Origin of the sequence: Herbidospora cretacea (genome assembly GCF_001570605.1) — a bacterium.
In the GTDB taxonomy this organism is placed as follows: Bacteria; Actinomycetota; Actinomycetes; order Streptosporangiales; family Streptosporangiaceae; genus Herbidospora; species Herbidospora cretacea.
In genome coordinates this window covers 172,119-285,340 of sequence record NZ_BBXG01000008.1, presented here as the reverse complement: position 1 = coordinate 285,340, position 113,222 = coordinate 172,119, and the positions used below count along the sequence as shown (strand labels likewise).

The 113,222-nt window shown below is 70.6% G+C and carries 106 protein-coding genes and 3 tRNA genes (1 of these 109 only partly in view); 35 read left to right on the top strand and 74 right to left on the bottom strand.

The window, feature by feature from the left end:
* The 5 genes from AW270_RS18190 to AW270_RS18175 all read right to left on the bottom strand — a co-directional run.
* On the bottom strand, nt 1–3,030 hold the 5' portion of the coding sequence (locus AW270_RS18190; RefSeq protein ID WP_082801632.1) for a phosphodiester glycosidase family protein. The gene continues 408 nt to the left of window position 1, outside the view; the window shows 3,030 of its 3,438 coding nt (coding positions 1–3,030); the start codon lies at nt 3,028–3,030; its stop codon lies off the left edge, out of view.
* A 201-nt stretch (nt 3,031–3,231) separates the two neighbouring features.
* Nucleotides 3,232–3,633, bottom strand: a complete 402-nt coding sequence (locus AW270_RS18185) for an arsenate reductase ArsC (RefSeq protein WP_061295638.1) — start codon at nt 3,631–3,633, stop codon at nt 3,232–3,234.
* Nucleotides 3,634–3,635: 2 nt separating this feature from the next.
* A complete protein-coding gene (arsB, locus tag AW270_RS18180) occupies nt 3,636–4,727 on the bottom strand; it encodes an ACR3 family arsenite efflux transporter (protein WP_082801631.1) in 1,092 nt (363 codons plus the stop codon).
* A complete protein-coding gene (locus AW270_RS38835; RefSeq protein WP_157522171.1) occupies nt 4,724–5,002 on the bottom strand; it encodes a hypothetical protein in 279 nt (92 codons plus the stop codon). Before AW270_RS38835 ends, arsB begins: the two co-directional genes overlap by 4 nt.
* A 47-nt stretch (nt 5,003–5,049) precedes the next feature.
* Entirely contained in the window at nt 5,050–5,394 is a 345-nt protein-coding gene (locus AW270_RS18175; RefSeq protein WP_061295630.1) for an ArsR/SmtB family transcription factor, read from the bottom strand.
* Nucleotides 5,395–5,508: 114 nt separating this feature from the next.
* On the opposite strand from AW270_RS18175, the gene AW270_RS18170 reads away from it, so the two are divergent.
* The 3 genes from AW270_RS18170 to AW270_RS37800 all read left to right on the top strand — a co-directional run bounded on the left by AW270_RS18170 (nt 5,509) and on the right by AW270_RS37800 (nt 8,484).
* Nucleotides 5,509–6,102 carry an arsenate reductase/protein-tyrosine-phosphatase family protein gene (locus AW270_RS18170; RefSeq protein WP_061295627.1) on the top strand — a complete coding sequence of 198 codons (594 nt, stop codon included), beginning with the start codon at nt 5,509–5,511 and terminating at the stop codon, nt 6,100–6,102.
* A gap of 86 nt (nt 6,103–6,188) precedes the next feature.
* Nucleotides 6,189–7,601, top strand: a complete 1,413-nt coding sequence (locus tag AW270_RS18165) for an AlbA family DNA-binding domain-containing protein (RefSeq protein ID WP_061295624.1) — start codon at nt 6,189–6,191, stop codon at nt 7,599–7,601.
* Between the two features lie 68 nt (nt 7,602–7,669).
* Nucleotides 7,670–8,484 (top strand): IS5 family transposase gene (locus tag AW270_RS37800; RefSeq protein WP_439649060.1). Its coding sequence is split into 2 segments (ribosomal slippage): nt 7,670–8,027 and nt 8,027–8,484, totalling 816 coding nucleotides; the frame shifts between segments, so codons are not numbered across the junction.
* A 5-nt stretch (nt 8,485–8,489) separates the two neighbouring features.
* On the opposite strand, the gene AW270_RS18150 is transcribed toward AW270_RS37800, so the two are convergent.
* The 3 genes from AW270_RS18150 to AW270_RS18140 all read right to left on the bottom strand — a co-directional run bounded on the left by AW270_RS18150 (nt 8,490) and on the right by AW270_RS18140 (nt 11,709).
* Entirely contained in the window at nt 8,490–8,840 is a 351-nt protein-coding gene (locus AW270_RS18150; protein ID WP_061295614.1) for an ArsR/SmtB family transcription factor, read from the bottom strand.
* Between the two features lie 30 nt (nt 8,841–8,870).
* A complete protein-coding gene (locus tag AW270_RS18145) occupies nt 8,871–10,082 on the bottom strand; it encodes an MFS transporter (protein ID WP_061295611.1) in 1,212 nt (403 codons plus the stop codon).
* Nucleotides 10,083–10,356: 274 nt separating this feature from the next.
* Nucleotides 10,357–11,709 carry an FAD-dependent oxidoreductase gene (locus tag AW270_RS18140; protein WP_061296169.1) on the bottom strand — a complete coding sequence of 451 codons (1,353 nt, stop codon included), beginning with the start codon at nt 11,707–11,709 and terminating at the stop codon, nt 10,357–10,359.
* A 266-nt stretch (nt 11,710–11,975) separates the two neighbouring features.
* Between AW270_RS18140 and AW270_RS18135 the strand changes: the two genes are divergently transcribed.
* Complete coding sequence (locus tag AW270_RS18135; RefSeq protein WP_061295608.1) at nt 11,976–14,498, top strand: molybdopterin-containing oxidoreductase family protein; 2,523 nt, start codon at nt 11,976–11,978, stop codon at nt 14,496–14,498.
* Here AW270_RS18135 and AW270_RS18130 read toward each other — a convergent pair whose 3' ends face one another.
* The 18 genes from AW270_RS18130 to aroA form a co-directional block, all read right to left on the bottom strand.
* The gene (locus AW270_RS18130; RefSeq protein ID WP_061295605.1) at nt 14,499–15,431 is read right to left on the bottom strand and encodes a GNAT family N-acetyltransferase; all 933 of its coding nucleotides are present in this window, start codon (nt 15,429–15,431) and stop codon (nt 14,499–14,501) included. It lies immediately after the preceding gene.
* Entirely contained in the window at nt 15,428–15,751 is a 324-nt protein-coding gene (locus tag AW270_RS18125; protein WP_061295602.1) for an ArsR/SmtB family transcription factor, read from the bottom strand. The genes AW270_RS18130 and AW270_RS18125 overlap by 4 nt, the downstream gene beginning before the upstream one ends.
* Nucleotides 15,748–18,003, bottom strand: a complete 2,256-nt coding sequence (locus tag AW270_RS18120) for a heavy metal translocating P-type ATPase (protein WP_061295599.1) — start codon at nt 18,001–18,003, stop codon at nt 15,748–15,750. The genes AW270_RS18125 and AW270_RS18120 overlap by 4 nt, the downstream gene beginning before the upstream one ends.
* 121 nt (nt 18,004–18,124) lie before the next feature.
* On the bottom strand, nt 18,125–19,522 hold the full coding sequence (locus AW270_RS18115) for an aminotransferase class I/II-fold pyridoxal phosphate-dependent enzyme (protein ID WP_218009260.1): 1,398 nt from the start codon (nt 19,520–19,522) through the stop codon (nt 18,125–18,127).
* 7 nt (nt 19,523–19,529) lie between these two features.
* Nucleotides 19,530–19,955 (bottom strand): FixH family protein, encoded by a 426-nt coding sequence (locus tag AW270_RS18110; protein WP_082801630.1) that lies wholly within the window; start codon nt 19,953–19,955, stop codon nt 19,530–19,532.
* A gap of 22 nt (nt 19,956–19,977) precedes the next feature.
* Nucleotides 19,978–20,217 (bottom strand): hypothetical protein, encoded by a 240-nt coding sequence (locus AW270_RS18105; protein ID WP_061295592.1) that lies wholly within the window; start codon nt 20,215–20,217, stop codon nt 19,978–19,980.
* Nucleotides 20,218–20,220: 3 nt separating this feature from the next.
* Nucleotides 20,221–22,119: an ABC transporter ATP-binding protein gene (locus tag AW270_RS18100; protein WP_061295589.1), complete on the bottom strand. Its 1,899-nt coding sequence runs from the start codon at nt 22,117–22,119 to the stop codon at nt 20,221–20,223.
* Complete coding sequence (locus AW270_RS18095; protein ID WP_061295584.1) at nt 22,112–23,809, bottom strand: ABC transporter ATP-binding protein; 1,698 nt, start codon at nt 23,807–23,809, stop codon at nt 22,112–22,114. Before AW270_RS18095 ends, AW270_RS18100 begins: the two co-directional genes overlap by 8 nt.
* A 272-nt stretch (nt 23,810–24,081) precedes the next feature.
* A complete protein-coding gene (locus AW270_RS18090) occupies nt 24,082–25,338 on the bottom strand; it encodes an ATP-grasp domain-containing protein (protein WP_218009259.1) in 1,257 nt (418 codons plus the stop codon).
* 7 nt (nt 25,339–25,345) lie between these two features.
* Nucleotides 25,346–26,548 (bottom strand): ATP-grasp domain-containing protein, encoded by a 1,203-nt coding sequence (locus AW270_RS18085; protein WP_061296164.1) that lies wholly within the window; start codon nt 26,546–26,548, stop codon nt 25,346–25,348.
* Nucleotides 26,548–27,690 carry a GNAT family N-acetyltransferase gene (locus AW270_RS18080; RefSeq protein WP_218009257.1) on the bottom strand — a complete coding sequence of 381 codons (1,143 nt, stop codon included), beginning with the start codon at nt 27,688–27,690 and terminating at the stop codon, nt 26,548–26,550. Before AW270_RS18080 ends, AW270_RS18085 begins: the two co-directional genes overlap by 1 nt.
* The gene (locus AW270_RS18075; protein WP_061295580.1) at nt 27,668–28,954 is read right to left on the bottom strand and encodes an ATP-grasp domain-containing protein; all 1,287 of its coding nucleotides are present in this window, start codon (nt 28,952–28,954) and stop codon (nt 27,668–27,670) included. The genes AW270_RS18080 and AW270_RS18075 overlap by 23 nt, the downstream gene beginning before the upstream one ends.
* Before the next feature lie 38 nt (nt 28,955–28,992).
* Nucleotides 28,993–29,343 (bottom strand): carboxymuconolactone decarboxylase family protein, encoded by a 351-nt coding sequence (locus AW270_RS18070; RefSeq protein WP_061295577.1) that lies wholly within the window; start codon nt 29,341–29,343, stop codon nt 28,993–28,995.
* Nucleotides 29,344–29,377: 34 nt separating this feature from the next.
* Nucleotides 29,378–29,503: a hypothetical protein gene (locus AW270_RS41810; protein WP_275477763.1), complete on the bottom strand. Its 126-nt coding sequence runs from the start codon at nt 29,501–29,503 to the stop codon at nt 29,378–29,380.
* Nucleotides 29,504–29,601: 98 nt separating this feature from the next.
* The gene (locus tag AW270_RS18065) at nt 29,602–30,621 is read right to left on the bottom strand and encodes an inorganic phosphate transporter (RefSeq protein ID WP_061295573.1); all 1,020 of its coding nucleotides are present in this window, start codon (nt 30,619–30,621) and stop codon (nt 29,602–29,604) included.
* The gene (locus tag AW270_RS18060) at nt 30,603–31,349 is read right to left on the bottom strand and encodes a CTP synthase C-terminal region-related (seleno)protein (RefSeq protein WP_063819242.1); all 747 of its coding nucleotides are present in this window, start codon (nt 31,347–31,349) and stop codon (nt 30,603–30,605) included. Before AW270_RS18060 ends, AW270_RS18065 begins: the two co-directional genes overlap by 19 nt.
* Nucleotides 31,346–32,932 (bottom strand): 2,3-bisphosphoglycerate-independent phosphoglycerate mutase, encoded by a 1,587-nt coding sequence (gene gpmI, locus AW270_RS18055; protein ID WP_063819241.1) that lies wholly within the window; start codon nt 32,930–32,932, stop codon nt 31,346–31,348. The genes AW270_RS18060 and gpmI overlap by 4 nt, the downstream gene beginning before the upstream one ends.
* Complete coding sequence (gene aroA, locus AW270_RS18050) at nt 32,929–34,245, bottom strand: 3-phosphoshikimate 1-carboxyvinyltransferase (protein WP_061295570.1); 1,317 nt, start codon at nt 34,243–34,245, stop codon at nt 32,929–32,931. The genes gpmI and aroA overlap by 4 nt, the downstream gene beginning before the upstream one ends.
* 711 nt (nt 34,246–34,956) lie before the next feature.
* Between aroA and AW270_RS18045 the strand changes: the two genes are divergently transcribed.
* Nucleotides 34,957–35,937, top strand: coding sequence for a TrmB family transcriptional regulator (locus AW270_RS18045; protein ID WP_061295567.1), 981 nt, complete (start codon nt 34,957–34,959; stop codon nt 35,935–35,937).
* A gap of 127 nt (nt 35,938–36,064) precedes the next feature.
* Nucleotides 36,065–36,388 carry an ArsR/SmtB family transcription factor gene (locus AW270_RS18040; RefSeq protein WP_061295562.1) on the top strand — a complete coding sequence of 108 codons (324 nt, stop codon included), beginning with the start codon at nt 36,065–36,067 and terminating at the stop codon, nt 36,386–36,388.
* On the opposite strand, the gene AW270_RS18035 is transcribed toward AW270_RS18040, so the two are convergent.
* Nucleotides 36,385–36,768, bottom strand: coding sequence for an ArsR/SmtB family transcription factor (locus AW270_RS18035; RefSeq protein ID WP_061295555.1), 384 nt, complete (start codon nt 36,766–36,768; stop codon nt 36,385–36,387). The genes AW270_RS18040 and AW270_RS18035 overlap by 4 nt on opposite strands.
* A 113-nt stretch (nt 36,769–36,881) precedes the next feature.
* On the opposite strand from AW270_RS18035, the gene AW270_RS18030 reads away from it, so the two are divergent.
* Together AW270_RS18030 and AW270_RS18025 are read left to right on the top strand one after the other, a co-directional pair.
* Nucleotides 36,882–37,649, top strand: a complete 768-nt coding sequence (locus tag AW270_RS18030; RefSeq protein ID WP_061295552.1) for a class I SAM-dependent DNA methyltransferase — start codon at nt 36,882–36,884, stop codon at nt 37,647–37,649.
* A gap of 1,063 nt (nt 37,650–38,712) precedes the next feature.
* Nucleotides 38,713–39,912 (top strand): M28 family metallopeptidase, encoded by a 1,200-nt coding sequence (locus AW270_RS18025; protein WP_245674751.1) that lies wholly within the window; start codon nt 38,713–38,715, stop codon nt 39,910–39,912.
* An 848-nt stretch (nt 39,913–40,760) separates the two neighbouring features.
* Here AW270_RS18025 and AW270_RS18020 read toward each other — a convergent pair.
* Both AW270_RS18020 and AW270_RS18015 read right to left on the bottom strand, forming a co-directional pair.
* Nucleotides 40,761–40,835, bottom strand: a tRNA-Val gene (locus AW270_RS18020).
* Nucleotides 40,836–40,848: 13 nt separating this feature from the next.
* Nucleotides 40,849–40,920 (bottom strand) — tRNA-Gly (locus tag AW270_RS18015).
* 121 nt (nt 40,921–41,041) lie between these two features.
* Between AW270_RS18015 and hutH the strand changes: the two genes are divergently transcribed.
* Nucleotides 41,042–42,583, top strand: coding sequence for a histidine ammonia-lyase (gene hutH, locus AW270_RS18010; RefSeq protein WP_061295549.1), 1,542 nt, complete (start codon nt 41,042–41,044; stop codon nt 42,581–42,583).
* A gap of 81 nt (nt 42,584–42,664) precedes the next feature.
* Here the strand turns inward: hutH and AW270_RS41265 are convergent, their stop codons facing one another.
* Nucleotides 42,665–43,051 carry a RidA family protein gene (locus AW270_RS41265; protein WP_061295544.1) on the bottom strand — a complete coding sequence of 129 codons (387 nt, stop codon included), beginning with the start codon at nt 43,049–43,051 and terminating at the stop codon, nt 42,665–42,667.
* Nucleotides 43,048–43,869 carry an NAD(P)-dependent oxidoreductase gene (locus tag AW270_RS41260; RefSeq protein ID WP_157522168.1) on the bottom strand — a complete coding sequence of 274 codons (822 nt, stop codon included), beginning with the start codon at nt 43,867–43,869 and terminating at the stop codon, nt 43,048–43,050. The genes AW270_RS41265 and AW270_RS41260 overlap by 4 nt, the downstream gene beginning before the upstream one ends.
* A gap of 149 nt (nt 43,870–44,018) precedes the next feature.
* Here AW270_RS41260 and AW270_RS17995 point away from each other — a divergent pair, with 149 nt between their 5' ends.
* The 4 genes from AW270_RS17995 to AW270_RS17980 are packed head-to-tail and all read left to right on the top strand — an operon-like array spanning nt 44,019 to nt 47,373.
* Nucleotides 44,019–44,960 carry a LysR family transcriptional regulator gene (locus AW270_RS17995; RefSeq protein WP_061295537.1) on the top strand — a complete coding sequence of 314 codons (942 nt, stop codon included), beginning with the start codon at nt 44,019–44,021 and terminating at the stop codon, nt 44,958–44,960.
* The gene (locus AW270_RS17990) at nt 44,912–45,910 is read left to right on the top strand and encodes a chorismate-binding protein (protein ID WP_061295534.1); all 999 of its coding nucleotides are present in this window, start codon (nt 44,912–44,914) and stop codon (nt 45,908–45,910) included. Before AW270_RS17995 ends, AW270_RS17990 begins: the two co-directional genes overlap by 49 nt.
* A 9-nt stretch (nt 45,911–45,919) precedes the next feature.
* Nucleotides 45,920–46,753, top strand: a complete 834-nt coding sequence (locus AW270_RS17985) for an aminotransferase class IV (protein WP_061295531.1) — start codon at nt 45,920–45,922, stop codon at nt 46,751–46,753.
* Nucleotides 46,750–47,373 (top strand): DUF305 domain-containing protein, encoded by a 624-nt coding sequence (locus AW270_RS17980; protein ID WP_063819240.1) that lies wholly within the window; start codon nt 46,750–46,752, stop codon nt 47,371–47,373. The genes AW270_RS17985 and AW270_RS17980 overlap by 4 nt, the downstream gene beginning before the upstream one ends.
* A gap of 6 nt (nt 47,374–47,379) precedes the next feature.
* Here AW270_RS17980 and AW270_RS17975 read toward each other — a convergent pair whose 3' ends face one another.
* Nucleotides 47,380–48,057 carry an NUDIX hydrolase gene (locus AW270_RS17975; protein WP_439649059.1) on the bottom strand — a complete coding sequence of 226 codons (678 nt, stop codon included), beginning with the start codon at nt 48,055–48,057 and terminating at the stop codon, nt 47,380–47,382.
* Between the two features lie 116 nt (nt 48,058–48,173).
* On the opposite strand from AW270_RS17975, the gene AW270_RS17970 reads away from it, so the two are divergent.
* Together AW270_RS17970 and AW270_RS17965 are read left to right on the top strand one after the other, a co-directional pair.
* Entirely contained in the window at nt 48,174–49,874 is a 1,701-nt protein-coding gene (locus AW270_RS17970) for an AbeC-like domain-containing protein (protein ID WP_061295524.1), read from the top strand.
* Between the two features lie 29 nt (nt 49,875–49,903).
* Nucleotides 49,904–50,710 carry a 5'-methylthioadenosine/S-adenosylhomocysteine nucleosidase family protein gene (locus tag AW270_RS17965; protein WP_169807329.1) on the top strand — a complete coding sequence of 269 codons (807 nt, stop codon included), beginning with the start codon at nt 49,904–49,906 and terminating at the stop codon, nt 50,708–50,710.
* Here AW270_RS17965 and AW270_RS17960 read toward each other — a convergent pair.
* From AW270_RS17960 to AW270_RS17940, 5 genes are all read right to left on the bottom strand, one after another.
* Nucleotides 50,694–51,383, bottom strand: a complete 690-nt coding sequence (locus tag AW270_RS17960; RefSeq protein WP_218009256.1) for a sulfotransferase family protein — start codon at nt 51,381–51,383, stop codon at nt 50,694–50,696. The genes AW270_RS17965 and AW270_RS17960 overlap by 17 nt on opposite strands.
* Before the next feature lie 41 nt (nt 51,384–51,424).
* Nucleotides 51,425–52,165: an EcsC family protein gene (locus AW270_RS17955; RefSeq protein WP_061295518.1), complete on the bottom strand. Its 741-nt coding sequence runs from the start codon at nt 52,163–52,165 to the stop codon at nt 51,425–51,427.
* 160 nt (nt 52,166–52,325) lie between these two features.
* A complete protein-coding gene (locus tag AW270_RS17950; protein ID WP_061295516.1) occupies nt 52,326–52,634 on the bottom strand; it encodes a hypothetical protein in 309 nt (102 codons plus the stop codon).
* Nucleotides 52,635–52,710: 76 nt separating this feature from the next.
* On the bottom strand, nt 52,711–54,099 hold the full coding sequence (locus AW270_RS17945) for a hypothetical protein (protein WP_061295513.1): 1,389 nt from the start codon (nt 54,097–54,099) through the stop codon (nt 52,711–52,713).
* 53 nt (nt 54,100–54,152) lie between these two features.
* Nucleotides 54,153–54,569 carry an SsgA family sporulation/cell division regulator gene (locus AW270_RS17940; RefSeq protein WP_061295511.1) on the bottom strand — a complete coding sequence of 139 codons (417 nt, stop codon included), beginning with the start codon at nt 54,567–54,569 and terminating at the stop codon, nt 54,153–54,155.
* A 448-nt stretch (nt 54,570–55,017) separates the two neighbouring features.
* Here AW270_RS17940 and AW270_RS17935 point away from each other — a divergent pair.
* Nucleotides 55,018–55,089 (top strand) — tRNA-Val (locus tag AW270_RS17935).
* Nucleotides 55,090–55,463: 374 nt separating this feature from the next.
* Here AW270_RS17935 and AW270_RS39590 read toward each other — a convergent pair.
* The gene (locus AW270_RS39590; protein WP_061295509.1) at nt 55,464–56,117 is read right to left on the bottom strand and encodes a response regulator; all 654 of its coding nucleotides are present in this window, start codon (nt 56,115–56,117) and stop codon (nt 55,464–55,466) included.
* Entirely contained in the window at nt 56,114–57,241 is a 1,128-nt protein-coding gene (locus AW270_RS39585; RefSeq protein ID WP_245674750.1) for a sensor histidine kinase, read from the bottom strand. Before AW270_RS39585 ends, AW270_RS39590 begins: the two co-directional genes overlap by 4 nt.
* Before the next feature lie 165 nt (nt 57,242–57,406).
* Here AW270_RS39585 and AW270_RS17920 point away from each other — a divergent pair, with 165 nt between their 5' ends.
* Nucleotides 57,407–57,865, top strand: a complete 459-nt coding sequence (locus AW270_RS17920; protein ID WP_061295507.1) for a DUF6326 family protein — start codon at nt 57,407–57,409, stop codon at nt 57,863–57,865.
* A 27-nt stretch (nt 57,866–57,892) separates the two neighbouring features.
* On the opposite strand, the gene AW270_RS17915 is transcribed toward AW270_RS17920, so the two are convergent.
* From AW270_RS17915 to AW270_RS17870, 10 genes are all read right to left on the bottom strand, one after another.
* On the bottom strand, nt 57,893–62,812 hold the full coding sequence (locus tag AW270_RS17915) for a CHAT domain-containing protein (protein WP_061295505.1): 4,920 nt from the start codon (nt 62,810–62,812) through the stop codon (nt 57,893–57,895).
* Entirely contained in the window at nt 62,809–64,272 is a 1,464-nt protein-coding gene (locus AW270_RS17910; protein ID WP_061295503.1) for a CATRA conflict system CASPASE/TPR repeat-associated protein, read from the bottom strand. The genes AW270_RS17915 and AW270_RS17910 overlap by 4 nt, the downstream gene beginning before the upstream one ends.
* Nucleotides 64,265–64,561 (bottom strand): CATRA system-associated protein, encoded by a 297-nt coding sequence (locus AW270_RS17905; RefSeq protein WP_157522165.1) that lies wholly within the window; start codon nt 64,559–64,561, stop codon nt 64,265–64,267. Before AW270_RS17905 ends, AW270_RS17910 begins: the two co-directional genes overlap by 8 nt.
* 116 nt (nt 64,562–64,677) lie before the next feature.
* A complete protein-coding gene (locus tag AW270_RS17900) occupies nt 64,678–65,832 on the bottom strand; it encodes a sensor histidine kinase (RefSeq protein WP_063819252.1) in 1,155 nt (384 codons plus the stop codon).
* A 5-nt stretch (nt 65,833–65,837) separates the two neighbouring features.
* Nucleotides 65,838–66,527: a response regulator transcription factor gene (locus AW270_RS41805; protein ID WP_218009255.1), complete on the bottom strand. Its 690-nt coding sequence runs from the start codon at nt 66,525–66,527 to the stop codon at nt 65,838–65,840.
* Nucleotides 66,528–66,607: 80 nt separating this feature from the next.
* Entirely contained in the window at nt 66,608–67,882 is a 1,275-nt protein-coding gene (locus AW270_RS17890) for a cation:proton antiporter (RefSeq protein ID WP_061295497.1), read from the bottom strand.
* 4 nt (nt 67,883–67,886) lie between these two features.
* Nucleotides 67,887–69,161: a cytochrome P450 gene (locus AW270_RS17885; RefSeq protein ID WP_061295495.1), complete on the bottom strand. Its 1,275-nt coding sequence runs from the start codon at nt 69,159–69,161 to the stop codon at nt 67,887–67,889.
* Complete coding sequence (locus AW270_RS17880) at nt 69,155–70,168, bottom strand: alpha-hydroxy acid oxidase (protein ID WP_061295493.1); 1,014 nt, start codon at nt 70,166–70,168, stop codon at nt 69,155–69,157. The genes AW270_RS17885 and AW270_RS17880 overlap by 7 nt, the downstream gene beginning before the upstream one ends.
* Complete coding sequence (locus AW270_RS17875; protein WP_061295490.1) at nt 70,168–71,688, bottom strand: NAD(P)-binding domain-containing protein; 1,521 nt, start codon at nt 71,686–71,688, stop codon at nt 70,168–70,170. Before AW270_RS17875 ends, AW270_RS17880 begins: the two co-directional genes overlap by 1 nt.
* A gap of 24 nt (nt 71,689–71,712) precedes the next feature.
* Entirely contained in the window at nt 71,713–73,062 is a 1,350-nt protein-coding gene (locus tag AW270_RS17870) for a class I adenylate-forming enzyme family protein (RefSeq protein ID WP_061295488.1), read from the bottom strand.
* Nucleotides 73,063–73,159: 97 nt separating this feature from the next.
* On the opposite strand from AW270_RS17870, the gene AW270_RS17865 reads away from it, so the two are divergent.
* Nucleotides 73,160–73,849: a sulfotransferase family protein gene (locus AW270_RS17865; RefSeq protein ID WP_061295486.1), complete on the top strand. Its 690-nt coding sequence runs from the start codon at nt 73,160–73,162 to the stop codon at nt 73,847–73,849.
* Nucleotides 73,850–73,857: 8 nt separating this feature from the next.
* Nucleotides 73,858–75,984 (top strand): MMPL family transporter, encoded by a 2,127-nt coding sequence (locus AW270_RS17860; RefSeq protein ID WP_061296151.1) that lies wholly within the window; start codon nt 73,858–73,860, stop codon nt 75,982–75,984.
* Here the strand turns inward: AW270_RS17860 and AW270_RS17855 are convergent.
* The 14 genes from AW270_RS17855 to AW270_RS17790 all read right to left on the bottom strand — a co-directional run bounded on the left by AW270_RS17855 (nt 75,977) and on the right by AW270_RS17790 (nt 88,953).
* The gene (locus tag AW270_RS17855; protein ID WP_061295483.1) at nt 75,977–76,726 is read right to left on the bottom strand and encodes an SDR family NAD(P)-dependent oxidoreductase; all 750 of its coding nucleotides are present in this window, start codon (nt 76,724–76,726) and stop codon (nt 75,977–75,979) included. The genes AW270_RS17860 and AW270_RS17855 overlap by 8 nt on opposite strands.
* The gene (locus tag AW270_RS17850) at nt 76,723–77,955 is read right to left on the bottom strand and encodes an ATP-grasp domain-containing protein (RefSeq protein WP_218009254.1); all 1,233 of its coding nucleotides are present in this window, start codon (nt 77,953–77,955) and stop codon (nt 76,723–76,725) included. The genes AW270_RS17855 and AW270_RS17850 overlap by 4 nt, the downstream gene beginning before the upstream one ends.
* Nucleotides 77,948–79,150 carry an ornithine--oxo-acid transaminase gene (rocD, locus tag AW270_RS17845; protein ID WP_061295479.1) on the bottom strand — a complete coding sequence of 401 codons (1,203 nt, stop codon included), beginning with the start codon at nt 79,148–79,150 and terminating at the stop codon, nt 77,948–77,950. The genes AW270_RS17850 and rocD overlap by 8 nt, the downstream gene beginning before the upstream one ends.
* Complete coding sequence (locus AW270_RS17840) at nt 79,147–80,187, bottom strand: GNAT family N-acetyltransferase (RefSeq protein ID WP_061295477.1); 1,041 nt, start codon at nt 80,185–80,187, stop codon at nt 79,147–79,149. The genes rocD and AW270_RS17840 overlap by 4 nt, the downstream gene beginning before the upstream one ends.
* A complete protein-coding gene (locus tag AW270_RS17835; protein ID WP_061295475.1) occupies nt 80,184–81,455 on the bottom strand; it encodes an MFS transporter in 1,272 nt (423 codons plus the stop codon). Before AW270_RS17835 ends, AW270_RS17840 begins: the two co-directional genes overlap by 4 nt.
* Nucleotides 81,452–82,270, bottom strand: a complete 819-nt coding sequence (locus AW270_RS17830; RefSeq protein ID WP_061295473.1) for a [LysW]-aminoadipate kinase — start codon at nt 82,268–82,270, stop codon at nt 81,452–81,454. The genes AW270_RS17835 and AW270_RS17830 overlap by 4 nt, the downstream gene beginning before the upstream one ends.
* A gap of 12 nt (nt 82,271–82,282) precedes the next feature.
* A complete protein-coding gene (argC, locus tag AW270_RS17825) occupies nt 82,283–83,308 on the bottom strand; it encodes an N-acetyl-gamma-glutamyl-phosphate reductase (RefSeq protein WP_061295471.1) in 1,026 nt (341 codons plus the stop codon).
* A 2-nt stretch (nt 83,309–83,310) separates the two neighbouring features.
* Nucleotides 83,311–83,496 (bottom strand): hypothetical protein, encoded by a 186-nt coding sequence (locus AW270_RS17820; protein ID WP_061295469.1) that lies wholly within the window; start codon nt 83,494–83,496, stop codon nt 83,311–83,313.
* The gene (locus AW270_RS17815) at nt 83,493–84,434 is read right to left on the bottom strand and encodes a transketolase family protein (RefSeq protein ID WP_061295467.1); all 942 of its coding nucleotides are present in this window, start codon (nt 84,432–84,434) and stop codon (nt 83,493–83,495) included. Before AW270_RS17815 ends, AW270_RS17820 begins: the two co-directional genes overlap by 4 nt.
* Nucleotides 84,431–85,255, bottom strand: coding sequence for a transketolase (locus tag AW270_RS17810; RefSeq protein ID WP_061295466.1), 825 nt, complete (start codon nt 85,253–85,255; stop codon nt 84,431–84,433). The genes AW270_RS17815 and AW270_RS17810 overlap by 4 nt, the downstream gene beginning before the upstream one ends.
* Nucleotides 85,252–86,541 carry a DegT/DnrJ/EryC1/StrS family aminotransferase gene (locus tag AW270_RS17805; protein WP_061295465.1) on the bottom strand — a complete coding sequence of 430 codons (1,290 nt, stop codon included), beginning with the start codon at nt 86,539–86,541 and terminating at the stop codon, nt 85,252–85,254. The genes AW270_RS17810 and AW270_RS17805 overlap by 4 nt, the downstream gene beginning before the upstream one ends.
* Nucleotides 86,541–87,545: a BtrH N-terminal domain-containing protein gene (locus AW270_RS17800; RefSeq protein WP_061295464.1), complete on the bottom strand. Its 1,005-nt coding sequence runs from the start codon at nt 87,543–87,545 to the stop codon at nt 86,541–86,543. The genes AW270_RS17805 and AW270_RS17800 overlap by 1 nt, the downstream gene beginning before the upstream one ends.
* Nucleotides 87,542–88,123 carry a beta-sandwich domain-containing protein gene (locus tag AW270_RS17795; protein WP_218009253.1) on the bottom strand — a complete coding sequence of 194 codons (582 nt, stop codon included), beginning with the start codon at nt 88,121–88,123 and terminating at the stop codon, nt 87,542–87,544. Before AW270_RS17795 ends, AW270_RS17800 begins: the two co-directional genes overlap by 4 nt.
* Nucleotides 88,124–88,206: 83 nt before the next feature.
* Nucleotides 88,207–88,953 carry a sulfotransferase-like domain-containing protein gene (locus tag AW270_RS17790; RefSeq protein WP_157522162.1) on the bottom strand — a complete coding sequence of 249 codons (747 nt, stop codon included), beginning with the start codon at nt 88,951–88,953 and terminating at the stop codon, nt 88,207–88,209.
* A gap of 191 nt (nt 88,954–89,144) precedes the next feature.
* On the opposite strand from AW270_RS17790, the gene AW270_RS17785 reads away from it, so the two are divergent.
* From AW270_RS17785 to AW270_RS17765, 5 genes are read left to right on the top strand one after another with little or no spacing between them, the layout of a single operon-like run.
* Entirely contained in the window at nt 89,145–89,999 is an 855-nt protein-coding gene (locus AW270_RS17785) for a RimK family alpha-L-glutamate ligase (protein ID WP_061295461.1), read from the top strand.
* On the top strand, nt 89,996–91,081 hold the full coding sequence (locus AW270_RS17780) for a M20/M25/M40 family metallo-hydrolase (RefSeq protein ID WP_061295460.1): 1,086 nt from the start codon (nt 89,996–89,998) through the stop codon (nt 91,079–91,081). The genes AW270_RS17785 and AW270_RS17780 overlap by 4 nt, the downstream gene beginning before the upstream one ends.
* A complete protein-coding gene (locus AW270_RS17775; RefSeq protein ID WP_061295459.1) occupies nt 91,078–94,791 on the top strand; it encodes a non-ribosomal peptide synthetase in 3,714 nt (1,237 codons plus the stop codon). The genes AW270_RS17780 and AW270_RS17775 overlap by 4 nt, the downstream gene beginning before the upstream one ends.
* Before the next feature lies 1 nt (nt 94,792).
* Entirely contained in the window at nt 94,793–95,935 is a 1,143-nt protein-coding gene (locus AW270_RS17770) for an acyl-CoA dehydrogenase family protein (protein WP_061295458.1), read from the top strand.
* A gap of 1 nt (nt 95,936) precedes the next feature.
* The gene (locus tag AW270_RS17765) at nt 95,937–96,935 is read left to right on the top strand and encodes an acyl-CoA dehydrogenase family protein (RefSeq protein ID WP_061295457.1); all 999 of its coding nucleotides are present in this window, start codon (nt 95,937–95,939) and stop codon (nt 96,933–96,935) included.
* Here the strand turns inward: AW270_RS17765 and AW270_RS17760 are convergent.
* A complete protein-coding gene (locus AW270_RS17760; RefSeq protein ID WP_061295456.1) occupies nt 96,897–97,556 on the bottom strand; it encodes a response regulator in 660 nt (219 codons plus the stop codon). The genes AW270_RS17765 and AW270_RS17760 overlap by 39 nt on opposite strands.
* 317 nt (nt 97,557–97,873) lie before the next feature.
* Between AW270_RS17760 and AW270_RS17755 the strand changes: the two genes are divergently transcribed.
* On the top strand, nt 97,874–98,911 hold the full coding sequence (locus AW270_RS17755; protein WP_061295455.1) for a hypothetical protein: 1,038 nt from the start codon (nt 97,874–97,876) through the stop codon (nt 98,909–98,911).
* Between the two features lies 1 nt (nt 98,912).
* Here the strand turns inward: AW270_RS17755 and AW270_RS17750 are convergent, their stop codons facing one another.
* The 3 genes from AW270_RS17750 to sigJ are packed head-to-tail and all read right to left on the bottom strand — an operon-like array spanning nt 98,913 to nt 100,731.
* Nucleotides 98,913–99,473: a hypothetical protein gene (locus AW270_RS17750; protein WP_061295454.1), complete on the bottom strand. Its 561-nt coding sequence runs from the start codon at nt 99,471–99,473 to the stop codon at nt 98,913–98,915.
* A gap of 54 nt (nt 99,474–99,527) precedes the next feature.
* Nucleotides 99,528–99,872 carry a hypothetical protein gene (locus AW270_RS17745; RefSeq protein ID WP_061295453.1) on the bottom strand — a complete coding sequence of 115 codons (345 nt, stop codon included), beginning with the start codon at nt 99,870–99,872 and terminating at the stop codon, nt 99,528–99,530.
* Between the two features lie 4 nt (nt 99,873–99,876).
* Nucleotides 99,877–100,731: an RNA polymerase sigma factor SigJ gene (gene sigJ / locus AW270_RS17740; RefSeq protein ID WP_245674749.1), complete on the bottom strand. Its 855-nt coding sequence runs from the start codon at nt 100,729–100,731 to the stop codon at nt 99,877–99,879.
* An 87-nt stretch (nt 100,732–100,818) separates the two neighbouring features.
* On the opposite strand from sigJ, the gene AW270_RS17735 reads away from it, so the two are divergent.
* Nucleotides 100,819–101,313: a carboxymuconolactone decarboxylase family protein gene (locus AW270_RS17735; protein ID WP_061295452.1), complete on the top strand. Its 495-nt coding sequence runs from the start codon at nt 100,819–100,821 to the stop codon at nt 101,311–101,313.
* Here AW270_RS17735 and AW270_RS17730 read toward each other — a convergent pair.
* A complete protein-coding gene (locus AW270_RS17730) occupies nt 101,300–101,593 on the bottom strand; it encodes a hypothetical protein (protein ID WP_061295451.1) in 294 nt (97 codons plus the stop codon). The genes AW270_RS17735 and AW270_RS17730 overlap by 14 nt on opposite strands.
* A gap of 16 nt (nt 101,594–101,609) precedes the next feature.
* Complete coding sequence (locus tag AW270_RS40575) at nt 101,610–102,728, bottom strand: hypothetical protein (RefSeq protein WP_061295450.1); 1,119 nt, start codon at nt 102,726–102,728, stop codon at nt 101,610–101,612.
* 56 nt (nt 102,729–102,784) lie between these two features.
* Between AW270_RS40575 and AW270_RS40570 the strand changes: the two genes are divergently transcribed.
* Nucleotides 102,785–103,201, top strand: coding sequence for a hypothetical protein (locus tag AW270_RS40570; protein ID WP_061295449.1), 417 nt, complete (start codon nt 102,785–102,787; stop codon nt 103,199–103,201).
* A 42-nt stretch (nt 103,202–103,243) separates the two neighbouring features.
* A complete protein-coding gene (locus tag AW270_RS40565; protein WP_061295448.1) occupies nt 103,244–103,744 on the top strand; it encodes a hypothetical protein in 501 nt (166 codons plus the stop codon).
* Here the strand turns inward: AW270_RS40565 and AW270_RS17710 are convergent.
* Complete coding sequence (locus AW270_RS17710; RefSeq protein ID WP_245674748.1) at nt 103,729–104,097, bottom strand: PH domain-containing protein; 369 nt, start codon at nt 104,095–104,097, stop codon at nt 103,729–103,731. The genes AW270_RS40565 and AW270_RS17710 overlap by 16 nt on opposite strands.
* A 62-nt stretch (nt 104,098–104,159) precedes the next feature.
* Here AW270_RS17710 and AW270_RS17705 point away from each other — a divergent pair, with 62 nt between their 5' ends.
* From AW270_RS17705 to AW270_RS17695, 3 genes are all read left to right on the top strand, one after another.
* Entirely contained in the window at nt 104,160–105,023 is an 864-nt protein-coding gene (locus AW270_RS17705; protein WP_061295447.1) for a DNA-3-methyladenine glycosylase family protein, read from the top strand.
* 145 nt (nt 105,024–105,168) lie between these two features.
* Complete coding sequence (locus AW270_RS17700; RefSeq protein WP_061295446.1) at nt 105,169–105,891, top strand: methyltransferase domain-containing protein; 723 nt, start codon at nt 105,169–105,171, stop codon at nt 105,889–105,891.
* Nucleotides 105,888–106,466 (top strand): GNAT family N-acetyltransferase, encoded by a 579-nt coding sequence (locus AW270_RS17695; RefSeq protein ID WP_061295445.1) that lies wholly within the window; start codon nt 105,888–105,890, stop codon nt 106,464–106,466. Before AW270_RS17700 ends, AW270_RS17695 begins: the two co-directional genes overlap by 4 nt.
* A 29-nt stretch (nt 106,467–106,495) precedes the next feature.
* Here the strand turns inward: AW270_RS17695 and AW270_RS17690 are convergent, their stop codons facing one another.
* Nucleotides 106,496–106,933 (bottom strand): protein-tyrosine phosphatase family protein, encoded by a 438-nt coding sequence (locus AW270_RS17690; protein WP_061295444.1) that lies wholly within the window; start codon nt 106,931–106,933, stop codon nt 106,496–106,498.
* Nucleotides 106,934–106,941: 8 nt separating this feature from the next.
* Here AW270_RS17690 and AW270_RS17685 point away from each other — a divergent pair, with 8 nt between their 5' ends.
* Together AW270_RS17685 and AW270_RS17680 are read left to right on the top strand one after the other, a co-directional pair.
* Nucleotides 106,942–107,145: a helix-hairpin-helix domain-containing protein gene (locus tag AW270_RS17685; RefSeq protein ID WP_061295443.1), complete on the top strand. Its 204-nt coding sequence runs from the start codon at nt 106,942–106,944 to the stop codon at nt 107,143–107,145.
* Nucleotides 107,142–107,678 (top strand): NUDIX hydrolase family protein, encoded by a 537-nt coding sequence (locus tag AW270_RS17680; protein ID WP_082801625.1) that lies wholly within the window; start codon nt 107,142–107,144, stop codon nt 107,676–107,678. Before AW270_RS17685 ends, AW270_RS17680 begins: the two co-directional genes overlap by 4 nt.
* 27 nt (nt 107,679–107,705) lie before the next feature.
* On the opposite strand, the gene AW270_RS17675 is transcribed toward AW270_RS17680, so the two are convergent.
* From AW270_RS17675 to AW270_RS17665, 3 genes are all read right to left on the bottom strand, one after another.
* Nucleotides 107,706–109,592, bottom strand: coding sequence for a hypothetical protein (locus tag AW270_RS17675; protein WP_061295441.1), 1,887 nt, complete (start codon nt 109,590–109,592; stop codon nt 107,706–107,708).
* Between the two features lie 85 nt (nt 109,593–109,677).
* Nucleotides 109,678–109,995 (bottom strand): nuclear transport factor 2 family protein, encoded by a 318-nt coding sequence (locus AW270_RS17670; protein WP_061295440.1) that lies wholly within the window; start codon nt 109,993–109,995, stop codon nt 109,678–109,680.
* Between the two features lie 72 nt (nt 109,996–110,067).
* A complete protein-coding gene (locus AW270_RS17665; RefSeq protein ID WP_275477762.1) occupies nt 110,068–111,522 on the bottom strand; it encodes an MFS transporter in 1,455 nt (484 codons plus the stop codon).
* Between the two features lie 231 nt (nt 111,523–111,753).
* Here AW270_RS17665 and AW270_RS17660 point away from each other — a divergent pair, with 231 nt between their 5' ends.
* Entirely contained in the window at nt 111,754–112,572 is an 819-nt protein-coding gene (locus AW270_RS17660) for a hypothetical protein (RefSeq protein ID WP_157522159.1), read from the top strand.
* Nucleotides 112,547–113,222, top strand: a 676-nt coding sequence (locus AW270_RS17655; RefSeq protein WP_218009252.1) for a hypothetical protein, incomplete at its 3' end; no start/stop codon positions are given. The genes AW270_RS17660 and AW270_RS17655, both read left to right, overlap by 26 nt.

Below are 113,222 nucleotides of genomic sequence, written 5' to 3'. Positions count from 1 at the left end.
GTCCCGCCGCGAGTCGACCGACCAGTTGACCCACCCGGTGAAACCGCCGCGGTCCGGCGTGCCGTAGGGGTCCTTGCCCGACGACGGCAGCACCATGTACTGCACGCCTTCGAGGCGGTGGACGTCGGCGATCTGGGCGTGGGAGCCGACCATCGCGGTGCCCTTGCCCGTGGCGTCACGGAAGTCCGTGAGCAGGTTCTCGACGAGCGCGACCTCGTCGCGGTCGCCGAGCTGACTGGCGTCGGTCTCGGCGGGGTCGTCCACCGGGTGGTGGGCGAACACCACGACGTTGCGCACCGACTCGTCCTTCTCGGCGTCGCCGAGCGCCTGCCGCAGCATCGGGAGCTGCTCCCACGCCGACGAGCGCAGCGACCCGAGCGAGCTGGCGAGCAGGATGAACCGCGTGCCCTTGTGGTCGAAGGTCCGGTAGGGCCGGCCGAACTCCTTGGTGAAGTTCGTCAGGTCGGACTGGACGTTGTCGAGACCGTAGGACTCGTGGTTGCCCGGCACGTAGTAGCAGGGGACGGAGTCCGGTGTGCTCTTCGCGGCCGGCTCCTGGCCGACCGCGACGAGGTCACACCCGGCGTCGGTGAGCACCTGGCGGGCCAGCGTGAGGTCCTGCGGCAGGCCGCGGTCGGTGATGTCACCGTTCAGGACGATCAGGTCGGGCTCGGTCTCGCGGATCCGCCTGACGGCGGCCGTCGCGACCTGGGTCAGCGCCGGGTTGTCGGCCGTGAACTGCACGTCCGAGAGAGTGGCGAACCGCCACGTGCCGGGCCCCTCGGGCAGCGACCCGTCGTCGGAGACGAGCGGGTCGGGCCGCAGGCCGGGCTGGGCGGGCAGGTCGATCGACGTCGGGACGTCGGCCTCGACGCGGTCCAGGACGAACGTGCCCGCCTTCTGCTGGGGGACGCTCGTGTTGATGCCCTGGAAGCCCGAGATCGAGATCGGGAACGCCGTGTTCGCCGGCATCGTGAACGACGCGTACTGCCAGTCGTCGCTCGCGGTCAGCGCGGTCCCGTAGACGCCGGCGGCCTTCCCGGCCGCGTCGGTGTAGGCCAGGTAGGTCAGGCCGTTCGGCACGGCGATGCTCGACTTGATCCGCATCCGCACCCGCAACGGCTGACCGGGCACGGGGACGCGCCGGGCCGCCGACGCGGCGGTGACGCCCACGTTGCGCATCGCGGCGAAGTCGATCCGCAGACCGTCGGGGTCCGCCGAGAACGTCGTGGCCGCGGTGCTGTTGTTGCGCCAGCGGGTGAGCACGTCGTCGTCGAAGTCGTAGACCGTCCTGGTCTCGACCCCGACCGTGATCGGGAGCTGGACCGACGCGCCGCCGACCGAGACCGTGAGGATCGTGCCCGCTGCGGTGAGCGGGGTGATCTTCAGCTTGCCGTCCACGGACTGGATGCCGACGACGTCGTGGTCGTAGTCGAGCGCGAGGTCCCGGGGGTCGATCGGGGCCGTGTACCCCTGGCCGTCGCGGCCGGTCACGGAGACGGTGACCGCGTGGGCGGGCGTCGCCTCGGCGATCGACAGGCGCTGCGACGACAACTCGACGCTGCTGACCGGGTCGAGGACCGTCACCTTCGCGGGCTTGGCCACCACGGGACCAACCCGCGCGTCGACGGTGATCCGCCCGTTCGGCTTGGCCGGCGCCACGAGCGTCCCGCCCTCGACGGACGCCCCCCGAGCCGACCACCGCACGGACGCCGCATCGACGTCCACCGGCGTCTGATGATCGTCCACGCCCTCGGCGAAGAGGGGGAGACGCAGCCCCGGGAACACCTTCAGATCGCCGCCGGGCCTGATGAGAAGCTCGTGCAGCCTGCCGTCGCCCTTCGCGACGAACACCCCCACACCGTTCGGGTCGTTGCGCTCGCGCCCGTCGGACGGGACGTTGCGGACGGTCGCCTCGTCCTGGCCGAGCGCCCGGGCGACCATCGTGGTCGACCCGCCCCCGTCGAGGTTGACCGCGGTCTCCACACCCAGCGCGACGAGATCACGCGCCTCCTTGTCGATCCCGACACCGCCCTTGCCGGTGCCGCCCGGCCCGTCCCAGGTGGCGAGCACCAGCGTGCGACCGCCGTCCTTGAACCCGAGCGCGGTACGCGGGGCGATCGAGGGGTCGAGCCCGCCGACGACCTGGCCGCCGGTGACGATGGTGCCGCCGTGCCCGAGCGCGAACTTCATCGTCTTCGCGATGTCGTCGGCGAGCGCGTAGCTGAGCGTCACCGGCTCGCCAGGCTGCAGCGCGCGGATCGCTGCCGCCGCGGCGCCGCGCCCGACCAGGGAGAACCCGTTCTCGGGAATCACCCCCGAGCCCGCGGGCCCGTTCGGCGTGACCGACACGACCGAGCCGTTCCGGACCAGCACCTCGGCGATCTGGTCGTTGGCCACCCCCGTCAGCCCGCGGTTGCGGCTGTAGTCACCCCACGCCGACGTGAACGCGATCAGACCGTCAGCGGGGACCCCACCGCCGTTCGCGGCGTTGACGGAAAGGACCGTGTGGTCCGCCCCCGCGAAGTTCGCCGCCGCGTTCACCATGAGGTTCACGAGCTGGGCGACACCGTCACCGCTGACGCCGACGTGCTGACGTCCGCCGATGTCGGCGGTCTTGACGAGCTTCCCGTTCTGGACCTCGCCCCCGAGCGCCGCGTTCGAGTTCCCGATGTCGAAGAACTCGCCGTTGACACCCGCGACGGCGCCGGCCTTGTTGGCGGCCACACTGAGCGGCCCGCCGAAGGCGACCGGCCCGGCGGTCAGCAGATCGGTGCTGACCGCTTCGTCGGCCAGGTCGACGGTGAGGAACTGTGCGTCGTACCAGCCCTTCTGGTCGAGCGCTTTGACGTGCTGTAACTCGATCCCCGGACCGATCTTCTCGGTCGTGTTGACCAACGGGATCCCGCCGGTCACCGGAGCGGGCGGGCCGTCCGCGTACGCGGCGGGCGCGACCGAAAGCGTCGTCGCCGCGGCGAGCGCCACCAGCAGGAGCTTCTTGCGTGGATGGTTCGAGACCATCGATTTCATCGGAACCTCGGGTCACGTGATGACACGGGGGCGACGCCCCCGCTGCGCCCAGTTGGATCACGGGCACAAGCACCTGATTGAAGAGATCACCGAAGAAGCGCTGGTGAAGCCACCACGAGCACCCAATGAAGCCTGGCGGAAGAGGCGTCAGCCACCCCTCCTCGGCCCGTGAGATATTCGATGGAGTTGTTCCCCGAAAGGTCAGTCGGCCGCGGGTAGAAGTTCGGCGATGAGCTTCTCGACGCGGGTGCGGATCTCGTCACGGATGTCCCGCACGGCTTCGACGGTCTTCCCGGTCGGGTCGTCGAGCGACCAGTCCTCGTAGCGCTTGCCGGGGAAGATCGGGCAGACGTCGCCGCAGCCCATGGTGATGACGGCGTCAGAGGCCTCCACGGAATCGACCGTGAGGATCTTGGGCTGCTGGTCGGAGATGTCGATGCCGACCTCGCGCATCGCCTCGATCGCGACGGGGTTGATCTTGTCGGCGGGGGCCGATCCGGCTGACCTGACCTCGATCCGGTCACCGGCCAGGTGGGTCAGCCATCCGGCGGCCATCTGGGAACGTCCGGCGTTGTGCACGCATACGAAGAGGACGCTGGGCATGTTCACGATCCTTGCTTGTAGAAACGACGGCGTGCCCACAGGGACACGTAAACGAGGGCGACCAGAACGGGAACCTCGATGAGCGGGCCGACCACTCCGGCGAGGGCCTGGCCCGAGGTGACGCCGAAGACGCCGATGGCGACGGCGATGGCGAGCTCGAAATTGTTGCCCGCGCCGGTGAAGGCGAGGGTGGCGGTCCGCTCGTACGGCAGGCCGATGCTCTTGCCGAGGGCGAAGCCGCCGGCCCAGACGATGGCGAAGTAGGCCAGCAGCGGGAGTGCGATCCGGGCCACGTCGCCGGGCTGCGAGGTGATGGTGCCGCCTTGGAGGGCGAACAGGATCAGGATGGTGAAGAGCAAGCCGTACAGGGCGATGGGGCCGATCTTCGGCAGGAACCGCGTCTCGTACCAGTCGCGGCTCCGGGCGCGTTCGCCGACCTCGCGGGTCAGATATCCGGCCACCAGCGGGATGCCGAGGAAGACCAGGACACTACGGGCGATGTCCCAGGTGGAAACGTCGAGCGCTGTTCGGGGCAGGCCGAGCCAGCCGGGAAGCACTTCGAGGTAGAACCAGCCGAGACCGGCGAAGGCGATCACCTGGAAGACGGAGTTCAGGGCCACGAGCACGGCCGCGGCCTCGCGGTCGCCGCAGGCCAGGTCGTTCCAGATCAGCACCATCGCGATGCATCGGGCCAGGCCGACGATGATCAGCCCGGTACGGTACTCCGGCAGGTCGGGCAGGAAGATCCAGGCCAGCGCGAACATGACGGCCGGACCGGCGATCCAGTTGACGACCAGCGATGCGATGAGCAGTCGCCGGTCTCCGGTGACGGTGTCGAGGCGGTCGTAGCGGACCTTGGCCAGGACGGGATACATCATCAGCAGCAGGCCCAGCGCGATCGGCAGGGAGACCTCCCCGATCCGGATCGCGTCGAGGGCGGCGTTCAATCCGGGGACCAGGCGGCCGAGGAGCAGCCCCAGGGCCATCGCGGCGATGATCCACACGGGGAGGAAACGGTCGAGTGTGGAAAGACCGCCCATGGGCGTCGCGCTGGTGGCCCCAGGCCTGGATTGCTTTCGATCGGTGCTGGTCATGATGCGGTGACGGGTACGCGGGTGAGCAATGCGTAGAGCGCGGAGCCCTCGGGGGAGACGCGGTGACGGACCCAACCGCCGCGTACTTCCGGGGCCTCGCCCATCACCTTCAGGCGGTGACTGATCGTGTGATCGCCCGCGTCGAGCGGGTCGGCAAGGACCATGAGCCGCCGGGCCTGATGCTCGGCGGCGACATGCGGCTTGGGCGAACCCGGCGTGGAGTCGCCGCATCCGCCGGTCGGAAGGGCGGCGAGCTCGCGCCAACATATAGACACACATCTATCTTTATAGACGTCTATCTATTTGTCCAGCGAGCCGCCGGTCAGGGCAGGAGGCTCCGAAGGACGTCGAGGCGATCGGGGACGACCGCGTACCAAGCCCACCTGCCCCGCTTGTCGCGGGTCAGAAAGCCCGCGTCGACGAGAACCTTCAGGTGATGGCTGATCGTCGGCTGAGTCAGATCGAGCGCCTCGGTCAGGCCGCAGACGCAGGCTTCGCTGGATGGGCTACCGCTGATCATGCTCAGCAACTGCAGCCGGGTGGGGTCGGCGACGGCCTTCAGCGCGGTGGCCAGCGTCTCGGCCTCCTTGCGGGACAGGGGCTCCCCGACGGCCGTCGACAGACAATCGTCGGTTGCGATGGATTGATTCCCGTCTATCAGTTCCATGGGGTCAGTGTAGGTAGCTGTGCCAGGTCGGGGAGTGTCGATATATTGCATAGACAGTCATCTATGTGAGGTGTGAACGATGGAGATCCATAACCGGACTCCAGTGCTGGAGGCATCGCCGCCAGACTCGCGCCCCGCTTCCTCGGCGTCTTCTCGGCCGAGACCGTCGAGCGCCTTGTCATTGAGTCCCATCGTGCGCTCGCCGAGACGGCCCGCGTGCGTGAACACCTTCCCGCCTTGTGGGGGAAACTGGCCGAGGAGCGCTTGACCGCACTCGCTCAGGCTGACGGCCTCATCGCGAAGCAGGTCTACGAGATCCTTTTCGTCTGCACACACGACGCCGGCCGCTCTCAACTCGCTGCTGCGCTGATGGGCCACTACGCCGCGGGTCGGGTCCATGCACGAACGGCGGGGACTCGACCCGCCTCCGAGATCGAACCGGCGGTCGAAATCGTGCTCGCCGAGCGCGGGCTGGGGATCTCTCGCGAGTTCCTCAAGCCGCTGACGGATGAGGTCGTGCGGGTGGCTGACGTGGTGGTGTCGATGGGGTGTGGGGATGCGTGCCCGGTGTACCCGGGGCGGCGGTACCTGGAGTGGCGCTTGCCGGAGATCCACGAGAAGGTGATCGACGAGGTCAGGGACATCGCCGTAGTGGTTGACCTGATGGTCCGCGACCTTCTCGACGAACTCGTGCCGGCGCCTGCCTGAACGGCATTAATACTTCGTCGGGACTCTCCCATAACCTTTTTCTCAGGAGTCCTAGTGACTTCTACGTATGAAGAAAGGGTTTCTTGATGATCTACAGCAGTCGCCGCCTTGAGACGATTTTCGGGGCTCCACTTGATCGAGTGACGTATCAGCAGATCGCTGACCTTGTGGGAAACATTGACGCGCGAGAGGCGGAGGATCTCGACTACAAGCGGGACTACGCCTCGGGCGACAAGGAGGAAAAGGGCACCGAAGACCTTGCGGTGGACATCGCGGCCTTCGCGAATCACATTGGCGGATTGATCGTCGTTGGCATGGCCGAGGTGGGCGAGGTCCCCAGTGCGCCACAGGATGTGGCGCTGGCCGGATGGGAAGCGCGGATCATGAAGGCGGTGGCCTCCCGCGTGCATCCCCTTCCGCGTGTCGAATGCCGAGCGGTCGCCAATCCCGATACGCCCGGCAGCGGGTTCATGTTGATCTCGGTGCATCTGAGTTCGATGGCTCCGCACGCTGTTTCCACGCCCTCCAAGCGGGAGGCCGGACTCCGCTGGCCCCGGCGGCATGGCACCGGGAAGATTTGGCTGAGCGAATCCGAGATCGCTGCCGCCTACCGCAAGCGCCTCATGAGTCCTTATGACCAGGAGGCGCGGGTCGTGCAGCTTGAGAAGAACGCGGCCAAGACGTCCGCAGCCGGAGTGACGGAGTCGCAGTTCCCGCTTCCGCTGCTCATCGTGTCGTTCGCGCCCGAACAACCTGGCGATCTTCTACTCGATAGCCGCACCCAGGACGACTTCGGCAGGAGCGTGCAGCAGGACGTTGTCATGATCGGCGGCAGTACCGTGACCTTTACGGACCACTACCTGCTACACCGATGTCTGGTAGCAGAGTCCGGTGTCGGCACGAAACGCGCCCTACGCGTTCAGCTGTACACCGACGGAGCTGCGACCTTTTCCATGAACCTCGGCTGCATCCGGGAGGTTACCGACCAACTGGACATCGCCGTCCTGGACGGCGAGGTCGTAGCCGGGGTGATGAGTGCGCTGCAGTATATGGCGAGGCACGCGCGCGACCGAGTGGGCGTCCATGGAGGTGTCGTGGCAAGAATTGCGCTGCTCGCTGACGCGCATCTCTATCCGGAGATCTTCGCGACAAAAAAGCAGTTCAGCCAGTGGCCATTCAGCGTGCCCAATGCCGCGCGACACGCTCTCACTCTGTACAGCGCCAGGAACTGGATCCAGCTGACTCTGGTGAGCAAGCAGAGCATGTCGTTTGGATACGGAGAGGCGTATCTGATGCTCGACGAACTGGCTGATGATGGTCAACCGCTGGCACGCGCATCAGCGCGGCTGATCAACGATCTCTTTCAGACCTACGGTCTCGCCGAGAACCATCAGATCCGGCAAGACGGGTCACTCGATCCGGCTGCTTGGGGGCGGAATTGGGACACGATCGGAAAGTGGGCGCGTGCGAGCGGGATCCCGATTTTGGGTGAGTCCTAAGAGCTCCTAACAAAATGACTTCCGTTGTGCTTTGATCTCTCGCTGTAGCCAAGCGGGAGGCGTTGCAGGTGGCCAAGCTCAAGCCGTGGGAAGTCGACGACGAGCTGTGGGCGGTGATCGAGCCGTTGCTGCCCCGTCGTCCACGCCGGGTACGGCATCCGGGTCGCAAGCGGCTGGATGACCGGCTGGCTCTGCAGGGCATCTTGTTTGTGCTGCATACCGGGATCGCCTGGGAGCACCTGCCGCAAGAGCTGGGCTATGGGTCGGGCATGACGTGCTGGCGGCGCCTGGACGAATGGAACCGGGCCGGGGTGTGGCAGCGGCTGCATGAGATTCTGCTCGACCGGCTGCGGAGTGCCGACGTCCTGGACCTGTCCCGGGCCGCGGTGGACTCCTCCCAGATCAGAGCGTTAAAAGGGGGCCGCAGACCGGCCCGTCCCCGGTCGATCGAGGACGGGCCGGAAGCAAGCACCACCTGATCACCGACGCGGGCGGCATCCCGCTGGCGGTGATCCTGACCGGCGCGAACCGCAACGACGTCACCCAGCTGCTACCGCTGCTGCACGCGATCCCCAAGATCCGTGGCAAGCGCGGCCGGCCCCGGCAACGACCGGATGCCGTCCTGGCCGACCGCGGCTACGACCACGACAAGTACCGCCGCCTGGTCCGCGCCCTTCAGATCCGCCCGCTCATCGCCCGCCGAGGCACCCCGCACGGCTCCGGCCTGGGCAGACAGCGCTGGGTCGTCGAGCAGACCTTCGCGTTGCTGCACGCTTTCCGGCGATTACGGATCCGCTGGGAAGCCCGGGCGGACATTCACGAGGCCTTCCTCAAACTGGCCTGCGCCCTCATCTGCTGGCGACGACTCACCTCATTCTGTTAGGAGCTCTAAGCCTGCCTGACCGAGTCCGCCATCGGCGTGAAGATCGCGCTCAGCCGGGCCACCGTCTCGGGGATCACTCGGTAGTACACCCAGGTCCCGCGCCGTTCGCCGTCGATGAGGCCGGCGGTGCGCAGGACCTTCAGGTGGTGGGAGATCGTGGGGGCGGTGAGGTCGAAGGCGTCGGTCAGGTCGCAGACGCACGCCTCGCCGCCCTCGTGGGAGCCGATCATCGACAGCAGCCGCAGGCGGACCGGGTCGGCCACGGCCTTGAGCAGGGCGGCCAGGTCGACGGCGTCCTGCTCCGAGAGAGGTCCGCGGATGAGCGGCGGACAACACTGGATCGTCACGGCGGTCATGGCGGCTCCCTACTTAGATGTCGTTCGAAATTATAGTCGCGCGTACCCGAAGAGCGAGAACGCCGCGATTCCGCACAGGGCCGACACGACGACCAGGATGACGGTGTATCCCGCCGTCTCGGCCCCGGCGAAGGCGGCCAGCGGAGCGACGGCCTTGGCCGCGACGGAGAAGAAGGCGAGCCGCCCCGAGAGGGTCGCGTAACCGGTGGTGCCGTACCGCTCGGCGAGCAGGTGCGGCCGGGTGATCGTGCCCACGCCGAAACCGATGCCGAACAGCAGCACGCACCCGATCGCTCCGGCGGCGGTGTGGCCGGCCACGGGTAGGAGCAGCGCTCCCGCCGCCTGTACGGCGAAGACGACTCCTGCGATCGGTGCCGCGGCCCAGCGTCGTCGTAGGCCCGTGGTCACCACTCGGCCGGTGACGGACAGAACCCCGAGGAGGCCGGCGACGGTGGCCGCGAACAGCGGTTGGTGGCCGAGGTGGATCAGGTAGGTGACCAGCAGGACGCTGATCATGGCGACCGCCCCGCCGTGTGTGGTGAAGGCGATGACGAGCAGCCAGAAAGGACGGTGTCGTACGGCTTCGCGGGTCGTCGCGGCTCGTTCGGCTGGTCGATCTTCCTTGAGGCGTCCACGACGGAGAACCAGCGCGTGCAGGGGGATGGCGGTCAGGCCGTACAGGACAGCCAGGATGATCAAGGCCGACCGCCAGTCGAAGGACGACACGAGCAGGCCGGTGAGCGGGAGGAAGATCGAGGAGGCGAACCCGGCCACGATCGTGACGGCCAGAAGCGCGTTCGCGCGGGCCGAGCCCTCGAACCATCCGACGATGATGGCGAAGGCCGGTTCGTACAGGACCATCGCGGAGGCCGCGCCGAGCAGGACGAAGACGGCGTAGAGCTGGGGCAGGTCGCTCACCTGCGACCAGGCCAGCAGTGCGAGAGCGCTCAGCGCCGAGCCGGTCGTCATCAGGCCGCGTCCACCTCGGACGTCAAGGGCCCGGCCGACGAGCGGGGCGCAGAGCGCGCCCGTCAGAACGGAGACGGTGAGGGCGCCGGCGACCTGCGGCGTCGTGGCGTTCAGAGCCTGGGCCATAGGGATGAGCAGGACGGAGAAGGCGTAGTAAAGCGCGCCGTAGCCGATGGTCTGGGTGATCGACAGCGCGGCGACGATCGTCCAGCCCTTACGCAGGGACAGGCCGCCGTCCGTTTCGAGGACGGCGGCCGTGGGTTCGTCACTCATGTGTGGGTGCAGCCGATGAGGTCCCGGCCCGCCGGCGTGGTTCGCCAGGTTCCCTGCGACGTCTCCGTCACGAAGTGCTGTGCCTGGAGTCGCCACGCGAGAGTTCCCGCCATCCGGACTATCGCCCGCGGATATCCAGGGTTGGTGCCGGCGGGTCTCGCTTCGACCAGCCCGGCGGCCAGGTCAACAGTGGACATGGATTCCGCCTGGCAGATCAGGCGCAGGGCTTCGCGCTGCGGTGCGGTCGGGTGTCCTTCGGACATGGTCTACCTCCTCAGCCGCAGCAGCCGCCGCCGTCGGAAGGGGTGGCGGCGAGCGCGAGGGGTGTGCCGAGAAGACCGCCGCTCACCCCGGTGGCCAGGCCGACGCGCTGCTCCTGGGCCTCGGCGAGGTTGGACGAGCAGACCCCCGTCTCCGGCAGGTCGAGCTCGACCGAGCGGGCCGCCTCCCAGTCACCGGCGATGGCGGCCACCACTGAGCGCACCTGCTCGTAGCCGGTGGCCATCAGGAACGTCGGGGCGCGGCCATAGCTCTTGACGCCGACCGCGTAGTAGCCCGCTTCGGGGTGGGTGAGCTCGTCGACGCCGTGAGCGGGGACGGTGCCGCAGGAGTGGGCGTTGGGGTCGATCAGCGGCGCGAGAGCGCGGGTGCTGCCGAGGATGGGGTCGAGGTCCAGGCGCAGCTCTTCGGCGATCGAGTGGTCGGGGCGGTAGCCGGTGGCGCTGACGATGCGCTCGGCCACGATGGACTGCTCATCGCCCAGCGGGTCACGGCTGGTGACCTCCACCCCGTCGGCGTGGGCGCTGACCCGGTGGGTGAAGAAGCCCGTCACGAGCCGGATGCGGCCCGAGGTGACCAGGTCGTGCACGCGGGTGCCGAGAGCGCCCCGGGCGGGCAGCGCGTCGGCCGCGCCGCCGCCGTAGGTGCGGTTGGCGTTTCCGGCGCGGATGGCCCAGGTGATGGGGGTGTCGTCGAGCTGGGCCAGGGCCAGGAGGGTGGTCGCGGCCGAGTGGCCGGCGCCGATGACCAGGGTGTGGCGGCCCTCGTAGTGGTCACGGTCGTCGCCGAGGACGTCGGGGAGGGCGTGGTCGATGAGTTCGGTGACGGTCTCCTCGCCGAAAGCGCGCAGGCCGCTCGCGCCGAGGACGTTCGGGCTGGTGTACGTCCCCGAGGCGTCGATGACCGCGCGTGCCTGGATCTCCCGGCCGTCCGACAGGCGCAGGACGAAGGGGGCCCGCTCTCGGCCGTCGGTGCGGACCTTGTCGTAGCCGAGTCTGCTGATCGCGGTGACCGTGGCGTCGACCTGGACGCGATCCGCGAAGAGCTTGCCGAGCGGGGCGAGGTAGTTCTCGACGATCTCCGCGCCGGTCGGGAGCCAGTCGTCGTCGGGCGCCGTCCAGCCGTCGGCTTCCAGCAGGCGCCGGGCGGCGGTGTCGATGTTGTAGCGCCAGGGGCTGAAGACCCGGACGTGGCCCCACTTCGCGACTGAGGAACCGACCTTCGGGCCGCTCTCGAGAACGACGAAGTCGATGTCGCGTTCGGCCAGGTGTGCCGCAGCGGCCAGCCCGACGGGACCGGCGCCGATGACGGCTACAGGAAGGTTGCCGGGGTTGGCGGATGCGCTCATGATGCCCACCTTGGTTAGAAGACTGTCTAAGTAATACCAGCTTCGCCCTTGATTAGAAGCCTGTCAAGATAGACGTTCATCTATTCTGCTGGTCGGCCGTGGCACCAAGGTGCCGGGCAGGTTGCTGCCGTGACGATCGCTTTCGCCGGGCGAATCCGGCGTGAGATCAATGCGGTGACCCCTCAGTGATCCCTAGTGGAGTTCAGGCTGCGGCCGGCGCACCTGGCTCATCTGAACGCTGGAACCCGCGTAAGGAGCTCCCGCCGATGGATCAGGAAACCCGTGCCCAGGACAGCGACGGCATCACACGGCGCGGGCTTCTGCGCGGTGCGGTGGTCGCCGGTGCCGCCGGCGGCGTCGTAGGAATCGTCCCGCCGGCGGCTCAGTCCGCGTTCGCGGCTGCTCCTCCGGCAGACGTGGTCGTCGGGTCGTCCATGCCGGACTTCACGGTCGGCTCGGCGGCGCTGACTCCGGACCGGGTGGCCGACGGCGCCTGTCAGTTCTGCAACAGCAACTGCCGCATCAAGGTCGCCACGAGACTCGGCCGGGTTCTGGAGATCCGCGGTGAAGAGAAGGACCCGGTCCAGGACGGCAACCTGTGCGTCAAGGCCGGGATGATGACCGAACTCGTCTACAACCCGTTGCGCCTGACCACTCCGCTTCGCCGCGTCTCGGGCCGCAAGGGCGACCCGAAGAGCCGGTTCGAGCCTGTCTCCTGGGACGACGCGCTGGACACGATCGCGCGCCGCTGGCTGGCGCTGCGCGACGCGGGTGAGGCCAGGGCCATCGCGAACCGCACCAGTGGACGGCTGCCCAGAGGCACGGGCTCGCTGGCCGGCCGAGTGTTCGCTCTTCTCGGCAGCCCCAACGACACCGATGTCGGCCCGGTCTGCAACGACGCCGGAGGCAACGCCCTGGCCACCACGTTCGGGCTGGGCAACTTCACCAACGGTTACGGCGTCGACGGTGCGACCGGCAAGGAGGACCTCGGGGCGGCGAAGTTCTTCCTCTTCCTCGGCACCAACCAGGCCGAGACCCACCCGGTGACCTTCGCGCACCTGCTCCGCGAACGGAAACGTACGGGCGCACGCCTCGTGGTGGTGGACCCCCGGAGCACACCTACCTCGGAGGTCGCGGACACCTGGGTCGCTCCGAAGCCGCACACCGACTTCGCCCTCGTTCTGGGGATGCTGCACCACATCATCACGACCGACCGCCACGACAAGGCCTTCGTCGAGAAGTGGGTGCTCGGCTTCGACGAGCTCCGTGCCCATCTGGTGCAGAAGGGCTACACGCCGGACTGGGCTGCCGGGATCACCGGCGTTCCGGCGAGCACGATCCGCCGGCTGGCGGTCGACTACGCCACGGCCCGACCGGCCGCGATCTTCTGCAACGCCGGGATCTCCCACCAGCTCGGGGCGTTCGACACCTATCGGACGTTGGCCATGCTGGCGGCCGTGACCGGCAACATCGGAGTGCCGGGCGGTGGATGCAACTTCATGCACAACACCTGGCCGGGAGGCCTCAACCTGCCGCCTTTGAAGGTGACTCCGCCCGAGCGCGGCCCGGCGCTGCCCGTCGGGCCGGACACCTTCGCCGAGTCGATCCTCACCGGCAAGCCGTACCGGCTCAAGGCCGTGATGACCGAGGGGAACCCGCTGGTCAGCTCGGCCAACACCAAGCGGGTGCGGGAGGCCTTCGAGAAGCTCGACTTCTACGTCTACACCGGCCTGTTCATGGAAGAGGCCGCCTACTACGCCGACATCATCCTGCCCGTCACCAGCGGCCTTGAATTCGAAGGCGTGTACATGCGCCGCGACGACCGGGCGATCCGCTGGCAGGAAGCAGCCGTCGAACGCGTCGGCCAGGTGCGCTCCGACACGGAGATCTGGGTCGACCTTGCCTACGCGCTCGCTCGCAATGACAGGCGGCGTCCCAGTTCCTACTGGACGGACGCCTTCTCGAAGTCGTGGCGTGACTACGGCAAGCTGTGGGACACCTTCGTCGCGAACACACCCGGCATGGGGGGCATGACCCGCGAGCGACTCAAAGCCCGGACGGAGCCGTTGAAGTGGCCGTGCCCCACTCCGGACCACCCCGGAGTGAGCACGCTCTACCTGGATCACCCGAGCTGGTACCAGGCGGCCGAATCACTGGGACACCGCGGGAAGCGATTCCTCACCGCCAGCGGCAAGATCGAGATCTACACGCCCGACCTGGAGCAACGACTGGCGCCCAGTGGTCATCACGCACTGCCGTCGTTCTACACCCACCCCGAGGTCACCGGCGCGCACCCCACGATCGCCTATGACGACCGCTACATCGCCAACCCGATCAATCCCCACGCGCTCACCCATCCGGTGCGCCTGGGTGTCCCGGGATCCGGTGCCGTGCACCGCCGGTTCCCGCTGATGGGGATGACCGGACGGCCCAGCGTGGTCCACTTCGCGTCGGTGACGCACTGGACCCCCACCGGCAAGCGGCTCAACGGAGTGCGGCTGGTGCAGATCCACCCTGACACGGCCCGAGGTCTGGGCATCGCCGACGGGGACGACGTCGTCGTCGAGAGCCCGCGCGGGTCGGTGACCGGAACCGCCCTGCTGGACGAGGGCATCCGCACCGACACCATCTATCTGCCGAACACCTTCGGACCCGCCCAGCAGGTCGGCGATCTCTACGACGACCCGCGCTACGAGGCGGCGAACACCCTCATCGACGACCGTCTGTACGACAACCTGTCCGGCCAGCAGGCGTACAAGTGCTTCGCGTGCCGGGTGTCCAAGGCGTAGTCAGCCGACCGTGTTCACCCGGACACCGGTCACACGAGCGGTCGCGTAGGGCCGCACATCCAGGTCCGCGCGACCGCTGTACATCTCCAGCCGCAGGTCCGGTCCGCGTCGCGGCCGGCCGTCCGTGTCCACCGGGTAGGCGAGGACGAAGGACGGGTCGGAGAGGGCGCGCAGGCCCACGATCCTGTCGGCCTGCTCCGAGGGCGCGGACCCGTCCACTTCGTGGGAAGGCAGCGCGTCGAACCCCAGGCGGCTCTTGAAGCTGAACAACCCTGGCTGGCCGAGGTGCCCGTAGAGGTTCGGGTCGCTGCCCAGGCTCACCCACGACTGGCCCCGGTGGCGCGCCTCCTCGATCAGCCGCATGTACAGCACGCGCGACACCTCGCCTCCGCGATGCGTGGGCGCCGACGTCACGAAACGCGCCCGTACCTCGTCGGCCTCCGGGGACCAAAGAGTGATGCACGCGGCGGCCAGCTCCTCGCCATCCCACGCGCAGACGGCGAAGTACCTGTCGCCGGAGGACAAGATGTGGTCACGATGACGGGTGGCCACGGGCCATCCGTGACGCATGCCGGCGACCTGGCGCTCGTACATGGGGACGAAGACGTCCATCAGCCCGGGGGTGACGGGCCGGACGTCGAAGCGCAGACCCGCGGCCTCACCTCGACGACGGGCCGCCGCGACGTTCTGCCGGTCCCGGCGGGCCAGGCGGGCGAGGAACTCCTCCTCGCTTCCCAGCGCGGCCGCCCGCCAGGTGACGACCTGCGGTTTGGGCAGGAAACCGCAGGCGGCCAGGGCAAGCCAGTCGTCAGGCGAGGGTTTCTGCACCCTGATCACGTCCACCTCGTGGACCAGATCCTTCCAGGCCCCGCTGAGCGCCTCGTCGACGTCGACGAGGGCCATCGGCACACCGAGGACGGTCTTCTTGATCATCGGGCTCCCACGTCCTCCGGGACGTTGAGCAGTCTGCACAGCGAGCTCAGCATCTGCGGCTGCACGCGGTAGTACACCCACGTGCCCCGTCTTTCGGCGTCGATGAGGTCGGCGGCCCGGAGGGCCTTCAGGTGGTAGGAGATCGTCGGCGACGACAGGTCGAAGTCCTCGGACATGTCGCAGACGCAGACCTCGCCGTTGGGGTGAGAGGCGATCACCGAAAGGAGGCGTAGCCGTACCGGATCTCCGAGCGCTTTGAAGACCTGGGCGAAGGACTTCGCCTCCTCGACGGCCAGCGGTTCCCGCGCCAAGGGGTTCATCTCTCGCTCCCGGCGCTCTCCTGGAAGCGGCGCAGGCGGAGGCTGTTGCTGAGGACGAACACACTGGAGGCGGCCATCGCGGCACCGGCGATCATCGGGTTGAGCACGCCGATGACGGCCAGCGGAAGCGCGGCGAGGTTGTAGGCGAAGGCCCAGAACAGGTTGCCCTTGATCGTCGACAGGGTGCGGCGGGACAGCCGTACGGCGTCGCCCACGGCCCGCAGGTCGCCCCGGACCAGGGTGATGTCGCCTGCCTCGATGGCGGCGTCCGTCCCGGTGCCCATCGCGATGCCCAGGTCCGCCTGGGCAAGGGCGGCCGCGTCGTTGACGCCGTCGCCGACCATCGCGACGACGTGACCTTCCTGCTGAAGGCGTTTGATCACGTCGACCTTGCCGCTCGGCAGCACCCCTGACTCGACGTCGGTGATGCCGACCTGCCCGGCGATCGCCTGGGCCGCCCGGTCGTTGTCACCAGTGAGCAGCACGGGCGCGAGACCCAGCTCGCGCATCCTGGCGACACCGTCGGCGCTGGTCGGTTTGACGGTGTCGGCGACGGCGATGACGCCGCGGATCCGCCCGTCCCAGCCGACGGTGACCGCCGTCCGCCCACGGCTCTCGGCATCGGCGAAGGCTCGTTCGAGATCGTCCGGTACGGGCAATTCGGTGCGGCCGACCGTGACCTGTACACCCTCGACCTCACCGCTGACTCCGAGACCTGCGGTGCCCTCGAACGTGGAGACCTCAGGAAGCGTTCCGAGCTTGTCGTGGGCCGCGGCGACGATCGCCTTGGCGATGGGATGCTCGGAGGCGTTCTCCAGCGCTCCCGCGCGGCGTAACACGTCGTCGGTGCTCTCCGCTTCACCGGCGATGACATCGGTGACCCGCATGACGCCCGTGGTGACCGTTCCGGTCTTGTCCAGGACGATCGTGTCGATGCGGCGCGTCGACTCCAGGACCTCCGGCCCGCGAATGAGAATTCCAATCTGAGCGCCGCGCCCCGTACCCACCAGCAGCGCGGTCGGAGTGGCCAGCCCGAGCGCGCACGGGCACGCGACGACCAGCACGGACACCGCGGCTGTCAGAGCTCCTGCGGCGTCCAGGCCGTTCCCGAGCCAGAAACCGAAGGTCGCCAGCGCGATCCCCACCACGACGGGCACGAAGACGGCGGCGACCCGGTCGGCGAGTCGCTGCACCGGGGCCTTGCCGGCCTGCGCCTCGGTGACCAGCCTGCTCATCTGCGCGAGCTGGGTGTCGGCCCCGACCCTGGTGGCCCGCACGATCAGCCGTCCGCTGGTGTTGACCGTGGCTCCGACGACCTTGTCCTCGGGGCCCACCTCGACCGGGACGCTCTCGCCCGTGAGCATGGACTGGTCCACCGCCGAGGTGCCGTCCACGACGACGCCGTCAGTGGCGACCTTCTCTCCCGGGCGCACGACGAACAGGTCGCCGACGGCGAGTTGCCCGATGGGGATGCGGACCTCGCGGCCGTTCCGCTGGACCGCCACGTCCTTGGCTCCGAGTTCGAGCAGGGCGCGCAGCGCGGCTCCGGCTCGACGCTTGGAGCGGTGCTCGAGGTAGCGTCCCGTGAGGATGAACACGGTGAGGCTGGCGGCGACCTCGAGGTAGATGTGGTGCAGTCCTTCTCCGGCGACCGGCCGCATCACGAACGGCATCTGCATGCCGGGCAGGCCCGCGTAGCCGAGGAACAGGGCGTACACCGACCACCCGAAGGACGCGATCACGCCCAGGGAGATCAACGTGTCCATCGTGGCGGAGCCGTGGCGGAGATTCTTCCAGGCCGCCACGTGGAACGGCCACGCTCCCCACGTGGCGACCGGAGCCGCCAGGGTGAGCGACAGCCACTGCCAGTAGGTGAACTGGAGCGGGGTGATCATCGCCATGGCGACGATCGGCACGGTCAGTGCCGTTGTGATCAGAAGTCTCTGCCGGAGCGTGGCGAGCCGCTGGTCCTCTGGCAATTCCGTCTCGGCGTTCGGCTCGTCAGGTTCTTCGGCTATCGGCAAAGAGGCGGTGTAGCCCAGCCCCTCCACCACCGCGATCAGTTCCTCCACCGAGACAGTGGAGTCGTACTCGACGTGGGCCTCCTCGACGGCGAGGTTGACCTCGGCCCGTACGCCTTCGATGCGGTTGAGCTTGCGTTCGATGCGGGCCGAGCAGGAGCCGCAGGTCATGCCACCGATCGACAGCGTGACCTCGGAGCGCGTGGCGAGCGCCGAAGGTGGTGCGGACATTGGTCCCTCTCCTCTTCCGAGGCCTAGAACTCCATAGGGGGCACGTTGGCGCCTACGACGTAGGCGACGGTGAACACCACGGCCAGCAGCACCAGGTAGCCGGCGACCTTGAGGCTGCTTCTCACGACAGCACTCCGGCGTACGTGTATCCGCTCTCCTCGACGGCGGCCTGGACGACCTCGGGGGAGAGCGGGGAAGCCGAGCTGATCTGGACCCGTCCGGCCTTCGGATCGATCTCGAGAACCTCGGCCTCGGGGATGGCGGTGCCGAGCGCGCTGCGCACACGCTTCGCGCAGCCGCCGCAGGTCATGCCTTCCACGGAATACGTGGTGACGACGCTCATGGGTGTGTCCCTTCGATCGTTGAGAAAGTCGCGAATCCGGGCCAACGCCCGTCGTAGGAGCTCGGGCGCGGCGACGAAGGACATCCGGACGTGGTCGGGGCACCCGAAGTCCGCCCCTGGGACAACGGCCACCTGCGCCTCGCGCAGGAGTCGCTCCGCGAAGTCGGCGGCACTGGAGATGCCTGGCCGATAGGTGCCCGAGACGTCGGCGAAGACGAAGAAGGCCCCATGGGGTTCGACGGCGATGTCGATGCCGGGCAGGCCGGACAGCCCTTCGCAGAGGATGTCCCGCCGTTCGGCCAAGGCCGATCGGCGCCGGACCAGTTCCGCGACGGGCTCGTCGCGGAGCACGGCGAGGGCCGCATGCTGGGAGATCGACGACGCGGCCGACGTCGTGTGCCCTTGCAGAGCGGACATCGCGGAGATCAGCGGACGCGGGCCGGCGGCGAAGCCGACTCGCCATCCGGTCATCGCGAACGTCTTGGACAGGCCACCGATCGTGACCGTCCTGGCCCGGATGTCCTCCCCGAGCGAGGCGACGCTGGTGAACTCGGCGCCGTCATAGACGAGATCGCCGTAGATCTCGTCGCTGACGATGATGAGCCCGGCCTCCACCGCCACCTTCGCCAAGCCCGTCAGTTCCGCCCGGTCGTAGACGACACCGGTCGGGTTCGACGGGCTGTTGATCAGCAGCGCCTTCGTCCGTGGTGTGATCCGCGCCCGTACCGCGTCGGCCGTCATCTTGAACCTGGCGTCGATGACGACCGGCGTCCCGCCCGCGAGCTCGATCATGGGCGGGAAGCTGACCCAGTAGGGCGACTGGAGGATGACCTCGTCGCCCGGGTCGAGCAGGACGGCGAAGGTGTTGGCGAGCGCCTGCTTGGCGCCGCTGGTGATGATGATCTCTTCGCTGGTGTACGGGGCGTTCCATGCGTGAGAAAGCCGCGCGGCGACCGCCTGCCTGAGCGGGGTGACGCCCGCCACCGGGGTGTAGCGGGTGAATCCCCGGCGGATCGCTCCGACTCCGCCTTCGCATGCCTCAGATGGAGTCGGGAAGTCGACCTCACCGCCGGTGAGGTTGATGACGTCGACGCCGTCCTCGGCGAGCTGCTTGGCCTGGGCGTCCAGTGCGGCCGTGGTCGACGGGGCCAGCCGTGCCGCGCGATGACTCAACATGGATTCCTCACCTGGCTCGGATGTTGAACAGCACCGCGGCCGGTGGGCCTGAGCCGCGGCTCACCTGGACGTTGAGGACCCAGTTACCGGACATTCCCAGGACGAGCTTGGATTCGTACGCCTCGCCATTGAGGGTGGCCGTCTGCTGGCCACCGTCCATGTCCATGCTCGGCATGCCGTAATTGACCTTGATGGCGGCGTCCTTGACCGTTGCTCCGGTGGAGTCCTTGATCGTGAACTGAGCCGTCGCGGCGGTGCCGCCCTTCGCGGGACAGGGCCGCAGAGAGATCTGGACCGTGAGACCGGCGTTCTGCTGCTGGTTCAGGCAGTCCTCAGATGAGGCGACGTTCTGGGCCGAGCCCTGGCCGCATCCGGCCAGGGCGCCGATCACCAGAAGGGTCGCCGCCACTATCCGGGCAAGACTCCTGTTCATCGCTCACCTCCACGCGGTGCGGTCAGCCGCAGCACGAACTCTTCGCCGCGGGGACCGGGACGGCCTCGGTGGTGGTGTCCGCAGCGGGCTTGGGTCCGCAGCAGGAACTCTTGACCGGGGCCGGCTCGCTGGTCACGGCGGTTTCGGCAGTGGGCTTCGGGCCGCAGCACGAGCTCTTGGCCTTCGGCTGGGCGGCGGACGGGGCCTCGCCCTGAGCGGCGGACCAGAAGAGCTGACCGAGGTTGTCGTCGGTGACGGACATGATTCAGTTCCTTCCAACCGGGTGTCTGGTTTGGACTTCGCAGAGTTCCGCGAGCCTGCTGTCGCTGGTGAGGAGCTCCACCGGCGTGCCGGATTCGGCCACGCGGCCGTCTTCGAGGACGAAGACGCGGTCGAGGTCTTCGACGAGGGTGAGCCAGTGCGCCACGACGATCGCGGTGCGCCCTTCCAGGAGCCGCCGGATCGCCGCCAGCACCACGAGCTGGCGAGCGGGATCGACGCTGGAGACAGCCTCGTCGAGGATGATCACTTTGGGGTCGGCGAGCATGGCGCGGGTGAGGGCGACGAGCTGCCTCTCTCCGGTCGACAGGCGTGCCCCACGCTCTCCGACCCGCGTCTCGTAGCCGTCGCGGAGGCCTGCGATGACCTCGTCGGCGCCCACCGCGCGGGCGGCTTCGACGATCTCGTCCTCGGTGGCTTCCGGTCGGCCGAACCTGATGTTCTCCGCGACGGTCCCGTCGAAGAGCAGCGCCTCCTGGGTGACCAGCAGGACTTGATCGCGGACGGAGCTCTTGGTGACCTCTGACAGGTCGTGCCCGTCGAGACGGATCGTCCCGGATGTCGGCGTGTAGAAGCGGACCAGCAGCTGCATGAGGGTGGTCTTGCCTGCGCCGCTGGCGCCGACCACCCCGATGTGCTCGCCGGGTTGGGCCTCCAGCGACACGTCGTGCAGTACTTCCACGCCGTCCGCGTAGCCGAAGCCGACGTTCTCCACCTGGAGATGACCGCGGACCTGGCCCAGGTCGTACCCGGTGTCGTCCTCTTCCGGCAGGTCGAGGACTTCCAGGATCCGCTGCGCGGACACGGCCATGTCGGAGGACTGTCCGAGCTGGTTGGCGACATCCCGCACCGGATTGAGCATGCGCTTGGAGAACAGTGCGAACGCGGCCAGCGTGCCTGCGGCCAGGGCGGCGCCCTCGGCCATGCCCATGGAGGCCATCATCGAGTCGGTGCCCAGCAGCATCCAGGTCATCGGCATCATCCCTGCCGCCAGGTCGAAGAAGAAGCCCGAGCCGAGCGGGTGGCCGTTGATGATCTGGAGGCCGCCGAAGAAGATCAGTAGCGCTAGGGCGATGTGGACGGTGAACCCCAGGTAGGAGGTGAGCCACAGGCGCTTGGTGGAGAGGCGGTTGTGGACCTTGGTGTAACCGGCGGAGCGGCCTTCGAGGTCGGCCATGAGGTCGTCTTCGCGGCCGAAGGCGCGGACGTCGTCCAGGCCGTTGATGCGCTGGTTGAGGTAGCCCACCATGGTGTCCCAGGCGTCGCGCTGTCGCTGGGTGTCGGCCTTGAGATGCCGCGTCCAGCGCAGGGCGATGAAGACCATGATCGGGATGACGATGAGCGTCGGGAGGGCCACGCCGGGGCTGAGTGCCAGCAGGAACACGGCGAAGGCGATGAACCAGACGGCGCTCTGGACCAGCTCCATTCCGGTCTTCGTGATGTAGCCCCGGAAGCGTTCGGCCTCGAACAGCACCCGGGTGACCCAGGTGCCGCTGGCCTGGGAGACGTGGCGGGAGAGCTGCACGTTGTGCAGCCGGGCCACGAGATCGTTCCGAAGGGTGACGGTGACCCGCTCGTTCACGCGGATCATGGCGACGTTGTAGGTGATCCGGATGATGTTGTCCAGCACCGCCAGGATCACCAGGTTGATCGCCGTGCTCGCGACGGCCTCCATGTTGCCGGTCACGATGTGCCCGACCCCGAGCATCACGGCGTACATCTGGGCGATCGTCATGATCGAGCTGAGAATCGTGACCAGCGTCGCCAGCGCGATCCAGCCTGCGTGCGGACGCAGGTAGGGCAGGAATCGGCGAAGTGCCCGGCGTAAGGTGCGGTTGATCTCGGCCTGGTCCATCGGCGGGGTCGAGGTGGTGAGCTCAGACATGGGCCTGATCCCCTTCGGGAAGGCCGGCGGGCGCCGGCGATCGGACCGCCGAGTCGTCCAGGGTGCCGTCCTTCATCGTGATGACGCGGTCGACGTGGCGAGTGACGGCGAGTTGCTGCGCGGCGATGATGAGCGTTCTGCCACGGCGTACTCGGAAGATGGTGTCGAGGAGCTCCGCCTCGGTCTCGGCGTCGAGATTGGCGGTGGGGTTGTCCAGGAGCAGGACGGCGGGATCCACGAGAAGGGCTCGGGCCAGCCCGACCCGCTGCCTCTCCCCGGCCGAGAGATCGGCCGCGTTGGCGGCGAGTTCTCTGGTCAGACAGGAGCGGCTCAGACCGGCCGCTTCGGCGGCGTCGGCCACCTCCTCCGGCGTGGCGTCCGGCCGGGCGAAGCGGATGTTGTCCGCCATCGTCCCCTCGAAGATCCACTGCCGCTGCGGAAGGCAGACGACCTGGTGCCGTACGGACCGCAGGTCGTACTCGCGGACGTCGACACCGTCATACGAAACGGTGCCGGCCTCGGTGTCGCGGAGCCGCGCCAAGGCGTGCAGCAGGGTCGTCTTACCGCTGCCGGTCGGGCCGATCAGGGCGATGGACTCGCCCGCAGCCACGGCCAGGCTCACGTCGTCGACCACACGCCGGTCACCGATCTCCACGACGACGCCGTCTGTCGCGAGTGCACCACTGGGCGGGGGCATGGGGCGGCTGCCGGACACCTCGGTAATCGCCGGGCGGGCGTCCATGATCCGGAGCAACCGCTGTGCGATGACCACCGAGCGGAAGATCCCGTTGGCATGCATGGTGACCATGTGCATGCTCATCTGGACCATCATGACCAGGGCGGTCAGGGCGACCAGGCTTCCCACGGTGATCTGACCGTCGAGGACGGCGTTTCCGCCGAGCCAGAGGGCGATGGGCGTGGGGAGCGCCCCGACCACATTGAGGATGGCCTCCCACCGGCTGTAGGTGGTCTTCATGGTCCCGCGACGAGCGGCGAGCTCTTCGTTGATCTTGTTGAGGCGGCTGGAGGCGTCCTCCTCGCGGCCGAAGGCCTTGACCACGCCGATGTTGGTCAGCGACTCGCCGACACCTGACAGCAGATTGGTGAACTGGCCTTTGACCTCGACGAACATGCGCTGCAGACGGCCCTGGACGATCAGGTTGCCGAGGATGACCACGACGAGCGGAAGAGACGCGAGCAGCGTGGTCCGCACGTCGATGAGGAGTGCCACCAGGTACATGACCGCGGTCACCACGATCTGGTTGGCCAGCTCCAGGATGCCGCCGTTGGTGAGACCGCGAACGAACACCGCGTCCGACACCAGGCGGGTCAGCGCCCGCCCGCCGGAGGCTTCGGCGGTGTCGGCCGGCCCCAGGTGCAGGAGCTTGCGGAACAGATCGTGCCGCAGGTCGTTGACGGCCTTGCTGGCGACGGTGAAGCGGAGTTGCTTCCCGAGGTGGAGCAGGCCGGCCGAGAGGGCGCCGATGGCCAGGACGCCCAGCGCGACGGCGAGCAGCAGACCGGGGTCGCCGCCCAGCACGCCGGCGTCGATCGCGACTCGGATGACCAACGGGATGGCGATGGTGTTCAACAGGCCCAGCAGCATCGTGACCGTGGCCACGGCCATCGCGCCGCGATGGCGGAGCGGATAACCGTAGATGAAGCGCAACGCGTGGAGTGACTCTTTCACGTCCCTGTTCCCTTCCGGCCGGCCGCTGGGGTGCGGCGCGGTCCGCGCCCGTCAGGACACGGACCGCGCCTGATGGCCCTTGGGCGGCTGTGGCCTAGTCGCAGCACGCACAGGCGCAGGCGCATTCGGCGCCGTCTTCGGCGGCGTCCTCGATGCCGCTGGTCTCGCAGCAGCCGGAGCCGATCATGTCTTCCGCCATGACACTCTCCTTCCTTGATTTGATAATTACAAGATTATCGAATCAGATCACCTGGAAACGGTCAATGGGTCTGTCAGCAGCAGGATGTGTGCGGTTTCGCGACCTCGGTCTCGATGTCCTGCACCGGTTCGACCCGCAGGTCGAGCTGGTCGAGAATCCGCTGACGGTCGCGGAGGACGGCCTCACGGCTGTCGCCGACCAGCACGATCCGCCCGAACGTGCCGCCCCGGGGGTGGTTGAGTTCGAGCACGGCTTCACCCGGCTGAACGTCGACCTCTATCAAGGGCGGCGTGCGCGTCTCCAGTCCTTCGACGGCGCGCAGGGCTTCGGGGCGGTAGAACAGACGGCCGGGTTCGTCGAAGACGATGCTGTGGTAAAGCCCCACGCTCGCCTCGGGTGCCCCTGGCTCCGACTGGCGGCCCAGGGCAGCTTCAACGGCCACCAGCGTCGGTTCGTAACCGCTGGTCGCGGCGATGAGCGTGACACCCTGCCCGCCGGACAGACGTGGATTGATCTCGACCGCGATGGGGCCGTCCTCCACGAGCATGAACTGCAGCAGGGCGACCCAGTTGTCGAGCCCGACGGCGGCCAGCGCTTGCTCGGTGCGCTCGCTGAGCAGGGTCAGGTCTCCCTCGGCGACGGCGCTGGGAAACCAGCCGCCGAGCTTGACGAACTTGGGTGGCGGCCCGACCTCTGCTTCGAAGACATAGAGGATCTTGGTCTGTCCGCCCGCCCGGCTCGCCAGCACACCGATCTCCGGGCCTACCAGGTATTCCTCCACGAGGGCGCTGGTCCGCCCGCCGGCCAGGATGTCGGCGACAGCGGCGGTGACCTCCTCGGCGGTGGAGCAGAACATGAGCCCGGCAGCGCTGGTGGCGTCAAGGGGCTTGATGACCACCGGCAGACCGATGTCCTTGGCCGCCAGCACGGCCTCCTCGGCGCTGTGCACGACGTGGTGACGGGTCACCGGCAGCCCGGCTTCGGCGAGGCGCCGGTGGGTGGCGGACTTGTCGTTGCAGTTGCGCGCGGCCTCGGCCGTGATCCCCGTGCTGAGGCCGAGACTCTCGCGCAGCAGCCCGGCCAGCGGCACCAGGCGGTCCACCTGCGTGACCACGGCTGCGAAGGGCCGCACGGCGTGGACGCGACTGACCTGGGCCATCACCCCGTCCCAGTCGTCGAAGTCGACCTCGATAGGGATGTCGGCGAGGGCGAGCAGATCGAACGGCATGTCCTCGTCCGCGAAACCGACCTCGTAGTCGGTCCGTTCCTTGAGCATCGTGACGGTGCGCCTGCCGCCTAGTACGAGCACTCGCGTCGGGTTGTCTGGCACGGGTGTGTCACCGTCCTTCTGATGGATGGGGCCGAACGGACAGGCTGAGGGCGTCGGTCAGCCGCTCCAGGGAAACGGGGTCGCCGTCGTAGGAGATGATCCGGCCGTACACGCCGCCTTCAGGACTGACGTGGTCGCCGGGGTGCACGTCCATGGAGATCACGGGGGCTGGTGCCGCCCCCTCTGTCAGGGCGCCGATGTCGTAGTTCACCGTTCCGGCCTGATCGAACGTCACGCACCGGTACCGGACGTGGTCGGCCACCGGCGCCCGTCTGCCGAGGGGAGCGCCGAGCGCCACGTCGAGCGCGGCCCGGACCATGTCCACTCCTGAGACCGCTTCGGTGATCTCGCACAGCCTTCCCCCGGGCGGCCGGGCGCTGACGTTGATGAGGACAGGGCCGGTCAGCGAGAGCCGCACCTGTGTGTGGGCGATCCCGTGATCGAAGCCGAGTGCCTCCAGCGCTGCGGCGACGAACCGGCGGAGGTCGAACTCCCGGGATTCGTCCAGTCCGGCGGGGAAGTCGTAGCCGAGTTCGACCGGACGTCCATCCATCGCGGAATGCTGGGCGAGTACGCTGATCACTTCGGTGATCGAGTCACGGGTGACACTTTGGATCGCGTATTCCGGGCCGTCGACATACGCCTCGACCAGCAGGCGCGGATCCGTCTCGTCGTGAAGAGCGGTGACGGCGTCCTTGACCTGGCGAGGATCGCGGCAGACCAGCGTGCCCGCGCCGGCCGCACCGGTCACCTTCTTGACGAGCACGGGATAGCCGAGCCGCAGGGCCGCGGCCTGCGCCTCACCCGGTTCCGCGACGACGACGTGATCGGGAACGCCTAGGGCAGCCGCACGTAGCGCCAGGCGCATCCGGAGCTTGTCGTTGCAGTTCATGGTGGCCGCCAGGCTCAGCCCCCGCACTCCCAGCCGGGCGGCGAGGTAGGCGGTCAACGGAAGCCGGAGATCGTAGACTCCGATCACGGCGTCGATGGGTCGCTGGTGGTGCAGCCGCCTCAACACCGACTCGGCTGCCGACCAGTCATCGAGGTCGAGATCCACGGGTACGTCGGCGACGCAGGCCAAGTCAAGAGGCGTCGGGTCGTCGAACAGGATGGTTCGCACTCCGGCTTCCACCATGACGTCCACCACCCGGCGGCCGGACACGCTCACCACGGTCGGCCGGTGGTCGCCGTCCTCGTCCCAGCCCGGCATCAGCAGCACCTGCTCGACACCGCGAGTCCATGCGGGGACGCGTGACTGCGGGCCTCCAGTCGTCGGCACCAGGCGTGCAGCAGAGCGGTGTCGCGCCGGTCGTCTGATTTGAGGGCGAGGTAGAGCGGAGTGCCCACCGCGCCGTACCGAGCCTTCACGGAGGCGTTGCCCCGGCCGAGATTGAGCACTCTCGTGCCGGAGGTGAGCGCGGCCTCGATGGTGTGGGCGAGCATGGCGTGGTACGGCTCGAAGGCCGGATAGCGTCCGGTGCGCAGCCCCGCGATCCACATCGACCACTCACCCGCGAACTCCCATCCGGCGAACGCCGCCACGATCTCGCCGCCTTCGCCGGTGGCGATCGTGGCCCGCCCGTAGGGGCGCAGGCGTCGCGAGACCGCGCGCAGGAAAGGGTCGGGCAACACGTCCGTGGGTGTGTCGTGTTCGCGAAGGAGATCATGGGTGAGTCTCACCAGAGTGTCCTCGTCGAGGCCGCCCTCGGCGATCGTCAGCTCTCGGGCACCCAGACGTTGCTCGCGCCGGACCTTGCCGCGGCGGCGTCTGGGCATCGCCGCCCAGTAGTCCTCAGGGGTGGCTTTCGTGGTGTCCAGCCGATAGGCGGTCGCCACGTGGGCGGCGGCGTAACCGGCGCCGAGCAGTCGTCCGGCCATGCCGTCGGCGGGCACATTGGCGACTCCCCATGCCCATGCGCCCAGCGAACGCGCGGTCCGCTCAAGACCGGCCACCAGCGCCTGAGCCGCAGGCTGGTGGCCGGGCAGGACCAGAGGACCGCCGTGAAGACCGGCGAGACTGTGCGCGAGCAGCATGGGGCCGCGCTCCCGTAAATCCTCTGCCTCGCCCAGAGCGAGAGCGTGGTCCAGCCGGGGACATTGGCGGACCAGGTATGCGGGACAGACGCCGACCAGCTGATCGCCGTCATGAGCGAGCAGGTGAGCGGCTTCGAACTCGCCCGGAGGCGCCTCCTCGAAAGCGGTGAGCCACTCCCACGAGTGGAAGATCGTTCCGCCTGCCCGGCGCACCACGTCGTTCCAGGCGGCGGCTTCGACACCTGCGGCGCTGGGGAGGAGTTCCACCCGGTAAGGACCCGAGATCGTCGTCGCCTCAGCAGCAAGACTTGTATTCACGACTGTCCGCCACCTCCCACGCGAGGTCCTCCAGCTCGGTCACCTGCAGGTCGAGCGCTTCGCGGATCCCCCGCACGCCCTCGCCGGCCTCGGCCGCCGAGTCGCCGAAGGCCACGATCCGTCCGTACACCCCGCCCTCGGGATGGGCGGCCGCCTGAACGGGGTCGCCAGGGGGGATCTCGAGCTCGACGATGGGGGGCAGCGTGCCGGAGAACGGCGCGACGTCGATTCCGGTCCGGTAGGTCACGACTCCGGGCCGGTCGAAGACGATGCTGCTGTACAGGGCATGGGTCGCTTTCGGCCGGCCGGAGGTGACCGGCAGGCCGAGTGCGAGCTGGCAGGCCGCCAGAGTCATGTCGACGCCGCTGACCGCCTCCGTCATCTCGACCAGGCGGCCACCTGGCCGGCGTGCGTTGACCTCGACCACGCGGAAGCCGTCAGGACCACGGCGCACCTGGGTGTGGCTGATCCAGTCGGTCACACCGAGCGCCTGAAGTGCTGCGACCGTCGTTTCCCTCAAGGAGAGTTCGGCGGATTCGCCGAGGCCGCTGGGGTGCTCGTAGCCGAGCTCGACGAACACGGGCGGATCGGTCATGTGCTGCAGGAAGATGCTCAGCACCTGTGTGCGCCCGCCGCGGGTGAGGGTCTGCACGGCGTACTCCGGTCCGTCGATGTACTCCTCGACCAGCACGCCCGTCCGGGTTCCGGATCCGGACTCCGAGAGGATCGCGGTCGCCGCTTCTCGAACCTCCGGCAGAGTGAGGCACCGCCGAACGCCGAATGCTCCGGCCTCGTCACGTGGTTTCACCACGACGGGAAGGCCGATCTCGGCGGCGATCTGGATCGCCTCTTCGGCGCTGTCGGCGAGACCGAACCCCGGTACCGGGACGCCGTGTTCGCGCAGGCGGTTGCGGGTCAGCCATTTGTCGTGGCAGTTCCACGCCGTTTCGACGCTCAGGCCTCGTGGCGTGTCCAGCAGGAGTTCGGAGAGGTGGGCCATCAACGGGATCCGTGGCTCCACATGGGTCAGGATCGCCGCCGGGGGGTGTCCGCCGAGCTGGTGCTTGACCAGTTCGAAGACGGCGTCCCAGTCGTCGACGTCCACGTCGAAGGGCAGGTCGGCCCAGGTCACACAGGAGAAGGGGACTCGACGGTCCAGGTAGAGGATGCGGTAGCCGAGTTCGTGCAAGAGGCTGAATTCGCGGTGGGCCCGGCCGCCGATGAGGACGACGGTGCCCGCCGAGGTCGTGCCGCCGCCGGTCATCGGCGCTCCGTTCTGTTCGCGCTTGGTCGGGGCGGGCGTCAGCAGCAGGTGTTGGCCTTCTTGGCGGGAGCGGCGGCCGGTGCCTGGGCGGGGCGCTGGACCGCGTCCAGCTTCATCACCTCGACGATGCCGGCGATCTGGCCGATCTCCTCGTTGCCGAGGCCGAGTTGCTTGGCGGTGGCGAGGAAGGATCGGACGGTCTCCTCGCGGCCCAGCAGCAGCGCGGAGGCCAGCGCCACCGCCGCCTTCGACTTCTGGTCGAGCGCTCCGCCGTTGAAGACGGAGTTGAAGAACGTCTGGTAGCTGTCGGAGAAGCTGGTGTGGCTCTCTTTGACGTCGGGGGCCAACTGGATGAGCTGGGTCGCGATGCTCGTTGCTGCGGGCGCCATCGGAACTCCTCGTGTCTGATCGGATTTCTGTGGGTCAGGCTTCGCAGCAGGCGCTGCCGGATTCTTCGGTCTCCACGACCTCTGGCACGTCGGACGCCTGACAGCAGCCCGATCCCAGGTCCTCGACGATCTCGACTTCGAGATCCGCTTTCGTCTCCATGTCCGGCCTCCATCTTGATTTCATGAATACCTAATTAAAAGAACATCGAATCACCAATGGTGTCAATGGGCCGCCGGCGACTGCCGACGGCCCATTCCTCAGGCGAGAACCAGGTAGGCGAGGGCGGCGACGCCCGCTCCCACCGGCGGAGTCAGGATCCAGGCGATGAGCAGATCGCGGACGGTCTTCTTGTTCAGCCGGGACAGGTCGTTGGCGGCGATGCCGGAGATGGCGCCTGCGGAGACCTGCGTGGTGGACATGGGCAGACCGAGCGTGGCGCCGAGTCCGACGAGGCTGGCCGTGGTGAGGTTGGCGGTGAATCCCTCCACATGAGGAATCTTGATCACTGAGTAGGCGAGCCGGTCGGCGATCCGGGAACCGGCGACGAGCCCGCCCAGCGCCATGGCGACGGTGACGGACAGCAGCATGCCGGTCGTCGTCATCCCGCCGACCATCGCGAAGGACCCGATCGCGACGATCTTCGGAGCGTCGTTGAGGCCCCGGGCGAAGCTGGCCAGGCCGCTGGTCAGCCAGTGCAGGCCGGTGATGGCCTTCTGCGCGGTCGTCGGTTCGACCGCCGTCTCGGTCAGGGTCATCGTCGATCCTGATTCGACAGCCACGGTGCTCTTCTTGGCCGCCGACCGGGCGACGAGCTTACGGGTGATGACCCCCAGCACGGCCGAGATGGCATACGCGACGAGGATGCTGAGCAGCAGCGGCATGACGACCTTGTTCAGCAGCCCGTTCCATTGCACGGCCGAACTCGCGAACAGACTGCCCGCGCCGAGCAGCGAACCGACCAGCGCGTGAGTGGTGGAGACCGGCAGCTTCAGGATCGTGGCCAGAACCACCCACGACACGGTGCCGATCAGCACAGCGGCGGCGAAGGCGGGGGTGGGAGAGGTGGCCACGATGCCCTTGGAGAACAGGGCGGTCATCTTGGAGGCCAGGGTCAGCGAGACCAGGCAGCCCACTGCCGTCGTGACCGTGCCCCACAGAATGGCCGTCCGGATTCTGGTGACGCCGGCTCCTGCGAGGGTCGCGACGCCCTTCGGGACGTCGTTCGCGCCGTTGGCCGCGGCGAGCGCCACGACGAGGATCAGTACGAGGATTTCCATTGCGCAGCGGCCTCCAGTGGGGGGTTACCGAATGGGGCGTCACTCGCATGCCGGGTCGCGGCGGCGACGAACGCCTCGATGAGGGGGTGGATCGAGGAAGGTGTCGAGGAGAGTTCCGGCTGGAAGAGGGTGCCGATGAAGAAGGGGTGATCGGTCACCTCGATGGCGCGCGGAGCCTTTTCGGCGTCCCAGCCGCTGATCACCAGGGAGCTCTGTTCGATGAGCTCCACGTAGTCGGGGTTGAGGCCGTACTTGCAGTGGAAGGTCTCGGTCGTCTCGTCGGCGTGGGCGAAGACGGAGGCGAGCCGGCTGCCGTCGCCGAGGAAGAGCGACGCCTGTTCCCCCACCAGCGAGCAGCACAGCGCGGTGATCAGCGGGGTTCCGGCACCGGGGTCGTACTGGACGTCATCGGCGTCGACCAGGCCCAGGACGTTGCGGGCGTACTCGATCAGGGCGTGCTGGAATCCGCCGCACGTACCCAGGTAGGGGATGCCGTTCTCCCGCGCCACCCGGATCGCCAGCAGCACGTTGTCCTTCGAGGCGTAGGGCGAGCCGGGGATCACCCAGATGCCCGCGTAGCCGTCGAGCGTCTCCGGGCCGTCGATGTCGGAGGTGGGGATCCAGTCGATGTCCGCGGGCAGATGGGGGACGAAGTCGTGAAGGCGGGCGTGGGCGGGGACCGTCGCCTTGCGGTCACCGACCAGAGCGATCCGGGGGCGCGTGGTCATGGCGCGTTCTCCTCGTTGCTGCTGCTGTTCTCTGCCTGGTGGTTCACCAGATCGACCAGAGCCGCATCGACCGGTGAGCGGTTGAAGATCGGCCGGCCGGTCATCCCTTCCCCGGCTGCGTGACCGAGCAACTCCAGCACGGTCGGGGCGACATCGGCGAGCGTGCCGTCGCCACGCAGGTCAGGGGCTCCGGACGGATGGAGAAGCACCAGCGGCACGGGGTTGGTCGTGTGGCCCCCGTACGGGCGTGACTCGCCATCGGGGCCTGCCCGAAGCATCTGCTCCGCGTTGCCGTGGTCGCCGACCAGGAGTACCCAGCGTCCGGTCTCCCCGGCGACCTCGCAGATGCGCCTGACGGAGCTGTCGGTGTGCTCGGCGGCCCGGACGGTCGCCGCGTTGTCACCGGTGTGGCCGACCACGTCGATGTTGGCCAGGTTGGCGACCACCAGATGCACGTCCGGGCGCCGGGCGGCATCGGTCACCGCAGCCGTCACCTCGGCGAGGTTCATCTGGGGCCGAGCTCGATAGTCGGGAGCCGCGTCGGTGACGACGCGGACGTGCTCCTCCACGTCACGGACCCGCGCGTCGCGGCCATTGATGTAGTAGGTGACGTGCTCGAACTTCTCCCGTTCGGCGATGCGGACCGAGCGCAGGCCATGGCTTTCGAGTACGTCGGCCAGCCCGCCCGAAGCGTCCGCGCGGTCCACCAGCGGAGGGATCTCGGCTGCCGTGTCATAACGGGCCAGGCTCAGCACGGTGACGTCGCGCGACGCCAGGTGGCTCACCAACTGGTCGGCGAGCTGCTGGATGCGGTCGCTGCGGAAGTTCGTGAACAGCACCGCGTCACCTTGGCGTACCGCGCCGAGAGGGTTGCCTTCCTGGTCGGTGACGACGCTGGGCGGGATCCATTCGTCGCTGACCCCGCCGTCGGCGAGCGCGTCTCGTACTTGCTGGACGAGCGCGCCACCGCCGTCGGCGACGGCCGTCATGGCGGCGCGGGTGAGATCGAGATTCCCGCTCTTGTCCAGGGCGTAGCCGCGGCCGACAACCGTGGCGACACGGCCGATCCCCGCTTCGGCCGCGAACTTCTCGACCCGATCGAGATACGCGGCGGCGGTCCCGTCGGCGACGTCACGGCCGTCGGTGATGGCGTGGATCCACACGGCGGGCACCGCACGGGCGTCGGCGATGGTCAGCAGTTCGCGGAGATGGTCGATATTCGCGTGGATCTGTCCGTCAGAGCACAGACCGACCAGATGCAGGGCCCCGCCGGAGGAGACGAGCCGCGCACAGACCTCGCTCAGCAACGGGTGCGTGGCCAGGGCTCCGGAGTCGATGGCCTGCTGCACCAGAACGCTGTCATAGGGCAGTGGCCGGCCGGCGCCGATGACCATGTGCCCGATCTCGGAGTTGCCCACGGTACCCGGAAGCAGGCCGACCGCTTCTCCGGACGCCCCCACCAGGGTCGCGGCGGGGGAGGAGGTCAACTCGTCGAGGTAGGGCGTGACGGCGGCGGTGAGGGCGTTGCCTTCGCCGGGTGGCGCATGCCCCCAGCCGTCCAGGACCAGGAGGATGCCGTTCATCGCGTTGAGACGCCGTCGGGGAACAGCCCGTCCAAGGTCTCCCAGAACGTCGGGAAGGACTTGGCGACGCAGCCGGGGTCGCGGATGACCACACCCTCGGTTCGCAGGCCCGCGATGGCGAAGGACATCGCGATCCGGTGGTCGTCGTAGGTGTCGATCACCGCGCCGGTCGGCGTACCACCGGTGATGGTCATCGCGTCCGGGTGTTCCTCGACGGTGATGCCCATCTTGCGCAGCTCGGTGGTCACGGCCGCGATCCGGTCGCATTCCTTGACCCGCAGGCTGGCGATGTTGCTGATGTGCGTCGTTCCCTCGGCGAAGGCGGCGACGACGGCGAGGGTCGGCACCACGTCCGGCATGCTCTCCATGTCCACTTCGACGCCGTGCAGGTCACCGCCCCGCAGGGTGATCGCGTTGTCGTCGTAGGAAGCGGTGCAGCCCATGCTCACCAGCACGTCGACCAACCCGACGTCGCCCTGGTGGGAGTCGCGGCCGATGCCCGGGATGGTGACCCGGCCGCCCAGCACCGCAGCGGCCGCCAGCGGATACGACATGCCGGAGGCGTCGGGCTCCACGGTGACCGGCCCCCCACGGAACCGCTGGCCGGAGGGAACCACGAAGCGGGTGTATCCCTCCCGCTCGATCCGGACGCCCATCTCGGCGAGCGCGGCGATGGTCATCTCGACGTACGGCCTGGAGATGAGGTCGTCGACGACGGTGATCTCCACGTCGCTCTCGGCCGGCACCGAGTTGATCAGAAGGCTGGAGGTGAACTGGCTGCTCACCGCGCCGCTGATGCGGGTGGCGCCGCCCCGGAAGGAACCTCCGGTGACTCTGATCGGCGGCGAGCCGTTGGCTCGCACGCTGACCGCCTCGACGCCGAGCGCGGGAAGTGCGGCCAGCAGGTCGCCCATCGGGCGCTCCTGCATCCGCGCGTTGCCGGTGATCGTCGTGGTACCGGCGGCGTGGCCGGCCATCGAGATCAGGAACCGCAGAGGTGTGCCCGCCCCACCCATGAAGATGTCATCGGCCGGGGCCGTCATCGGCGCACCGGTGGGAGTGACCTGGATGGACGCCTTCGCGTCGTCGATCTCGACCCGTACGTGGCCGAACTTCTCCACTCCTCGGGACAGGTAGACCGTGTCGTCGGAGATGAGCGCGCCCTCCAGCGTCGTCCCCTGCCCGGACAGCGCCGCGATGGCCAGGTAGCGGTTGGTGTAGCTCTTGGAGCCGAGGACCTTCACATCGGCGTCCATGCCCTTCAGCGTTCGCATCGTCAATTCGGCGGCTTTACGACGGGGGTCGGACGTCATGGTCGTACTCCTTCAAGGGATACGGAAGTCCTGAACAGGAAACGAACGGTATTGCCGTGCGAGAGTATTTGGCGCCGTTCAAAAAGTATTCACGACTGGCGGATGAATGACCGATAGACGATGTCCGTCATGCGCCGAGGAACCGTTCTCTTGCAATTCCCTCAGATTCACCGGGCGGCCGTGGTGAAGTTCTCATCGCGGAATGTTCGGTTCCACGCGCTCTACTGTCGTATTTGCAGCTGACCCGGAAAAGTAGTCAAGCCCGGCAGTAAGTTGCCGGGCATCTTGGTGCCAGTAGGCGCGCCCGTGCCGGCCGACTCTCGTACGGCCAGCTCATCTACCGCTTCCTAAGTGGACGCTCTTGCGGATGGTGAGTCGGCGATGGAGGTGAGTGCGCGTCCGCCATCTCCTGCAAGTGACCCTGGCGAGACACTAATCTTCCTTGACAAGAAGGGTCGATAGAGCTCTGACCCATTCCGTTCATCAAACGTTCAAATATGGTTGGTCACTCAATGTCATCTTGCAGATTCGTCTGGCGAGGGTGATGGATATTTTTGATTGAAAGTGCCAGTTCAGCGCCGTCGGCCAGTGGGTGGACCAGGCGTCAGGCCGGGAGGGATGCGGGTCTGCGGCTGCCGCAAATGGGCGTAGACATCTTGAAGTGAGCTGCTATTTAATAGCCCCGTCACCAATGGGGCTCGGGGGTGTTATGTGCTGAGGGAATTAGGGCTAGATGATCACGCCGACGCCATCTACCGCGCGATTCTGACGCAGAAGGACGGCGAGATATCGAAGATCGCCGAGCGTCTGGAGATGTCCGAGAGCTATGTCCGCGCCACCGTCGACAGGCTGGTGGACATGTCGTTGCTCCGCCGATCCTCGGGGACTCTGCAGCCGGCCAGTCCGAGCGTGGCGTTCCACTCGATGCTCCAGCGTCAACGGGCAGACCTGCTGCGCCGCCAAGAGGCGTTCTTCGCGGCGGAGCGCGCGGTGAATCGCCTGGTCAGTGAGTACAGCGAGATGTGCGGGGTCGGCAACCGGAGCGAGTGTGACCGCCTGGAGAGCGTCGAGGCCGTCCGGGCGCGCATTGAGACGCTGGCCCACGGGACGACATCGGAGTGTCAGTCGCTGATGCCCGGTGGCGCCCAATCCGCAGCGAGCCTGGAAGCCAGCAGGCCGCTGGACGAGTTGCTCCTGCAGCGCGGAGCCTCGGTTCGCGCCCTGTATCTGGACAGCGCGTGGAACGACGCGCCGACACACGCCTATGCCCGCTGGCTCACGGATCTCGGTGGCGAGGTTCGGTCAGCTCCGACGTTGCCGCTCAGGATCGTGATCTTCGACAGGAAGGTCGCCCTGGTTCCCCTGGATCCGCAGGACAGCAGCAAGGGCGCCGTGGAGGTGTGCGGCGAAGGCCTGATCTCGGCGCTCGTTGCGTTGTTCGAGCAGATCTGGATCGTGGCCACTCCCTATGGCGCAGGCCAGCGGCGATGTGAAGAGAAGCCCACACCGCAAGAGCTGGAGCTTCTGAGGCTGCTCGCCCTGGGGCTGACCGACGAGGCCGCGAGCAAGAAGCTCGGCATCGGCCTGCGCACCCATCGCCGGATCGTCGCCGATCTGATGGATCGGCTCAACGCTCGAAGTCGGTTCGAGGCCGGGGTGAAGGCGCTACAGCGGGGCTGGGTCGCAGACTGACGCACAACGGAGGAGAGGGGAGCCATGCCCATGAACACCCTTACGCGCAGGCGTTGTCGCCTGTGTAGAAGCCTGTCAATGTGAACAGGTGGCGAAACAGCTGAGTTCGCGGGCTGAGATCTGCTGCATGCCGCTCGCGGCGGAACCGATAGGCGTCGACCAGGCGGCCGAAGTGGCGACCGCCTTCAAGGCGTTGTCGGATCCCGTTCGGGTGCGCCTGCTGTCGCTGATCGCTTCCCACCCCGGAGGAGAGGCCTATGTCAACAACCTGATCGCGGCCTTCGACCTGACCGGTCCGACCATCTCCCACCACCTCAGAGTCCTCCGGGAGGCAGGCCTCATCGGATGCCAACGGCGCGGGACGTGGGTCTACTACTGGGTGGTCCCCACGATGCTGGAGCGGCTGAGCGAGGTCCTTTCGATCCCGGCCGGCGGTCGCGCGAACGACTAGGGCGCCGGCACCGCCAGATCCGATGAGGCCAGCAGGAGAGACAGGCGGTGAATGCGCTCACGCACGGGCCGGTAGTACACCCAGGTGCCGCGCCGGTCGTGATCGACGAGACCGGCCTCGCGTAGATGCTTGAGATGGTAGGAGATCGTCGGTGCGGCAACATCGAACAACCCGGTCAAGTCGCAGACGCATACTTCCCCGTCGGGGTGCGCGGCGATCAACGACAGCAGGCGGAGCCGGATGGGGTCGCCCAGTGCCTTGAACATCTTCGCCATGTCGACCGCGCCGGCAGCGTCGAGCGGTACTACCTCCAGGGGTGTGCAGCATCCCTGAACGGTGGCCGCACCTGCTGCATCCTGCTCCAACGCCGTGTTAGCCATACTTTATTTTGACATCTGTCTAACTATGAGGCAAGGCCGTTGACGGTCCCCTAATTCGATGATCGTATAAATACAAGTTTCTCGAATCAGGACCTCCGGGAAGGGATCCAGCGATGACGACCGAGGCATACGTCGACCTGCACGCCAAGATCTATGACGAATTCTGGAGCTTCTACCCCACGCGGATCGCGCGCTCGCTGCTGCGACTGCCCTCCACTCTCATTCCTGACTCCGAGCAAAGTGTTCTGGACGTCGGCTGTGGCACCGGAATAGTCGCCGCGCATTTCCTGCGCGCCGGATACCGCGTCACGGGCCTCGACATTTCGAAGGCGATGCTCGATCGCGCGCAGGAGCGATTCAAGAGCGTCCAGGACAAGGTCACTCTCATCCACGGTGACGCCACGGACTTCACGGTGCCCAGGCGGGTCCCGTTCGCCTTCTCCACGTATGACATCCCCAACCACCTCCGGAACCTGGACCGGGTCGCCGCTTACCTGAGGTCGGTCTACGACGCGGTGGAGCCGGGCGGGCTCTTCGCCTTCGACCTGACAACCGCGCGTGGCCTGGAAGCGATCAACCGCATCTGGATCAAGGACGAGCCGTCGGCGATGTTCCTGTTCCGCGGAGCGATGAACCAGGAGGAGGGCTTCGGCTTCTTCCGGATCTCCGGGGTGGTGCGTGCGGAGGACGGTCGTTACGACCGGTTCGAGTCCACGATCGTCAACACCGCCCATCCGGTGGCGGCCGTCGCCGACCTTGTCGCGGCGGCTGGATGGGTCGACTGCGTGATCGGTACTCCCGACCACCCCTTGACCCCCGTCGACCAGCCTGAGGACGAAGAGCGGGTCTTGTTCGTGGCCAGGAGGCCTCCCGTGTCGTAGGGCCTTGCGTTGACAGGTGTCCAAGCAGGCGGCGGTGTGGAATTGCTTAGACGCACTTCAAAACAGCCGGATGGGCGCGCCCCGACGTTCCTGCCGGCCACCGGATACAGGCAGGTGCGCTCGGTGGTCGCCGCGTTGGCCGGCGACCGGGAAGCCGCCCGGGACGTACAGCTCGACCTGCCCGAGACCGGCGTCTGCTCGGCCAGCATTGGACCGGAGGTCTTGGCTGCTTCACCGTCGCCTACCAATTCCGCCTGGGCGGACGCAGCGCGACGTCAACATCCGCCGACTCGGCATGCGGCGAAGCCGCCACCCCGCTACCCGCCGCGTTCTGCGCCGCCCGCTCGCAGTGTGCGGGTCGTCAAAGGTGCGGCGGTCGTCCAGCCAGGCCGTGAGTTCGGCAGCGGCCTCGTCCAGGCCGAGCGTCGCAGGGTCGGACGATCGGCCTCTCGGGCTCCGTAACGCCATACGTACTTCATGCGCTGAGTCGGATGGACGGTCGGTGTGGTCCCTCTCCATGGGTGGATCCTCCTCGGAGGCCGATGAATCGCACGGCGAAGGGCGACACCCCGAGGTCTTTCACCTGGCCTGGACGGGAAAGTGACAGTAGTCCCTCGTTCGCCGATACCTGCCTTAATTTGAGGTTTCTCTAACTTGACATCCCTCTAATCAGAGAGAAGACTGAGCTTGATTTGATCTCTATCAAATCTAGCTGAATCCGGCCAGCGGCAACCCCGTCGCTGTGCCGACCTAGCTGTGCCGACTAGAGGGAGGACGCCATGACCAGCGACGCCGTCGGTGGATTCATCGGGAACCTGGAAGACGCCTTCGCTCCTCCGGCCGCCGGGGGATGCTGTGGCAGCCCCGCGACCACTGACGAGGCGCCGGCCGAGGTGAGCGCCACCGCCGTGTCGTGCTGCGGCAGTGCGCCTGCGGCTGAGGAGGCGGCGGACTCGGGGTGCTGCGGCAAGGCGCCGGCCCCGGAGTCGACGCCTGCGTCCGGCTGCTGCGGATGACCCACCCTCCCGCTCGGCCGGAGTCGCCGTCGTCTCGGGAGCGAGCCGTGGAGCCTGAGCTGTCAGATGCTCTTCAACGAGTCGACGTGCAGCGGATGCGGGCCACCGTGGCCGAGTTGGCCGCGGACCGCTACCAGGGCCGCCGAGTGGGGACCGCGGGCGGCCAAGCCGCCGGCATCTGGCTCGCCGACCGTCTCCGTGAACTCGGTCCTGATGTCAGGCTGGAACCGTTCGACGTCAAGGATGTTCGTGAGCTCTACCGCACGCCTGAGCTCCGATGGACAGACGGTCAGGGAACCCACCACTGCGAACATCGACGCGACTTCGTCGAGCATCTGGCCTCGGCCGACCTCCCCGAGCCTCGCGCGGCACGGCTGACCAGGTCGACGGCGACCGATCTTCATGGCCGGTGGGTCCTGGCGCCTGCCGACGAGTGGGTCCAGACCGCCCAGCGCGCCGAGCTGGAGGGCGCGGTCGGCGTGGTGATGGCACGCGGTGCGGATGGCGATGGCTGGATGCCCAAGATGATCGCCGGTCCGCCTCGTCGGTCTGTGCCGGTGATCGCCGTCCGCACTGACCTCCACCAGCAGCTCGGCGACGCCGTCGAATCTGGCGAGGTGACGGTGACGGGGTCGATGCCGCTACGAGCCGTCAGTGCGAGGGCGGCCAATGTCCATGCCCGGCTCCCGATCGGCGAGGGCGGGGCACGAGTGCTTCTCACCGCCCACTACGACGGCGTTGGCGATGACCCCGAGTGCCGCCTGCCCGCGGCGGCGGACAACGCTTCCGGGGTGGCGGCGGTGCTGGAAGCGGCCTTCGTCGTGAAGGAGTGCCTGACCGCGCCGGTGGACCTGGCCGTGTCCTTCCTGGACGCGGAAGAAGCCGGCGCCTGGGGCTCGGCGCACCACGCGACGAGCCTGCCGATCGGCACCCAGGTGATCAACCTGGATGGTGCGGCTCAGCTCTACCAGGCCGCCGCGGTCGAGGCCGGTGGCCCCGCCCACGCCCTGCTGGCTGTTCTGGATCAAGCCGGGCGTCGTACCGGGGTGCCGCTGCGGGCGGGGGCCATGGCATCGGACAACCGCCGGTACGCCGCAGCCGGGCACGCCGCGATCGGGGTCGGCATGGGCATGCCCGGCTATCAGACCCCTGCGGAGACCCCTGACCGCGTCGAATCAGACACGTTGGCCGCAGCGGCCCGGCTGCTTGTCGCCAGTGTGTGGCTAGTGGCGCACGAGACGCGCTAATGAAGGTGTCCCGCTCTCGTCTTGCGCGCGAGCGGGCACGGGCCCCTTTCGCTGCGCGGCGCATCGGCTCCCGGCCCGGTTGAGCAGGCCAGGCGAGGACAGGTCTCTATCGGCGTCGATCTGGAGTCACCATGAGATCCGCACTCACCGGGCCAGTGGCGAGATGACCGATCAATCGACCTCTCCGGACGACCTGGAGACTCTCTTCGATCTGGACGCCGTCGTCGCTTCGGGATGTGCTCCTCCCGAGTCCTTTTCGGCGAGGGTTTCGCCCACGCGTAGGCGTTCCGGCTAAGGCCCCGCGCTGAAGACTCCAGGCTTATGAAGATGAGGCGGTCCGGTCTGATGGAGGTTCTGATGTTCCCCGCGTTGGGTGGAGTCGGGCACTCCTTCATGCCGATCACGAGCGACAACGGCGTGCCCATCGAGACCATCGCCGATCTCGTCGGGCACGCGGGTAAGCGAAGCGGTCTACCGGCTGCAAATCAAGCCGGAACTGACCAAGGGTGCCGACACCATGAACACGCATCGTGAACGGAGATCGGTGCCGTCATCAGCCTCGAACAAGTGCGGGTGGCTGTCCCGATACGGCGCTGCCCGCATATGAGCGAAATGACCAATCAATCGAGCGAAGCGAGGCCGTTCCAGGGAACGCGAGGGGCGGAGCCCTTCGCAAGGAGCGAAGCGACCCGGAGCGAAAGCGACGAAGGGGCCGCGACAGCGGACCAGGGGGAGCGCGAGGGGGCGTCAGCCCTCTCGTATCGGGGGGTTCGGGGGGTCGGCCCCCCGTATAAAGGAAGGAGACCCAGGGAAGGCGCCAAAAGCGCCGACCATGGGTCTCCATCTCCTGGTGGACGATACAGGGATTGAACCTGTGACCTCTTCCGTGTCAGGGAAGCGCTCTCCCGCTGAGCTAATCGTCCAGTTGAACTTCCGAGCGGAAGACGGGATTCGAACCCGCGACCCTCACCTTGGCAAGGTGATGCTCTACCCCTGAGCCACTTCCGCTTGCGTTCCCGGTTCCCCGGGCCACGCAGAGAACACTAGCGAATCTTCGCCCGCTCCCCAAATCGATACGCCGAGTAAGGAGCTAACATGCTCCACGATAGTTACATCGCAAGGGAGCGCCATGATCGACAACGAAGTCGTGCAGATCGGAGACCTGACCTTCGCGGACGTCGTCCACGTAGCCCGCCGAGGCGGCAGGGTTCACGTCACGGAAGACGCGATCGCCGAGATGGCCGCCTCCCGGGGCCGCATCGAGGAACTGGCCGAGAGCGACACCCCGTCCTACGGCGTCTCCACCGGCTTCGGCGCGCTGGCCACCCGGCACATCGACCCCGGCCTGAGGGCCCAGCTCCAGCGCAGCCTCATCCGCTCCCACGCCGCGGGCAACGGCCCGGAGGTGGAGACCGAGGTCGTCCGCGCCCTCATGCTCCTGCGGCTCCGCACCCTGGCGACCGGCCACACGGGAGTACGCCCCAAGACGGCGAAGGTCCTGGAATCCCTGCTGAACGCCAGAATCACCCCGGTCGTCCACGAATACGGATCCCTGGGCTGCTCCGGCGACCTCGCCCCCCTCTCCCACGTCGCCCTCACGATCATGGGCGAAGGCCAGGTCAGAGACGAGAAGGGCGAACTCAGACCGACAGGTGAAGCCCTCGAAGAAGCGGGCATCGAGCCGGTCGAGCTCGCCGCCAAAGAGGGCCTGGCGCTGATCAACGGCACCGACGGCATGCTCGGCATGCTGATCCTCGCCCTCGCCGACCTCGCCAACCTGTTCAAAACGGCCGACATCTCGGCCGCGATGTCCGTCGAGGCGCTGCTCGGCACCGATGCCGTCTTCGCCGACGACCTGCAGAAACTGCGTCCCCATCCGGGTCAGCGGGCCTCCGCCGCCAACCTGCGGGCCCTGCTCAAGGACTCGGCGATCATGGCCTCGCACCGCGACGGCTCCTGCACCCGCGTCCAGGACGCCTACTCGCTCCGCTGCGCCCCGCAGGTCGCCGGCGCCGCGCGCGACACCGCCGACCACGCGGCGCTCGTGGCCGAGCGGGAGCTCGTGTCGGCGATCGACAACCCGGTCGTCCTGCGCGACGGCCGCGTCGAGTCGAACGGCAACTTCCACGGCGCGCCCGTCGGGTATGTCCTCGACTTCCTCGCCATCGCGGTCGCCGACGTCGCGTCCATGGCCGAGCGGCGCACCGACCGCATGCTCGACGTCGCGCGCAGCCACGGGCTGCCGGCCTTCCTGGCGCACGACCCGGGTGTCGACTCCGGGCACATGATCGCCCAGTACACCCAGGCGGCGATCGTCTCCGAGCTCAAGCGCCTGGCGGTCCCCGCGAGCGCCGACTCGATCCCGTCGTCGGCCATGCAGGAAGATCATGTCTCCATGGGCTGGTCGGCCGCGCGCAAGCTCCGCAGGTCCATCGACGGCCTGACCAGGGTTCTCGCCATCGAGACGCTCACCGCCGCCCGCGCCCTCGACCTGCGCGCGCCCCACCGGCCGGCGCCCGGGACCGGCGCGGCGCTCGCCGCCCTCCGCGCGTCGGTGGCGGGCCCCGGCCCCGACCGGTTCCTCGCCCCGGAGATCGAGGCGGCGGTGCGCCTGGTCGCCTCGGGCGCGCTGGTCGAGGCCGTCGAGACCGTGACGGGCCCGCTCGGTTAGGAGATTCTCCGTTACGGCAAGCCTGCCCCCGCGCCGCTCGCCGCACCGCGATCCCGCCGCACCCGGCGCCGACCGGCCGCGCTAGCCGCGCGCCGAGACGTCGGCCACCAGTTCCACCTCGACCACCAACCCGGGCATGAACAGCCGGGACACCTCGACGGTCGTGCTCGCCGGGGGCGGCGACGGCATGTACCGCCCCCGCACGGCCGCGTGGTCGAGCAGCGCGTCCATGTCCGTCAGGAAGGTCCGGACATGGACGACGTCCCCGAAGGTGCACCCCTGGTCTTCGAGGATGAGCCGGAGGTGCTCGTACACGACCTCGGACTGCCTGGTCATGTCGCCAGGGGCGATGACCTGGCCGTCGGCCACGGCCACCTGCCCGGACACGAACAGCAGGCCCCCGGCGAGGGCGGCGTGCGAGTACCGCCCGTTGGTGGCCGGGACGGCCGCCGGGTTCAGGACCTTCACGGCAGTTCCAGCAGGGCCGGCACGATGCCCGTGACGTCCCCGTCGCCGTGGCCGGCCTCGGCGGCCTGGGCGAACCGGTCGCGCGCGGCGGCGGTGAGGGTCTGCACCTCGCCGGGGCCCTCGGTGGCCAGGGTGAGGTCCTTGGCGGCGAGGGCGAGCTTGAACCGGGTCTCCGGCACGCCGTCCTCGACCACCGGACGCAGCCGCTCACCGGCCGCGCCGAGGAGGGTCACGTCGAGCAGGTCGAAGTAGTCATTGGCGGAGAGCCCGAGCCGCTGCACGTAGGCGAGGTTCTCGGCCAGCAGCACCTGCACCGACAGCTGCCCGGCCATCACGGCGAGCTTCATCTTCGCCCCGGCGCCCAGCGCCCCATAGTGGTGGACGGTGCCGAACACCCCCAGCACGCCCTGGACCCGCTCGAAGTCGGCCGTCTCGCCCCCCGCGATCACCCGCAGCTTGCCCTCCGTGGCGGGGCCGACGGTCCCGAGCACCGGCGCGTCGACCAGCGCCACGTCGTCGGGGAGCTGCGCGCGCACCTCGGCGACGGCGTCGGGGCCGATGGTGGACATATCCACCCAGATCGTCCCCGCCGACAGCCCTGCCTTGGCCGCCTCGACCACCTCCGCGACGGCGGCGGGGTTGGACAGCATCGAGATGACGATCTCGGCCCCCGACACCGCCTCGGCGGGGGAGTCGGCCACGGCCGCGCCGGGGAGCTCCTTCCGCGTGCGGTTCCAGACGGTCACCTTCTGGCCCGCGGCGACGAGGCGGCGGGCCATGGGGGAACCCATGTTCCCCAATCCCAGAAAAGCGATCACATTTCGACCCTAGCCCCGGCCAAGGTATTCCACCAGCGCGTACATTTCATGGAAGGCATGCGTGCATGGAATACCCAAAGCGAGACGCGGACGGCCGCAGGCCGGCCGTGGCTCGCGCTGTGAATCTGCCCGGACAAACAGGAGGTCAGGTGTTCGACACCGACGCCCTGCGCCTGATCGACGCGGTGGCCCGGCTGGGCTCCTTCACGGCCGCGGCGGCGGAGCTCCAGTACACGCAGTCCGCCGTCTCCCGGCGCGTCGCCGCCATCGAGGCCCGCGCCGGCGGCCCGCTCTTCGAGCGCCTGCCCCGGGGCGTCCGCCTCACCCCCGCCGGCGCCACCCTCCACCGGCACACCCGTGACGTGCTCGAACGCCTCCAGCGGGTGAACGAGGAGCTCGCCGCCATCCACCAGGGGACCGGCGGGCGCCTGAGGGTGGGCGCCTTCGCCACCGCCAACGCCGCCCTGGTCCCCACCGCGCTCAAGGACTACGCCCGCGAGTTCCCCGGCGTCGACACCACCCTCGTCGAGGGCCTGACGCGACACCTCGTCGACCGGCTCGACGAGGGCGCGATCGACGTCGCCGTGGTCAGCGACTACCCGGCCGGGCTCGACACCCCGCCCTCGATCGTCCTGGAACCCCTGCTGGAGGAGGAGTTCCTCGTCGGCCTCCCCGCCGGTCACCGGCTCGCCGCCCAGGAGGTCGTCGACCTGCGCGACCTGCGCGACGACAACTGGATCGAGGGCGCCCGGCCCGGCCAGAACCTCATGCTCGCCGCCGCGTGCGCCACCGCCGGGTTCACCCCGAGGGTGAGCATGCGCGTGGGGGAGTGGACGGGCAAGCTCGGCTTCGTCGCGGCGGGGCTGGGCGTGACCCTCGTACCGGCCCTGGCGACCCAGGGCATGCGCCCCGACCTGGTGCTGCGCCCGATCGCCCAGCAGGCCCCGCGCCGGACCGTGTTCGCCGCGCTGCCGCGCGCCCCCCTGCCCGCCGCACGGGAACTGGCGCGAGTGCTCGCCGGGGCTGCTGGGAGAATGGCCGGATGCACGACGCCTTCGCCCACGTCGCGGGCCGTCTGGCCACCGGCCTGAGCGACGTCGCCACCGATCTGGCCGCCCTCGACTCGGGCGGCTGGTGGGCCGTGGTGGTCGAGTTCGAGGGCAAGGTCACCCTGGCCCGGTTCGACGACGTCCGGCCCGCGCCGCTCCCCGCGCCCAGGGGCCCGTGGATCGGCCCGCGCCGCTCCGAGTGGCGCTCGTCCCTCGACCAGGCGGGCTACGAGTCGGGGGTCCGGGCCATCCGCTCGCACATCGAGCGGGGAGAGGTCTACCAGGCCAATCTGTGCCGGGTGCTGACCGCGCCCCTTCCCGTGCGGAGCGATCCGCTGGCGCTGGCGGGCCTGCTGGCCGAGGGGAACCCCGCGCCCCACTCGGCGGTGATCCACGTGCCGGGTCTCACTGTGGTGTCCGCCTCACCGGAGCTCTACCTCGGGCGGGACGGCGCGGTGATCACGTCCAGGCCGATCAAGGGCACCGGGAGGACGGCAGGCGACCTGCTGGAGAAGGACTACGCCGAGAACGTGATGATCGTCGATCTGGTCCGCAACGACCTGGGCATCGTCGCCGACGTCGGCTCCGTCACGGTTCCCGAGCTCTGCGTGGTGGAGGAGCATCCCGGGCTGGTGCACCTCGTGTCGACCGTCCAGGCCCGGACCGAAAGGTCGTGGCCGGAGATCTTCGCCGCCACCTTCCCGCCCGGTTCCGTCACGGGTGCGCCGAAATCGTCCGCGCTGAGCATCATCAATGCGCTCGAACCAGCGCCCCGGGGGCCATACTGTGGGGCGGTGGGCTGGGTCGACGCCGATCGGCGCGAGGCCGCCCTGGCGGTGGGCATCCGCACCTTCTGGATCGCCGGTGAGGAGATCCGCTTCGGCACCGGCGCCGGCATCACCTGGGGCTCCGACCCCGGGCATGAATGGCGCGAGACGGAGCTGAAGGCGTCCCGGCTCATCGCGCTCGCATCCCGCTCAGACGAAGGGTAAAACGGTCACATGGCGGTTCCCATCTGGGTCAACGGCGACCTCATCGCCCCGGAGAAGGCGGTCGTCTCCGTCTTCGACCACGGGCTCATGGTCGGCGACGGCGTCTTCGAGACGATCAAGGTGATGAACGGTGAGGTCTTCGCCCTCACCCGCCACCTCGACCGCCTCGCCCTGTCGGCCAAGCGCATGGACCTCCCCGAGCCCGACACCGCCGCCATCGCCGACGGTGTCCGCGCGACGGTCGCCGCCGCGCCGCAGTGGCCGCTGGGGCGCATCCGCATCACGTACACGAGCGGTCCGGGCCCGCTGGGCAGCGACCGGGGCTCCGACGGCACCAACACGATCATCATCGTCGGCGAGCAGAAGCCCTTCCCGGTCACCGCCGACGTCGTCGTGGTCCCCTGGCCCCGCAACGAGCGCGGCGCCCTCTCGGGCGTCAAGTCGACTTCCTACGGCGACAACGCCAAGGCCCTGGCCTACGCCAAGGAGCGCGGCGGCGGCGAGGCCATCTTCGAGAACCTGGCCGGCAACCTCTGCGAGGGCACCGGCAGCAACATCTTCATCGTCAGCGGGGGCCGCCTGATCACCCCGACCCTGTCGTCGGGCTGCCTCGCGGGCGTCACCCGGGCCCTGGCCCTGGAGTGGTACCCCGACGCGGTCGAGGAGGACGTCCCCCTCGCGGCCCTCTACGACGCCGAAGAGGCCTTCCTGACCTCGACGACCCGCGACATCCAGCCGATCGGCCTCGTCGACGGCAAGGCGCTCCCGGTGGGCCCCGGCCCGGTGACGAAGGCGGCGATGGCCGCCTTCGCGGCCCGTTCGGCCGACGACCTCGACCCGTGAGACACGCGTTAGCGGCCATCGCCCTCCTGGCGGTGGCCGCCTGCTCGCCCGGCGGCGACGACCCCCGGCCCGTCGTGGCCGGCTCGGGACCGCCGGTCGTGCTGCCGGGAGCCCCCGGCGAAAGCGGCGCCGTCGCCACCCCCGGCCAGACGCTGGGCACCTACGGCACGGACGTCTCCGCCGCCGACGTGCGCTTCGCAGAGGGCATGATCGGCCACCACCGGCAGGCGCTGGAGATGACCGGCCTGGCCCCCGACCGCGCCGCCGACGAGCAGGTCAAGGCCCTGGCCAGACGCATCGAGGCCGCCCAGCGGCCCGAGATCGGCGTGCTGACCGGCTGGCTGACCCGGCTGGGCCGCGAAGTCCCGGCCGGTCACGCCCACCTGACCGGCTACGGCATGGCCTCCCTGGCCGAGATGAACGACTTGCGGGGCGCACGCGGCGAGGCGTTCGACCGGCTGTTCCTGAAGCTGATGATCCGCCACCACGAGGGCGCTCTGAGCATGGCCGGAGGCGAACTCAGAGACGGCCGCGACCGGCTCATGACGACCCTGGCCATGGACATCGTCACGGGCCAGCAGATCGAGATCGGCCGGATGCGATCGATCCAGGCGAGCTGAATCGACTCAATGCTGAGGTTCTTCAGCGCCCGTCCGCAACAGCGGCGGCACCAGCAAGGTCGCGCTTCCGCGCGTGTAGAGCGCGGCCGGACGGCCGACGTCGGGGAAACGCCGTCCGCCCGTCGGCTCGATGAAACCCGCCGTCTTGGTCACTTTGCGGCGGAAATTGCTCGGGTCGAGCCGCTGTCCCCAGACCGCCTCGTAGACATGGCGCAGATCGGCGACCGTGAACGGTTCCCGGCAGAAGACCGCCGCCGCCGTCGTGTGTTCGAGCCGCACTCGCGCGGCTTCCAGGCAGTCACGCAGGATCTCGTTGTGGTCGAAGGCCAACTCGGTGGCGAGCGCCTCCTCGACGAGTACCCAGCGCGCCTCGGCCGCGTCGGTGCCCGCGACCGGTAGCGGCAGTTCGGGGCTGAGCGCCAGGTAGGCGACAGTGATCACGCGGCCACGCGGATCACGGTCCGGCTTGCTGTAGGCGCGCAGCTGCTCCAGGACGACCTCGCCCTCGTGGAGGCCGGTCTCCTCGGCCATCTCGCGGTACGCCGCCTGGTCGAGGGTCTCGCCATCCCGTACGAAGCCACCAGGCAGAGCAGGTTGTCCCAGGTAGGGCGGGTTGCCCCGATCGATCAGCAAGACGTGGAGCTCACCTGTGCGAACGGTGAGGATCACCAGGTCAGCGGTCACCTGGACGTGGGAACGGGGCGGACGGACCGTGCTCATCGCCACACTTTACCGATAAAGGTCACCTTGACCCGAAATAGCCTCTCATTTATGGTCGAACTGACCTAAAGGAGGTCGTCATGCGCACCCTCCGTCCGGACACCGCCACCCGTCACCTTTGTGCGGGGGTTTACCTGGACCGGAATTTCCGCACCCAGGTACTGCACCAGGTGCACAACGACACCCGGCACATGATCGCCCCGTCCTACGGGTTCGACCTCGTTCCGGTCGTCCGGCATGCCTGGCGCGCTTGGCGACTCGAACACGTCCAGCACACGGCGGTTCTACTGATCGTCGTCACGGGCTGGGCGGTGAACCCGCCCGCGCTGATCGGGGCGGGGTGCGCGATCGGGATGGTGGCGTTCGCCCGGCTTGCCTTGGTGAACGGCGGCGCGCTGGTCCGGGAGCAGGCCAAAGCCAGGGCCGACGAGTTCCTCCATCGCGTTCGCTGGCGCAGTGAGACAGACGCCTTGCGGGAGCACAAGCGGCTCATCCGGGTCGGACTCACCGGCCTCATCGTGCTGATGCTCCTCCCGTTCGTGGTGAGCGCGCTGCACGGTACGCCCGCCGGGCACATGCTGCGGCTGGCCGCGCTGCTGACCCTGCTGCTGGCGACCGTGGTCGTCATACGGGCGACCTCGGTACGGATCTATCTGGGCGCACTGCAGTCGGCCGACAGACTCGACGGGCGGATGTCGGCGCGACTGGCCGACATCGCGCGTCAGGAGAAGCACCCCGTGGTCGTCTACACCCGCGCGGCTCCCCCGTCGAAGAAGCAGTCGCGGCGCGGCCGGACCACACCGTCGCTGGAAGAGGAGGAGAAACCCGAGCCGCTCCTGGAGCAAGGGGTGAGCCCGTTCGTCGGCGCGGGCTTCCTGGTCCATCGATGGCTGCCTCCCGTCGTCATCCAGCTGAAGGACAAGGTCACCAAGCTGGACCTCGACTCCCCCCGCTTCGAGCCGCACGAGCTGGTGGGGGAGTTGCGACGTTCGATCGTCCTCGTAGGCGACCCCAGGGGTTCCGAGGCGCTGCCCGGATTCCGGGTCGCCGACCGTCTGTTCGTCGCCGAAGAGGACATCACAGAGCCTCGACCCTGGTTGTCACAGGCGCCCGATCCCACCGAGATCGACGACGTCATCGACCGTCCTTACGGGCTGCGGCACCACTTCCTGGAGATCACCACATCCGCCACCGGCGAGGTCGTGACCACGGTCTTCCTGCGCGTCACGGTCAAGGGCGGCACACTCAGCATCGACTTCGCCGCCTGTGCGCTCACTCGTACACCGACTGAGTTGCATCTCTCCGATCGGCACGGTGCGATGCGGCCGGGCGAGGTGGTCCGAACCGTACTCCTGGCTCTGGCCGACCTGCCGCGGGAGATCGCGAGCGTGGTGCGCCTGGGCTCAGGCATCAAGACGGCGACGGGGGCGCTTCGGGCGATCAGACATGCCCGGGACGGAAGGCCGGCCACCACCGGACCGAGGTTGAGTGTGCGGGAGAACCGCTCCACCCCTTGGAAGCGGGCCGAACTGGACAAGGTGCTGGTCCTCGACCACATGAAGGTCATCGAGTTGCACCTGTTCAAGACCATCGAAGTCTTCCTGGACGACAGGAAGATCGACATCGAGGACCTCACTGAGCGCGCGGCCTCGATCATCAACGCCGGAGTGCTCAACATGGGCGGCCGGGTCGAGATCAACGATTCCGCCGTGGGACCCAACTCGCAGTACCGCAACGACGTCAGGGACGACGGCAGACCCGGAGAGGGAGCTCACGAATGAACAGCGGCATCGTCAGCCATGGGGGCACTGTGAACGTGAATCACAGTGCCGTCGGCCCCAACGCCACCTACCACGCGAGCGGCTGGTCGTCTCGCCCGGAGCGGCTCGCCGACCTCGGTGTCATCACCATGAAGCCGCTGGAGACGCAGGCCGTACGCGACCGGCTCGGCTTGGTGCCGCGGCGATCGGGGACACTGCGCTTCCATGAGGGCACGGTCGAAGGCACTCGCGTCGCGGCGCTGCAGACCCTCGCCCAGGGCAACCGGTCGGTCATCATGGCGTGCCAGAACCTGCAGCGGATGTTCAACCCGCCGGTGATCGCCCTCACGGGCATCGCCGGGGGGATCCATAAGGACGTCGAGATCGGCGACGTCGTCATCGCGACCAGCGTCGTCTACTACGACCTGCGCAAGAAGACCGCAAGCGGGACCAGGCACAGGTCGGACGAGAAGCCTTCGTCGGCGCACGTCGTCAACGCCGTCAACGATTTCTTCGTCGACAAGGGCGAACCCGCCGTGGTCTCCGGGTTCCGCGTGCACCAGAGCCCGATCGGTTCCGGAGAAGCGGTGATCGCCGTGGAGGAGTCGGAGATCGTCCGGCACCTGCAGGCGTACAACGACAAGATCCTCGCCGTGGACATGGAGGCGGGTGGGTTCACCCAGGCCTTCTACGAACAGGCCGGCGACAACACTGCCCAGGGGTGGGTGGTCGTCAGGGGTATCTCCGACCGTGCGGGTCCTGATCGCCACTACGGTGAACACGAACGGGCGGCCACCCACGCGGCCCTCACCCTGAGGGAACTGCTGCCCTACCTGGTGATCAACGCCCCCGGATGAGCAGCCGCAGTTCCCGCCACGGCTGCTTCCGGGCGAACTCCGTCCGGTCGTTGACGTGGGGGAACGGCACGTCCGGGATCGGCACGCCGAGGAACCGGCACAGCGGCTCCCAGCCCTGGCGGCACTCGAAGACCAGCAGCCGTTCGGCCGGGATCGTCGCCCGGACCTCCTCGTTGTGGCGGCGGAAGACCTCGATGCAGTGGTCCCGGTCGTCCAGGCGGCCGTCGAAGACCCGCGCGGCCACGGTCGTCCAGGCCATCAGGGGGAACTGCGCGTAGTCGGGCACCCGCTTGAGGACCAGGCGGTGCACCAGCCGCCGCCAGAGCTGCCGCGGCTCGATCTGGTGGTGGAAGATCGTCTGCTGGGCGCTCTCGTACCAGGCGTCCGGGTCTCGTACGGTCAGGATGACCTTGGCGGCGGGGTAGTGGCCGGTCAGCTCCCGCCAGTAGGAGACGGCGGGGAAGTCGACCGCCGACCGGAAGCCCCGGAAGATCGCGTCCCAGTCGGCGGTCCTGCCGTCGCCGACGTCGAGCCACTGCCTGACGCGGCGCGGATGTTCGACGATGTCGGCCATGTGGTAGCACGGCCCGAATCCCAGCAGCTCGAGAGCGGCTTTGAGGGACAGGGTGCCGGTCCGCCCGAACCCGGCGCCGATGACGTCCACGACCACCATGATCATCGATCACGGGCGGGTCACCGGGCAGACACGCCGGGTCAGGCGCGGGCCTTGTGCCGGTAGTAGGTCTGCGCGGCGTCCGCCATCGACGACATGATCCAGTAGTTGATGCCGCCGCCGACCACCGCGCCGACGATCGGGATCCAGCCGCCGACGTGCTTGGCCCCCATCTGCGCCGCCACCTTCGCCCCAAGGTTCGGCGCGACCGTCTGCATCGCCTGGGCCGCCAGCTTGCCGGTCACCTTCGAGACGGCCTTGCCCGCGCCCTTCCCGCCGACCTTGCTCACCAGCGCGCCCGCCGTGGCCCCCGCCGACTTGCTGACGATCTGCACCGCCACCGCGTTGGCGAACCCCGTCGCGCCCATGTGCTGGACGCCGAGCGCCACCATCCCCGCCCCGGTCAGGATGGCCGCGCTGCCGAGCGCGAGCACCTCCCCGAGGTCGGACTCGGAGATCGCGTGCGACCATAACGCCAGCACGTTCGCCAGGTCGGTGCGCGCGTCGACCGGCACCCCCATCTTGTAGCCGATGCCCCACGTCATGATCGCCATCTTGTGCATGATCACCGAGAAGTCGGCGGTCATGACCATCACGTGGTGGTGCCCCGGGATCAGCATCGATCCGGCCCCGACCGACACCGTCTGCGCGATCTGCGACTTACGCCAGGAGTCGACCGACGAATAACGCTCGGCGCCCCGCTCGGCCATGTCCGGGCTCACGCCCAGCTTCTCGAACGCGACGATGAAACCGTTACCCACCTTCATGGCCATCTCGGACATCGAAACCCCCTCCGTACCTGGACGATTGTCACGAGTCTCGGAGGTTGTTCCGCTGTTGGCGAGTGCCCGGAATTCATTCAGGGCCGAAACGACGCTGCTTCCCGTCCCGACGGACAGTCATCACCTCTGTAGTGGAATCAACTCACCATATAGAGCTGACTTAAGCGATCCAGCAGGCGTCGTGGCGATGGCGGGGGTCGGTGAACTCGATCTCGGCCCCGATGTCGGCTCTGAGGAACTGGAGAGCCGTTCGTGCCGTCACCCGGTCGGCCGCGCGCCGGCGCCGGTGGGATTCGGCGGCCCAGCGCGCGATGGACGGATCGCCGTAGACGCGCGCGTAGAGCCGTACACGAACGACGCGGGTCACCCTCGACGGCGTCGCGGAGTTCGCGTACCGGAGCGCGAAGATCCAGTGGGTGGATGGCGTCCGGCGGTGTTTCGGCGGGACGTGGTGGATGGTGCGGGACATGCGCGGCCTCTCGGCCCCGCCAGTCTTTCTGGCGTGGACCTAACAGTCCGCGCCGGTGAAACGGCCGCTCATGGTTTCAGAACTTTCGCTGGCTCTGGGCGTTGAGTTCGGGCATCTTCACATTCTTGGCCGGGTCGGTCAGGGGATCGTTGATCTCCAGGATGTCCAGGCCCTTGGTGATGTCGCTGGAGTAGATGAATCCGTTGTAGTAATACGCCGACCACGATCCGCCCAGTTCGAGCCCCGCCCGCAGCGGCCCCCGCTCGAAATAGCCGATCTCCTTGGGCTTGTCGGAGTCGGTGAAGTCCCACACCGAGACGCCGCCCTGATACCAGCCCTGGACCATGATGTCCCGGCCCTCGACCGGAATCAGCGATCCGTTGTGCGCGACGCAATTCTCCGTCGATGTCTGCTCACGCGGAATCTTGAAATAGCCGCGCCGCTGGAGGGTGTTCTCCGCCGTCAGGTCGTAAACGGCGTTCGCGCCCTCCTGCGCCCCGGCGCTGCGGTCGCAGGTCGCCGCGGTGCCGCCGCCGAGTTCGTCGCTGAACACCAGTTTCGTGCCGTCGTTGTTGAAAGTGGCCGAGTGCCAGACGGCGAAATTCGGGTCCTGGACGACCTGGAGCACCTTCGGCAGCAGAGGATTGGTGATGTCCATCAGAACGCCGTCGCCGAAACAGGCGCCCGCGGCGAGGTTCTTCTCCGCGTAGACCGTCACGTCGTGGCAGCCACGGGGATCGGTGTACTCGGCCTCCTCGTCGAGCGGCCGCTCCCCGAAGACCGGCGGCCTGGCCGCCACCCGGGCCCGCTCCGGGGCGTCCACGGGGACCTCGATGATGTCCATGGCGGCGTGCGGGGGAGGGCAGGTCTCCGAGTCGGGGATCGGGCCCGAGGAGGCGACGTAGACGTACACGGTCTTCTCGCCCGGAAGCACCGCATGGGTGTGGGATCCGCATTCCGTACGAACAGAGGTCAGATACCTCGGCCGCGCCTTGTCCGAGACGTCGAAGATCCGCACGCCCTCCCACGACTGGGCGCTGCCCTCCTCGCCCGCCTTCGCTTCGCAGGACGGGCCGTCCCGGGGGAAGTCGACCGACAGGAAGAGCAGATCCCCGGTCACCGAGATGTCGTTCTGGCCGCCCTCGCATACCGTACGAGAAACCACAGAGGGCTTTTCCGGGTCGGAGATGTCGACGACCGTGAATCCGGCGTAATTTCCGACGAATGCGTAGTCGCCCTGAAAGGCGAGATCGGTTCCCCAGTCGGAAGGGCCGCCGAAAGGCGCCTCAAGCGGGACGTTGGCGACGACCCTGATGTTCTCGCTGTGGTCGACCGCGTCGACCGCCAGCTTCGCCGCCGCCGAACTCACCGCCGCCTGCGGGGACGCCTGGGGAGGGGTGTCGCCGCCAGTTGAACACCCGGCGAGCAGGAGGGCCACCGCCAGGACGCCGAAGATCCGCCTCATGGGGGAACGCTATGGCACGAATGGCCCGGCTACGTGGGGAATGCGTAACGGTTTCACGAGCTCCAGAGCATGTTGGTCAGCTCTTCGTCGAGATCCATGAAGTCGACCTCACGCCCGGCCGGCACCAGCTCGTAGGTCCGGTGGAGGAACTCGGTCAGCGGCGCCAGCGGCACCTCGAACAGCGCCTGCCCGAAAGGAGAGGTCAGGCTGATGTGCAGCGTGCGCTCCCCGTCGGACCGGGCCGGCCACACCTGGACGTCGCCGTCGCCCACCCGCCGGACGATCCCCACGGTCAGCAGCTCGCGCGCGAAGATCCACTCGACCGGCTCGTCGTTCCCGACGTGGAAGGCCATGCGGATGGCGTAAGGATCTTCGGCCGTGTAGCTCAACCCCGCCAGCAGCGGGACGGTCGTGCGGTCTGGGACGACAAGCCGAAGGCCCAGCTCGGCAGAGACGGTGGTGCTGTTCATCGTCAGCCAAACCTTTTCGTCGTCGGGACCCCCTGCGGGGCTTTCACTGCTCAGACGGACCACGTCCCGAGCTATGACGCGGAACGAAGAAACCTTGCAGGGAAGATTCCGCTGTCAGGCCGTTCTGTAACACACAGCGCAGCCGAACATTTAGGCATCTACCTGCGCAAACACCATAGACGACCCGGTGTTTGCGATGGTTTTGCGTGTCCTCCGAGACGTGGATGGGCTTCAGGTGGTGCTTATTGGTCGAGTGTGGAGCATCACGATGCTATGCCAACAGACCGCCACGCCGCCCGTTCCTGGAGAACCTTTCGATGACGATGCGGGGACGGACCCGAGACACTGCGGGTGCTCCAGGGGTGCGACGTACTCGTCGCTTCGCGTGGAGGGGGTCGAGTGGGGTATGGTTCTTGCTGTCGGACCCCGCAGGGGGAACGGCCATCCCGGGCGATTAGCTCAGCGGGAGAGCGCTTCGTTCACACCGAAGAGGTCACTGGTTCGATCCCAGTATCGCCCACTCTTGAGATGGGAGACCTGTGGTCAGCGGCTTTGCCGCTTTCCGCGGGTCTCCTTCGTCGTTTACCCGGGGGGACGACCCCCCGAACCCCCCGATGCGAAGGGGCTGGCGCCCCCTCGCGCTCCCCTGGCCGCTTCGCGGCCCTGCGTCGCTTCGCTCCGGGGCGCTTTCGCTTCTGGCGAAGGGCTCCGCCCCTCGCGCTTCCTGGAGCCTCGCTGGCGCTCGAGAAGCTCATCGGTTCGCGTGAACGCGTCGGATTCGGCGGGAAGGGCTGCTGGGCTGAGGCAGGGTGCCATGCGATGAATCGAGCTTGCCCCGATGCCGGCCCAGCTCGTTGCTGTCGGCATGAGCTTGCGTCAGGGCCTCGGCGGGCGTCACGTGAGGCGGTTGGTCTGGTAGGCCCATAGGGCCAGTTCTACGCGGTTGCGGGCTCCCAGCTTGGTCATGAGGCCGGTGAGGTGGAACTTGACCGTGCTCATGCTGATGTGGAGGTCTCGCGCTATCTCGGCGTTCGTCCTGCCTCGCGCTACCTCGGTCAGTACGTCCTCCTCCCGGTCGGTCAGGGGCTGGAGCGGCTGGGGCGGTGTCGCGCTCGGGCCGCTCGTGGCGAAGGTGGCGAGTAGCCGGCCGGTGACGGCGGGGTCGATGAGCGCGTCGCCCTGTACGGCGGCGTGGAGCGCCTGGACCAGCTGGTCCGGGTCGGCGCCCTTGAGGAGGAAGCCGCGGGCGCCTGCTTTGAGGGCTCCGTAGATGTATTCGTCGGTGTCGAAGGTGGTGATCACCACTACGGCGATCGGGTGGGGGACGTCTGGGCCGGCCAGCAGTCGGGTGGCCTCGATGCCGTCCAGGACGGGCATGCGGATGTCGAACAGGCACACGTCCGGCCGCAGGCGCCGGGCGAGGGCCACGGCTGTGCGGCCGTCGGCCGCTTGGCCGACGACCTCGATGCCGGGGTGGCCGTTCAGGATCGTCGACAGGCCCGCTCGGACGATGCCCTGGTCGTCGGCGACGAGGACGCGGATGGTCACGTGGCCGCGCCTTGGCGGGGGAGGACGGCGCGGACTTCCCAGCCGCGGTCCGGGTTCGGGCCGGCGGTGAGGGTGCCGCCCAGGAGAGTGATGCGTTCGGTCATGCCGACCAGGCCGAATCCGGGCGGGCCGGCGGCCGCTGTGCGGGTGCCGTCGTCGCTGATGGTCAGGCGGACGTCGGTGGCGCCGGCCGTGAGCTCGACTCTGACCCGGGTCGCCTGGTGGGCGTGGCGCTGGGCGTTGGTGATCGATTCCTGTGTCACGCGGTAGAGGGCGCCCTCGACGGCCGGCGGGAGGTTCGTCAGGTCGCCGTGCAGTTCGACGTCGACGGGAAGGCCCTCGGCGAGGCCCTGGATATCCGCGATCCGGCGTGGGGGGACCAGGGGTGGGTGCCGGCGGGGGTCGCGTAACGCGCTGACGATCGTGCGCATCTCGGCGAGTGTCCCGGCCGCCTCGCGGTCGATGATCTCCAGGGCTTCCGTCGCTCCGCTCAGCGACGAGGACCTGGCCAGGAACAGGCCTGCCTGGGCCTGGATCGCGATCGCGGAGACGTGGTGGGCGACGGTGTCGTGCAGCTCCCGGGCCAGGTGTTCGCGTTCCTGGAGTTTGGCCTGCACGATCAGTTGTTCGCGGGCGATGGCGCGGTAGCGGACGGAGGCCCCCAGGGCGGCGGCGAAGAGCAACATGCCGGTTGCGGCGATCGTCTCGGCGAAACCGGGGAAGTCGACGCTGACGATGGCGGCCACGGCCACCGCCATGACCGCCGTTCCGACGGCCACGTCCCGGCCCGCGCCCCAGCGCGAAAGCGAGTAGGCCAGCACGAACACCACCCATCCGCTGTGCAGGACCACCGGTTCGGTCCCCACGGCGAACGTGGCGACGTCGAGGACGGCGAACCCGCCGAAGGCGAACACCACGGCGGGCAGCGGGTGGATCCGGCGGACCAGCACAGCCAGCGCCAGCCCGCATCCGAACGCGACGGCCACCGGTCGCCAGGTCAGGTCGCGGAAGGCCGCCTCGTACCCGAGCACGGGCAGCACCAGAGCGGCGAGGGCCAGGTCGCGCCAGGTGCAGGGCGACAGGCGCCGCACTGCGGCCCGCAACGTCGTCGCGGCGTTCGACACGACTTCCACAGTAGCGATCGGGTCTGCCCCGGCGGACCCGCCACCTGGCCGGCCACTGCCTGGCCGATCAGCCAGGGAGGCATCGGCCTCCGGGCTCGGGCGCCCGTTCGCCGGTGCGGCTGACACTGGCACCGGTCACCGCTACGCGCCACGAGGAGTCGATCCGTGAACAGAGACCAGGCAGGCGAACTTCTCGACAACAAGATCGACGTCAAGGTGGTGCTCTGTGGCCTGTGGGTCGCCACGCTGTTCGTGTTCGCCTACGTCGACATCTTCGGCTTCTACCGCGCCGATGTGATCAAAGGAGTGCTCGCCGGGGAGGTGTCCGGCACCGGGTTCGCGGTCGACCAGAGGTTCCTCGTGCTCACGACGATGTACATCGTGGTCGCGGCGTTGATGCCCGTCGTCTCGTTGCTCGCCCGGGCACGGGTCAATCGGATCGCGAACATCGTGGTCAGCCTGTTCTACGCGGTGACCGCGGCGACGTCCCTCATCGGTGAGAGCTGGGTCTACTACGTCGCCGGGACCCTGATCGAGACAGTGCTTCTGCTGGTCATCACGCGGGTCGCCTGGACGTGGCCGACGGCACGCAGATCGACTTCTCTCCCGGCGGGCGCGTCCTGATCCGTCGATCTGGTGCGGCCGGCCTGCCTAGGAAGGCGCGGTCGGGCCGAAGTGGATGTGGGAGGCCCAGATCAGGGGCAGGCGGTAGCGGGCGCGGATGTGCCTCGTCGCGTGGTGGGCGGCGGTCGCCAGGCGATCGGCCCGGCCGTCGAGGTCGGCGTAGACGGCTGTGGCGAACGCGTAGGCGGCCTCGTCGTCGACCGGCCAGAGCGTGCCGATGACATGGCGGAATCCGGCTACCTGGAAGGCCGACGCCAGGTGGAGCGACTCGTCGGCCAGGCTCAGGTCGCCATGGGCGGTGGAGCAGGCCGACAGGTAGGCGACGTCGGCGTCGATGTCCATGCCGATGATCTCGGCGGCGGAAAGGTCGCCGTCGGCGAGGACCAGGGCGCTGCGGCCCGGGTCGGCGGGGTGGACCTTGCCGTGGCAGGCGAAATGCGCCCATCCGATCTCCGGCAGCGCGCGCCGGACCGCCGCGAGGCGGGCGTCCGGGCCGATGAGGGGGGCGACTGCCTTCAGCGTCGCCGCGACCATGCGGGCCTCGTCCGGCGCGTTCGGCAGGACGGTCTCGTCCTCTCCCACGATCAGGGCCCGGCGCGGGCCCTCACGCGGGTCGAGTTGCGCACGACGCAGGGAACGGATCGTCGTCGTGTAGGAGGAGATGACGCGGTCCAGGACGTGGGAGCCGTCGGCCAGCCGGGCGGCGTGCAGCGGAAGGAACGCCAGGGGTCCGGTGGGCATCCACTGCACCTGGGGCCAGGGACCGTCCGCCGGTGGCGGGCCGGTGTGCCCGAGCGCCGTCAGGACGGGGCCGGCGACGCGTTCGCCCAGAAGGGTCAGCAGCCGGTCGAGGGTCGTGCAGGCGCGTTCCACGTCGCCTTGGCCTCTCGCCCGTTCGAACTCCCGGAGCGAATGGGCGAGCTCGCCGGCTCCGAGGGGCGGCAACGGGACCGCGCGGACCTTCCCCGAGGCGTCGAGGACGAGCGCGTCACAGCGCAGGGCGCTGAGGTTGACGGCGACCAGGGGCCCGTTGCGCGCCGCCGAGGTGAGGTCGGTCGCCGAGGGGAGGGACAGGAAGTCCTCGAATCCGGCCTGTTCGCGGATCTCCGCGAGCAGTTCTCGCCAACGCCGGTCGGCCTGGTGCCGGCGGTCGCGGATTCTCTGCTCCTGTTCGCCGGATGCTTCCTCTCCGCCGCTGAGCGTGGCGCGGACCTCGTCGAGTTCGTCCGCCAGGCCGGAGTGTCTCTCGCGCAGTTCGGTGAGATCGGAACGGGCGTCGAGTTCCTGCGAGAGCAGGATGCCCCGGCCCTGCTCCAGCAGTTCCAGAGCCCGGTCGGGCGCGCCGTCGTGGAGGGCCGCGGCTGCCGCGTTCTGGGCGAGGCCGGACAGTTCGCGGAGCAGTTCCTGCCGGGTCTCCCGGCTCAGGGACCGTCCGGCGAGGCGGGGCAGCAGCTCGATCGCCGTCGTGAAGTCGGCGACGGATTCCGGCCAGGCCCCTCGGCGGGCCGCCTGCCCCGCCGCGCCGATCGCGGAGCTGAGCCGCAGCGGAAGGGGCGAGCCGTGAGCGACGCTTCCCGCGCGCATGAGCTCCTCGGCCTCGCGACGTGCCGCCGGGTTCGCGCCGCGATCGGCCTGGAGCAGGAGCGCGTTGGCGAGATTGAGGGTGTACCCGGCGGACCGGAGGTCGCCGTCCCGGTCGAGGCTGATCGCCGACCGCAGGCACGCCACCGCCTCCGCGAGGTCGGCGTCGTCGTCGCTCTGGTGGAACCGGGTCATGTACGCGACGGCGAGGTTGGCGCTGCCCTGGGCCCGGACCATCGCGGGCGAGCCGGGAGTGCCGACGCCCAGGCGCAGCGCCGCCATCGCGCTCTCCATGTCCGCGGCCGACCCGGTGTGCTCCGATCGGGTCCGGAGAGCCAGCGCGTGCGTCTGCGCCCACATCGGCAGGCAGGCGTGCCCGGGAGGGGTCAGGCGCACGGAGTTCGCGCCCGCCTCGACGGCCTCGTCGAGATCGGCGGGGTCCGGGACCCGCGCGTGGCGGAACCGCATCCGGACGGCGATCGACAGGGCCGACCAGTACCGGGGCAGTTCGGGATCCCCCTTCGAAGCGACCCGCACGGCCTTCCTCGCGACGTCCACGGCCTCATCGAGGCTCTCCGGGTCTTGGAGGAGCTCGAAACGTGCTTCGAGCGCGAACGAGAGATGGCACCAGTTCAGGCCGTTGTAGGGGGCGTGGTCGCCTGCGCGCCGGCCGTAGGCGATGGCCCGGTCGAGGTCGGCCGGATCGCCGGTCCGCTCGAAACGCACCTGGTGGGCGGAGGCCAGAGAGCCCAGGATGACCCCGTGGTTCAGGTGGCTCTCGTCGGTGAGCTCCAGGGCGCGGCCCGCCGTGCGGATGGCCTCGTCGATCTCCGACGGGGCGCCGCCACTCTGGTAGCCGGCCTTCAGGGCGGTGGCGAGAGAGCCCAGCCGCGAGCCGAAGTCGGGATCGTCCTCGGGGGTGACGGCCACGGCCCCCCGGCCGTAGCGGATGGCTTGTTCGAGGTCTCCCGGAACACCATGGAGGGTGTAACGGCTCATGGCGAGGGAACCGAGAGCCGTCTGGGCTCGCGCGGACTCGGGATCCTGATCGCCGCCGGAGAGTTCCAGCCAGTCGAGGGCCGCCTCGCCCGCTCTGGCGAGCGACGGCACGTGGCCGGTCAGGAGGTAGCGACTGTGCAGCGCGAGTGCCAGGCCGGCGCAGGACTCCTGTTCGGCGGGCAGGCCCCGGGCCAGCTCGCGCTGAAGGACGGACAGGTCCGCGATCCGTTCGGCCATGGCGTCGCCCCGGGCGCGGACATTGCGGTTGAAGACGTCAGCCAGCCCGTCGTGGAGCACGACGACCTGCTCGGCGAGGTCGGGCAGCGCAGAGCCCTCTTGGCGTGCGGACGTGAGCCGGCGCAGCGCGAGACCCAGATCGCTCTCTGCCTCGAAACGACGTGACATCCCCAGATATCGCTGGGTGTGATAGTCGCCGAGGAGCGCGTGGAACCCGGGCGAACCGGGGTCGGCCCCGCGCAGGCGAGGCAGGAGGACGCCCAGTCCCTCGAGCGCCGCGGCGGACCCGGGGTCGGTGGGGACCCCGAGACCACGGGCCCGATGGTCGAGGTCGAGTGCCTCGGCCAGGTCCGCCGGGTCGCCTGTCGCCTCGAACCGTTCGTGCAGGCAGCAGCCGAGCAGGACCGTCCGCCTGAGCTCCTCCATGACGTCGCCGGAGGTCGCGGCCACGGCCTCCCTCAGCAGCACGACGGCCCGGTCCAGGGCGGCGGCGGAGGGCTCGGCGCGGTACCGGGCGAGCTGGATCCGGCCGAGAACGCTCAGGGCGGACGATCCGGGAGGTCCGGCCGCCGGGTGCGTCAGCAGCTGTTCCGCCTCGGCGAGCAGCTCGGCGCGTCCGTGGGCGGTGAACGAGGTGAGGAGCGCCTCGGCCAGGCCGGCGGAGCTCTGCTCCCTCGCGGAGGCGTCCGGCGCTTCGGCGAGGGCCCGGCGGTGCGTGTCCACCACCTCGTCGAGCAGGGCCCGATCACCTTCCCGGACGTAGCGGTCGTGCAGGACCGTGCCGAGAAGTTCCTGGGCCTCGGCGTGGGCCGGGGAACCCGCCGGAAGCTCGTCCAGCGCGGCGCGCACCCGTGCCTCCGCCTCTCCCAGCTCCCGCGGGGCCGAGTTCTTCGCGAAGTAGCCGAGCCCGGCGACCAGCCAGCGGGCCGGGCCTTCCTCCTCCTGGCGCTGGTCAGTGGGGAGGAGGTCCCGCGCGATCTCGATCAGCTCGTGCGCGGTCCGCCGGTCGTCGTCCCGGGCGAGACGCTGCCGCAGGATCAGTGCGAGCAGGAGCTTGTCCTTCTCCGGATCGTCCGTGACCGCCAGGGCGCGCCGGGCGAGGGCCGCGGCGGCGTCCAGTTGCGTCGGCTCGTCGGTCGCGCTTCCCCCGATGAGCAGAAGCCGCGCGCCGGCGAGCAGGGCCGGACCGCTGGCCGGCGTGTCCGGGCCGAGCAGTTCCAGTTCCCGCTCCACGGCCCGGCGGCCCTCGCCGATGACGGTGGGGTCCCGCGAGGTGAGGAAGAGCGACTGGAGCAGATCCACTCGGAGCAGCGTGAGCCGGGTCCGGGACTCCGGATCCGGCGCCGGTCCGGAGAGGAGCGGGTCGGCGCGGCGCACCACCTCCGGGTCCGGCGCGAGCTCGAAGCGGAGTCTCGCCGCACGCCCGATGAGTTCGCGAGCGGCGAACTCGACGGGTGCCGGAAGGAGGCCCGTGAGCACCGACTCGGCCAGACAGGCGTGTGCACGGTCGAACGCCTCGGCGGAGCCCTGGTTCTCGCCGCGCAGGTACCAGCACTGACCCAGATCGAACAGGGCGACGACCCGGGGATGGGAGCCGTCGGGCAATCCCGCCAGCCCGGCTTCGAGCAGGCTCAGGGCCTGGTCGAAGCCGGGGGTGGAGTAGGCCTCGTTCAGGCTCCACAGGCGGGCTCGGCCCGCGATGGCGAGAGCGCGCGACCGGACGGCGGTCAGCGCGCCGGGGAACTCCGGATGCCGGATCAGTTCGTCGAAGGCCGAGATCGCGGCCCGCAGCGGGCCCGGATCACGGGACCCCACGTGCGCCTCCATCCACCGGCACGCGGAGACCCAGCCGGAGCCGATGGCCGCGGGCATGAAGACGTTCAGGTCGGCATCGTCGGTGATCTCGGCGAACGCCTCGTCGATGCCCGCGGCCCGGCATCGTCGCAGCAGTGCGCGGTGATGGAGGGCCAGCAGCGCGATCTGCTCGTTGTCATTGCCTTCGAGGGCGGCGAGCAACTCGTCGTTGTCCTCGCGGAGGAGTTCGGGACGATCGCGCAGGAGCTGTAGCTTCTGCTCGAGACTCGGGGCGAACACGAACCGGCTGAGGAGGGTGGCCTTCTCGTCGGTCATCGCGGTCTCCTGATGGTCAGGGGCCGCGCGAAAGCGGCCAACGTGATCAGGAAGGCGCCCGTGCTCACCGCGATCGTGAGCACGGGCGCGCCGCCGAGGAGGACGGCGAGGAGCCAGACCGCGCTCGCGGCCGATGCGGCGGCGCCGATGGGACGCAGCCACGCCCCACCACGGCGTCCGTCGGGCGCTTCGCGGACCACCGACGAGGCCGCGACGAGCGTCCCGGCCCCGATCAAGGCCGCGACCGCCGGTTTCAGGTCGGCGCGCAGCGGGACGGAGTAGCCGAGCGACTGAATCGCGGTGAGCGTCACCGCGATCGCGGCGACCACCGCGAGCTGCGCGTAGTTGATCTGCTCCTGCCACCACCGGGTGCGCTCCTCCTGCTGGAGGACGAGCCGGCGCACATACAGGTCCAGCAGCGCCCTGACCTCACGGGCGCGCTCCAGCGACGCCTCGAAGTAGGCGCTGTCGTCCTGGAGCCGCTCCCGGAACCAGAGGGACAGCTCGCGATCGCCGCCGAAGGGGGTCAGCGGCTCCGCGGTCGTGAAGTCCCGTCCCAGGAGGGCGGCGAGATTGGCGTGGGCGGCCTCTCCCGCGCGGAGCATCTCCTTGAGCCGGGTGGCGTGGAAGACGGCTCCCGCCTCCTCGACGAGCAGCCGGGTGAGCCGGGCCGAATTCTCCACCAGCACGTCCTCGGCCGGTGACCGGGCGGTCCCCTCGTCGGGAGGGAGATCCGCGATCGCCCGGCGGACGGCGCCGTCAAGCCGGCCGCGCAGGGCCCGGACGGAGGCGCTGTCGTCCCAGACCCGGAGATGACGGCGGAGCAGCGCGATGTTCGACAGGAACCTGGCCAGCGGTGGAAGTGAGGTCCCCTCCGACCAGACCCAGGCGCTGAGCGCCGGTTCGTCGGACTCGGCGGCGAGGACCACGAGCTCGCGTAAGCAGCGCCCATCGGCGCCGTCGCCCACTTCGCAGGCCGCGAAGCCGCCGGAGGTCGTCTGCGCCCGGCCGAGGACCGGCGGCCCGCCGAGATCGGCGACGGCGGCCTCGGCCGAAGCAGGCGTGGGGGGCGCGTCGCCGGGGGCGTAGGCGAGGTAGAGACGGGCCTCTCCGGTCAGTTCGGCGGGCGTCAGATCGCGGATCGTGTCCTGCCAGAGCGTCCGCACGTGCGCCCACGGGCCGTACAGAACGGCCGACAGGCACAGGACGTCGCGATGCCGGCGCAGGATGATCTGCCCGGCCTCGCCCTCGGCGGCTGCGACCGGCCCGCCGTCGCGGGTGTCCTCCCAGGGTCCCGGAGCGTTCGGAGCGTTCGGCAGCACCGGTCTGGTCAGATCGAACCGGTCGCGACAGGCCGCCCATATCGCGAGCATCCCGGCATAGGCGCTTCGCGCGCCTTCGCCGTTCGACGGGAAGAACAGATGGACGACGAGCTCCGGCCGGACGAGGCCGTCACCCATGATCGCCGACAGGGTCGGTGTCCCGGGCGGTCAAGGACGTGATGAGCAGCACCACCCGCTCCCTCACCGGCGGAGGAATCGGCACGGCGCTCCGCGACCGCGTGCCGTCACCCTCCGGCGCGGAGACGGGGACGATCCGGTGGGACATCAACGCGAGCAGGAGCCTTTCCAGGGCCTGATCCTGATCGCCGCTCCGGTCGAGACACCGGCCGACCGCCCCGTCGATGGACTCCCACTGCGCCGCCTCGCACCGCCGCTCGCCGAGCGCCCGCAGACGTCGGACGACCATGGACCTGAGACCATCTGGCTCCCGTTCAGAGCCCTCGACATCCGCCACGCCGGTCACGCTAGCCCCGATCGTTCACTCGCCCGGCGGAAATCGATATTTCCCGATTGCGGCCGCGCTCAGTGGGTCAGGACGCGGTCGGCCGGCAGGGTGACCGTGAACGTCGCTCCCTCGCCGGGGGCGCTGCGGACCGTCAGCATGCCGTCGTGGCCGTCCACGACCTCCTTCACGAGGGCCAGGCCCAGGCCGAATCCGCGGCTCTCGGTCACCCCGCGGTCGAACAGCCGGACCGGGTCGCCGGGATTGAGCCCGGCGCCGTCGTCGGCCACGGTGAGGCGCACCAGGTCCTCCGTCGTCGACAGGATGATCCTGATGTGCCCGCCAGGGCCCGTGTGGGTCAGGGCGTTGTCGACCAGGGCCGACAGGACCCGGCGGAGGGCTGTCTCGGCGCCGCTCACCACGGTCGGGCCGTTCGCGCGGTGGACCTCGATGGTGACGCCCCGGGACTCGGCGCGGGCCGATTCCGCCTCGGCCAGTTGCTCGGCCAGCAGGGCCAGGTCCACCGGGCGTCTCAGGCGGTCGCCCAGGAGGAGGTCCTCGACCACCTCGCCCAGCTCCCGGGTGCCGGTGACCAGTTTGTCGACGTCCTCCGTGGGGAGTTCGCCGCGTTTCAGGCGGATCGCCACCAGCTGGGCTCTGGTGTGGAGGCGGGCCAGCGGGGTGCGGAGTTCGTGGCTGACGTCCTCGGTGAAGCGGCGCTGGCGGGCCAGCGCCTCGCCCAGGGGGGCGATGGCGCGGCGGGCGGTGAGGTCGCCGATCCCGGCGGCGGCGATCAGGGCGGCCAGTTCGGCGGCGATCAGGGTGTGCAGGAGGCGGCGGCGTTCGGAGGCCTGGTAGCGGAGGTCCAGGGCGGCCTGGCGGACGACGTCGCCGCGCCGCTCGGTGCGGACCATGTAGTCGAGGCCGGCGATCTCTATGCGGTCGACCCTCACTCCGCCGTCGCGGGTGACGGCTCTGATGGGGGTGCGCCACGGGAAGGCCTCGGGGGTGCCCGGGGACGTCGTCACGTGCTCGCCGCTGACCTCCACCAGCCACAGGCAGGGCGGGGGGTGGGTGATCGAGGCGCGGGCGACGGCCACTTCGAGTTCGCGGCGGGCGGCGGAGTCCTGCTGGCCGGACATCACGCCGTAGACGAGGGCGCCCATCAGCAGGACCAGGAGGGCGATGGCGCCGGCCACCCTGACCGTCACCCGGCGGCGGGCCCGCCGCAGCATGGCGTTCACAGGGCTCCCAGGCGGTAGCCGACGCCCCGGACGGTCCTGACCACGCCCTGGCCGAGTTTGCCGCGCAGGTAGTAGACGTAGGTGTCGACGATCGACTCGGTCGAGGCGCCGTCGAAGACGCCCCGGCGGAGTGAGGCCCTGGTGTGCACGTGGCGGGGGCGGCTGGCCAGGGCGCGCAGCAGGCGGTACTCCTGGCCCGACAGCGGGACCTGGTCGCCGCCCGGGAGCCAGACCGCCTGGGCCGCCAGGTCGAGCCAGGCGGCGCCGAGGGGGAGCAGTTCGGCGTGGTCGGTGTGGCGGCGGACCAGGGCCCGCACGCGGGCCAGGAGTTCCTCGATCTCGAACGGTTTGACCAGGTAGTCCTCCGCGCCCGCGTCGAGGCCGGTGACGCGGTCGTCGAGGGTGCCGAAGGCGGTGAGGAACAGCGCCGGGACCGTGACGGCCCGGCTCCTGAGCCGGCGGAGCAGGTCCAGGCCGTCGATGGCGGGCAGGCCGCGATCGACGACCATGGCGTCGTAGGGTCTGCTGAGCGCCAGGTGGAGACCACGCTGGCCCTCCAGGGCGTGGTCGACCTCGTAGCCGTGGTCGGTGAGCACCTCGACCAGGAGGGCGCCCAGTTCACGGTCGTCTTCGACGACCAGCAGCCGACGGGAGTGCGGGTCGGCGGTTCCCGATGTCCCTGCCACGGTCATACCGTGTCATTACGGTCACCGAAATTCCAGAGGCCGGGATACCACCTGCGGGCGCGCGGCAAAATAAATGAAAATTACACCAACTCGTCCTGCCGATCGCGTTCGACGGTCGGTTCGAGGCGGGCGGGCAGCGCGAGATGGTAGAGGGGCATGGCCGCCGCCGTGGTGATGACGGCCACCAGGACGAGCATGGCGAACACCTCCTGGCCGATCATGCCGTGGGCCAGGCCGATGTTGATGAAGATGAGGATCATCAGGCCCCGGGCGTTCATCAGGGCGCCGACGGCGTACGACTCGCGCCAGGAGAAGCCCATGGCGCGCATCGACAGGGCGCAGCCGAGGTACTTCCCGGCGAAGCCGGACAGCAGGATCAGCAGGAAGGCCAGCAGCATGGCGCCGCCGGCGATGCCGTCGAGGTGGGTGTTGAGGCCGGAGAAGGTGAAGAACACCGGCAGCAGGAGGGTGGAGACGACCTCCATCATCCGGCCGTGCAGGGCCTCGCGGAACTTCGGGTCGCGGGGCATGGCCAGACCGGCGATGAAGCCGCCGAACACGGCGTAGACGCCGATCCAGTCGGTCAGCCAGCCGCCGGTCAGCGGGACGAGCACGGCGACGTACATCATCGCGGGGGTGAAGACCCCCGTCTTGGCGAAGCGGGCGCCCATGGGGCGCAGCAGCGGGGCGACCAGCTTCAGCATGACGACGGCGAAGACGGCGGTCAGCGCGATCGTGCGGAGCGCGCCGCCGGTGCCGGTGCCCAGGTGGAGGGCGGTCAGCACGGCCAGCAGGCACCACGCCACCGCGTCGTCGACCGAGGCGGCGACCAGGGTGAGCCGGCCGATCGGGGAGTTCTGGAGGCGGCGCTCGTACAGGATGCGGGCCAGCATCGGGAAGGCGGTCAGGGACAGGGCGCCGCCCAGGAACAGGGCGAACTCGAAGCGGCTGACCTCGCCGCCCGACAGGCTCCCGTACAGCAGGAGGCCGGCGCCGAAGCCGAGCGCCAGGGACGGCAGGAAGCCCGAGAGGGCCAGCACCCCGGCCCGCCGCACCTGCCCGGGGCTGCTGGCGCTGTGGTCGAGGCCGGCCCCGACCAGGAACATGTAGAGGGTCAGGCCGATGGTGCTCAGGACGTACAGGATGGGCTTGATCTCGGCCGGGAACAGGGTCTGCTGCGCGGCCGGGAACAGCCAGCCGAACAGGGTCGGGCCGAGCAGCACGCCCGCGACCATCTCTCCCAGCACCCTCGGCTGGCGGACCATCTGCGCCAGCCGGCCGCAGAGGGCGGAGGCGATGAGGATGACGACCAGCGCGGGCAGCACCTTGAGCACGAGTTCGAGGTTGGCGTCCATGTGATCACCTGTCTCCGAAGTGGCGGGCGCAGAGGGCCTGCCGGCGGGCGTCCCAGACCATGTAGCCGCCGAGCACGAGCTGGACGAGGCTGCGCCAGACGTCCTCCCAGCGGTCGCGCAGCCGCATGACGCGGGTGCGCCAGGCGGGCGGGCGGGTGCCGGCGGGGGTCAGCAGGCAGGGCCCCCGGTTCGGCAGCGAGCGGGTGTGCCGGGCCGCCGAGGTGAGCTGCCAGGTCGACAGCAGCTCCCGGAAGGCGGCGCGCAGCGCGATAGGGGCGACCCGCCAGGCCGGGCAGGGCCGGTTGGCGGCGATGCCGAACGGGATGTGGTTGAGGTCGCGCACGCCGTGCTCGAACCGCGCGGCGTCGAACCGGTCGGGCTCGGGGAACCCGGCCCGGTGGAAGTCGGGGTAGCTGAAGCAGAGCACCGACCCCTCGGGGATGCCCGGCATGTCTCCCCGGGTGATGCGGTGGGCGACGCCGAACAGGGGATAGAGCCGGAAGGTCTCGTTGATCACCTGGTCGAGGAAGCGGTCGTCCCCGATGCGGGCGGCGGCCTGCAGTTCGGGCCGGTGCGCGAGCACCATCCCGATGTGCGCGGTCGCCTCGGCCATCTGGACCACGGCCGTGTTGAAGAACACCCCTTGCAGGTAGAGCGCCTGCTCGCGGGGGGTGAGCCCGGCGGGCAGCGGGCGGCGGACCCGGTCGAGCCGCGCCTCCAGATAGGCGGTGAGCCGGTCGCGGCGGTCCATGTGCCGCAGCCCGGTGCACTTGAGCGCGGTGACGACGTCGTCGGCGTTGCCCACGATGAGGTCGCGCGCCTCCGGCGGGCACGCGGCCCCGAAGACGAGCTCGTAGGAGAACTCGGCCCAGACCGGCATCGCCAGGTCGCGCAGCCGGTAGGCGGGCGCGGCCCGGCGGGCGCAGCGCGCGGCCAGGTCCTCGACGTCGGTCTTCGAGACGGCGAGGAACCCCCGGGTCGCCGCGGCGACGGCGTCGTAGCGTTCCCCGGGTTCGAGGTGCTCCTGGTGCACGTCGGCGCCGGGCGACAGCCAGTACCAGAACAGGTCCGACAGGACCGCGCCCTGACTGCGCCCGGACGCCGCCGGATGCGAGTAGACCTCCCGGAACCGCTCGACCGGCACCTTCGGCCCCGGCACGATGATCGCCTCCTGGCCGTTGACCCGCTCGAACACCAGCAGCCGCAGCGCCACGACCCGGCCGGGCAGCCACCACGGCAGCGTCGCCAGCACCACCGCGACGACCCCTAGCGTCAGCATGGCCGCACCACGCTCGGGTCGAGCGGGCCTCCCACGAGGGCCGTCGCCAGCTCGATCTCGGCACGGAACCAGGCCAGCACCTCCCGCACGCCCGCCTCCCCGGCGGCGGCCAGCCCCCACAGGACCGGCCGCCCGAGGAGCACCGCCTGCGCCCCCAGGGCGAGCGCGGTGACCACGTCGGTGCCCCGCCGGATCCCGCCGTCGACGGTGACCGGCACGGCGCCGACCAGCGCGTCGACGACGGCGGGGAGCAGGTCGATCGCGGCCGCCGTCCGGTCGAGCTGACGCCCGCCGTGGTTGGAGACCATGATCAGGGCCGCGCCGTGCCCGGCCGCGAGCCGCGCGTCGGCCGGATGGGTGACGCCCTTGACCACCAGCGGCATGTCGGTGACCTCGCGCAGCCGGTCGAGACGCGCCCACGAGATCTCCGGCGAGAACTCGATCGGCCGCACCACGTCGCCCTCGCGGAGGTTCTCGCAGGCCAGCCCTTCGGGCAGGGAGTGGAAGTCGTTGTGCAGGTCCCGGGGGCGGGCGCCGAACACGGGGGAGTCGGCGGTGACCACCAGCGCCCGGCACCCCGCCTTCTCCGCCCTGGCCACGATCCGTTCGGTGAAGGCCATGTCGGGCTGCACGTAGAGCTGGAACCACAGGTCGGCCCCGGTGTCGGCGAGGGCCTCGACCGGAGTGGTCGAGGCCATGCTGACGACCATGACCGTCTCCTCGGCGGCGGCGGCCCGCGCGGTCGCGAGCTCGCCGTCGGGATGGGCCAGCCGGTGGAAGGCGGTGGGAGCGATCAGCAGCGGCATCGAGGCGCGGCAGCCGAGGAGGGTCACCGCCGGGTCGGGCGGCGCGCCGGACAGCACCCGGGGGGCCAGGCGCAGCCGGCCGAACGCGGCCTCGTTCTCCGCGACCGTGCTCTCGTCGCCCGCCCCGCCGGCGAAGTAGTCGTAGTGCGCCTGCGGCAGGCGCTCGCGCGCCGCCGCCTCGAAGCGCGTCAGGAGGGACATCAGATCCGCCGGGCGAAGAACGCCCGGAGGGGTTCCAGGTGGACGTCCGGGGAGGTCCACTCGTTCTCCAGGTTCTCCGTCACGTGGTGGACGGCGACCTGCCCGTCGGGGCCGTGGTGGCGGACCACCGGATGGAGGTAGTGGCCCTCGTCGGCCTTCTCGGCGTCGCTCTGGCGGATGCGGCCCACGGTCACGTCGAAGGGGTCGACCTGGTCGTGGTCGGGGCCGTACTCCAGGGTGATCGTGACGTGGGAGCCGGTCTCGATCGGCAGGTCGATCGGGCGCTCCTCCAGGTAGCGGGCGCCGCCCCGGCCGTCGAGGGCGATGACGTCGGCGATCACGCCGAACTGCTGCCACAGCGCCGAGCTGCGGTTGACCCGGTCGAGGACCGCCTGGGCCATCGCCTTCGGGTCGGCGCCGATCTCCCTGGCGGGCCAGGGGCTGTCGTGGTGGCGCTCCTCCAGGATCCGGTGGAGGGCGCGGGCGCCGTACCGGAAGCCGTGGATGAAGCCGCTGGTGCCGTGCTTGAAGTCGCGTGACTGGGTGATCGTGCCGGCGAAGTACATGCCCGGGACGTTGACCGACTCGTAGGCCGGGGTCAGCTCCGGGAAACGCCCGCTGAAGTGGAGGTCGGGGCGGCAGGTGTCGTCGAAGACGGAGGTGTCGAAGCGGAATCCGGCGCAGACGATGACGCGGTCGTAGGGGATGTCCTTGGTGACCTCGTCGGCGCGGACGAAGGCGACGGTGACGCGGTAGGTGCCGTCGTCGCGGCGCTCGATGTTCCTGATGTCGCCGTCGAGCAGGGCGTTCTGGGACTTGAGCTGGTAGGTGTCGAGGAAGTTGTTGTTGACCGCGCGCAGGTGGCCGACGTAGTGGGTGCGCCAGGCCATCTTCACCGAGTGGGGCCCGGCGACGTGGACGACGGCGGCGGTCGCGACCAGGTTGTCGGCGGTCTCGAACGCCGAGTTGCCCTTGCCGATGATGAGCACCCGCCGGTCGATGAAGTCAGCGGGGTCGACGGAGACCTCGCCGTACTGCTCGGCGTGCTCGATGCCGGGGATGTTCGGGACGTTCTCCCGGCTCACGCCGGTGGCGACGATCAGCCGCCTGGCCTCGCGCGTCACGCCGTGGCCGTCGGTGACGGCGAACCCCTCGGAGGTTCTGGTGACGGTCTCGGCGCGGGAGCCGTACACGATCTCCAGGCCGTCGGCGTAGTCGGCGAGGTAGCGCACCATGTCCTCGGCCGAGGGGAAGTAGCGGTCGCTGTAGCGGGTGAACAGCAGCTCCGGGTCGTCGGAGAGCAGGCTGTTCCAGTCCATCCGGAGGTTCAGTTCGGGGTCGTCGGTGCCGTTGTACTTCTTGTTGATCGAGATGAGGGTCCGGTGGCGGGGGTAGGTGGCGAAGAACGTGCCCGGGGCCGGGCCCGCCTCCATGATCGTGTACGACCTTCCGGCCGCCCCCAGAGACCTTCCCATCTGCAGACCGGCAGGTCCCGCGCCGATCACCAGGTAATCCAGCATGCCCTTAGTGTTGGCGGCCGATTCTCAGAGAACGGTCAGAGCCAGTAGCGCCTGCTTGTCAGGTTTGCCCGATGCGGCCATCGGGACCCGGTCGATGACCGTGATGGTCGCCGGGACGTGGTCGGCCCCCAGCTCCTCCCGCACCCGCGCCTTCAGGTCCTCGACGTCGGGATCGGCGGCGACGACGAACGCGTGGGCCGCCTCACCGGTGGCCCGGTCGGGCGCGCCGACGACGTAGGCCTCCTCGACGTCGGGGTGGGACTCCAGGACGCGTTCGATGGGGCCCAGGTAGACGACCATGGCGTTGACCATGACCGCCTCGCGGGAGCGGCCGACGATGTGGATGTAGCCGTCGTCGTCGACGTGGCCGAGGTCCCGGGTCCTGAACCAGCCGTCGAGGAAGGGGTCCTCGTCGGAGTTCCAGTAGCCCCTCATCTGGTACGGGCTGGACACCAGCAGCTCTCCCTCGTGCGACCTGACCCGCACCCCCGGATGGGGACGGCCGACCGTGTCCCCCTTGGTGGCCAGCTCCTCCGGAGGGAGGACGGAGATCGACCCGGCCTCGGTGGCGCCGTAGCCGTGGTAGACGATCGGGCCGAGCAGCCGGGTCGCCTGGTCCAGCCGCGTGGCGCCGATCGGTGACCCCGAGACCATCAGCGCGCGCATGTCGGGCAGCCGGGTCCCGGTGTCGATGATCTGGGTCAGCCTCGGCACGGTGATGATCGCGCCGGTGATGCGCAGGTCCCGGTAGACGGCGGGGAAGTCGGGTTTCTCCGGGATGACGCAGACGCCGCCGTTCAGCATCGCCAGGGCGAGGAAGTCGACCACGACCATGCTGGCCAGGGTGCCGAACAGCAGGTAGCGCTCGAACTCGCCGGCCAGCCGCCGGGCGAGGGGCGACCAGTTGGCCGGCTGCCAGGACCAGTGGGCGTCCAGCGCCCCGTAGGTGACGGCGCAGCCCTTCGGACGGCCGGTGCTGCCGCTGGTGAAGACCAGCAGGGCGACGTCGTCTGGGCGGCCCATCGGGTCGGGGTGCCACTCCTCGACGCCCATCGGGATGCTCTCGTCGTCGATGACGTGGTCGACGTCCATGGACAGGACGTGGTCGAGCTGCGGCTTGGAGTAGCCCGGCCGGACGCCGACCACCCGGCAGCCGAGGATGTGGGCGGCCGTCTGGACGGCGAACGCCTCGGGGGTGACCGACGTGCGGAACGCGATCGCCTTCCCCTGGAGGCCCATGGCGTGCAGGGCGGCGGTCATCCGGCCGATCATGGAGTGCAGTTCGGCGCGGGTGACGACCCGGGAGCCGTGCTCGAAGACCGGCCGGTCGGGCTCGGTGCGCAGGAGGGTCGTCAGCGGTTGGGGGAAGACCATCGCGTTGTCTCCTTCGGGACTGCCTCTGGGAAATCTGCGGTGATCGAGATACAACCACCGTGACATCAGAGCCGGATCAGACCGCCGGAGGATACTCGTGGACGTCATCGGCGCGGGGTTCGGGAGAACCGGGACCAGATCGCTGAAAGCGGCCCTTGAGCTGCTGGGATTCGGTCCCTGCTACCACATGGCCCATGTCGTCGCCGAGCCCCGGCGGGTGCGGCGGTGGCTGGAGGTGAGCGAGGGCGGTTCACCCGACTGGAACACGATCTTCCAGGGGTTCCGCTCGGCGGTGGACTTCCCGGCCTCCTCCTACTGGCGGGAACTGGCCCTCCACTACCCCGAGGCGAAGGTCGTGCTGACCGTGCGCGACCCGGAACGCTGGTACGACAGCGCCCGGGAGACCATCTTCCGCCGCGCGATCGAGGCGGGCCGTCCCCGGCCGTGGTGGCGGCGGCTGGTGACGTGGCTGATCGTCCGCCGGGTGCCCGATTTCGCGCTGCTCCCGCGCATGGTCGACGCCACGGTCAACGACCGGCTGTTCGGCGGCCGGGTGGCCGACCGCGACCACTGCGTCGAGGTGTTCCGGCGTCACGTCGAGGAGGTCAGGGCCGCGATACCGGCGGAGCGCCTGCTGGTGTTCGAGTGCCGCGAGGGCTGGGAGCCGCTGTGCGCCTTCCTCGGCGTGCCGGTCCCCGACGAACCGTTCCCGAGGGTCAACGAGCGGGCGCGGTTCCACCGCAAGCGTCCCGGGCGGGCGCTGCGACTGATCGTCCTGGGCCGCTGATGGGCGTCATGGACGCACATGACGGCGGGGCGGCCCGCGCGGTCGCCGCGCTGGGCCGGTTCTGCGTCCGCCGCCGGTTCGCCGTGATCGGCGCGTGGGTGCTGCTCGTGGCGGCGCTGGTGCTGGGCGCGCGGGCCGTCGGCACGCCGACGGACAACGACGTGAGCCTGCCGGGCACCGACTCCCAGCTCGTCCGCGACCTGACCGCGACGCCGGAGGCCCCGCTCACCACCGGCACCGTGATCCTGGTGGCCGAGGACGCGCAGACCCTTTCCGGGGTGCTGGCTGCGACGGCCGCCTCCCTCCGGGGCGTCGCCCACGTGACGACGGTCCGGCCGCCCTCGGCCCCCGAGGGGTCGCTGTCGGCGGACGGCCGCACCGGCTGGTTCACGGTGGGCGTGGACGTCCGCCGGGCGGAGCTCACCAAGCCCGTCGCCCGCGCGGTCACCGACGCCGCCCGGTCGGCCGCGGGCGGCGTGCGGGTCCTTCCCGGCGGGGCGTTCGCGCAGGTGATCGACGGCTCGGGCAGCACCGGCGACGAGTACTTCGGCCTGGTCCTGGCGGCCCTGGTGCTCTTCCCCGCGCTCGGGGGCGTGACCGGCGCGGTGCTGGCGCTGCTGTCCGCGGCGCTCGCCGTGGTCGCGACGCTCCAGGTCGTGGGCCTGGCGGGGAACCTGACCTCGATGCCCGCCCAGGCCTCGACGCTGGCCCTCATGATCGGGCTGGGGGTCGGCATCGACTACTCGCTGTTCCTGCTCAACCGGTTCCGCGCCCTCACCCGGTCGGGTCTGGTGGCACCGGAGGCGATCGAACGCGCGGCCCGGGACTCCGGCACCGCCGTGGCCGTGGCCGGGGTGACGGTCGCGGTCGCGCTCGCGGGGCTGAGCCTGACCGGGGTGCCGCTGCTCCAGACGCTCGCCTGGACGTGCGGGATCGCCGTCCTCTGCGCCGTGCTCGCCGCGCTCACGCTGCTCCCGGCGCTGACCGCGCTCGCCGGAGGCCGGATCGCCCGGGGCGGCACGCTCCACAACCGGCTGACCCGCCGCGCCGGTTCCGGGGGTTTCTGGGCCCGTCAGGCCGACCGGGTGACCCGGCGGCCGTGGCTGGCGGGCGGGTTCGCGGTCGTGCTGCTGGCCCTGCTCAGCGCGCCGGCGTTCGACCTGCGGCTCGGCCAGCTCGACGCCGGGTCGTCACCGGAGGTCACCGCCGTCCGGCAGGCCGACGACGCGATCTCGGCGGCGTTCGGGCCCGGCACGGGCACCCCGCTCACCGTGCTCGGCCGGGTGACGACACCGATCACCGGCAGCGCGGATCCCCGGGTGGCCGAGCTCGTGGCGGCGGTGCGGGCCCAGCCGGGGGTGGCCGCCGTGGGGCCGCCGAAACCGTCCGGCGACGGGCGGGTGGTCACCGTCCAGGCGGTTCCGTCGACGTCCGGCGGCGACCCCGCGACCGCCGGGCTCGTCCACCGGCTGCGGACCGAGCCGGTGCCCGGCATGACCGTGCACGTCGGCGGCGCCGTCGCGGCCCGCGTCGACCTGGCCGAGCGGGTGAGCGACACGCTGCCGCTGGTCATCGGGGTCGTGGTGCTGCTGTCGGTCGTGGTGCTGCTGCTGGCCTTCCGGGCGCCGCTGCTCGCGCTCAAGGCGGCGGTGATGGACGTCATCTCGATCGGGGCCGCCTACGGCGTGCTGACGGCGGTGTTCACGTGGGGGTGGGGGGTGACGTGGATCGGGCTGTCGGGCCCGATCCCCATCCCGAGCTTCGTGCCGCTGATGCTGTTCGCCCTGCTGTTCGGGCTGTCGATGGACTACGAGGTGTTCCTGCTGAGCGACGTCCGGCGCCGCTGGCACCAGACGGGCGACAACCTGCGGTCGGTCCGCGAGGGGCTGCTCGGCACCGGACGGGTGATCACGGCGGCGGCGGCCATCATGGTCGGGGTGTTCCTCGCGTTCGTGCCGAACAACGACCCGACGATCAAGATGTTCGGGGTCGGGCTGGCGGTCGCGATCGCCGTGGACGCGACGGTCGTGCGCTGCCTGCTCGTCCCGGCCACGATGGCGATGCTCGGCGAGCTGACCTGGTGGACGCCCGGCCGCGGCGCGCGCGGCCGGGGCGCCCGCACACCGGTCAGTTAGGCCGCAGCCGCAGGGCGTGCATGCCGTTGTCGACGGCGAGCACGGTGCCCACCGAGGCGCCCGACAGCGGGCTGGCCAGGTAGGCGATCGCCCCGGCCACCTCGTCGGCCGTCACCAGGCGGCCGGTCGGCTGGAAGCCGGTCAGCGCGGCCCTGGCCGCCTCGGGGTCCTCGGCCGCGTTCATCTGGCGGTCGACCCACGGCGTGTCGGCGGTGCCGGGGGCGACGCAGTTGACCCGGATGCCCTCGCGGGCGTGGTCGGCGGCCATGGCCAGGGTGAGCGCGTAGACCGCGCCCTTGCTGGCCGAGTAGAGGACCCGCTGCTGGAGGCCCGCCCAGGCGACGATCGAACAGGTGTTGACGATCGCGGCGGCGGGGGAGCGGCGCAGGTGCGGCAGGGCGTGCCGGGCGACCCGGACCATGCCGACCACGTTGACGTCCAGGACGTGCAGCCACTCGTCGTCGCTGTTGCCGGCGACGTCGCCGACCGCGCTGATCCCGGCGTTGTTGACCACCACGTCGAGGCGGCCGAAGCGCTCGGCCACGCCGTCGACGGCGGCTTTGACCTGGGCGTCGTCGGTCACGTCGGCCGCGACGCCCAGGACGCCGTCGGGCAGGCCGTCGGGCTTCAGGTCGAGCGCGGCCACCGAGGCGCCCCTGGCGTGCAGCAGTCTCGCGGTGGCCAGGCCGATGCCGGACGCGCCGCCGGTGACGATCGCGGCCAGTCCCGTGAAGTCGGTCATGACTCCTCCTCCCGCACGGTGCGGACGTGGACCATCCCGGCCAGCCGTTTGCCGTTCTCGATGGCCTCGGCGGCGCTCGCCCCCCGGGCGATGACGTAGCCGACCTTGTCCTCGTTCCAGACCAGCGGGGGCACCTGGTCGCCGGGGCCCACGTCCAGGTGGACGTCGACGAACGCCGGGTCGGCGCGGACGGCGTCCAGGCCGGTGATCTCGACGACCCGGCCCGGTTCGGGGGTGAGGAAGCGGATGGCCGCGCCGCCCCGGGGCTCGGGTGAGGCGGTCAGCGGCTCCAGCACGCCCAGCCCGGCGGTCAGCGCGTAGCTCTCCATGTCGACGCCGTAGGCGATCTCGGCCAGTTCGTTGATCCGGTCGCCGCCGACGCGGTTGTGCGACTCGACGATCCTCGGGCCGCGCGAGGTCAGCATGACCTCGGTGTGGCCGGGGCCGTTGCGCAGCCCCACCGCGTCGAGGAAGTCGCTCACGAGCTGGACCACCTCGGGCGGGCACGCGCCGGGCTGGGAGTGGCCGATCTCGACGAAGCCGCCCGGACCGCCGCACTCCTTCTCGGTCACCGCGACGACCACGTGGCGGCCGTCGAAGCTCAGCGTCTCGACGCTGATCTCCGGGCCGTCGAGGAACTCCTCCAGGAGGAACTCGTCGAAGGAGTCGGACGCGGTCAGGTCACGGGCGTCGAACTGCCCGTCGAGGGCGCGGAACCGGTCGGCGACCGCGTCCACGCCGGCCTGGTCGTCGATGCGGAAGACCGCCAGGCTGCCCGACTCGCGGATCGGCTTGACGATGATCGGCAGGCCGTGCCTCTTCACGAAGTCCCGCACGTCCTGCGCCGACCGGCCGACCGCCGACGCCACCGGGCTGACGCCGGTCGCGGCCAGGTGGCGGCGCATCCGCCACTTGTCCAGCAGCAGTTCGACGGTCTCGACCGACTCGCCGGTCAGGCCGAGCGCCTCGTTGATCCGGGCGGCGGGCAGCAGCCCGAGCTCGAACTGCGACACGGCCGCCTGGAACGGGTAGACCTGGTGCAGCGCCCTGGCCAGCGGCAGCAGCCGGTCGATGTCGCCGTAGTCGAGCAGGAGCGCCTGGTCGACGTAGAGGGCGTTGCCGCGGTCGAACTCGTCGGGGAACTGGACGTGCACGACGTCGAGGCCGAGCTCCCTGGCCTTGCGGACGTGCTGGACCTTGCCGCCGATCACCAGTAAACGGTCAGCCACGGTGACCACCTCCCAGGACGCCGGCGATCGCGTCGACGCCGAAGTCGATCTCGGACCGGGTGATCACCAGTGGCGGCGCCACCCGGAGGGTCGAGTGGAACTCCTTGCACAGCACGCCGCGCTCGGCCAGCGCCTCGGAGACGCTCCGGCCGGCCGTGCGGCCCTCGGCGATCTCCACGCTGGCCCACAGGCCCCGGCCGCGGACCTCGGCGACGCCGTCGAGCTCGCTGAGGCGGGAGTGCAGGTAGGCGCCGAGTTCGCGGGAGCGCTCCTGGAACTCGCCGGTGGCCAGCAGGCGCACCACCGCGCGGCCGACGGCGCACGCCATCGGGTTGCCGCCGAACGTCGAGCCGTGTTCGCCGGGCTTGAGCACGCCGATCACGTCGGCCCGGCCGATCACCGCCGACACCGGGAGGATCCCGCCGCCGAGCGCCTTGCCGACGGCGTACAGGTCCGCCCGGACGCCCTCGTGGTCGAGGGCCAGCGTCGCGCCGGTGCGGGCCAGGCCCGACTGGACCTCGTCGGCGACGAACAGCGTGTTCGTGTCGTCGCAGATCTGGCGGACCTCGGTGAGGTAGCCCTTCGGCGGGACGACCACCCCGGCCTCGCCCTGGATGGGCTCCAGCAGGACGGCCGCGGTGTTGCCGGTGATCGCCGCGCGGAGCGCCTCGGCGTCGCCGTACGGGACGACCGTGAAACCCGGCGTGAACGGGCCGAACTCGTCGCGGGCCTCCGGGTCGGTGGAGAAGGAGATGATCGTCGTGGTCCGGCCGTGGAAGTTGTCGCCCGCGACGACGATCTCGGCCGCGCCCTCGGGCACGCCCTTGACCTGGTAGGCCCACTTCCTGGCGATCTTCACGGCCGACTCGACCGCCTCGGCGCCGGAGTTGGCTGGCAGCACCATCTCGGTGCCGGTCAGCTCGGCCAACTCGCGGCAGAACGGCCCGAACTGGTCGTGGTGGAAGGCACGGCCGGTCAGCGTCAGCCGGTCGAGCTGCTCCTTGGCCGCCGCGACGAGGGCGGGGTGCCGGTGGCCGAAGTTCAGCGCGGAGTATCCGGCGAGCAGGTCGAGGTAGCGCCGCCCGTTGACGTCGGTCATCCAGGCGCCCGCGCCGTGCGACAGCACGACGGGCAGCGGGTGGTAGTTGTGCGCGCTCCAGCGGTCCGCCAGAGCGATGTGCTCCTGGTCGTTCATTTCCATTCCTCCAGGTCGGCGATGCCCCGGGCCAGCGTGGCGTCCGCCAGCAGCTCGTCGAGGAACGCCGAGTTGTGGTCGTGTACGGCCTGCTCCGCGCCGACGAGGGGACTGTCGGCCCCGAGGTCGAGCAGCCAGAGCGGATGGATGGCGGCGCCGCGCGCCACCTTGGCCTTCGTGGCCTTGATCCCGGCGTGGATCCACCGGATCCCCCGGTCGGACGCCCAGCGGAACTGCTCGTAATAGAGCAGGTTGAAGTACTCGTAGGCGTCGCGCAGCCGGGAGTAGTCGAAACCGGCCCAGCGCAGGAAGACCGTGTCCTGCCAGACGTAGTAGAGGCAGAAGCCGACGGGTTCGCCGTCCAGGAGGCACAGCGCGACCGTCGCGGCGTCGCCGAGGCACTCCACGTGGTTGCGGAAGGTGGCGATGTCGTCCTGGGTCTCGGCGTGGAAGCCGTATTTGGCCTCCGTGGTGACCGCGAGAGGGGCGATGTCCGTGGCGCACTCGCGCAGCGGCACGTGCCTGACCTGGTAGCCGGCCGAGGTGAAGGCGTTGACCTCCTTGCGGACGGCGGTCCGCCGCTTCCCGCTCAGGGTGGCGAGCCACCCCTCGTAGCCGCCCTCGGGGACCGGCATCCAGGCGTCGCAGTCGAGCAGGACGGGCGGCGCCTGCACGCCCGCCGCGCGGAACCGGCGGACCCCGTCGGTGTCGAGGTACATCGCCACGCACGTCCGGTCGCGGGCGCGGAGCTCGGCCAGCAGGCCGTCGACCGGCCCCGGCCCGAGGACGCGCGTCTGGTAGCCCTCGCACGGGCCGACGAGGAGCCCCTCGGACGGGAGCGCCGGCAGCGACCGTTCGGTGAGCTTGGCGTTCCAGTCGTACGACCCCCCGGCCAGGTCGCCCCCGGTGAACACCGGGACGGCGACGTCACCGGAGATCACCGTGTCGGCCTTCGCGCCGTGCTCGGTGGCGCAGAAGCCGAGCCAGTTCGAGCTGGAGTAGAAGTCGCGGCCCGCCCGTTGGTCCCATGTGGTCATCGGTCTCCTCCGATCGAGAGGTCGGCGTGGCGTACCGAGCTGAACCAGAACAGCGTCGACAGCACGAGCAGCGGAACCGCGCCCAGCATGATCGCCGCCCGGACGCCGAACACGTTCCCGAGGACCCCGGCGAGCAGCGCGCCGATCGGGATCGTGCCGTAGATGAGCAGCCGGAACGTCGCGGTGATCCGGCCGAGCAGCTCGGGCGGGGCCTGGGCCATCCGCACGCTCAGCGAGTGGACGCTGAAGATGCCGAGCCCGAAGCCGTACACGACGAAACCGCCGACCAGCACGACGACCGCGAGCACCGGCGTCGCCGGGGCGAACGGCACCACCACGAGCCCGGCCGCGCTGACCACCATCGAGATGACGATGCACCGGCCTGTGCCGATCGCGGCGGCGGCCCGCCCGGACAGCAGCACGCCGATCAGGCCGCCGACGCTGGCCGTGGTCAGGATCAGGCCGAGCTGACCGGCCCCGAGCCGCAGCTCGCGGACCCCGAACAGCAGATAGAGCGTGAGCACGATCTGCTCGAACAGGTTGAACAGCGCGGCCTGGACGGCCAGCATCCGCAGCACCCGGTGGCGCAGGATCGCCCGTAACCCGTCGGCGATCTCGGCCCGCATCGACGGCCGCTCGCCCTCCGGCGCCGCCACGACCTCCTGCTTGCGGATGCCGACGAACGCCAGGGCGGCGAACAGGCACGTCGCGGCGTTGGCGACCAGCGCCACGGGGGCGGTCGCCGCCTGCACGAGCACCCCGCCGATGCCGGGGCCGCCGATCTGCGCGATCGAGTAGGTCCCTTCGAGCTTGGCGTTGGCCTCGATCAGCTGGTCGCGGGAGACCAGCGACGACAGGTAGACGACGTAGGCGACGTCGAACACCGCCATCAGCAGGCCGACGCCGAAGGTCACCGCGTACAGCAGGCCGAGCGAGAGCAGATCGGTCAGGTAGCTCAGCGGGATCAGCATGATCAGCGCGAACCGGATCAGGTTCGTCACGACGAGCACCGGCTTGCGCCGGTGGCGGTCGAGCCAGGCCCCGGCGAACAGGGTGATGAGGATGACCGGCGCGTACTGCAGCGCGGTCAGCAGGGCGACCTCGGTCGGCCCGGCGTGCAGCACGGTGATGGCGGTCAGCGGCACGGCCACCAGCGAGATCTGCGCCCCGGTCTGGGAGATGGTCTCCCCGGACCAGAGCAGCATGAAGTCGCGGTGCCGCCACAGGCTCCCGGGCCGCTCCCGCTGTTCGGTGGTCTGCCCGCTCATGACGCCGCTCCCAGCCGGACGATGGTGCCGCGCCCGGCCACTGCCCGGCTGACGGGCTCGGACACCCGCCCGTCCGCGATGCGGACCGACCCGACCCCACCGGCCAGCGCCTCCCGGGCGGCGACCAGCTTGAGGGCCATGCCCCCGGCGGCGAACCGGCCGGGCGCGCCGGTCGGCGGCACCTCGTAGCTGTCGAGCAGGCTGGCGTCGTCGCCGGGATCGGCGAGCACCCCGGGCGCGCCGGTCAGCAGCACCAGCCGGTCGGCGCCGAGCGCCGCGGCGAGCGCCGCCGCGGCCCGGTCGGCGTCGACGTTCACCGGCTGCCCCTGCTCGTCGGCCGCGGGCGGCGAGACGACCGGCACGAAGCCGGCGCGCAGCAGGGTCTTCGGCAGTTCGGTGCGGACCTCGGTGAGCCGCCCGCTGAGGTTGTCCCGGACCAGCGTGGTCCGGCCGTCGACCACGGCCCGGACGGCGGACTTGCGGCGGGCCCGCAGCATGCCGCCGTCCAGGCCGGTGAGCCCGACCGCGGGCGCCCCGAGGCGGGACAGCTCCGCGACGAGCTTCGGTTTGACCGCGCCGGCCAGCGCGAGGACGACGACCTCCAGGGTCGCGGGGTCGGTGTACCTGGTGGACACCCCGTCGGGGGCGACGAGGGTGCGCCTGGGCACCCCGAGGTCCCCGGACAGCCGGGCGATCTCCCCGGAACCTCCGTGCACCAGGACGACGGGCTGCCCTTCGCGGACGAGCCCGGCGACGTCGGCGCAGATGCCCGCGGCGTCCACGGCCGAGTTGCCCCCGCACTTGACGACGATCACGGTGTCTCCAGTTCAGACGGGATGCAGGCCGGGGAAGGACAGGCCGAGCGACTCCGGCCAGCCCATGCGGACGTTCAGGCACTGGATCGCGTTGCCCGCGCCCCCCTTCATCAGGTTGTCCAGCGCCGCGATGGTCGACAGCCGCCCGGCCTCCTCGTCGACGGCGTAGCCGACGTCGCAGAAGTTGGAGCCCACGAGGATCTTGGGCTCCGGGTAGCGGAAGGTGCCGCGCTGCTGGGCGACCAGCCGGACGAACGGCTCGTCCCGGTACTGCTCACGGAAGGCCCGGCGGACCTCCGAGGTGTCGACGCCGGGCTGGAGCTCGGCGTGGCAGATGGTCTGCACGCCGCGCACCGCCTCGACGCCCGTCGCCGTCATGGCGGCCGGGATGCCGAGGTGCCGGGAGATCTCCGCCTCGTGCCGGTGCCCGGTCGGGGCGAACACCCGCATCGCCCCGCTGCGTTCGGCGTGCAGGTTCCCCTCGCCCGCGGTGGCCCCCGAACCGCTGGAGCCGGTGCGCGCGTCGAACTGGGCCGAGGAGTCGACCAGGTCCCGTTCCACGAGGGGGTAGAGGGCGAGCACGCCCGCCACCGCCATGCAGCCGGGCACGCTGATCAGGTCGGCGCCGCGCAGGTCGTCCCGGTAGAGCTCAGGAATCCCCGGGACGAAGTCGTCGAGCAGGTGCGGCGCGGCGTGCTCGGTGCCGTAGTACTGCTCGTAGACCTCGGTGTCGTCCAGCCGGAAGTCGCCGGTGAGGTCGATGACCAGCTTGGCGCGGTCGTTCCAGTGGTCGATCTGGGTCATGGCGGCGCGGTGGGGGGTGGCGAGGAAGACGACGTCGCACTCCTCCAGGTCCTCCGGCGCGCAGAAGAGCAGGTCGGTGAAGGAGCGCAGGTTCGGATGGACCCCGTCGACCCGCTTGCCAGGGAAGCGGGAGGACACCGCGCCCACCACCTCGACCTTCGGGTGGGTGATGAGCAGCCGGAGCAGCTCACCGCCGATGTACCCGGCGGCCCCGATCACGGCGACGCGGATCATGGTCACTCACCCCAATCTTCTTCGACCTCCGGGGCGAGGACGAGGACCACGGGGCTCAGCGCCACGATCTCCAGTTCGCTCCGGCACCCGGCGCACTCGACGATCTCGTTCAGCCGGGCCGAATCCCTGATCTGCACCTCGTCCTCACACTCGGGGCAGGTGCGCACGGTGGTCATCTGCTGGGTCATCCGATCGTCTCCTTCTGGTCGAGGGCGGTGCGGACCGTCCGCACCACCCGGTCGGCGGTGAGGTCGTAGTGGTCGACGAGGTGCTCCTGGTTGCCGACCTCGTCGACGAACTGGTCGGGCATGCCCAGCCGCAGCACCCGCGTGGGCGCCGACTCGGCCAGGGCCTCGGCCACCGCGCCGCCGAGGCCGCCGGAGCGCCAGTGCTCCTCGACGGTCACCACGAGCGGGGCCGGTCGCGCCGCGGCCACCAGCGTCTCGGCGTCGAACGGGCTGAGCGTGTGCAGGTTGAGCACGGTCGCCTCGACGCCGTGCCCGGCCAGCACGTCGGCCGCGGCCAGGCAGGCGAGCACCGGATAGGGGCCGCAGCACGCCAGCACCACGTCGCCGCCCTCGCGCAGCGTCTGCGCCCGGCCGATGACCGGGGGAGCGGCGGCGGGCAGCGGCGGGGTCGGCTTGCGGCCGAGCCGCACGTAGAGAGGGCCCTCCAGGTCGACGCTCTGCTCGACGAACGCCTCCGTGGCGGCGGCGTCGGCGGGCACCACCACGGTCATCCCCGGCAGCACCCGCAGGACGGCGAGGTCCTCCAGCGCCTGGTGGGTCGGGCCGAGGTGCCCGGCGGCCAGCCCGCCGTGGGTGGCCATGATGCGGACCGGCAGCCGGTTGTACGCGATGTCGATCTTGATGGGTTCGAGCGCGCGCGAGGTGGCGAAGGCGGCCATCGTGTTGACGAACGGCATCCGGCCGCACGCCGCCATCCCGGCGGCCATGCCCATCAGGTTGTGCTCGGCGATGCCGAGGTTGAGGTACTGGTCGCCGGCGGCGGTGACGTAGTCGGCGTTGAACAGGCCGGTGTCGGTGTCGAGGCAGATCAGCTCGGGGTGCTCGGCCATCAGCGGCAGCAGCCGGTCGCGGTAGGCCTCCCGGGTCGCGCGGCTCATCGGGCGTCCTCCAGCGCGCCGAGGGCGCGGGCGTGGTTGCGCTCCGACAGCGTCACGTAGTGGCTGGCGGCGCGGCCTTCGAGGAACGGGAGCCCGTGGCCCTTGACCGTACGGGCGATCAGCACACTCGGTCTGCCCGGCTCCCACGGCGCGGCGGCCAGATGCTCGGCGAGCAGGACCGGGTCGTGGCCGTCGGCCTCGCGGACCGACCAGCCGAAGTCGCGCCAGCGGTCGGCCAGCGGCTCCATCGGGGCGATCCCCTCGGTGGAGCCGGTGAGCTGCAGCCCGTTGCGGTCGACCACGGCGACCACCCGGTCGAGCCGCAGCGACGCGGCGGCGATGGCCGCCTCCCACACCGAACCCTCCTGGAGCTCGCCGTCGCCGAGCAGCACGAAGCTGCGCGCGTCCCGGCCGGCGTAGCGGTGGGCCAGCGCGAACCCGCAGGCCAGCGCGAGACCGTGGCCGAGCGAGCCGGTCGGCAGCTCCACGCCGGGCACCGCGCGGACCGGGTGGCCCATCAGCCTGCTGCCGGGCCGCCCGTAACCGGCCAGTTCCTCGGTCGGGAAGTAGCCGCGTTCGGCCAGCGTCGCGTAGAGCCCGACGGCGGCGTGGCCCTTGCTGAGCAGGAACCGGTCGCGGTCGGGGTCGTCGGGGCGCTCCGGGTCGACGTTCAGGACCGAGAAGTAGAGCGCGGTGAGCACCTCGGTGCAGGAGAACGCCCCGCCGAGGTGGCCGCCTTCGGGCCCGGCGCACATGTCGACGACGTGCGCCCGGATCCGGGCCGCGACGGCCTCCAGCGTGTCCGTCGCCACCCCGGTCATGACGCCGCCTTCGCGAGCGTGGCCACCAGGTCCGGGTTGGCCCACACCTTCTCGAAGGCGTCGGCGTAGAGGCGGAGCAGGTCGCCCGACCCCGGGTGCAGGTGGCGCTTCTGAAGGGTGAGCGAGTCGGCGATGATCGCGCGGGTCACCGGGAAGTCCGTGTCGGGCTCGCCGCCGCCGGTCACCGACCAGGGGTGGCCGGAGCCGAATCCGACGCGGTCGACGAACACCTTCTGGTCGGGCAGCGGCATGAGCTGGTACTGCGACATCGGCACGCCCTCGGCGCGCAGCAGCCGCCGCAGCGCGGCGCGCAGCGCCTCAGGCGGGGTCCCGTCGAGGCCGAACGCGGCCGGGTCGAACCGGAACCGCAGGATGTGCCAGGCGTGGGTGGTGTCGGGGAGCGTGGCCGGCACCCGCAGGCCGGGCAGCACGGCGAGCCGCGCCAGGAACTCGGTGACGTTGCGCTGCCGGGCGCGCTCGTAGTCGTCGAAGCGGCTGAGCTGCGCGTCGGCGAACGCGGCCTGGATGGCGTTCATCTTGTGGTTCCAGCCCAGGCCGTAGGACACGTAGTCGCGGTCGCGGCCGGCCTCGATCACCTCGCCGAACTGGCGGCCCCTGCGCACCGCCTCGGCCAGCGCGGCGTCGCGGGTCACCAGCAGGCCGCCCTCGCCGCAGGTCGGGATGTTCTTGGTGACCTGGAGGCTGAACGCGCCGGCGTCGCCGATCCCGCCGACCGGCCGCCCGTGGTGGGTCGCGCCGGGGGCCTGCGCGGCGTCCTCGACGACGGCGAGGCCGTGGCGGCGGGCGATGTCGGTGATCCGGTCCATGTCGGCGGGCGCGCCGTGCAGGTGCACCGGGATGATCGCCTTGGTCCTGGGGGTGATCCGGTGCTCGACGTCGCCGGGGTCGAGGTTGAAGGTGACCGGGTCGACGTCGGCGAACACCGGGACGGCCATCTGGTGCACCGGCGCGAGCCCGGTGGCGATGAAACTCAGGGCGGGCACGATCACCTCGTCGCCCGGGCCGACGCCGAGCGCGGCCAGCGCGAGCGACAGGGCGGCGGTGCCGTTGGCCACCGCGACGCAGTGGTCGAAGCCGAAGTGCCGGGCCCAGTTCTCCTCCAGGGTGGACACCGGGTTGGCGCCGTCGGTGTTGGACACCAGCCGGGCGCCGTCGAGCGCGTCGAGGACGGCCTTGCGGTCCTCGTCCTCGATCAACGGCCAGTCGACGCGCCGCCGGTCCTTCGGCACGGCGGCGGTGCCCCCGAACGCTGCCAGCTTGCTCATCACAGTCCTCTCCACGAGGTCACGGCGTCGACCGCCTCCCCGTATCTGCCGCGCAGCACGGTGGCGTGGTGCGCGATGTCGGCCGAGGCGGCTTCGGCGTCCCCGAGCCCGTGCGCGCCGGTGATCCGCAGCCCGGTCCACGCGTGGGCGACCGACTCGACCGCCCGTCCGGCTCCCGCGAGCGCCGGGTCGCCCCATTCCCGGCCGCAGCGGCGGAGCAGTTCGCCGTGCAGCGAGGCCTGCGCCTGCATGCCCCACCCGAAGGGGTAGAGCTCGCGCAGCGCGCCGGCGTCCCCGGCCCGGCACCGTCCGACCAGGTCGGCGGCGAACGCGTCGAAACCGGCCAGCCCCGCGTCGGCGAAGATCTCGCTGTCGGCGCGGATGCACCCGGCGAGCAGCTCGGGGGTCAGCGGCGCGGGCGGGGCGTCGAGCCAGACGTCCAGGCAGCGCCGGCCGATCCGCGAGTCGCTGAAGAACGCGTCCTGCACGTCGGTCGGGTTCGCCGACCCCCAGCTGCGCAGGAACGCCTCGATGGGGACCGCGCCGCTGAACGCGGGCGGCATCGCGTCGGAGACGTACACCAGGCCGCGGACCTCGTCGAGGCCGTAGACCACCACGAGGTGGGCGGCGTGCACGTCGCCGTAGGCGGGCCGGAACGGCAGGTGGAAGTTGTCCACCGCGGCGATGACCAGCCGGTCGGCGGCCAGCCTCTCGCGGATCTCGGCCCACAGGTCGTCCTCGTCGGCGGGCTGCCACCAGCGCGAGTGCAGCCCGTGGTGCGGCGCCAGGGCGGCCCCCAGGTCGGCGTCGCCGTCCGGGCAGGGGTAGTAGAACTCCTCCGACCTGACGTCGCCGGGGATGTGCAGGAACCGCCAGCCCGCGCCCAGAACGGCCAGCGGGTCGGCGCCCTCCCGCGCCAGCAGCGTGCCGAACGTGGCCTGGAGACAGCTGATCAGGTCGCGGTACCAGAGTTCGGGCTCCGCCCCTGTGGTCGTGTACGTCATGCGCCCGCCTCCGTCCGCTGGAGTGTCACCCGCTGGAGGGTCACCGCGAAGAGGTGCACCGCGGCGTTGCGCGGCAGCCTCAGCCCGGTCAGATCGGCGCGCCTGGTCACCGGCACCCGCTGCGCCCACATCACCGCGGACACGCCGCGCTGCACGTGGTGGGGGTAGTGCATGACCAGGCTCTCGAACGCCTTGACCTCGCCGAACCAGGCCGGGGCCGCCCAGAAGTCGGAGACCCGCAGCGGCTCGGCGTCGACCGACCCGTCGGCGTAGTGGGTCTCGACGACGTCCTCGCAGCGGCGTTCGGCCGCCGCCAGCACGTGGACCCAGTCGTAGCGGCCCTCGGGCACCGTGAGGAACTGCCCGGCGCACCGGATGTTGTCCGGCCCGTCGCCGACCGGCGGGAACCGGAACGGCACCCCCGCCACGTGGACGAGGTCGCCGCCCCCGGGCAGGTACTCGGCGGCGAACGAGTTCCCCCAGACGTTGAAAGCTCCCGATTTGGTGTCCGTCGCCGCGGAGATGCCCGTGTTGTTGAGATGGCCGGAGATGTCGACCGGCTCAAGTAGAAAGCTCATGGCATTTTCCAATGTAGGTCGCTGTTCCGCTGTTTCCATCCGCGCCGTGATTACCGTGAAATGGCCGGGGGTAATCACGCTGACTATTCGGGCCTCAGCGCGGCGTCGCGCAGCCGCTCGTAGTAGGGCAGGTGGTATTCGAGGTGGGCCCGCAGCACCGGGTCCTCGGCGACCTTCTCGGCGGCATTCCCGGGGCCGCCGCCCCCGCCGCGCGCGAAGCCGGTGGTCCGGCTCGTCGACTCGTGCCAGCGGCTGGTCGTCTGCCACTCCGACCGCATGCCCGGCCGCCAGTTGAGCGCCTCCGGCACGAACGGGATCCCGACCGCCGCGCAGTAGGCCCGCACGGTCTCGGCCGGCCGGTCGAGCAGGTCGTCGGAGTCGACCACGACCGGGGTCACCCCGGTGGCCGACCGGACGGCGTCGAAGATCTCGTACAGGCGGGCGAAGCCGATCTCGTCGCGCCCGAGGTCGGGATTGAGCCTGACGTGCGAGGCGATGGCCTCGGCGGGGTGCCGGACGATGAACGTGTGCGTCGCGGCGGCGAGGAAGTCGCGGTCGGCGAGCAGCGCCGGATAGTGGAAGTCCGTGGTGTCCTTGAAGTACACCGGCGTCCGCGCCGCGAGGGCGCGCAGCGCGGCCAGCACCTCCTGCTCGGTGCGGGCGACCCGGTCGCCGACCTTCACCTCGCCGAAGTCGACCACCAACGAGAACGGCTCGTGGACGACGACGCGGTCGTTCCGCTCCGCCATCATCCGCGCGAACGCGGTCGAGCGGCAGCGCGGCGCGCTCCACAGCGCGAGCACCGGTAATCGCTCAGGAATGCGTTCCACGATTTCTCCTTCCGCTCATTGTCTTATTCGTCAACAATGGCACGGGCCTCTCGTAAGCCGGGTAAGCGAAACACGCAGCCGCAGGCCGGGAGAGTCAACATGACGCTTCCCCGGAATTGCACTTGTCGCGGACGCGCCTATCACGGCACGCCCCGTAACGTCGCTTGCGACGCCTATTACGGGGAGGTCACGTGTCAACCGGGATCGCGGTACTCGCCAGCAGGGTCGGCGCCGACGAGAAGAGGCTCTTCGACGCGCTCGACCGGCGCGCGGTGCCCTACGACCACATCGACACGCGCCGGCAGTGGTTCACCGCCGGGCGGCGCGACCTGCCCTGGGGCCTCGTGCTGAACCGGGAGATCGGCCAGTACCGCGCGGCCTACGCCGCCCGCTGCCTGACCGCGGCCGGTGCCGAGGTGGTCAACAGCGCGGAGGCGACCGAGGTGTGCGGCGACAAGTGGCGCACCACCCTGGCGTTCGAGGCCGCCGGGCTGCCGACTCCGCGCACCGCCCTCGGCCTCACCCCGGAGGCGGCCCTGGACGCACTGGAGTCCATCGGCTATCCGGCGCTGATCAAACCGCTGGTCGGCTCGTGGGGGCGGCTGGTGGTCCGGCTGCCCGACCGCGCCGCCGCCGAGGGCGTCTTCGAGTACGTCTCCGCGCTGCCCGGCCCGCAGTCGCACCTGGGATACGTCCAGGAAATGATCGACAAGCCCGGCCGGGACATCAGGGCCGTCGTGGTCGGCGGCCACCTGGTCGGCGCGGTCTACCGGACCGGCGACGGGCTGCGCACCAACGTGGCGCTCGGCGGCCGGACCCTTCCGTGCGAGACGACCCCGGAGATCACCAAGCTGTCGATCGACGCCGCCGCCTCGGTCGGCGCCGACATCGCGGGCGTGGACCTGATCGAGGACCACGACGGACGGCTGCTGGTGCTGGAGGTCAACCACCGGGTCGAGTTCTCCGGCTTCCAGTCGGCGCTCGGCGGCCGGGTCGACGTCGCGGACCACATCGTCGAACACTTACTGGAACGGGCGCACCGATGAACTGGGCATTCACTTCGTCCGGCGACATCACCGAGACCTACGCCGCCGGACTGCTGCGCGGGATGCTGGAGATCCCCTCCCCGTCCTACCAGGAACGCGCGCTGGCCGACTTCCTCGCCGAGGCGATGGAGGACCTGGGCTTCCAGGCGCACATCGACGGCGTGGGCAACGTCGTCGGCGTGATCGAGCGCGGTCCCGGCCCCACCCTGATGCTGCTGGGCCACCTCGACACCGTCCCCGGACGGATCCCCGTCCGCTCCGTCGACGGCCGCCTCTACGGCCGGGGCGCGGTGGACGCCAAGGGCCCCCTCGCCGCGATGATCTGCGCGGCGGCCGGCGCGGCCGACTTCCCCGGCCGGATCGTGGTGATCGGCGTCGTGGAGGAGGAGACCCCGCGCTCGCGCGGCGCGATGGCGATCAGGGCCACCCACGACCGCCCCGACGCGCTCATCGTGGGCGAGCCGAGCGGCTGGTCGAGCGTGGTGCTCGGCTACAAGGGCAAGCTCGACCTGCGCTACACCGTCCGGTGCCCGGCCACCCATCCGAGCAACCCGATGCCGAAGGCCTCCGAACTGGCCGTCGCCTGCTGGAACGCGCTGGTCGACCTGCTCGGCCCCGACGTGGGCCACGACGTGTTCGCCCGGCCGGGCGCGACGCTCTGCCAGCTCAACGCCGACCTAACCACCGCCACGGCCGACCTCAGCGTCCGCACCCCGCCGGGGTTCGACGCCGACGCCCTCGTGCGCGGGCTGCGCGACCGGCTGCCGTTCGGCGAGCTGGAGGTGCTGAACTCGGTGGCGGCCTGCCGGGCCGGGCGGGGCAATCCCGCCGTCCGGGCGCTGGTGACCGGCATCCGGCGGCTGCACGCCCAGCCCCGGCTGGTCGTCAAGACCGCCACCTCCGACATGAACACCCTCGCCGAGGTCTGGGACATCCCGATGGCCACCTACGGTCCCGGCGACAGCCGGCTCGACCACGCCGACGACGAGCACATCGTGCTGTCGGACTACCTGCGCGGCATCGACGTGCTGTCCATCGCCATCGCGGAACTGGCGCGGCTGCCGGAGAGGAGCCTGCGATGACCGGCATGTCCGAGCGCCTGGCCGCGCTCCCCGCCGAGCGCCGGACCCGGTTCCTCGCGCTGCTGAAGGAGCAGGCCGAGGCCCGGCGCGGCCCGGCCCCGCGCGGGAACACCGGCCCGGTCCCGCTGTCGGCCGCCCAGGAGAGCCTGACGTCGGCGTCCGAGGCAGGGCTGCGGCTCCGGCTCCACGGCGACCTCGACGTCGGGGCGCTGCGGTCGGCGCTGGCCGCCGTCGTGGCCCGGCACGAGGCGCTGCGCACCGCGATCGTCGAACGCGAAGGCCGCCCGGCGCAGGTCGTGGCCCCGGCGGTCCCGGTCGAGCTGCCCCTTCTCGACGTGGCGGCCGACCTCGGGCCGATCGACCCGGAACGGGCCCCGCTGTGGCGCGCCGCCCTGGTCAGGGTCGCGCCGGACGAGCACGTGCTCCACTTCGCCGCCCACCCCATGATCTTCGACGAGGCGTCGATCGGGGTGCTGACCCGCGAACTGGCCGAGGTCTACGGCGGCGACCCGAAGCTGCCCGACCTGCCCGTCCACTACCCCGACTACGCGGCGTGGCAGCGCGACCAGCGCGCCGACGCCGGACGCGACGTCCTGGCCGGGGCCGAGGTGCTGGAGTTCCCGACCGACCGGCCCCGGGGCGGCGCCCCGTCGTTCGCCCCGTCGTTCGAGGTCGCCGGTTTCGAGCTCTGGCCCGAAGGACTGGAGCGGGCCGGGCAGCTCGCCCAGGAGGAGGACGCGACCCCCGCCGACGTCTGCGCCGCCGCCTTCCTCACGCTGCTGCGGCGCTACTGCGGCCTCGACGACCTGGTCATCGGCTCGCCCGACCCGAACCGGCGCTTCGACTCCGTGTCCTCGGTGATCGGGCCCTTCGCCACCGTGCGACCGCTCCGCGTGGACGTCTCCGGCGACCCCGCCTTCCGCGAGCTCGTCCGGCGGGTGAGCCGGGCCGCCTCCGACGCGCTCGACGCCCCGCCGCCGGCCGAACCGGCCTTCCCCATCACCTTCGGCGCGCAGGACCCGGTCACCCCCGGCTTCCCGGGGCTGGTGGCCTCGGAGGAGGACGTGCCCGCCGGGGACTCCCGCTTCGACATGAGCTGGAGCCTGCGGGGGAGGCGGCTGCGGGTCTCGTACGACACCGGCCTGTTCGACCGGGAGAGCGTCGCCCGGTTCGCCCGCCACTACGACGCGCTGCTCCGCGCCCTGACCGCCGACCCGGACGCCCCGCTGTCGGCCGCCGAGATGCTCAGCCCCTCGGAGAGGGCGTTCCTTGCCGAGGTCGGCAGCGGCCCCGTGCGGCCGATCCGCGAGACCACGATCGTGGAACAGTTCGAGGCGCGGGTCGCCGAGGCTCCCGACAGCGTGGCGGTGGTCGCCGAGGACCGGGAGACCACCTACGCCGAGCTCAACGCCCGCGCCAACCGGCTCGCGGCGCTGCTGCGCGAGCACGGCGCCGGGCCCGGCGCGCGGGTCGGCCTGTGCCTGCGCCGCACCCTCGACCTGCCGGCGGCGATGCTCGCCGTCCTCAAGACCGGCGCGGCCTACGTGCCGCTCGACCCGGCTCACCCGCCCGCCCGGGTCGCGGAGATCGCCGCCGACGCGGACCTGCGCGCGGTGGTCGCGCACCGCGAGGTGGCCACGACCGTGGCCGACGTCGCCGCCCCGGTCGTGATCGTGGACGACCTGAGCGCCGGCCTCCCCGAGGACAACCCGCCCCTGGCGGCCCGGCCGCACGACGTGGCGTACATCATCTACACCTCCGGCAGCACCGGCCGCCCGAAGGGGGTCCTGCTCGAACACCGCGGCGTGGTCAACTTCACCGACTCCACGCGGGACCTGTTCGGCCTGACCCCGGCCGACCGGGTGCTCGGCTTCGCCTCGGCGACCTTCGACGTGTCGGTGTTCGAGACGTTCTCGGCGCTGCTGACCGGGGCCCGCCTGTGCGTCGCCACCGACGACGAACGGCTGTCCATCGACCGGCTCCAGGCGCTCATGGAACGCCAGGGGATCACCGTCATCGACCTGCCGCCGACCGTGATGCCGCTGCTCGCGCCGGAGAGGTTCACCGACCTGCGGATCGCGTTCGTCGGCGGCGAGGCGTTCAGCGGCGAGCTGGTCAACCGGTGGAACCCGGGCCGGCGGCTGTTCAACGGCTACGGCCCCACCGAGTGCACCGTGACGATGATCGTCGAGGAGTGCGCGGGCACCTGGGACGCCTCCCCGCCGATCGGCCTGCCCATGGCCAACCACGTCGCCCACGTGCTGGACCGCGACCTGCGCCAGGTGCCGGTCGGGGTGCCCGGCGAACTGGTGATCGGCGGGGCCGGGCTGGCGCGCGGCTACCTCGACCGGCCCGGGCTGACCGAGGAGAAGTTCGTCGCCGACCCGTTCGGCACCGCGCCGGGCGGACGGCTCTACCGGACCGGCGACCTGGTCAAACGGCTGCCCGACGGCCGCCTGGTCTTCCTCGGGCGCCTCGACCAGCAGGTCAAGATCCGGGGGCTGCGGATCGAGCTCGGCGAGGTGGAGTCGGCGCTGGCCGCCGTGCCCGGCGTGGGCCCGGTGACGGTGCGGGCGTGGAGCGACGACACCGGCGCGAAACACCTGGTCGGCTACGTCACGGGCATCCCCGGGGACCGGGTGCCGTCGGTGCGCGAGCACCTGGCGACGGTGCTGCCGTCGTACATGATCCCCTCGTTCTTCGTCGTCCTGGACGAGCTGCCGCTCACCAGCAGCGGCAAGGTCGACTGGCGGCGACTGCCCGCGCCCGACCCCCGGTCGGCGGGCGACGGACCGGCCGACGAGCCGCGCACCGCGACCGAGAAGGCGCTGCTCCGTGACGTGGTCGCCCCGCTGCTGCGCGACGACCGGCTCGGCGTCCACGACGACTTCTTCCAGGTCGGGGGCAACAGCCTGCAGGCCGCGCAGCTCATGTCGGCGATCAACCGCAGGTTCGGCGTGGAGGTGTCGCTCGCCGACTTCTTCGTCTCGCCGACCGTCGCGCACCTGGCCGCCGCCATCGACTCCGCCTCCGCGGACGTCTCCGAGGGCAAGGCCGTGCGGATGCGGGGGCCGGAGCCCGCGCGGCTGATCCTGGTGCACCCGTCCGGCGGCGAGCTGTTCTGCTACGTGCCGCTGGTCCGGGCGCTGCGCGAGGGCGTCGGCGTGGCCGGCTTCCCCGCCACCGCCCCGCCCGAGAGCATCCCCGCGACCGCCGCCGAGATCGCGGCGGCCCTGAAGGACGCCCCCGAGCCCTTCTGCCTGGCCGGGTGGTCCTACGGGGGAGTGCTCGCCTTCGAGGTCGCCAGGCTGCTGGAGCGGGAGACCGGGGCCCGGCCGCCGGTCGTGCTGCTCGACGCCTTCCACGACGAGGATCCGCACGACCTGGACGAGCCGACGATCCGGCGGCGGTTCGCCCACGACGTCGCCCGGCTGACCGGCCAGGACGTCTCCGCCGACGACGAGCTGATGGACGACCGCTACGCCGTCTTCCGCGCCTGCGCGCTGGCCCTCCAGGACTACCGCCCCTCCGGCCCCTACGGCGGCCCGGTCACCCTGCTGGCCGCCTCGCCCAAGCCGGGTTTCGACCAGCAGTGGCGGGACGTGTGCACGGGCCCCTTCGCGAGCCACGAGGTGCCCGGCGACCACTACACCCTCTTCGCCGAACCGGCCCTGAGCCGGATCGTCGCCGAGATCGAACGGACGCTCTGACATGCGATACGGATTCACCGAGGACCAAGAGCGCTTCCGGGCCGACGTCCGGAAGGCGCTGCGCTCCGCCGAGGTGCGGGCGGCGGTCGCCGAGGCCACGGCGGCCGACGGCGTCGAACCCGACCAGCGGCCCCTCTACCGGCTGCTCGGCGGGCTCGGATTGCTCGCCGTCCACTGGCCCGCCGAGTTCGGCGGCGCGGGCCGCCCGCTCACCGACGCCGCGATCGTCGCGGAGGAACTGGTGCGCGCGGGCGTCCCGGACACCCTGCACGTCAACACCATCCAGATCGTCGGCCAGTTCCTGCTGATGGCGGGCGACGACGAGCAGAAACGCCGCCACCTGCCCGCCCTCGCGCGCGGCGAGCGGTTCGCCTCGGTCCTCTACACCGAACCCGACGCCGGATCGGACCTGGGCGCGCTGCGCACCGTGGCCGAACCGGACGGCGACGGCTACCGGATCACCGGCACGAAGGTGTTCAGCCTCAAGACCCGCTTCGTCCACCACGGCCTGTGCGCGGCCCGCACCACGCCTGGCGCCGGGAAGTACCAGGGCATCAGCCTCTTCCTCGTCGACCTGGCCGCCCCCGGCGTGACCGTGTCGGTGATCCCCGGGGTCAGCGACGAGCAGTTCCACCAGGTCGACCTCGACGCGGTGCCGGTCTCCGGCGCCGACCTCATCGGCCCGCGCGACCAGGGCTGGCCGCTCCTCAACGAGGCGCTGGCCATCGAGCGCACCGGCCTCGACTACTTCCTCAAGGCCGAACACTGGCTGGACGCCGCGCTGGAGACGCTGCTCGACCGGGAGGCCGACCACTACCTCGAACAGATCGGCCGCTGGGACGGCGCGCTCGCCGCCGACCACGTGCTGGCCTGGGAGGTCCTCACCGGCCTGGCGGCCGGCCGGGTCGATCCGGTCGCCGCCGCCGTCGCGAAGTACCACAGCAGCGAACTCGCCCAGAGCATCGCGATCTGGGCCGCCGGCCTCCCCGACGCCCGGCAGCGGGCCGGCCGCACCCGGGCCGCCGTGACGCTGGACTCCGCCTACCGGGAGGCGCCGGGGCTGACACTGTCGGCGGGCACCTCCGAGGTGATGCTCCAGATCATGGCCACCGCGTTCGACTCCATCGGACAAGAGAGGCGCTGACGTGGACCTCACCCCCGACCCGATGATCGTCCAGTTGCGCCGGGCGCTGCGCGCGGCCCTCGCCCATGTGCCCCTCCAGGCCGAGGTGCACGGACCGCCGGTGGCCGACGCCGCCGCGGTGCTCGACGACCTGGGCGTGGCCGACTACGAACGGCCCGTCCCCGCCGGCGGCCTCGACCTCGGCCTGACCGCCGGGGTGGTCGTCAGCGAGGAGCTCGGCCGCGCGGCCTGCGGGAACCCTTACCGGGCCGACGCGCTGGCCGCCGACGTGGGCCGCCCTCCGGGGATGTCCCTGGCCGGGTTCGAGGCGCTGCCCGTGGGCGCCGGGGTCACCGCGACCCCGCGCGCGGGCGGCTGGGCCCTGACCGGCGCCGTCGTCGCCGACGGCCCCGGGCCGTATCTGGTCGCCACCCGGATGGACGGCGAGCCGGTGCTCGCCGAGGCGTCCGAGGGCGGCGGCGGGCCGCAGGTCGTCCGGTTCGAGGACGCCCCGGCCACCTTCGTCGCGCGGCTGGACGACGCGCTGTCCCGCGCCCGGCTCCGCCAGGCCGCCTACCTGCTCGGCATCGCCGACGGCGCGCTCGAGATCGCGGTCCGGCACACCGGCGTCCGGCGGCAGTCCGGCACGCGGCTGCGTGACCTCCCGGCCGTCGCCTTCCCGCTGGCCCGCGCCATGGTGGCGGTCCGCGCGACCAGGGCGGCGGTGTACCGGGGATCCTGGCTGGCCGACCACGGCCACGACAAGGCGGGCACCGCGCCGATCGTGGCGCTCGCGACGGCCGCCGAGACCGCCCGCGACGTGGTGCGGACCTGCATGCAGGCCTGCGGGGTGCGCGCGATGACCCCGGAACTCGGCCTGCACCGCCACTTCAGGCTGGCCGCGGCCGAGGCCGGCCGGTGGGGCGAGCCCGCCGCCCTGTGGCGGCTGGCCGGCGCCGCCCGGCTCGACCGGGCCCGGCGGTCAGGCCGGCGCGATGAGCCCGCATCGGTAAGCCAGTGAGACGAGCTCGGCGCGGTCGCGCACCCCGAGCTTCGTCCGCACCCGGTAGAGGTGGGTGCGGACCGTGGCCACCCCGATCGTCAGCGCGCGGGCGACCTCCTCGGTCGACATCCCCCGGGCCACCATCTGGGTCACCTCGCGCTCCCGGGGGGTCAGCTCGGTCACCTCCGGGCAGGGCTCGGGTGGAGCAGTGTCAGGCTGTTCGCGGAACCAGGTGACCAGGCGCTGCGCGATGTCCGGCGCGAGCACCGTCCGGCCCTCGGCCGCCGCCCTGATCGCGGCGACCAGCTCCTGCGGGCTCGCGTCCTTGCACAGCAGGCAGCACGCCCCCGCGTGCAGCACGTCGCTGACGGTCTTGTCGGCGTCCGAACCGGTGAACACCACGATGTTGGGGGGCGCGTCCTCTTTGCCGAGCCGGCGGATCATCTCCAGTCCGGAGATGGTCCGTAAGTTCAGATCGGTGATGACGACGTCAGGTCGCTCCGTGCGCACCAGGACGATGGCCTCCATGCCGTTGTCCGTGGTGTCGATCACGTCGATGTCCGGTACGGCGTCGAGCAGCGTGCGCATGCCGTCTCGGATCACTGGCAGTTCGTCGCAGATCAGAGTGCGAATGGTCATGGTGTGACGCCTCGATGAGGTAGCTGGGAGCCTCGCCCGGAATAACCGCCGGTCTCTCTGTTTAATTTGCGCACCAAAACAGCGTTCCGGTCAGCGTTGAAAGAAGAACTGCAGATCAGCGGAAGTGCGGTGGTGGACCTGGCCGTGTGGATCCCCTGATCACCATCGAAAGTGCCCCCTTTATCCCGACTGAGAACCTGGTGGCAGTTGCCCCTTCCCTACCGGGGTAAACGGGATCACCGAAAAGGCCGTCCCAATCAGTCATTGATTCCCGACCGACATGGCGCCCTCGGCGCCCGGACGAAACGGAGAACCTCATGAGCCTGGTCGACGTGCACAACGAATGGGACCCGCTGGAGGAGATCGTCGTCGGCACCATGGCCGGCGCCCGCGTGCCCCTGGCCGACCGGAGCCTGCACGCCGTCGAGTACGCCGACGTCGAACCGGACCACATCCCCTCCGGCCCCTACCCCGAGGACGTGGCCGAGCAGACCGAGGCCGAACTCGACGAACTGGCCGACCTGCTGAAGAGTCTCGGCGTGACCGTCCGCCGCCCCGGCGGCCGCGACCACCAGGCGATCACGTCCACCCCCGACTGGAGCACCGACGGCTTCTACGACTACTGCCCCCGCGACGGCTTCCTCACGGTCGGCAACACCCTCATCGAGTCGCCCATGGTGCTCCGCTCCCGGTTCCTGGAAGGGTTCGCGTACAAGGAGCTGTTCCTGGAGTACCTGGAGAGCGGCTCGCGCTGGCTGTCGGCCCCCAAGCCGCGCCTGACCGACGACATGTACGAACCCAAGGCCCCCGAGGGCCAGCGCCTGCGCAACCTCGAACCCGCCTTCGACGCCGCGAACATCCTGCGGTTCGGCACCGACCTGCTCTACCAGGTCTCCGACAGCGGCAACCTGCTCGGCGCGCAGTGGCTCCAGGCCGCCCTGGGCGACCAGTACACCGTCCACCCCTGCGAGGGCCTCTATCCGTCCACCCACATCGACTCGACCATCGTCCCGCTGCGCCCCGGCCTCATGCTGATCAATCCCGCCCGCGTCAACGACCGCAACATGCCCGACTTCCTGCGCGGCTGGGACACGGTCGTCTGCCCCGAGCTGGTCGACACCGGCTACATCGGCGACCACCCGAAGTCGTCGGTGTGGATCGGCATGAACTTCCTGGTCGTCGCCCCCGGGAAGGCCCTGGTGGACCGGCGGCAGACGGGGCTGATCAAGGAGCTGGAGCGGCACAAGGTCGAGGTGATCCCGACGCAGCTCACCCACGCCCGGAGCCTGGGCGGCGGCATCCACTGCGTGACGCTGGACGTCCGGCGGACGGGCGAACTCGCCACCTACCGGTGAGTCACCAGCCGTCCCAGCCCTTCCAGCGGTACCAGTCGCCGGTGAGATGGTCGTACTCGTCGTCGCCGGACGACTGCGGAACCCCGCCCGGCGAGTGGGCGAAACCGCGGACGCCGTCCGACCCGTTGTCGATCGCGAACGCGACGCCGTCGGGGGTGTCGTCGCCGTCGACGTAGAGGGGCTCCTGGCAGAGGCGGTAGAGACCGGCGTCGTGGCAGGCGTGGTCCGCCTCGGGGTCGATCGTGGTCACGAGGCGGTCCATGGCGGCGTGGGAGAGCGCGAACCGGGCCTGGAAGGAGACGTCGGTCGCCAGCGCCACCATGACGCCGATGGTGATCGCGAACGGCGCGGCCAGGAGAAAGGGCGACCGGCTGCGGTGGGCGGTGAGGGTCAGCCAGACGAGATAGACGAGCAGGAGGGGAATCCAGCCGAAGAGCACGAAACTGAAGAGAGACAGCCCGTCCCAATAGGGGACGCTGGCGGCCCAGAGCGTCGCCATGGCGAGCAGCGCGAACACGACCGCGAATAAGCCGGCGAGCGGTTTCGCGGTCGTGGTGTTCACGCAGAAGAGGCTATATTGACCGGCCCTTTCTTGGAAACGAGGAGAAAAGGGCTGTCAGGCATTCACCGTGTTCCGGTTCTGGCTGAGCTGAACGAGGCTCAGGCCGAACATCAGCACGCCCAGCGGAACATGGACGACCTTCCATCCCGCGATCCCCAGCGCCACCTGCGCCAGCGTCAGCCCGAGGAACAGCGCGGCCCACCGGACCGGCTGGGAGGAGCCCCCGCGCCGCCACAGCACGGCCGCGACGACCATGTGCACCACCGCCACCGTGAACATCGTGTACGCCGACGCGCTGTGCAGGGCGAGCCCGCTCGGCGTGGTCAGCAGCAGTCCCGCCGTCACCGGCGCGATGAGGAGCACCGCCGTCCGCAGGACGACCAGAACGCGTGACACCATCGTCTTATCCCTCCATCGTCCAGGCCCGGAGCTTCTCCGGGTTGCGGACCGCCCAGATGTTCGTGATCCGGTCTCCGGCCACGTCGAACGCCATCACCGTCACCGTCACGCCGTCGCGCCGCGCCACCAGGCCCGGCTGCCCGTTGACGGTGCGCTCGACGATCGTCAGGCCGGACAGGGCTCCGGCCAGCTCGACGGCGTACCGGACCACCTGGTCGACCCCTTCCAGCGGGCGCAGCACCGCGTCGGCCAGGCCGCCCCCGTCGGCGGTCACCGTCACGCCGGGGTCGAGCAGGCCGATGAGGGCCTCGATGTCCTTGGCCTCCCACGCCTGCCGGAACGCCCTGACGACCTCCGCCCGCCGGGCCGTGGGCGCCGCCGGAGCCGCCAGCACGCGCCGCCGGGCCGAGGAGGCCAGCTGGCGGCAGGCCGCGGGGGTGCGCCCGACGATCTCGGCCACTTCGGCGAACGAGTGGCAGAAGACGTCGTGCAGGACGAACGCCACCCGCTCGGCCGGGGTCATCGACTCGAGCACGACCAGGAACGCCATGCTGACCGACTCGTCGAGGGTGACCCGGTCGGCCGGGTCGTCGGTCCAGTCGGGCACCGGTTCCGGGATCCACTCGCCCACGTAGCGCTCGCGCCGGACCCGGGCCGATCCCAGCAGGTCGAGGCAGATCCGGCTGGCCACGGTGGTCAGCCACGCGCCCGGTGAGGCGATGGCGTCCCGCTGGTCGCGCGTCAGCGCGTACCAGCGCGCAAAGGTCTCCTGGACGACGTCCTCCGCGTCCGCCAAGGAGCCGAGGAGCCGGTAGGACAGGTTGATCAGATGTCGGCGTTCACTCAGTTCGGCTGTCACGATGCCCCCTTCCGTCGCCTCTTCGACGAGACAGCCTCCCGGAATGTGAGGCCTCACAATCCGGCCCGTCACGTCGTCGGACTGACCATGACCGAACTCCAGTCACGCCTGCCCGACCCGATGAGCCATTTTCCCGGCATGGGAGCGCTCGCGGTCGGCATGACCAAGGCCGCCCACAACGGCGCGATCCCCGACACCACCGTCCACCTGGTCCATCTCCGGGCCGGTCAGCTCGTCGGCAGCACCTATCACACCGTCCGGCAGACCGAGAACCTCCGCGGGGCGGGGGAGACCGAGGACCGCATCACCGCCGTGGCGTCGTGGCGCGACGCGCCCTTCTTCACCGACGCCGAACGGATCGCGCTGGAACTCGTCGAGGCGGTGCTGACCCCGAACCCGTCGGGGGAGCGCGTCCCCGACGAGCTGTTCGCGCGGGCGTCGGCGCACTACGACGACAAGGCGCTCTGGACGCTCACCGTCGCCATCGGCCAGATCTGCTTCTTCATCCCCGTGGCGCTGATCGCCCGGCCGATCCCCGGCACGCCGATCGGCAGGAACTACAGCCCTGTCAGCCGACGGTGAAGCTGACGTCTCCGTCGGAGAAGTACATGAAGTCGCCGTCGCCGCCGATCGAGGCGTCCGACCAGTCGGAGTGCGCCGACCAGGGGCCGTCGTCCTGGGCGTCGCCCCCGCCGCCGAAGGCCGCCGTCTGGTCGGGGTCGTCGGCGATCAGCGCCGCCGCGCCGAGCCCGGCCACCACGCCGACGGTGGCCGGGGTCCAGAAGCGGGTCTCGCCCGGCTCGCCCGCGTAGGCGGCGGAGAAGCGCCGGGCCTGGTCGAACTGGCTGCTGAAGAGGGCCATCGTGGGTCTCCGGAGATCAGAAGTCGGCGAAGCGGGGAGCAGGGAGCCGGTCGCGGGCGGCGCGCAGGTGGTCGGCGATCTCGCCCCGCCGGAACGGGACCCCCGGGCCTGAGGGATACCGGCGCAGCACGTCGAGGGCGGCCAGGCGGCGGGCCACCCCCGGCAGGGCCGCGGTCTCGGCCAGGCGGCGGGCGGCCGACCAGCGCAGCGGGAAGACGTTCTCGGTGATCACGTAGGACAGCACCGGCAGCCCGGTGCCGACCAGGGCGTTCCAGCGGTCGAGGACCGTCGCCCAGCCCCGCGCCGACTGGGCGGTGGCCTGGTTCCTGCGCTGGTCGCCCTGGCTGCGCGCCGCGTAGGCCTGCGACAGGCCGGACACCGCGAAGACCGGGTTCACCAGCGCGGCGGCCCCCAGCGACACCGCCGCCCCGCCGTAGCTGACCTTCGGCAGCTCCGCCGGGTCGAGGTCGATCAGCCGCTGCACCTGGGCGGCCAGCTGACCGACCTCTGCGGCGGCGCGCTGCACCGGGGCGAGCGCGGCCCGCAGCGCGGTCTCGTCGGACTTGAGCCAGGCGGGTTCCGGCCCGGTCACCAGCAGGGCGTCACGCTGGCGGATGAAGGCGGGCAGGACGTGGGCGACCTGGTCGAGGTGGCGCTGCACCTCGGTCAGCCCGACCTGGAACACCGCCGCGTCCGGCTCCGTCACCGGACGGCCCAGGTCGGCCCCCTCCCCGAGCAGGGCGGCGTGGAGCTCGTAGAACGGGCCGAAGATCGTGTAGAGGAGGTAGTCCTCCTCCAGCCCGACCGCCGCCCGCACCATGTCGGGGATCTGCCCGGGTCCCGCGTCGAGGTGGCCGCGGGTGCGCAGCTCGACGTGCAGCGCCTGGATCAGCTCCGGCGGCCCGGCCACGGTCAGGTCGCTGCGCTCGCTGGTCAGCCGCAGCCGCCCGGGGGAGCCCTCGATGCTCCTGATCGAGGTGTAGGCGATCCGCACCCCCGTCTCCGGCCCGCGGATCCGCAGGCCGTCGGGCGTGCACGCCAGCGCGACCGGCCGCCCGTCGGACAGCTCGGCGGGGAAGATCCCCGAGGCGAGGGTGCGCTCGGCGGCGGCCCGGATCTTGGCGTGCTCCCGCAACCGGCGGCCGAAGGCCGACGACCCGCACGTCCACCGCCACCGGACCGTGCGCCGGGTTGAAGATCACGAAGCGTTCGGCCGACCCGGCCACGCGCAGCTCCGGGTCGTCCAGGTCGAAGGCGGCCACGACCCGCTGCGAGTCGGTCGCCTGGAACTCCAGAGTGTCGTCCCCGAGCACGCAGTCGGCCGTCCCGCCGGCCAGCCCCCGGATCGTCACCGGCGCGGACGTGCCGACCGTGCCGGGAACCGACGCGGCCGTCGACCGGAAGACCTTGAGGAAGGCGTCGCGGACCTGCGGCGTCACCAGGTGCAGCAGCGCCCCGCTCAGGAACCGCCCGTCGAGGAGCGCGCCGCCCCGGACCTCGACGGCGCTCGGCCCGTGGGCGGTGACCGCGATCCGGTTGACCGGCCACTCCACCGGGACCGCCCCCCGGTCCCGCAGCCGCAGCCGCCCGCCCGACAGCACGACATAGGCGGTCAGCTCGGCCGGCTCCCCGCCCTCCTCGTAGTGAGGCGTGACCGACACCGCGCACGGGCTGACGAAGTCGAGCCCCGCCGCGTCGGGCAGAAGCCGCCCGCCCAGCCCCGTCAGGGCGTGCAGCGCCGGCGGGTCGAGCGGCCCCGAGGCGAGCTGGAGCGCCCGGCCGCCCGGCAGCCGGACGTCGGAGACCAGGCGGGTGCTCCGGTCGGCCAGCGTGACCGAGACGTCGGCGTCGGCCGCCGGGTCGAGCGCGGTGACGGCCGCGTTCCCGAACCCGCCGGTGTCGTGGACGTACACGGCGGGCCGGTCGGTCAGCAGGAGGGACCGGGCGCCCGTCCAGGAGAAGCCGCTGGACTGCTGCTCCTTCGACGTCGGGTGGACGCTGCTGTCGAACACGACCCGGCCCCGGACGGGCCCCCACGCCACGGCCATGGCCGCTCCTTCTGTACGCCCCTGCTCCCGAACCCCCGCATCATCTCGTCAGCGGGTGCCGCCGAACACGTACAAATCCATATTCGGCTACCTGCTGATGTAGTGGAGGATGACGCTGTGCACGTGGTGGGCCTTCTGCTCGCCCCGGAAGTCCATCTCGTAGACGTGCGTGCCCACGTTGATGGCGATGGCCCCGGAGGAGAAGAACGACCCGGCGAACGACTTGTTGCTGACCACGCTGACGCTGGTGATCTTCGAGTAGGGGATGCTGGTGATCGCCAGCTTCTTCCCGACGAACGACTTGTCCTGCACGATCACGCGCCGGTCGGTCAGCCCGAGGAACCCGGTCCCGACCCCGACGGCGTCGTAGACGGCGATGATCTGCTCGCCCTGCATGAGCCCGCTCTGGATCTGCTGCAGCTGCTCGGGGCGGTCGTGGGGGATCGAGGGGTGCACGGTCTTCTCCTGACGTCGGGCGGCCTTTCGGCCGATGCTACGAGCGCGCCTACGATCGGCGGATGACCACGCACGGATTCGCGCTCACCGCCCGCGGCCCCTACGACTTCGCCGCCACGCTGCGGTTCGTCGAGCACTGGCCGGCGGCGAGCCTCCTTCCGTCCGACGGCCGCACGCTCCGCTTCGCCTTCTGCCCAGAACACGACTGGCTTCCCACCGGTGTCGCCGTCACCGCCGCCCCCGGCGGCGTCCGGGTCGAGACCACCCGCCCCGCCGGTCCGGGGCTGCGCGGCGAGGTGGCCAGGATCCTCTCCCTCGACGTCGACGGCGCGGGCTTCGAGCAGGTGGGCGGCGCGGATCCCGTGCTGGGGGAGCTTCGGGCGGCCCACCCGGGGCTGCGGCCGATCTGTTTCTGGACGCCGTGGGAGGCGGCCGTCTGGGCGGTGATCGTGCAGCGGTCGTCGATGCACATCGCGGCGACGCTGAAGCGGCGCATCGCCGAGAAGTTCGGGGCCAGGATCGTCGTGGACGACGCCGAGCACCCCGTCTTCCCGCCTCCGGTCACCCTGGCCGACGCCGACGGGTTCGGGCTGCCCGCGCAGAAGGAGGAGTGGATCCGCGGCCTGGCCAGAGCTGCCCTCGACGGTGTTCTGACCAGCGAATACCTGCGCGGCGTGCCGCCGGAGGAGGCGCTGGCGGAGCTGCGGGCGCTGCCGGGCGTGGGCCCGTTCTCGGCCGGGCTGATCCTCATCCGGGGCGCGGGCGCGCCCGACGCCTTCCCCGGCGACGAGCCGAGGCTGTTCGGGCTGCTCAGGGAGGCCTACGGGCTGCCGGACGACACCTCACCCAGGGAGTTCAGGAAGCTCGCCGAGGCGTGGCGGCCGTTCCGGTCGTGGGCGTCGTTCCTGTTCCGCGCGGGCAGCTGACGCCAGCGGGGAAGTGCGGCTATTGACGCACAGTTACCGATTTGCCCATTTTAGATAGGTATGCCTGACTGGACCGCTCCTTGCCGCCCGGGACCCCGGTTGTCACGCTCGACTGGTCAGCCGGAACCAGCCTCGGGGGCGCCACATGGCGGTGTTCGACGGTCACGACATGCGCGCCTACCTCGAACGGGTCTCCCGCCATCCCATGGTCCGGTCGATCCGCGACGAAGGGCTGGCCCTGCTGGACGTCCGGCCGGGGGAGCGGGTGCTCGACGCCGGGTGCGGGCCCGGCGACATGGCCGCCCGGTTCGCGGACCTGGGGGCCCGCGTCACCGCGATCGACGCCGACCCGGTCATGTCGGGCGCGGCGGCGGAGATCCCCGGCGTCACCGCCGAGACCGCCGACCTGGCCACGCTCGACCGGCCGGGCCACTACGACGTCGTCTGGGCCGAGCGCCTGCTCCAGCACGTCCCCGACGCCGACCGGGTGATCGGCAACCTCGTGCGGTCGCTCGCCCCCGGCGGCCGGATCTGCCTGATCGACGTCGACTGGACCGGCCTCGTGGTCGACGGCGTCGACGAGGAACTGGCCGGGCAGGTGCTCGGCGTGTTCCGCACGGTGGTCCCCCACCCGTCGATGGGCCGCACCCTGCGCCGCCGCCTGGCCCGCCAGGGCCTCGCGAAGACCGAGGTCAGGGCGTTCCTGGGAGTGTCCACCGACCTGGCCGACGCGACGGCGGTCATCCCCGTCCTCGACGAACGCCTGATCCCGGCCCCGCCCTCCTGGTTCGCCGCCGTGGCCGAGGCCGACCGGGCCGGGGAGTTCCTCACCGCGCTGCCCCTCTACCTCGTCACGGGGTCGGCATGACGAGCGTCGGCGTCCAGGCCGTCTCCGTCGACGTGCACCACCCCGGCGGCGCGTTCGGCGGCGAGCCGTGGCAGCGGGAGCTCATCGGCTTCCGCGCCCAGGTGCTCCAGGGGCTGGGCCTGCCGACCGGCCAGGACCGCGACGGCCACGACGACGTCGCCTGCCACCTGATCGCCCGGCTCCCCGGCGGCGAGATCGCCGGAACCGCCCGGTTCGCCCCGCTGGAGGACCTCGACCCGAGCTGGGTCCTCGATCTCGAACCCGAGGCCGCCGACCTCCTCCACCGGGAAGGACTCCGACCTCACGACGTCGTGGAAGGCGGCCGGTGGCTGGTCGGGGCGGCGCACCGGCACGGCGGGGTCGGGCGGTCGCTGGTGCTGGCGGGCGCCGAGGTGGCCCACCGGATGGGGCGCACGATGGTCTGGGTGCTGGCCGGCACCGCCCACGGCCAGGACGTCCTGCTCACCCGCATGGGCTTCCGCGCCGCCTCCGACCGGATCCATCCCATGCCGGGCCTGGGCTACCCCGTCCGCCTGCTGACCGCCCGGCCGAGCCGGATCCTGGGCAGGAGCTGAGTCACAGCAGCTGAGTCACAGCAGCTGGGTCACAGAGCGGGGAACCGGTGGACCCAGCGCCGCTGCCAGGGCGTCTCGACCGCGCGCCGGTTGTGGTGGGCGCGGGTCCAGGTGATCGCCTCGGCCGGGGAGAGCCCCGTCAGGGTGGCCAGGCAGGCGATCACGGTGCCGGTGCGCCCGACGCCGCCCCGGCAGGCCACCTCCACATCGGCCCCGGCGAGCGCCCGGTCGTACAGGCCCCTGATGGCGCGGGCGGCGGCGACGGGGTCGGCGGGGAGCCAGAAGTCGCGCCAGCGGACCCACTCCGACGGCCAGGTCACCTCCGGCGCCCGTTCCAGGACGTACAGGCCGAAGTCGGGGAGGGGGCCCGGCGGCAGGGGCCTGCCGAGGCCGCGGCCGCGCACGGGGGTGCCGTCGGGCAATTGGAGGGAACCGGTCAGCGTCACCCCTCCATGCTCTCTTACCATCGGGTGCCATGACCGAACTCCCGAAGATCAGCGGTCCGGCCGTCCGGGCGCTGGCCGAGGTGGACTGCCACACCCTCGAAGACGTCACCCGCCACACCGCCAAGGAGCTGCTGGCGCTCCACGGCATGGGGCCCAAGGCCATCCGCATCCTCACCGAGGCGCTGACCGCGGCCGGGCTGTCGTTCCGCGATCCCGATAAGATCGAGCGATGACCGAAATGACCGAAACCGCGGCGGGCTGGCTCTCACCCGAGGAACTCTCGCTCATGCGTGAGCGCCTGCCGATCCTCTACGTCGACGCCGTGCCGGTCCGCGCCGACGAGAACGGCGTCGTCACCCACGTCGGCCTGCTGCTGCGCATCGACGGCGACGGCAACGTCAGCCGCGCGCTGGTCTCCGGCCGGGTCCTCTACGGCGAGCAGGTCCGCGACGCGCTCCTGCGCCACCTGGAGAAGGACCTCGGCCCGGTCGCGCTGCCCCGCGTGCCCCTGTCGCCGCAGCCCTTCACCATCGCCGAATACTTCCCCACGCCCGGCGTGACCCCCTACCACGACCCCCGCCAGCACGCCGTGTCGCTGGCCTACATCGTCCCGGTCGCCGGTGACTGCGCCCCCCGCCAGGACGCCCTCGACCTGGAGTGGTTCACCCCCGAGGAGGCCGCCTCCCCGATCGTCCAGCAGGAGATGACCGGCGGCCAGGGCACCCTGCTGAAGCAGGCCCTCGCCTACGTCGGCCGCATCGTCTGACGTCGCCGGGCGGTTCACCGGGGCTGTTCATCGGGGCTGGTAGCCGCAGCGCGCGCCCGTCCGCACGGTCGCGCGCAGCTCCGCCCCCATGGCCGCGTCGAGCTCCTCTATCCGCCCGAGCGCTCGCCGGATCGCCTTGCCGACCGCCACCCGCGCCCGCTCGCCGTCGCCGGTGAACGCCCGCGACCGGCCGCCCAGCCCGGTCGCCGCCGCCAGTTCCGAGGCCAGCCACGTGTGCTCGGCCCGCAGCGCCGCCGCCCCGTCGGCGTCGGTGAGCGCCTCCCGCTCCTCGATCGCCTCCTGGAGGCGGACCAGCTGGTCTTCGTAGGCCCGCCGGGCCGTCGCGTCGATCACGGGCTGGTCGGGCGGCTGGTCGGGCACCCCGGCCAGGTCGGCGGCCGGGATCTCGCGCCCCGGGTTGGCGATCAGCATCGCCAGGTGGCCCATGCCGACGCTGTGCTCGACCAGGACCGAGCGCCCCCCGAGATCGATCCGCCAGTGCCGTCCGTGCCGCCGGGCGGTGGCGGGGGAGGGGCCGAGGGCGCGGCGCGACACCGGGGCCGGGAGCTCCATGCCCAGCTCGGCCGCCTCCTTGGTGGCGATCTCCAGTTCCCGCAGCGCCAGCTCGTCGCGGGCGCCGTGCCGGGCGGCCAGCGCGTGGCCGAGACGCCAGCGCGACAGCACGGTCGCGGGCCAGTGGCCGAGGGCCAGGTTGTCGCGGACGGCCGCCTGGAAGTGCCCGATCGCGCGGTCGAGCTGGCCCATCGTCAGGCTGGCCACCCCCAGCGGGTGGTGGGCCGAGCCCAGGCAGGTCACCCCCAGGCTGGCGATCACGGGCGCGGACTCGTGGGGGAGCAGCAGGTCGTAGACCTCCGCCGAGATCGCCTCGTCGCCGAGGAGGTGGGCTGTCTCGGTGACGCCGTACAGGGTGAAGAGCCAGGTGCTCGACCGGGGCAGCGCCGCCAGGTCGCGGCCCCGGATCCGGGCCAGCATGCCGGTCGCGAGGCGGTTCTCCCCGGCGGTCGCGGCGGCGAGCGCCACGGCCGACAGGTAGCTGTTGTCGATCGCGCTCAGGACGGGGTTGTCGGCCTGCTCGTGGAAGACGTCGAGCAGCTCGGCGATCCGGCCCTGGAACCAGCGGATGCTGCCGAGCTGGCCGCCGTACCACCCCGCCGCGTCGCGGTCCCCGGCGGCGGCCCCCCGTTCGGCGCTGGCGGCGGCCAGGTTCTCGGCGTGCCCGAAGCGGCCCTGGCGGATCGCCAGCATCACCTGGATCGTCCCCGCGATGAACCCCGCCGCCAGGTGGGGCCCTCGTTCCACCAGCGCGACCAGTTCCCGCAGCCCCCGGTCGGCGTGCGGGTCGCCGAGCAGGAACAGGTCGACGGCCCGCCACATGACGCCCATCACGACGTCGCCGGGCCGGCCGGTGCGGGCCGCCTGGCCGATCATCTCCTGGGCCAGGGTCAGCCGCAGCGACGCGTGCTCCGGGCCGAGAAGGCAGTGGTGGGCCAGGCTGAGCGCCTCGACCAGGGCGACGGGGTCGCCCGCGAGGCGGGCCTCGGCGACCTCCCGGAGGATCGCCTCATGGGTGCCGCAGCGGTAGTCCTCCTCGCCCGCGAGCCGGATGCGTAGCCGCCTGGCCAGGCCCGACCCGGGGTCCTCGGCGTCGAGCGCCGCCCGCTGGCGGGCGCGGATCGTCGCCTCGCCCTCGCCGGTGCGGTGCTCGTGCACCCAGATGCCGCTCAGGCCGAGCGCCGACCGTGACATCCCGTCGCGGTCGCCGTCGTGCTCGGCCTGACGCCACGCCAGCTCGAACCACTCGCGGGCGGCACGCAGATCTCCCCCGACGTGTAACGCGTCTTCCCCGGCCGCCAGAGCCGTGCCCCGTCCCTGGCGGTCCCCCTCGTGGGCCATCCCGCTCCTTCTCGTACGTATCAGCGCGTACGTGAACAAGTGATAGACCTTCCGCTTGCATCAGCCTTTCTCACCGCTTGACGGGTCAGGTGATGTCAAGACGGTCGATAAGGGTGTCGTGCGTGCGGAACGTCAGGGTGCCCGGCCCGTTGTAGCCGTCGCCGGACACGTGGACCGAGACCGTGGTCGTGTCACCCGTGGTGCGCGCCCCCGTGACCACGAGCTTGGTGCGGGCGCCGACGTTGGACCCGGCGTCCCATTCGGCGATGCGGTCGCGCCCCTCGAAGCAGCGGCCGAAATCCACGACGACCGCGTCTTCGGCGAACGCCCCCAGGAGAGCCGCGCCGTCGCCCCGGTTGGTGGCGTCGATCATCTGCTGGATGGCGGGTAGAAGCGGATCCATCGCGGTCCTCGCTATGTGCTCGGGTATGTGTCCTTGTGGGCCACATCCCCGCTCACGAGGACGATATGCGGGTCATGACGTGCGGTGAACGTGGGCGGCGGCCATATCCGGCTCCTCTTTTGTGGCGGTGGCATACGCCACAGCCGCCCGCCGGCCGGGAACGAACGCCATGATCAGTGCCGCCAGCATGGCGGCCACCGCCCCCAGGATGAACGTCAGCTTGAATCCGTCAAGGGTCGGCACGAGGATCCCGGCGAACGGCTGGGTCATGTGGGCCAGCGCCACGCCGACGACCGCGCTGGCGGTGGAGGTGCCCACCGAGCGCATCAGCGCGTTGAGGCCGTTGGCGGCGGCGGTCTCGGTCTGCGGGACGTTCGCCATGATCAGGGCCGGGATGGCGGCGAAGGCCAGCGCCATGCCGGTCGAGGTGATCATGCTGACCACGATGAGCTGCCAGGGGGCGCTCAGCAGCCACAGGGCGGCGACGTCCCCCAGGGCGAACAGCAGCGCGCCGGTCATCAGGGAGACCTTCGCGCCCTTCCAGGCCGACAGCCGGGCCGACAAGGGCGAGACGAAGATCATGACCAGGCCGCCGGGGGCCATGCACAGGCCCGCCACGAGCATCGACTGGCCGAGCCCGTGGCCGGTCGCGGCGGGGAGCTGGAGGAGTTGCGGGATGGCGAGCGCCTGGGCGTACATGGCGAAGCCGATGGCGATGGAGGCGAGGTTGGTGAGCAGGACCGGCCGCCGCGCGGAGGTGCGCAGGTCGACCAGCGGCCCGGGGCGGCGCAGCTCGTAGAGGCCCCAGACGGCCAGGATCGCCACGGCCGCGCCGAACAGGCCCAGCGTCAGCGGGGAGCCCCAGCCCCAGTCGCCGCCCTTGGTGATGGCCAGCAGCAGGGACAGCAGGCCGGCCGTCAGGCCGATCGTGCCGGGCACGTCGATCCGGCCGCCGCTGCGCGCGCTCGACTCCGGCACCAGCGTCCAGACCAGGACCGTCGCGATCAGGCCCAGCGCGGCGGCCCCCCAGAACAGCAGGTGCCAGCTCGCGTTCTGGGCGATCGCGGCGGCGGCCGGGAGCCCGAGGGCGCCGCCGACGCCGAGTGAGGAGCTCATCAGGCCCATCGCCGAGCCGAGCCGCTCGGGGGCCAGTTCGTCGCGCATCAGGCTGATGCCCAGCGGGATCACCCCGGCCGCGCAGCCCTGCAGCGCCCGGCCGACGATCATCGGGACGAGCGAGGAGCTCAGCGCGCCCACCACCGACCCGGCCACCAGCAGCCCCAGGCAGATCAGCAGCAGCCGCCTCTTGCCGAACATGTCGCCCAGCCGCCCGGTGACCGGCGTCGCGACCGCGCCCGCGAGCAGCGTCGCCGTCAGCACCCACGTGACCGAGGCGGCGTCGGTGTGGAGATACCTCGGCAACTCGGGCACGATCGGGATCACGATCGTCTGCATGACCGAGACCACGATCCCCGCCGACGCGAGAGCTGCGATGACCGCGCCACCGCGGGGGACTGGGGGGTTCACTGTGGAGCCTTTCGTACCTTTTGGGTAGATCGGATGCATCCTACGGGTGCTCGTCCCGCTCCCTCCGGCCCGGGTCCCCGGCTGTTGGCCGATCGGCCGTCTTTTCTGTGCGGAACACCTGGTGAACATCCTCACCAATGTCACCAACAGCAATCAGGTCGTGAAATCCACTTAAGTCAGCTGTACTGTTCGGTCGACAATTCAATTACTTCCGTACGGGTGGGAGGGGTCGTGGCCGACGTACTGACGGAATCTCGCCGGAGCGTGGCCGCCCGTTGGCGGGAACGCCTGGTGCAGGGGAGCCGTCACGGGCAGCGCCACTGGGCGACCAGAACGGCCTACTACGCGGCCTGCCGCGAGGTGGCCGAGGCCGAGGGCCAAGTGGGGAAGAGAGTGCTGGACGTGTCGGGGGGCTCGACCAGCACGCTGTACACGGTCGTGGGGCCGAGGGCGCGTCACTCGCTCGCGGCGGCGTACGGCGGGGATCTGCCCGAGTGCTTCGGGCGGGTCGACGCGCTGGCCGAACTGGCGCGCGAGACCGTGGTGTGGACTTTCTGGTCCTACCGCGATAGCTGGCTACAGACGCTGGAGACGGGACCGGCCGGCCGGATGGCCGCCGCCGAGGGGCTGGTGCTCGCGGTGGCCGACTTCGCCGCCGACCATCCCGCGCTGCTGCGGGCCACCAAACTGGAGCCGCCGGTCTGCGCGGTTGAGGACCTGATGGCGGTCTTCGGCCCCGGGGCCGGCGCCCGCGACGTCTTCCGCCTGCTGCAGAACGTGATCGCCGACGCGTCGCGGGGGCTGCACGTCCCGGCCGAGGTCGTGCTCGACGGGGTCCGGCCCGCGCTGGCGGAGCGGCTGGCGGGTGTGGAACGTGCCAGCCCGCCGCTGGGCGTGCTGGCCGACGCCGTCGTCGGGGTGCTGTCCGCCCCGCTCGGCCTCCCGGAGCGGCTGGCCGCCGCCGACCTGCTCCAGGCCGCGGCCGAGACGCTGCGCCGGACCATCAGGACGGAGGATCGGGAACGTGACAACGGTCCCCGTGCTGCCTGACGGCGGAGCCCCGGCCCCCGAGCCGGGCGGCGCTGGAAGCGACCGGGCCTGGATCGCCCGCCTGCGTGCCGTCGTGCGCGCCGGCGGGCCCTCCGCCGCGGCCGAGCTCGGCGACCTGCTGGCCAGTGCCCGCGCCCATCTGGGCGCCTCCCACTCGATCGCGCTGCGCATCGCCGCCGCGACCGAGGAGGAGCTCGGCCACACCCGCCCGGTCGACGGCACCGTGGCGGCCTGGGCGGCGGTGCACGCCGAGGCGGGCGTCTCCCTCGGGCCGGACGACCCGGTCACCATGGAGATCGCCAGCGGTCACCTGCGCTGGCTCTCCCGCCGGGCCGGCCCTGACGACCTGCGCCGCGCGCTGACCGCGCAGCGCGCCGAACTGGCCCGGCGCCGCGAGACGCTCGGCCGGCACGACCACTGGACCGGCGTGGCCCGCGCCGACCTGGCGGCGACGCTCCTGACGCTCCCGCTGGCCGAGCCGGACGACCGGCGGTGCCTGGCGGAGGCGGCCGACCTCGCGGCGGAGGAGGTGGGACGGCGGGCCGGCGTCCTCGGCGGCGACCACGTGCTGACCTGGGAGGCCCGCGCCCTGGAGGCCTCGGCCCGGCTCGCGGCGGTCCAGGCGGGCCCGCCGGAGAACGGGCCGGGGC

What these genes read in the sequence shown, in the direction of transcription:
- AW270_RS18185 (WP_061295638.1), bottom strand. Translation starts at nt 3,633, where the DNA reads ATGCCCAGCGTCCTCTTCGTATGCGTGCACAACGCCGGACGTTCCCAG.
- arsB (WP_082801631.1), bottom strand. Translation starts at nt 4,727, where the DNA reads ATGACCAGCACCGATCGAAAGCAATCCAGGCCTGGGGCCACCAGCGCG.
- AW270_RS18175 (WP_061295630.1), bottom strand. Translation starts at nt 5,394, where the DNA reads ATGGAACTGATAGACGGGAATCAATCCATCGCAACCGACGATTGTCTG.
- AW270_RS18165 (WP_061295624.1), top strand. Translation starts at nt 6,189, where the DNA reads ATGATCTACAGCAGTCGCCGCCTTGAGACGATTTTCGGGGCTCCACTT.
- AW270_RS18150 (WP_061295614.1), bottom strand. Translation starts at nt 8,840, where the DNA reads ATGACCGCCGTGACGATCCAGTGTTGTCCGCCGCTCATCCGCGGACCT.
- AW270_RS18145 (WP_061295611.1), bottom strand. Translation starts at nt 10,082, where the DNA reads ATGAGTGACGAACCCACGGCCGCCGTCCTCGAAACGGACGGCGGCCTG.
- AW270_RS18140 (WP_061296169.1), bottom strand. Translation starts at nt 11,709, where the DNA reads ATGAGCGCATCCGCCAACCCCGGCAACCTTCCTGTAGCCGTCATCGGC.
- AW270_RS18135 (WP_061295608.1), top strand. Translation starts at nt 11,976, where the DNA reads ATGGATCAGGAAACCCGTGCCCAGGACAGCGACGGCATCACACGGCGC.
- AW270_RS18130 (WP_061295605.1), bottom strand. Translation starts at nt 15,431, where the DNA reads ATGATCAAGAAGACCGTCCTCGGTGTGCCGATGGCCCTCGTCGACGTC.
- AW270_RS18125 (WP_061295602.1), bottom strand. Translation starts at nt 15,751, where the DNA reads ATGAACCCCTTGGCGCGGGAACCGCTGGCCGTCGAGGAGGCGAAGTCC.
- AW270_RS18120 (WP_061295599.1), bottom strand. Translation starts at nt 18,003, where the DNA reads ATGTCCGCACCACCTTCGGCGCTCGCCACGCGCTCCGAGGTCACGCTG.
- AW270_RS18115 (WP_218009260.1), bottom strand. Translation starts at nt 19,522, where the DNA reads ATGTTGAGTCATCGCGCGGCACGGCTGGCCCCGTCGACCACGGCCGCA.
- AW270_RS18110 (WP_082801630.1), bottom strand. Translation starts at nt 19,955, where the DNA reads ATGAACAGGAGTCTTGCCCGGATAGTGGCGGCGACCCTTCTGGTGATC.
- AW270_RS18105 (WP_061295592.1), bottom strand. Translation starts at nt 20,217, where the DNA reads ATGTCCGTCACCGACGACAACCTCGGTCAGCTCTTCTGGTCCGCCGCT.
- AW270_RS18100 (WP_061295589.1), bottom strand. Translation starts at nt 22,119, where the DNA reads ATGTCTGAGCTCACCACCTCGACCCCGCCGATGGACCAGGCCGAGATC.
- AW270_RS18085 (WP_061296164.1), bottom strand. Translation starts at nt 26,548, where the DNA reads ATGCCGGGCTGGGACGAGGACGGCGACCACCGGCCGACCGTGGTGAGC.
- AW270_RS18075 (WP_061295580.1), bottom strand. Translation starts at nt 28,954, where the DNA reads ATGACCGGCGGCGGCACGACCTCGGCGGGCACCGTCGTCCTCATCGGC.
- AW270_RS18070 (WP_061295577.1), bottom strand. Translation starts at nt 29,343, where the DNA reads ATGGCGCCCGCAGCAACGAGCATCGCGACCCAGCTCATCCAGTTGGCC.
- AW270_RS41810 (WP_275477763.1), bottom strand. Translation starts at nt 29,503, where the DNA reads ATGGAGACGAAAGCGGATCTCGAAGTCGAGATCGTCGAGGACCTGGGA.
- AW270_RS18065 (WP_061295573.1), bottom strand. Translation starts at nt 30,621, where the DNA reads ATGGAAATCCTCGTACTGATCCTCGTCGTGGCGCTCGCCGCGGCCAAC.
- AW270_RS18060 (WP_063819242.1), bottom strand. Translation starts at nt 31,349, where the DNA reads ATGACCACGCGCCCCCGGATCGCTCTGGTCGGTGACCGCAAGGCGACG.
- gpmI (WP_063819241.1), bottom strand. Translation starts at nt 32,932, where the DNA reads ATGAACGGCATCCTCCTGGTCCTGGACGGCTGGGGGCATGCGCCACCC.
- aroA (WP_061295570.1), bottom strand. Translation starts at nt 34,245, where the DNA reads ATGACGTCCGACCCCCGTCGTAAAGCCGCCGAATTGACGATGCGAACG.
- AW270_RS18040 (WP_061295562.1), top strand. Translation starts at nt 36,065, where the DNA reads ATGCCGCTCGCGGCGGAACCGATAGGCGTCGACCAGGCGGCCGAAGTG.
- AW270_RS18035 (WP_061295555.1), bottom strand. Translation starts at nt 36,768, where the DNA reads ATGGCTAACACGGCGTTGGAGCAGGATGCAGCAGGTGCGGCCACCGTT.
- AW270_RS18030 (WP_061295552.1), top strand. Translation starts at nt 36,882, where the DNA reads ATGACGACCGAGGCATACGTCGACCTGCACGCCAAGATCTATGACGAA.
- hutH (WP_061295549.1), top strand. Translation starts at nt 41,042, where the DNA reads ATGATCGACAACGAAGTCGTGCAGATCGGAGACCTGACCTTCGCGGAC.
- AW270_RS17990 (WP_061295534.1), top strand. Translation starts at nt 44,912, where the DNA reads ATGCACGACGCCTTCGCCCACGTCGCGGGCCGTCTGGCCACCGGCCTG.
- AW270_RS17985 (WP_061295531.1), top strand. Translation starts at nt 45,920, where the DNA reads ATGGCGGTTCCCATCTGGGTCAACGGCGACCTCATCGCCCCGGAGAAG.
- AW270_RS17970 (WP_061295524.1), top strand. Translation starts at nt 48,174, where the DNA reads ATGCGCACCCTCCGTCCGGACACCGCCACCCGTCACCTTTGTGCGGGG.
- AW270_RS17960 (WP_218009256.1), bottom strand. Translation starts at nt 51,383, where the DNA reads ATGGTGGTCGTGGACGTCATCGGCGCCGGGTTCGGGCGGACCGGCACC.
- AW270_RS17955 (WP_061295518.1), bottom strand. Translation starts at nt 52,165, where the DNA reads ATGTCCGAGATGGCCATGAAGGTGGGTAACGGTTTCATCGTCGCGTTC.
- AW270_RS17950 (WP_061295516.1), bottom strand. Translation starts at nt 52,634, where the DNA reads ATGTCCCGCACCATCCACCACGTCCCGCCGAAACACCGCCGGACGCCA.
- AW270_RS17945 (WP_061295513.1), bottom strand. Translation starts at nt 54,099, where the DNA reads ATGAGGCGGATCTTCGGCGTCCTGGCGGTGGCCCTCCTGCTCGCCGGG.
- AW270_RS17940 (WP_061295511.1), bottom strand. Translation starts at nt 54,569, where the DNA reads ATGAACAGCACCACCGTCTCTGCCGAGCTGGGCCTTCGGCTTGTCGTC.
- AW270_RS17915 (WP_061295505.1), bottom strand. Translation starts at nt 62,812, where the DNA reads ATGACCGACGAGAAGGCCACCCTCCTCAGCCGGTTCGTGTTCGCCCCG.
- AW270_RS17910 (WP_061295503.1), bottom strand. Translation starts at nt 64,272, where the DNA reads ATGGGTGACGGCCTCGTCCGGCCGGAGCTCGTCGTCCATCTGTTCTTC.
- AW270_RS17905 (WP_157522165.1), bottom strand. Translation starts at nt 64,561, where the DNA reads ATGGTCGTCCGACGTCTGCGGGCGCTCGGCGAGCGGCGGTGCGAGGCG.
- AW270_RS17900 (WP_063819252.1), bottom strand. Translation starts at nt 65,832, where the DNA reads ATGCTGCGGCGGGCCCGCCGCCGGGTGACGGTCAGGGTGGCCGGCGCC.
- AW270_RS17890 (WP_061295497.1), bottom strand. Translation starts at nt 67,882, where the DNA reads ATGGACGCCAACCTCGAACTCGTGCTCAAGGTGCTGCCCGCGCTGGTC.
- AW270_RS17885 (WP_061295495.1), bottom strand. Translation starts at nt 69,161, where the DNA reads ATGCTGACGCTAGGGGTCGTCGCGGTGGTGCTGGCGACGCTGCCGTGG.
- AW270_RS17880 (WP_061295493.1), bottom strand. Translation starts at nt 70,168, where the DNA reads ATGTCCCTCCTGACGCGCTTCGAGGCGGCGGCGCGCGAGCGCCTGCCG.
- AW270_RS17875 (WP_061295490.1), bottom strand. Translation starts at nt 71,688, where the DNA reads ATGCTGGATTACCTGGTGATCGGCGCGGGACCTGCCGGTCTGCAGATG.
- AW270_RS17870 (WP_061295488.1), bottom strand. Translation starts at nt 73,062, where the DNA reads ATGGTCTTCCCCCAACCGCTGACGACCCTCCTGCGCACCGAGCCCGAC.
- AW270_RS17860 (WP_061296151.1), top strand. Translation starts at nt 73,858, where the DNA reads ATGGACGCACATGACGGCGGGGCGGCCCGCGCGGTCGCCGCGCTGGGC.
- AW270_RS17855 (WP_061295483.1), bottom strand. Translation starts at nt 76,726, where the DNA reads ATGACCGACTTCACGGGACTGGCCGCGATCGTCACCGGCGGCGCGTCC.
- rocD (WP_061295479.1), bottom strand. Translation starts at nt 79,150, where the DNA reads ATGAACGACCAGGAGCACATCGCTCTGGCGGACCGCTGGAGCGCGCAC.
- AW270_RS17840 (WP_061295477.1), bottom strand. Translation starts at nt 80,187, where the DNA reads ATGACCACATGGGACCAACGGGCGGGCCGCGACTTCTACTCCAGCTCG.
- AW270_RS17835 (WP_061295475.1), bottom strand. Translation starts at nt 81,455, where the DNA reads ATGAGCGGGCAGACCACCGAACAGCGGGAGCGGCCCGGGAGCCTGTGG.
- argC (WP_061295471.1), bottom strand. Translation starts at nt 83,308, where the DNA reads ATGATCCGCGTCGCCGTGATCGGGGCCGCCGGGTACATCGGCGGTGAG.
- AW270_RS17820 (WP_061295469.1), bottom strand. Translation starts at nt 83,496, where the DNA reads ATGACCCAGCAGATGACCACCGTGCGCACCTGCCCCGAGTGTGAGGAC.
- AW270_RS17815 (WP_061295467.1), bottom strand. Translation starts at nt 84,434, where the DNA reads ATGAGCCGCGCGACCCGGGAGGCCTACCGCGACCGGCTGCTGCCGCTG.
- AW270_RS17810 (WP_061295466.1), bottom strand. Translation starts at nt 85,255, where the DNA reads ATGACCGGGGTGGCGACGGACACGCTGGAGGCCGTCGCGGCCCGGATC.
- AW270_RS17805 (WP_061295465.1), bottom strand. Translation starts at nt 86,541, where the DNA reads ATGAGCAAGCTGGCAGCGTTCGGGGGCACCGCCGCCGTGCCGAAGGAC.
- AW270_RS17800 (WP_061295464.1), bottom strand. Translation starts at nt 87,545, where the DNA reads ATGACGTACACGACCACAGGGGCGGAGCCCGAACTCTGGTACCGCGAC.
- AW270_RS17795 (WP_218009253.1), bottom strand. Translation starts at nt 88,123, where the DNA reads ATGAGCTTTCTACTTGAGCCGGTCGACATCTCCGGCCATCTCAACAAC.
- AW270_RS17780 (WP_061295460.1), top strand. Translation starts at nt 89,996, where the DNA reads ATGAACTGGGCATTCACTTCGTCCGGCGACATCACCGAGACCTACGCC.
- AW270_RS17775 (WP_061295459.1), top strand. Translation starts at nt 91,078, where the DNA reads ATGACCGGCATGTCCGAGCGCCTGGCCGCGCTCCCCGCCGAGCGCCGG.
- AW270_RS17770 (WP_061295458.1), top strand. Translation starts at nt 94,793, where the DNA reads ATGCGATACGGATTCACCGAGGACCAAGAGCGCTTCCGGGCCGACGTC.
- AW270_RS17760 (WP_061295456.1), bottom strand. Translation starts at nt 97,556, where the DNA reads ATGACCATTCGCACTCTGATCTGCGACGAACTGCCAGTGATCCGAGAC.
- AW270_RS17755 (WP_061295455.1), top strand. Translation starts at nt 97,874, where the DNA reads ATGAGCCTGGTCGACGTGCACAACGAATGGGACCCGCTGGAGGAGATC.
- AW270_RS17745 (WP_061295453.1), bottom strand. Translation starts at nt 99,872, where the DNA reads ATGGTGTCACGCGTTCTGGTCGTCCTGCGGACGGCGGTGCTCCTCATC.
- AW270_RS17735 (WP_061295452.1), top strand. Translation starts at nt 100,819, where the DNA reads ATGACCGAACTCCAGTCACGCCTGCCCGACCCGATGAGCCATTTTCCC.
- AW270_RS17730 (WP_061295451.1), bottom strand. Translation starts at nt 101,593, where the DNA reads ATGGCCCTCTTCAGCAGCCAGTTCGACCAGGCCCGGCGCTTCTCCGCC.
- AW270_RS17705 (WP_061295447.1), top strand. Translation starts at nt 104,160, where the DNA reads ATGACCACGCACGGATTCGCGCTCACCGCCCGCGGCCCCTACGACTTC.
- AW270_RS17700 (WP_061295446.1), top strand. Translation starts at nt 105,169, where the DNA reads ATGGCGGTGTTCGACGGTCACGACATGCGCGCCTACCTCGAACGGGTC.
- AW270_RS17695 (WP_061295445.1), top strand. Translation starts at nt 105,888, where the DNA reads ATGACGAGCGTCGGCGTCCAGGCCGTCTCCGTCGACGTGCACCACCCC.
- AW270_RS17690 (WP_061295444.1), bottom strand. Translation starts at nt 106,933, where the DNA reads ATGGTAAGAGAGCATGGAGGGGTGACGCTGACCGGTTCCCTCCAATTG.
- AW270_RS17685 (WP_061295443.1), top strand. Translation starts at nt 106,942, where the DNA reads ATGACCGAACTCCCGAAGATCAGCGGTCCGGCCGTCCGGGCGCTGGCC.
- AW270_RS17680 (WP_082801625.1), top strand. Translation starts at nt 107,142, where the DNA reads ATGACCGAAATGACCGAAACCGCGGCGGGCTGGCTCTCACCCGAGGAA.
- AW270_RS17675 (WP_061295441.1), bottom strand. Translation starts at nt 109,592, where the DNA reads ATGGCCCACGAGGGGGACCGCCAGGGACGGGGCACGGCTCTGGCGGCC.
- AW270_RS17670 (WP_061295440.1), bottom strand. Translation starts at nt 109,995, where the DNA reads ATGGATCCGCTTCTACCCGCCATCCAGCAGATGATCGACGCCACCAAC.